The 115,343-nt window shown below is 43.6% G+C and carries 97 protein-coding genes, 2 pseudogenes and 1 riboswitch (2 of these 100 only partly in view); of the genes and pseudogenes, 60 read left to right on the top strand and 39 right to left on the bottom strand.

The annotated features are described in order from the left end of the window. Positions 1–1,254 carry the 5' portion of a GNAT family N-acetyltransferase gene (locus EXA13_RS04275; RefSeq protein WP_238132051.1) on the bottom strand. 765 nt of this gene lie to the left of the window's left edge, so the window shows 1,254 of its 2,019 coding nt (coding positions 1–1,254); it begins with the start codon at positions 1,252–1,254; the stop codon falls past the left edge of the window. A 239-nt stretch (positions 1,255–1,493) separates the two neighbouring features. On the opposite strand from EXA13_RS04275, the gene EXA13_RS04270 reads away from it, so the two are divergent. Beyond that, positions 1,494–2,528 (top strand): ABC transporter substrate-binding protein, encoded by a 1,035-nt coding sequence (locus EXA13_RS04270; RefSeq protein ID WP_238132050.1) that lies wholly within the window; start codon positions 1,494–1,496, stop codon positions 2,526–2,528. A gap of 53 nt (positions 2,529–2,581) precedes the next feature. Here the strand turns inward: EXA13_RS04270 and EXA13_RS04265 are convergent, their stop codons facing one another. Continuing rightward, the gene (locus EXA13_RS04265) at positions 2,582–3,553 is read right to left on the bottom strand and encodes a ParB/RepB/Spo0J family partition protein (protein ID WP_238132049.1); all 972 of its coding nucleotides are present in this window, start codon (positions 3,551–3,553) and stop codon (positions 2,582–2,584) included. 7 nt (positions 3,554–3,560) lie between these two features. Next, positions 3,561–4,778, bottom strand: coding sequence for a ParA family protein (locus tag EXA13_RS04260; RefSeq protein ID WP_238132048.1), 1,218 nt, complete (start codon positions 4,776–4,778; stop codon positions 3,561–3,563). A gap of 1,389 nt (positions 4,779–6,167) precedes the next feature. On the opposite strand from EXA13_RS04260, the gene EXA13_RS04255 reads away from it, so the two are divergent. The 8 genes and pseudogenes from EXA13_RS04255 to pdxH all read left to right on the top strand — a co-directional run bounded on the left by EXA13_RS04255 (position 6,168) and on the right by pdxH (position 15,573). Further along, complete coding sequence (locus tag EXA13_RS04255; protein ID WP_238132047.1) at positions 6,168–8,144, top strand: replication initiator protein RctB domain-containing protein; 1,977 nt, start codon at positions 6,168–6,170, stop codon at positions 8,142–8,144. Between the two features lie 594 nt (positions 8,145–8,738). Beyond that, positions 8,739–8,936, top strand: a complete 198-nt coding sequence (locus EXA13_RS04250; RefSeq protein WP_078925781.1) for a PA3496 family putative envelope integrity protein — start codon at positions 8,739–8,741, stop codon at positions 8,934–8,936. A gap of 157 nt (positions 8,937–9,093) precedes the next feature. Further along, complete coding sequence (locus EXA13_RS04245; protein ID WP_238132046.1) at positions 9,094–9,303, top strand: DUF3283 family protein; 210 nt, start codon at positions 9,094–9,096, stop codon at positions 9,301–9,303. A 73-nt stretch (positions 9,304–9,376) separates the two neighbouring features. After that, entirely contained in the window at positions 9,377–10,096 is a 720-nt protein-coding gene (locus EXA13_RS04240; RefSeq protein ID WP_238132045.1) for a YebC/PmpR family DNA-binding transcriptional regulator, read from the top strand. A 185-nt stretch (positions 10,097–10,281) separates the two neighbouring features. Then, complete coding sequence (locus tag EXA13_RS04235; protein WP_238132044.1) at positions 10,282–11,148, top strand: NAD(P)-dependent oxidoreductase; 867 nt, start codon at positions 10,282–10,284, stop codon at positions 11,146–11,148. A 141-nt stretch (positions 11,149–11,289) separates the two neighbouring features. Continuing rightward, positions 11,290–12,972: pseudogene (locus EXA13_RS04230) on the top strand (SpoIIE family protein phosphatase). Positions 12,973–13,161: 189 nt separating this feature from the next. Beyond that, entirely contained in the window at positions 13,162–14,835 is a 1,674-nt protein-coding gene (locus EXA13_RS04225) for a DUF342 domain-containing protein (protein ID WP_238132043.1), read from the top strand. A gap of 102 nt (positions 14,836–14,937) precedes the next feature. Beyond that, positions 14,938–15,573 carry a pyridoxamine 5'-phosphate oxidase gene (pdxH, locus tag EXA13_RS04220; protein WP_238132042.1) on the top strand — a complete coding sequence of 212 codons (636 nt, stop codon included), beginning with the start codon at positions 14,938–14,940 and terminating at the stop codon, positions 15,571–15,573. 44 nt (positions 15,574–15,617) lie between these two features. Here the strand turns inward: pdxH and EXA13_RS04215 are convergent, their stop codons facing one another. Next, positions 15,618–17,435 (bottom strand): SUMF1/EgtB/PvdO family nonheme iron enzyme, encoded by a 1,818-nt coding sequence (locus tag EXA13_RS04215; protein WP_238132041.1) that lies wholly within the window; start codon positions 17,433–17,435, stop codon positions 15,618–15,620. A 157-nt stretch (positions 17,436–17,592) separates the two neighbouring features. Continuing rightward, a complete protein-coding gene (locus EXA13_RS04210; RefSeq protein WP_238132040.1) occupies positions 17,593–18,699 on the bottom strand; it encodes a PEGA domain-containing protein in 1,107 nt (368 codons plus the stop codon). 420 nt (positions 18,700–19,119) lie between these two features. Between EXA13_RS04210 and EXA13_RS04205 the strand changes: the two genes are divergently transcribed. From EXA13_RS04205 to EXA13_RS04170, 8 genes are all read left to right on the top strand, one after another. Beyond that, positions 19,120–19,944, top strand: coding sequence for an AraC family transcriptional regulator (locus EXA13_RS04205; protein ID WP_238132039.1), 825 nt, complete (start codon positions 19,120–19,122; stop codon positions 19,942–19,944). 257 nt (positions 19,945–20,201) lie between these two features. Next, the gene (putA, locus tag EXA13_RS04200; protein ID WP_238132038.1) at positions 20,202–23,318 is read left to right on the top strand and encodes a bifunctional proline dehydrogenase/L-glutamate gamma-semialdehyde dehydrogenase PutA; all 3,117 of its coding nucleotides are present in this window, start codon (positions 20,202–20,204) and stop codon (positions 23,316–23,318) included. A 23-nt stretch (positions 23,319–23,341) separates the two neighbouring features. Next, positions 23,342–24,040, top strand: coding sequence for a 1-pyrroline-5-carboxylate dehydrogenase (locus EXA13_RS04195; RefSeq protein WP_238132037.1), 699 nt, complete (start codon positions 23,342–23,344; stop codon positions 24,038–24,040). A 71-nt stretch (positions 24,041–24,111) separates the two neighbouring features. Next, a complete protein-coding gene (putP, locus tag EXA13_RS04190) occupies positions 24,112–25,602 on the top strand; it encodes a sodium/proline symporter PutP (RefSeq protein ID WP_238132036.1) in 1,491 nt (496 codons plus the stop codon). A gap of 154 nt (positions 25,603–25,756) precedes the next feature. After that, positions 25,757–25,984, top strand: coding sequence for a hypothetical protein (locus EXA13_RS04185; RefSeq protein WP_238132035.1), 228 nt, complete (start codon positions 25,757–25,759; stop codon positions 25,982–25,984). Positions 25,985–26,240: 256 nt separating this feature from the next. Next, a complete protein-coding gene (locus tag EXA13_RS04180; protein WP_238132034.1) occupies positions 26,241–28,130 on the top strand; it encodes a methyl-accepting chemotaxis protein in 1,890 nt (629 codons plus the stop codon). A gap of 172 nt (positions 28,131–28,302) precedes the next feature. After that, a riboswitch (FMN riboswitch) is annotated at positions 28,303–28,443 on the top strand. 206 nt (positions 28,444–28,649) lie between these two features. Beyond that, on the top strand, positions 28,650–29,306 hold the full coding sequence (gene ribB, locus EXA13_RS04175; RefSeq protein WP_238132033.1) for a 3,4-dihydroxy-2-butanone-4-phosphate synthase: 657 nt from the start codon (positions 28,650–28,652) through the stop codon (positions 29,304–29,306). Between the two features lie 139 nt (positions 29,307–29,445). Continuing rightward, entirely contained in the window at positions 29,446–30,642 is a 1,197-nt protein-coding gene (locus EXA13_RS04170; protein WP_238132032.1) for a DEAD/DEAH box helicase, read from the top strand. Positions 30,643–30,739: 97 nt separating this feature from the next. On the opposite strand, the gene EXA13_RS04165 is transcribed toward EXA13_RS04170, so the two are convergent. After that, entirely contained in the window at positions 30,740–31,654 is a 915-nt protein-coding gene (locus EXA13_RS04165; protein WP_238132031.1) for a LysR family transcriptional regulator, read from the bottom strand. A 119-nt stretch (positions 31,655–31,773) separates the two neighbouring features. On the opposite strand from EXA13_RS04165, the gene EXA13_RS04160 reads away from it, so the two are divergent. Further along, a complete protein-coding gene (locus EXA13_RS04160) occupies positions 31,774–32,409 on the top strand; it encodes an NAD(P)-dependent oxidoreductase (protein ID WP_238132030.1) in 636 nt (211 codons plus the stop codon). A gap of 54 nt (positions 32,410–32,463) precedes the next feature. Here the strand turns inward: EXA13_RS04160 and EXA13_RS04155 are convergent, their stop codons facing one another. Together EXA13_RS04155 and EXA13_RS04150 are read right to left on the bottom strand one after the other, a co-directional pair. Beyond that, positions 32,464–33,963: a sensor domain-containing diguanylate cyclase gene (locus tag EXA13_RS04155; protein WP_238132029.1), complete on the bottom strand. Its 1,500-nt coding sequence runs from the start codon at positions 33,961–33,963 to the stop codon at positions 32,464–32,466. A gap of 263 nt (positions 33,964–34,226) precedes the next feature. Then, positions 34,227–34,457: a VF530 family DNA-binding protein gene (locus tag EXA13_RS04150; RefSeq protein ID WP_238132028.1), complete on the bottom strand. Its 231-nt coding sequence runs from the start codon at positions 34,455–34,457 to the stop codon at positions 34,227–34,229. Positions 34,458–34,700: 243 nt separating this feature from the next. Between EXA13_RS04150 and EXA13_RS04145 the strand changes: the two genes are divergently transcribed. Continuing rightward, complete coding sequence (locus EXA13_RS04145; protein ID WP_238132027.1) at positions 34,701–35,717, top strand: lipoate--protein ligase; 1,017 nt, start codon at positions 34,701–34,703, stop codon at positions 35,715–35,717. Between the two features lie 60 nt (positions 35,718–35,777). On the opposite strand, the gene EXA13_RS04140 is transcribed toward EXA13_RS04145, so the two are convergent. The 5 genes from EXA13_RS04140 to EXA13_RS04120 all read right to left on the bottom strand — a co-directional run bounded on the left by EXA13_RS04140 (position 35,778) and on the right by EXA13_RS04120 (position 41,452). Next, a complete protein-coding gene (locus tag EXA13_RS04140; RefSeq protein WP_238132026.1) occupies positions 35,778–36,524 on the bottom strand; it encodes a potassium channel family protein in 747 nt (248 codons plus the stop codon). A gap of 78 nt (positions 36,525–36,602) precedes the next feature. After that, a complete protein-coding gene (locus EXA13_RS04135) occupies positions 36,603–37,535 on the bottom strand; it encodes a Gfo/Idh/MocA family protein (RefSeq protein WP_238132025.1) in 933 nt (310 codons plus the stop codon). Between the two features lie 132 nt (positions 37,536–37,667). Beyond that, complete coding sequence (locus EXA13_RS04130; RefSeq protein ID WP_238132024.1) at positions 37,668–38,198, bottom strand: MltR family transcriptional regulator; 531 nt, start codon at positions 38,196–38,198, stop codon at positions 37,668–37,670. A gap of 60 nt (positions 38,199–38,258) precedes the next feature. Next, entirely contained in the window at positions 38,259–39,407 is a 1,149-nt protein-coding gene (locus tag EXA13_RS04125; RefSeq protein ID WP_238132023.1) for a mannitol-1-phosphate 5-dehydrogenase, read from the bottom strand. Between the two features lie 95 nt (positions 39,408–39,502). Next, the gene (locus tag EXA13_RS04120; protein ID WP_238132022.1) at positions 39,503–41,452 is read right to left on the bottom strand and encodes a PTS mannitol transporter subunit IICBA; all 1,950 of its coding nucleotides are present in this window, start codon (positions 41,450–41,452) and stop codon (positions 39,503–39,505) included. 580 nt (positions 41,453–42,032) lie between these two features. Between EXA13_RS04120 and EXA13_RS04115 the strand changes: the two genes are divergently transcribed. Together EXA13_RS04115 and EXA13_RS04110 are read left to right on the top strand one after the other, a co-directional pair. After that, complete coding sequence (locus EXA13_RS04115) at positions 42,033–42,980, top strand: M23 family metallopeptidase (protein ID WP_238132021.1); 948 nt, start codon at positions 42,033–42,035, stop codon at positions 42,978–42,980. Positions 42,981–42,988: 8 nt separating this feature from the next. After that, positions 42,989–43,312: a bactofilin family protein gene (locus EXA13_RS04110; protein ID WP_238132020.1), complete on the top strand. Its 324-nt coding sequence runs from the start codon at positions 42,989–42,991 to the stop codon at positions 43,310–43,312. 12 nt (positions 43,313–43,324) lie between these two features. On the opposite strand, the gene EXA13_RS04105 is transcribed toward EXA13_RS04110, so the two are convergent. Both EXA13_RS04105 and EXA13_RS04100 read right to left on the bottom strand, forming a co-directional pair. Next, positions 43,325–45,004 carry an RluA family pseudouridine synthase gene (locus EXA13_RS04105; RefSeq protein WP_238132189.1) on the bottom strand — a complete coding sequence of 560 codons (1,680 nt, stop codon included), beginning with the start codon at positions 45,002–45,004 and terminating at the stop codon, positions 43,325–43,327. A 118-nt stretch (positions 45,005–45,122) separates the two neighbouring features. After that, on the bottom strand, positions 45,123–45,707 hold the full coding sequence (locus EXA13_RS04100; protein WP_238132019.1) for a LysE family translocator: 585 nt from the start codon (positions 45,705–45,707) through the stop codon (positions 45,123–45,125). Positions 45,708–45,816: 109 nt separating this feature from the next. Here EXA13_RS04100 and EXA13_RS04095 point away from each other — a divergent pair, with 109 nt between their 5' ends. Continuing rightward, positions 45,817–46,260, top strand: a complete 444-nt coding sequence (locus EXA13_RS04095; protein ID WP_238132018.1) for an Lrp/AsnC family transcriptional regulator — start codon at positions 45,817–45,819, stop codon at positions 46,258–46,260. 46 nt (positions 46,261–46,306) lie between these two features. Here EXA13_RS04095 and EXA13_RS04090 read toward each other — a convergent pair whose 3' ends face one another. Then, positions 46,307–46,570: a DUF3012 domain-containing protein gene (locus tag EXA13_RS04090; RefSeq protein ID WP_238132017.1), complete on the bottom strand. Its 264-nt coding sequence runs from the start codon at positions 46,568–46,570 to the stop codon at positions 46,307–46,309. Between the two features lie 407 nt (positions 46,571–46,977). Between EXA13_RS04090 and rbsD the strand changes: the two genes are divergently transcribed. From rbsD to EXA13_RS04060, 6 genes are all read left to right on the top strand, one after another. Next, a complete protein-coding gene (gene rbsD, locus EXA13_RS04085) occupies positions 46,978–47,397 on the top strand; it encodes a D-ribose pyranase (RefSeq protein WP_238132016.1) in 420 nt (139 codons plus the stop codon). Positions 47,398–47,431: 34 nt separating this feature from the next. Further along, positions 47,432–48,940 carry a ribose ABC transporter ATP-binding protein RbsA gene (rbsA, locus tag EXA13_RS04080; RefSeq protein WP_238132015.1) on the top strand — a complete coding sequence of 503 codons (1,509 nt, stop codon included), beginning with the start codon at positions 47,432–47,434 and terminating at the stop codon, positions 48,938–48,940. After that, positions 48,937–49,920 (top strand): ribose ABC transporter permease, encoded by a 984-nt coding sequence (rbsC, locus tag EXA13_RS04075; RefSeq protein ID WP_430794460.1) that lies wholly within the window; start codon positions 48,937–48,939, stop codon positions 49,918–49,920. The genes rbsA and rbsC overlap by 4 nt, the downstream gene beginning before the upstream one ends. A 61-nt stretch (positions 49,921–49,981) precedes the next feature. Further along, positions 49,982–50,860, top strand: coding sequence for a ribose ABC transporter substrate-binding protein RbsB (gene rbsB / locus EXA13_RS04070; RefSeq protein ID WP_238132014.1), 879 nt, complete (start codon positions 49,982–49,984; stop codon positions 50,858–50,860). 133 nt (positions 50,861–50,993) lie between these two features. Next, the gene (gene rbsK / locus EXA13_RS04065; protein ID WP_238132013.1) at positions 50,994–51,914 is read left to right on the top strand and encodes a ribokinase; all 921 of its coding nucleotides are present in this window, start codon (positions 50,994–50,996) and stop codon (positions 51,912–51,914) included. A 12-nt stretch (positions 51,915–51,926) separates the two neighbouring features. Further along, positions 51,927–52,934 (top strand): substrate-binding domain-containing protein, encoded by a 1,008-nt coding sequence (locus EXA13_RS04060; RefSeq protein WP_238132012.1) that lies wholly within the window; start codon positions 51,927–51,929, stop codon positions 52,932–52,934. Between the two features lie 34 nt (positions 52,935–52,968). Here the strand turns inward: EXA13_RS04060 and EXA13_RS04055 are convergent, their stop codons facing one another. Continuing rightward, positions 52,969–53,892: a LysR family transcriptional regulator gene (locus EXA13_RS04055; RefSeq protein ID WP_238132011.1), complete on the bottom strand. Its 924-nt coding sequence runs from the start codon at positions 53,890–53,892 to the stop codon at positions 52,969–52,971. A gap of 131 nt (positions 53,893–54,023) precedes the next feature. On the opposite strand from EXA13_RS04055, the gene EXA13_RS04050 reads away from it, so the two are divergent. Together EXA13_RS04050 and EXA13_RS04045 are read left to right on the top strand one after the other, a co-directional pair. Further along, positions 54,024–55,286, top strand: coding sequence for an adenylosuccinate synthase (locus tag EXA13_RS04050; RefSeq protein ID WP_238132010.1), 1,263 nt, complete (start codon positions 54,024–54,026; stop codon positions 55,284–55,286). 119 nt (positions 55,287–55,405) lie between these two features. Then, the gene (locus EXA13_RS04045) at positions 55,406–55,621 is read left to right on the top strand and encodes a DUF3820 family protein (RefSeq protein WP_238132009.1); all 216 of its coding nucleotides are present in this window, start codon (positions 55,406–55,408) and stop codon (positions 55,619–55,621) included. Between the two features lie 90 nt (positions 55,622–55,711). Here the strand turns inward: EXA13_RS04045 and EXA13_RS04040 are convergent, their stop codons facing one another. Both EXA13_RS04040 and EXA13_RS04035 read right to left on the bottom strand, forming a co-directional pair. Next, a complete protein-coding gene (locus tag EXA13_RS04040) occupies positions 55,712–56,545 on the bottom strand; it encodes a class I SAM-dependent methyltransferase (protein ID WP_238132008.1) in 834 nt (277 codons plus the stop codon). Positions 56,546–56,673: 128 nt separating this feature from the next. Beyond that, a complete protein-coding gene (locus EXA13_RS04035; RefSeq protein ID WP_238132007.1) occupies positions 56,674–57,450 on the bottom strand; it encodes a helix-turn-helix domain-containing protein in 777 nt (258 codons plus the stop codon). Positions 57,451–57,776: 326 nt separating this feature from the next. Here EXA13_RS04035 and EXA13_RS04030 point away from each other — a divergent pair, with 326 nt between their 5' ends. Further along, positions 57,777–58,871: a YdcF family protein gene (locus tag EXA13_RS04030; protein WP_238132006.1), complete on the top strand. Its 1,095-nt coding sequence runs from the start codon at positions 57,777–57,779 to the stop codon at positions 58,869–58,871. 313 nt (positions 58,872–59,184) lie between these two features. Here EXA13_RS04030 and EXA13_RS04025 read toward each other — a convergent pair whose 3' ends face one another. Then, complete coding sequence (locus tag EXA13_RS04025) at positions 59,185–61,164, bottom strand: TonB-dependent siderophore receptor (RefSeq protein WP_238132005.1); 1,980 nt, start codon at positions 61,162–61,164, stop codon at positions 59,185–59,187. 86 nt (positions 61,165–61,250) lie between these two features. Here EXA13_RS04025 and EXA13_RS04020 point away from each other — a divergent pair, with 86 nt between their 5' ends. The 3 genes and pseudogenes from EXA13_RS04020 to EXA13_RS04005 form a co-directional block, all read left to right on the top strand. Continuing rightward, on the top strand, positions 61,251–62,297 hold the full coding sequence (locus EXA13_RS04020) for an AraC family transcriptional regulator (protein WP_238132187.1): 1,047 nt from the start codon (positions 61,251–61,253) through the stop codon (positions 62,295–62,297). Between the two features lie 236 nt (positions 62,298–62,533). Continuing rightward, positions 62,534–62,746, top strand: a complete 213-nt coding sequence (gene cspE / locus EXA13_RS04015) for a transcription antiterminator/RNA stability regulator CspE (RefSeq protein WP_238132004.1) — start codon at positions 62,534–62,536, stop codon at positions 62,744–62,746. A gap of 688 nt (positions 62,747–63,434) precedes the next feature. Beyond that, positions 63,435–64,667 (top strand): annotated as a pseudogene (locus EXA13_RS04005) (DEAD/DEAH box helicase); the annotation flags it as partial. Between the two features lie 204 nt (positions 64,668–64,871). On the opposite strand, the gene EXA13_RS04000 reads toward EXA13_RS04005, so the two are convergent. Then, complete coding sequence (locus EXA13_RS04000; protein ID WP_238132002.1) at positions 64,872–66,080, bottom strand: NupC/NupG family nucleoside CNT transporter; 1,209 nt, start codon at positions 66,078–66,080, stop codon at positions 64,872–64,874. 363 nt (positions 66,081–66,443) lie between these two features. After that, entirely contained in the window at positions 66,444–66,758 is a 315-nt protein-coding gene (locus tag EXA13_RS03995; RefSeq protein WP_238132001.1) for a monooxygenase, read from the bottom strand. Between the two features lie 359 nt (positions 66,759–67,117). Here EXA13_RS03995 and astB point away from each other — a divergent pair, with 359 nt between their 5' ends. Then, on the top strand, positions 67,118–68,461 hold the full coding sequence (astB, locus tag EXA13_RS03990; RefSeq protein WP_238132000.1) for an N-succinylarginine dihydrolase: 1,344 nt from the start codon (positions 67,118–67,120) through the stop codon (positions 68,459–68,461). A gap of 241 nt (positions 68,462–68,702) precedes the next feature. Further along, positions 68,703–70,862, top strand: a complete 2,160-nt coding sequence (locus tag EXA13_RS03985; RefSeq protein WP_238131999.1) for a sensor domain-containing diguanylate cyclase — start codon at positions 68,703–68,705, stop codon at positions 70,860–70,862. Here EXA13_RS03985 and EXA13_RS03980 read toward each other — a convergent pair. The 7 genes from EXA13_RS03980 to EXA13_RS03950 all read right to left on the bottom strand — a co-directional run bounded on the left by EXA13_RS03980 (position 70,847) and on the right by EXA13_RS03950 (position 78,427). Further along, complete coding sequence (locus EXA13_RS03980) at positions 70,847–71,551, bottom strand: SIMPL domain-containing protein (protein ID WP_238132186.1); 705 nt, start codon at positions 71,549–71,551, stop codon at positions 70,847–70,849. The two genes, EXA13_RS03985 and EXA13_RS03980, sit on opposite strands and share 16 nt — an antisense overlap. 64 nt (positions 71,552–71,615) lie before the next feature. Next, the gene (locus EXA13_RS03975; protein ID WP_238131998.1) at positions 71,616–73,262 is read right to left on the bottom strand and encodes a BatD family protein; all 1,647 of its coding nucleotides are present in this window, start codon (positions 73,260–73,262) and stop codon (positions 71,616–71,618) included. Next, a complete protein-coding gene (locus EXA13_RS03970) occupies positions 73,262–75,094 on the bottom strand; it encodes a VWA domain-containing protein (RefSeq protein ID WP_238131997.1) in 1,833 nt (610 codons plus the stop codon). Before EXA13_RS03970 ends, EXA13_RS03975 begins: the two co-directional genes overlap by 1 nt. Beyond that, complete coding sequence (locus EXA13_RS03965; RefSeq protein WP_238131996.1) at positions 75,087–76,055, bottom strand: vWA domain-containing protein; 969 nt, start codon at positions 76,053–76,055, stop codon at positions 75,087–75,089. Before EXA13_RS03965 ends, EXA13_RS03970 begins: the two co-directional genes overlap by 8 nt. Continuing rightward, a complete protein-coding gene (locus tag EXA13_RS03960; protein ID WP_238131995.1) occupies positions 76,042–76,527 on the bottom strand; it encodes a DUF4381 domain-containing protein in 486 nt (161 codons plus the stop codon). Before EXA13_RS03960 ends, EXA13_RS03965 begins: the two co-directional genes overlap by 14 nt. Positions 76,528–76,531: 4 nt before the next feature. Next, complete coding sequence (locus EXA13_RS03955; protein WP_238131994.1) at positions 76,532–77,461, bottom strand: DUF58 domain-containing protein; 930 nt, start codon at positions 77,459–77,461, stop codon at positions 76,532–76,534. Positions 77,462–77,470: 9 nt separating this feature from the next. Continuing rightward, complete coding sequence (locus EXA13_RS03950) at positions 77,471–78,427, bottom strand: AAA family ATPase (protein WP_238131993.1); 957 nt, start codon at positions 78,425–78,427, stop codon at positions 77,471–77,473. A 337-nt stretch (positions 78,428–78,764) separates the two neighbouring features. Between EXA13_RS03950 and EXA13_RS03945 the strand changes: the two genes are divergently transcribed. From EXA13_RS03945 to EXA13_RS03925, 5 genes are all read left to right on the top strand, one after another. Then, positions 78,765–80,678 carry a methyl-accepting chemotaxis protein gene (locus EXA13_RS03945; RefSeq protein ID WP_238131992.1) on the top strand — a complete coding sequence of 638 codons (1,914 nt, stop codon included), beginning with the start codon at positions 78,765–78,767 and terminating at the stop codon, positions 80,676–80,678. A gap of 106 nt (positions 80,679–80,784) precedes the next feature. Further along, on the top strand, positions 80,785–80,985 hold the full coding sequence (locus EXA13_RS03940; protein ID WP_238131991.1) for a restriction endonuclease subunit S: 201 nt from the start codon (positions 80,785–80,787) through the stop codon (positions 80,983–80,985). Between the two features lie 364 nt (positions 80,986–81,349). Continuing rightward, the gene (locus tag EXA13_RS03935) at positions 81,350–82,708 is read left to right on the top strand and encodes an alpha-amylase family glycosyl hydrolase (RefSeq protein WP_238131990.1); all 1,359 of its coding nucleotides are present in this window, start codon (positions 81,350–81,352) and stop codon (positions 82,706–82,708) included. Positions 82,709–83,215: 507 nt separating this feature from the next. Further along, positions 83,216–84,445: a peptidase T gene (pepT, locus tag EXA13_RS03930; protein WP_238131989.1), complete on the top strand. Its 1,230-nt coding sequence runs from the start codon at positions 83,216–83,218 to the stop codon at positions 84,443–84,445. 203 nt (positions 84,446–84,648) lie between these two features. Beyond that, the gene (locus tag EXA13_RS03925; RefSeq protein ID WP_238131988.1) at positions 84,649–85,515 is read left to right on the top strand and encodes a mechanosensitive ion channel family protein; all 867 of its coding nucleotides are present in this window, start codon (positions 84,649–84,651) and stop codon (positions 85,513–85,515) included. Positions 85,516–85,551: 36 nt separating this feature from the next. Here the strand turns inward: EXA13_RS03925 and norR are convergent, their stop codons facing one another. Beyond that, complete coding sequence (norR, locus tag EXA13_RS03920; RefSeq protein WP_430794465.1) at positions 85,552–87,111, bottom strand: nitric oxide reductase transcriptional regulator NorR; 1,560 nt, start codon at positions 87,109–87,111, stop codon at positions 85,552–85,554. 258 nt (positions 87,112–87,369) lie between these two features. Here norR and hmpA point away from each other — a divergent pair, with 258 nt between their 5' ends. After that, positions 87,370–88,575 carry an NO-inducible flavohemoprotein gene (hmpA, locus tag EXA13_RS03915; protein WP_238131986.1) on the top strand — a complete coding sequence of 402 codons (1,206 nt, stop codon included), beginning with the start codon at positions 87,370–87,372 and terminating at the stop codon, positions 88,573–88,575. Positions 88,576–88,657: 82 nt separating this feature from the next. On the opposite strand, the gene EXA13_RS03910 is transcribed toward hmpA, so the two are convergent. Beyond that, positions 88,658–88,867 (bottom strand): cold-shock protein, encoded by a 210-nt coding sequence (locus EXA13_RS03910; RefSeq protein ID WP_000106983.1) that lies wholly within the window; start codon positions 88,865–88,867, stop codon positions 88,658–88,660. A 640-nt stretch (positions 88,868–89,507) separates the two neighbouring features. On the opposite strand from EXA13_RS03910, the gene EXA13_RS03905 reads away from it, so the two are divergent. From EXA13_RS03905 to EXA13_RS03885, 5 genes are all read left to right on the top strand, one after another. Then, on the top strand, positions 89,508–89,855 hold the full coding sequence (locus tag EXA13_RS03905) for an NADH:ubiquinone oxidoreductase (RefSeq protein ID WP_238132185.1): 348 nt from the start codon (positions 89,508–89,510) through the stop codon (positions 89,853–89,855). 128 nt (positions 89,856–89,983) lie between these two features. Further along, complete coding sequence (locus tag EXA13_RS03900; protein WP_238132184.1) at positions 89,984–90,220, top strand: hypothetical protein; 237 nt, start codon at positions 89,984–89,986, stop codon at positions 90,218–90,220. Positions 90,221–90,344: 124 nt separating this feature from the next. Then, on the top strand, positions 90,345–91,349 hold the full coding sequence (locus EXA13_RS03895; RefSeq protein WP_238131985.1) for a response regulator: 1,005 nt from the start codon (positions 90,345–90,347) through the stop codon (positions 91,347–91,349). Continuing rightward, positions 91,349–91,792 (top strand): PAS domain-containing protein, encoded by a 444-nt coding sequence (locus tag EXA13_RS03890; RefSeq protein WP_238131984.1) that lies wholly within the window; start codon positions 91,349–91,351, stop codon positions 91,790–91,792. Before EXA13_RS03895 ends, EXA13_RS03890 begins: the two co-directional genes overlap by 1 nt. Positions 91,793–91,844: 52 nt before the next feature. Next, positions 91,845–93,320: an NAD(P)H-hydrate dehydratase gene (locus tag EXA13_RS03885; protein WP_238132183.1), complete on the top strand. Its 1,476-nt coding sequence runs from the start codon at positions 91,845–91,847 to the stop codon at positions 93,318–93,320. On the opposite strand, the gene EXA13_RS03880 is transcribed toward EXA13_RS03885, so the two are convergent. Further along, the gene (locus EXA13_RS03880; RefSeq protein ID WP_238131983.1) at positions 93,317–94,312 is read right to left on the bottom strand and encodes a 2-hydroxyacid dehydrogenase; all 996 of its coding nucleotides are present in this window, start codon (positions 94,310–94,312) and stop codon (positions 93,317–93,319) included. The genes EXA13_RS03885 and EXA13_RS03880 overlap by 4 nt on opposite strands. Positions 94,313–94,864: 552 nt before the next feature. Between EXA13_RS03880 and EXA13_RS03875 the strand changes: the two genes are divergently transcribed. Next, complete coding sequence (locus EXA13_RS03875) at positions 94,865–95,911, top strand: GMP reductase (RefSeq protein WP_238131982.1); 1,047 nt, start codon at positions 94,865–94,867, stop codon at positions 95,909–95,911. A gap of 154 nt (positions 95,912–96,065) precedes the next feature. Here EXA13_RS03875 and EXA13_RS03870 read toward each other — a convergent pair whose 3' ends face one another. After that, positions 96,066–96,584, bottom strand: coding sequence for an RNA methyltransferase (locus EXA13_RS03870; protein WP_238115278.1), 519 nt, complete (start codon positions 96,582–96,584; stop codon positions 96,066–96,068). Between the two features lie 253 nt (positions 96,585–96,837). Between EXA13_RS03870 and EXA13_RS03865 the strand changes: the two genes are divergently transcribed. Genes EXA13_RS03865 through EXA13_RS03835 form a run of 7 tightly spaced genes read left to right on the top strand, consistent with a single transcriptional unit; the run spans position 96,838 to position 103,206 of the window. Then, complete coding sequence (locus EXA13_RS03865) at positions 96,838–97,449, top strand: thermostable hemolysin (RefSeq protein ID WP_238131981.1); 612 nt, start codon at positions 96,838–96,840, stop codon at positions 97,447–97,449. Between the two features lie 7 nt (positions 97,450–97,456). Beyond that, positions 97,457–98,995, top strand: coding sequence for an AMP-binding protein (locus EXA13_RS03860; protein WP_238131980.1), 1,539 nt, complete (start codon positions 97,457–97,459; stop codon positions 98,993–98,995). Between the two features lie 10 nt (positions 98,996–99,005). Further along, the gene (locus EXA13_RS03855) at positions 99,006–99,707 is read left to right on the top strand and encodes a TenA family transcriptional regulator (RefSeq protein ID WP_238131979.1); all 702 of its coding nucleotides are present in this window, start codon (positions 99,006–99,008) and stop codon (positions 99,705–99,707) included. Continuing rightward, complete coding sequence (locus tag EXA13_RS03850; RefSeq protein ID WP_238131978.1) at positions 99,697–100,491, top strand: SDR family oxidoreductase; 795 nt, start codon at positions 99,697–99,699, stop codon at positions 100,489–100,491. Before EXA13_RS03855 ends, EXA13_RS03850 begins: the two co-directional genes overlap by 11 nt. 14 nt (positions 100,492–100,505) lie before the next feature. After that, complete coding sequence (locus tag EXA13_RS03845; RefSeq protein WP_238131977.1) at positions 100,506–101,138, top strand: tetratricopeptide repeat protein; 633 nt, start codon at positions 100,506–100,508, stop codon at positions 101,136–101,138. Between the two features lie 3 nt (positions 101,139–101,141). Beyond that, a complete protein-coding gene (locus tag EXA13_RS03840) occupies positions 101,142–101,798 on the top strand; it encodes a response regulator (RefSeq protein WP_238131976.1) in 657 nt (218 codons plus the stop codon). Next, positions 101,788–103,206, top strand: a complete 1,419-nt coding sequence (locus EXA13_RS03835; protein WP_238131975.1) for a sensor histidine kinase — start codon at positions 101,788–101,790, stop codon at positions 103,204–103,206. Before EXA13_RS03840 ends, EXA13_RS03835 begins: the two co-directional genes overlap by 11 nt. Before the next feature lie 64 nt (positions 103,207–103,270). On the opposite strand, the gene EXA13_RS03830 is transcribed toward EXA13_RS03835, so the two are convergent. Then, positions 103,271–103,645, bottom strand: coding sequence for a diacylglycerol kinase (locus tag EXA13_RS03830; RefSeq protein ID WP_238131974.1), 375 nt, complete (start codon positions 103,643–103,645; stop codon positions 103,271–103,273). Positions 103,646–103,671: 26 nt separating this feature from the next. After that, positions 103,672–105,264, bottom strand: coding sequence for a phosphoethanolamine transferase (locus EXA13_RS03825; protein WP_238132182.1), 1,593 nt, complete (start codon positions 105,262–105,264; stop codon positions 103,672–103,674). A gap of 274 nt (positions 105,265–105,538) precedes the next feature. On the opposite strand from EXA13_RS03825, the gene EXA13_RS03820 reads away from it, so the two are divergent. Beyond that, complete coding sequence (locus EXA13_RS03820; protein ID WP_238131973.1) at positions 105,539–105,883, top strand: hypothetical protein; 345 nt, start codon at positions 105,539–105,541, stop codon at positions 105,881–105,883. Between the two features lie 91 nt (positions 105,884–105,974). Here the strand turns inward: EXA13_RS03820 and EXA13_RS03815 are convergent, their stop codons facing one another. Further along, the gene (locus EXA13_RS03815) at positions 105,975–106,877 is read right to left on the bottom strand and encodes a LysR substrate-binding domain-containing protein (RefSeq protein WP_238131972.1); all 903 of its coding nucleotides are present in this window, start codon (positions 106,875–106,877) and stop codon (positions 105,975–105,977) included. Positions 106,878–106,986: 109 nt separating this feature from the next. On the opposite strand from EXA13_RS03815, the gene EXA13_RS03810 reads away from it, so the two are divergent. The 4 genes from EXA13_RS03810 to EXA13_RS03795 all read left to right on the top strand — a co-directional run bounded on the left by EXA13_RS03810 (position 106,987) and on the right by EXA13_RS03795 (position 111,872). Beyond that, complete coding sequence (locus EXA13_RS03810) at positions 106,987–108,312, top strand: 6-phospho-beta-glucosidase (RefSeq protein WP_238131971.1); 1,326 nt, start codon at positions 106,987–106,989, stop codon at positions 108,310–108,312. A gap of 206 nt (positions 108,313–108,518) precedes the next feature. After that, positions 108,519–110,276, top strand: coding sequence for a GGDEF domain-containing protein (locus EXA13_RS03805; RefSeq protein WP_238131970.1), 1,758 nt, complete (start codon positions 108,519–108,521; stop codon positions 110,274–110,276). Positions 110,277–110,479: 203 nt separating this feature from the next. Then, on the top strand, positions 110,480–110,929 hold the full coding sequence (locus EXA13_RS03800) for a DoxX family protein (RefSeq protein ID WP_238131969.1): 450 nt from the start codon (positions 110,480–110,482) through the stop codon (positions 110,927–110,929). A gap of 211 nt (positions 110,930–111,140) precedes the next feature. After that, positions 111,141–111,872, top strand: coding sequence for a siderophore ferric iron reductase (locus EXA13_RS03795; protein ID WP_238131968.1), 732 nt, complete (start codon positions 111,141–111,143; stop codon positions 111,870–111,872). Between the two features lie 47 nt (positions 111,873–111,919). Here EXA13_RS03795 and tyrS read toward each other — a convergent pair whose 3' ends face one another. From tyrS to EXA13_RS03780, 3 genes are all read right to left on the bottom strand, one after another. Beyond that, entirely contained in the window at positions 111,920–113,182 is a 1,263-nt protein-coding gene (tyrS, locus tag EXA13_RS03790) for a tyrosine--tRNA ligase (RefSeq protein ID WP_238131967.1), read from the bottom strand. Positions 113,183–113,271: 89 nt separating this feature from the next. Further along, positions 113,272–114,084 carry a helix-turn-helix domain-containing protein gene (locus tag EXA13_RS03785; protein WP_158116766.1) on the bottom strand — a complete coding sequence of 271 codons (813 nt, stop codon included), beginning with the start codon at positions 114,082–114,084 and terminating at the stop codon, positions 113,272–113,274. Positions 114,085–114,241: 157 nt separating this feature from the next. Next, positions 114,242–115,343, bottom strand: the final stretch of a protein-coding gene (locus EXA13_RS03780) for a starch-binding protein (RefSeq protein WP_238131966.1). The gene runs 1,199 nt beyond the window's last position; only the last 1,102 of its 2,301 coding nucleotides appear in the window; its start codon lies off the right edge, out of view; its stop codon occupies positions 114,242–114,244.

Raw genomic sequence — 115,343 nt, 5'->3', positions numbered from 1 at the left:
GGCTAAAAGGCAACCTAAATAATGTTGTTGCTGGCGAGCAATAAAAAGCTGAACGTTATCGTCCGCTAAAAGATGAAACAAATCATTAGGAGAGGTTTGATAATGAGCATTAACCAATAATGAAAAAACCGCTTTCAATACGTCTGGTTGTTCCAAAAGTGTCTGCTTGGTGACAGGATGATAGAGCACCTCCGCCACATTCTGTTCATCAACCTCCAATGCCAGCTCATCATTAAGTAAAAAAGCTTGCCGATGCCATGCTTCGACAGGGTCGCCTATTGACCAGCGAATGGGGTGTTCCAAATGCAAAGCACGCGTCTGTGGACGAACGTGTTTTAGCCAATGTTGAAATTTAAGTGTGAAACCTCGCCCACATCCTTCATAACCATGAATGGTGCTCGAAAAAACGGCTCGGTGATAATGTTCAACAAATAATTGAAGAAAAGGAAGGGGGAGCGCGGCAGCTTCATCAACGAATAATAGATCGCATGCTGGACGAGAACGCTGTATTTCATCTGCAGGCAAATAACGAAGTTCTGACGCTTGATAACGGAGAACGCCTTTCGAATATTGTGCAGAAGGCAATAAACGCAAAGCAAAATCAAATACGGGCGCAATAGCAGCAAGCGTCGGTGCGGTCACGATAATTGAAAGTGAACGAGACTGCATTAAGCGAGCCGCCGCCATACCTAAAGCACTGCTTTTGCCGCGTCCACGATCAGCGGTTAATACCAATGGCCGTTTTCTGTGCCCTTCCACCACACGAATAATCTGCTCAACGACCATCGTTTGCTGATCAAAGCTCTGTGGCTGACTCTCCTGATTCCAGACAGGAATCGCTGGCCATTCTTGCTCGTTAATCACCATCAGTTGATGTAAAGCACGGGTCAACCAACGTTTGTCCGCACTAAGGAGCGATTCGTTATGGCCCAAAATAAAGAGCAAGCCGCCACCAACTAAAGTCCCCAATGCTGCACTAAAACTATTGGCATCCCATCCCGTCGACAAGTCACAGATCAAAACATCACATTCTTGTCCTAACAAACGTTGACCTTGGTTATACGCAATGGCTTGAGTAGAAAATAAATCAGGTCCACCTAGCTGAAAAATAGTGGGGCTATCAAGCTGATCAATACCATATTTCAGTACCGATCGCGCCCATTCTATCTCAGCTTGAAAATATAAGCCTAACCGATAGTTGCTCGCGCATGCCGAAGATTTCAGCTGTTTGAGATATTCGCCAAAATTTATCATTGAGTTCGTCATAACAAATCAGATCATAAAACAGAAGCAGCTATGGTAGCACAAGCACAAGTCGCTCACCCACACCCCCAGTAATCGATTTATCATCAGAAAATTTGGAAACCTTTATATAAACTAACTAAAAAAATTATTCATAACGACAAATTATATTTGCTTTATCGAAAGGATAATTTGACTAATTATGCACCTGAACGCCAGCATGGGGCTGGATATTAAGGAATAAAAATGCAATGAAATCTTTCATAAAAGGACTGCTCATCGCCGCTATCGCAGCCTCTAGCCAAATAAGCGCACAAGAAAAAGTACTCAATGTATACGCTTGGGGAGGATATCTGCCAGAAAAATCACTTAAGCACTTTGAAGAACAAGAAGGGGTTTCCATTCATTATTCAACGTTTGAAAATAATGAATCCATGTACACCCGACTAAAACTACTCAAAGGAACTGGATACGATGTGGTGTTCGCTTCCGCCTATTTTATCGAAAAAATGGGGCGAGAAGGGTTACTTAGCGAATTAGATCATGAGCAAATTCCTAATATGAAAGAGGCAATGCCATCCTTACTTGGTCAAGCTCACGATCCCAATAACACTTATTCTCTTCCGTACATCTGGGGAATTACCGGGTTGAGCTACAACCACGCCTTTTTACCACAGGGCATATCACGCTGGGCAGACCTATGGGACGTTCAATATGAGCAACAAATCATGCTGATTGATGATATGCGTGATGTTTTTGGTATGGCACTCAAGTTAAATGGATTTAGTATTAACACGAAAAAGGAATCAGAAATAGAAAAGGCTTACCAATCATTAGTCGCCTTGAAACCCAACGTATTGCTCTATAACTCAGATGCCCCCCATGTTCCTTATGTCTCCGGAGAAGTCACGCTGGGCATGCAATGGAATGGTAATGCTTACCAAGGTCAGGAAGAATTGCCGGAACTCACTTTTGTAATGCCAGAAGAGGGCGCGGTATTGTGGATGGATAACTACACCATCCCATCGGGCAGTGAAAATAAAGCTCTGGCACATAAGTTTATCAATTTTATGCTTCAAGCAGAAAACCAAGCGGAGATCGTCAATAGCTTAGGTTATGCTTCAGCCACACAAGCGGGAAGAGCGCTATTACCCGACACTTTACGCAATAACCGAACCATTTATCCAACAGAAGAAGAGATGGTAAAAGGGGAATTTATTAATGATGTCGGACCGGAAGCTTTGGCCATCTATGATAAATATTGGCAACGGTTGCGTAATCAATAATGTAATAGTGACTCCTATAAAATAGCCCGCTAATGCGGGCTATTTTATTCTGGTTAACTTAACTTTTGCTGCACAAAATCAAGAATGTCTTGCATCAACCGATCATCCACTTTCTGCAGGTTCACCGTCAAAAGGTGCCCTTTACGCGTATAGTGAGCTCGGCCTTTGACCAATTCGACCTTATTACTGGCTACTTTTTTAGGGGGAACCAGAGACTGAATCCACTCTTCAATCGTCTCCGTCACTTCTTTAGTAATACGAGCGACTCCTTGTGAGTGACAATGCTGCCAAACATACCCATCATGTTGCTGACATTTAGCCAAGAGTTCCGTTTGTTGCTCCTCTGTCAGCTCATTAAATTGTTTGTGTAACTTAACAATTGTCGGACGACCGAGTTCAACCACGTTTGGATAGGCCTGTAATAAAGCCAGCGGTAATGAAGCCGCTTTTAATGCACCACTCACTAAAGCTTCGCTACATTGGAACATTTTCGCTAATGCTTTTTGATCTTCTGCAGCACCGCTATCGAGCTGTGCTTGCATCTCTTTTCCTTTTTCATACAGCGAGAGCGGTTTATGTGCATTGGCAACATCGGAAAGGAATTTTGCATGCTCAGTATTGATGTTATCGGCAACGTAGACCAAAAAATCTTGCTTGGCTAACAAGCATGATTTCCGACGGCGGCTACCATCTAACACCTCAATTTTACCATCCTCTTTCCGGCGACCCACTGCTGGAAATTGTTGACCACGTTCACGTAATGAATTCAGAATGTCAGCCAATGCATGTTCATTAAGAAAGGATTGCTCACGGGCATTTTGAGCAAAAACAACGGTTTTTTCTTCTATTTCACCAGCAGGAATTCGGACCAATTCAAAAGTCACCAAATCTTCACCCGCCACAGCAAGTTCAATCACTTGAGCTTGCGCTTTCGCAGCAGCTTGCGCTTCTTGAGGGGTTGAAGCTCGTCGTTTATCTGCTTTACCAAATAACTTCGCATTCAGCTCAGACGTTTTTATTGCCATTTTTTATTTACCCCTGATTCAATGAAGTCCAATGTGTATGCAGTACACGCTCTAATTCTAAGGCACTTTTTTGCACCGCATCCTGTGCGGTTGCTAAGGTTTTCTTACCGCCCTCAAAATCACTGGTGGTAAGATCAAAAACCGTACTATAAGTATCGGCGCAAGTTTCAAAAGCACGGCTACGAGGTATCGTTGCCATCATCACCTGATCACCTAATAAATAATTCATTTCCGTTAAAACAGACACCTGTTTCTTATTATCATCTTCAAACATCGTCGGCATTAAGCGAACAAATTCCAGCCCTTTCCAATCATCGGGGAACATTTCATAAACGGTCGGTAAATGTTGAAAAAAGTTAACCGTGGAAGCCCAGTCCAAACGTTTAGCTGCACAAGGAATAAGCAGTGCATTTGACGCATACATCGCGTTCCATACTAAAGGATCCACATGTGGCCCAGTATCAATCATGATAATGTCGAATTCATCGGCAATTTTATCAATCAATTTCTCTTTCAATAAACGAACAATATCTAATGATTGATTTTGAGAAAGATACTGCCAAGCCTCTGCGTTAAACATGGCATCTTCCGGAAAGGCAGAAATGGTTTTTAAATTAGGGTATTGAGTCGGTAGTAGAACATTTTTTTGTAAAAAGGCTTTATCAATCTCAGTCCCTTCAGGGAAATTATCCAGCATAATATCAACCGCTGAATAAATATTACTGTGTTCAGCCAAACTGATCTGTGGGTTTAAAAACAGACGTAAAGAGCCTTGTGGATCCAAGTCAATCAAACAGATACGATAGCGCTTATCCAAATTAAGCGCTAGACAAGCCGCCAAATGCACAGCGGTCATGGACTTGCCCGTCCCCCCTTTTTGGTTCTGTACATTGATGATCCAAGGTTTATTGTCTGTATTCTTCTTTCGCTGATGGAATTTAAGTACCCCAGCCGCATCCATCAGCATATGAGCTTCAGCAAGAGAAATAGAGTAGTGATTCGCATTATTTTTCGTAAATTGATGCCCCGCCGCCTCTAGTTTAGCGATCGCTTCATCAAGTTTACGACGCGTTAAACCTGAGCGAGTTTCCATCAAAGCCTTTGACATTGGAGGAAAATGCTCATCACGACGTTCTTCTAATACAATCTCTATTCGATCAGCTTGCACCTGCTGAGTCTGTTCAGCAAGCTGATAGAGATTCTCTATTGTTTGTTCTCTTTTCATAGTCATTTCCATAACTGATTCCCAGCCACCCATTGTACAGCAATTCACGATACACACAATAAAAAGGTGAACATTCACTTATAGATACTAATCACAATAAATAGAAATACAGACATCAATTGACGTATTATTGACATTATGCTGACGGTCATATTCTTTGAAATTTAGCTAACAATACCTTAATTAAGGTGAAAATTTTAAATATTACAACGTCACATATTTACAATGTAAACCGAAGAAAATTGATCCAAGAGAAGAGAAAATCATTTTATTCAACATAAAAAAGAGAAGATGGAAAATAAGGCACCTAAATCCTGAAAGCCATCTCATCGGAACGATTACTCAGAATAGATAAACTACGGTAGATGTATTTTCAATTTAGCTTTGCCATTATTTTTCTAAAAAAGGGCATATATAACCTCATAAAATGACGTAATTTAAGGCACAGCGAGTAAGTATAATGAGAAAACAAGCATAGAATAGGAAAATTTAGCCTCCCGACATTGTTTATATCTCGATTTGGTTAGAAAGAGAGCTCACACAATAGAATGGAACGATGATCAAGGATGCTATCATGATCATCGTTCCATAAAAATCACGCTCTAGGGAACAATGATCAAGGAGTAAATCGGTACTATTAGAACCCATCGAGGTGGAAAAAAGGATCCTTAGATAACGGAAAGATGATCAAGTCTCTATCCACCACCGGAAGCATGATAAAAACGGAGTGATTTACGGTTAATGTCAATTACAATCAGGCTTCCTCCTAGATAAGTAAGCCTAATTAGCCATAAAAAGAAACTGAAATAAGGGAAAGAAAAACAGGAAAATAGCCATGATCATGCTTTCGTTATCATACTGTAAAGCCAATAGGCGAGGGAAGTCTGTACCAAGTGTTCACTCAATCATATCCAGATGTCCGTTATCCGAAAATCTCTTATATTTCCCGTTATCTTGATCATCGTTCCAAGGCTTAACAAGGTGGAAAAAACAGCAAAAGTATCAATGGAGAACAATCTCTCCCCAATGAATGTGGATAAGTTGTGTATCTTTCTTGATCATTGATCCTGCGAGCCATTGATCATAGATTCGAACACTTGATGATCATCGTTCGAGCCTTGTTTGATCATGCTTACTGAATAACGATGATCATCGTTGCAGATTTGACATGATCATGCTTCAAGAAGTTAAAAATAAATATTATTTAAAACCAATGAGTTAAAGTGAAAACCGCAGCCTGATCATTAGATCATATTAATCAATACTTATCAGAATAATCAAAAAGATCAGTTATTTAAAAACAATAAATTTCTCTTTATTTATGATCACTTTTTCTTTATGCTTCTTGGAACTATAGCGATATTACGGCTAGTGCAATACGGAATGAACATGATCTCTGAAGAAAAATTGCTGATAAACGCCCCCAGAAGCCACAAAGATGGCCATCTCTTTGAAGTTTCAGAAGCCGCCGTGGATTGGATTGAGCAATATCAGCATTTCAAAGGTGTTACAAAAAGTATTGTTGAACTATTGAACTTAATTTCATTGCGTGGCTTTCGAAGCCGAGATGGCTTGGTATCGACTACAGAGCTGATTGAAGCAACGGATGGTCAACTTACAAGGGCAGCCATTCAACAACGTTTAAGAGCAGCTGTCGCCATTGGTTTATTTAAACAAGTTCCTGTTCGTTTTGAAGAGGGGCTTGCTGGAAAAACCATGCTTCACCGCTTTGTTAATCCAAATCAATTGATTTCGGTTTTAGGTTCTACCAGTTTAGTCACTGAATCGGTTAAACAAACGGAAAAACGTAAACGGTCAAAAGCGTTAGCACAAACGCAAGTAAACCAGCGTTTATTGCACGAACATGGCCTAAATACTCCCCCAGCAATGAAAGATGAAGCTGATCAATTTGTGGTTTCCCCCACCAATTGGGCTGGGATCATTGATCAGGCACTGGCTCCTCCACGGACTCGAAAAAGTTATCAAAAATCAATGGTATCAATTTCAGGTACTCGCGCCGTAATTGAAACTCGATCATCAAAAAATATTATGACCGTTGACGATCTTATGACTTTATTTGCCCTGTTTACTTTAACGGTGCAATACCATGATCATCATCAAGAAGACTATCAGCTCAATGCTAAATATGTTCCCAATAAGACACCGCTCTATATTACCGATATTTTGTCCTTGAGGGGCAAAAAAGACAGCGGTCCAGCACGTGATTCCATCCGAGATAGTATTGATCGAATCGAGTTTACGGACTTTCAATTGCATGAATTAACAGGACGCTGGCTAAGTGAAAATATGCCCGAAGGCTTCAAAAGTGATCGTTTCCGTTTTCTTGCACGCACGATCACCGCTTCAGAAGAAGCGCCTACCGAAGGCAGTGATGGTGAGATTCGCATCAAACCTAATTTGTATATCTTAGTTTGGGAACCCTCATTTTTTGAAGAATTGATGACTCGAGATTATTTTTTCTTATTTCCACCGGAAATTTTAAAACAACACACCTTAGTGTTTCAGCTCTACTCGTATTTTCGTAGCCGTATGTCACGCCGTCATACCGATGTGATGTTGTTGAGCGAATTGAATCAAAAGCTTGCTCGAAACATTGAGTGGCGGCGTTTTTCGATGGATTTGATCCGAGAGTTAAGACGTTTAGCTGAAAAAGATAAAGCCGACGATCACTTCATGGTTAACTTATGGGGTTACCATTTAACGGTGAATACCTTGTTCGAAAAAGACAAAATTACCGATTATCAGGTTGACATAAAGTGTGATGTTGAAGAAGTTCTACGTTACTCTCGCGCCAAAACTACCAATGCGGGCAAGCGCAATATGGCTCCAACACTGCCAAATCCATTGCGTAATGAAATGGTTTCTAAACAACGATTGGATGAATTATCCGAAATTATTGATGGTGAATTTGAGCCGATTCAGAGAAAAGCCCCTTCTCCACGTGGAAAGCTTGGCCGTCGAGTCAAACAGCGTAAACATTTGGTTGAGATTAATGCTGATGAGATAACCATCACGCTATCTAAATACACCTCTCCAGAGGCTCTAGAACGTAGTATTACAGCGCTCGCGGCAATGACTGGACATGCACCTTCATCCATTCGAGAAGAGTGTCAGGAGTTGATAGAGAAGCTTGATTGGTTAAGAGCTGATGATGATATCATTCCTTACGAAACGCTCAGTAAGATTATTGATCTTTATAATAAACAAAATAGTGACAAACACTTGTCTATCGAACGCGTGATTTCAGGCCTAGCGGTGCGTCGAAAAGTGTGTAAATTAGTTTATGAAGGGCATTTGGATGATACCGTATTTCGAGCGCTTGATGATGTTGCTATCGGTATTTAATAGGATATGGCAGAGATAAAAAACCAACCGAACCTTGACCTTTTTTTGACAATGCTGACGGTAAGACAGCGGTATGATTCTTTACGAATAGACAACCTTTTGTCCTATCTAAATATTGATAGATTGGCTCATATTGTTACATTCAAATATGATGTTGGCGAGCTCCCCCCAAGGGCTCGCTTTTTTTTATCCTAATTTTTTGCTGATCCAAAGGATATTTCCTCTCTAATTTCATGATCCCTTGATCATGTTTCCATTGTTTTTTGTAGGTCAATTTTGATCACTAGGACATTGGGATCTTGATGGTGGGATCTACTAAGATAATTCAGTATGGATAAAATAAACAATCGTGACTTAAGTCTTTAGCAGACGCGGAAATCGATTATAAATGAGAGATTGATCTGTTTTGTTTTTTGAAGATAATTCCTCAAATGTACTTCTATACTGAAGGTTGAGCAAAAGATAATTGAGTGATTTGTTGATTAGATACTCGAACTCTCGCTTTAGTCACACTCTGGCTTAAATCTGCTTAACAAGGTTTTCGCCTTTTGCTACAGATTACTTGTCCCTGACATGGTTTGTTCGGAGGTTGCAATGTCTATAAATTCAATTGACCATGATGAAATAACAAATATCGCAAATAAGTGGGACTTCACGGATGAAGTAGAGACACAACGCCCAGTGAAAAATCTTAAGTCTGCCGAAGCTCGTCGTCGTATTGAAACACTACGAGAAATACGAGAAAGCGGCTTAACCATTGAGGAAGCAAAGGAATTGGGTCTACTTCACTAGAAGTGCCTAAATGGCGAATTGATAAGGGTGGCATTAGCCACCCTTTATTTTTTGCGGTTTTGTTGATTTTAGGGGGCTAAGGCAATATTTTGCTTCTGAATTTTGATCATTTTTATGCTATATTCAGCCCCACGTTTGACTGATTGTAGATTTTCTCATGCCTTTTAACCTTGCATTACTCGATGCAGAGCAGAAAAACAAAATAGAGCTAGATAAACAGGCTTCTTTTTTAGTTTGGAAGATGAAGCAGGCAAAATGTGGACCTGATGTGGTCACTAAGCAGCTTTCCAAACTGGTTTCTGAGCAAGAAAAGGAGTGGTTTCAGCAGTCAGTGGATAAATATAAACGAATAATGGGTGTCGCGTAGCGTTCATTATTAAACAAAAATGGAACATTTTTGTTTACCCGTCGCATTAAATTGAACTAGAGAGAACATCCCAATGGGAAGAAGTTTTGAAGTGCGCAAAGCCTCTATGGCCAAGACTCAAGGCGCAAAGATTAAAGTTTATTCCAAGTATGGTAAAGAAATTTACGTATGTGCAAAAAATGGTGGTACGGATCCTGACATGAACTTGTCGCTTCGTCACCTGATTGCAAAAGCGAAGAAAGATCAAGTTCCTGCACACGTTATCGAAAAAGCGCTTGATAAAGCGAATGGTAGTGGTGGGGAAGATTATCAACCAGCACGCTATGAAGGTTTTGGTCCTGGTGGTGCAAGTGTAATCGTTGACTGCTTAACCGACAATGGTAATCGTACTTATCAAGACGTTCGCCAATGTTTTGTAAAAACGGGCGCAAAAATTGGTACTCCGGGTGTTGTGGCACACATGTTTGATCATCAAGCTGTTTTCCAGTTTAAAGGTGATGACGAAGAGTCCGTGCTAGAAGCTCTGATGATGGAAGATGTTGATGTTACCGATATTGAATCGGAAGAGGGGGTTATCACCGTTTTTGCTCCTAATACTGAATTCTTTAAAGCAAAAACAGCCTTAACGAATGCCTTTCCTGAGCTAACCATTGATGTGGAAGAAATTACTTTTGTTCCACAAAATCAGACAGTTGTTAGTGGCGAAGATGCAGAAAAATTCCAGAAGTTTTTAGACATGTTGGATGACTGCGATGATGTCCAACAGGTTTACCACAACGCGGATATCGCATAAAACAAGCTAACTGCCGAGTTTATCTCGGCTTTTTTGTCTCTATTGATTGAGGCAAATTGCACTTACCATCATTGAGCATCATCACTTTAATAAACATAGACCTTCCAGCCGTAATCAGTTTGGGATTCGAGGTGCTTTTCGTATGAAAGGGTTTAATGCGGAGAGAAAAATAAAAAGGAGTTTGTATGAAAGTCAGTTTCATTGGTTTAGGTGTCATGGGGTATCCGATGGCTGGGCACCTTGTTAAAGCTGGGTTTGAGGTCACCGTTTTTAATCGTACCACTGAGAAAGCGTTAGCATGGGCAAAACAGTATGGTGGAAAAGCGGCAAATTCAGTGGCTGAGTGTGTCGCGCAAGCGGATGTTGTTTTAACCTGTGTCGGTAATGATGACGATGTCCGTAGTATGACCACGCATGAGCAAGGTGCTTTGGCTTACATGAAGCCGGGAGCAATATTAGTGGACCATACTACCACTTCAGCTTTACTGGCCCAAGAAGTGGCAGCAGCTGCTGCTCAGGCTGGTATTCTCTTTATGGATGCTCCCGTTTCTGGTGGGCAAGCTGGTGCTGAAAATGGACAACTCACCATTATGTGCGGCGGCGATAATGTGCTCTTTAGTGAGCTTCAGCCAGTGTTTAATGCTTATGGTCGCTCATCTGTCTTGATGGGGGAAGTAGGACAAGGGCAAAGAGCAAAAATGGTGAATCAAATTTGTATTGCTGGTGTATTGAATGGTCTGTCTGAAGGCTTAGTACTGGCAAAACAAGCGGGGTTAGATATTCCCACCTTAGTTTCTTGTTTAAAAAATGGTGCGGCCGGATCATGGCAGATGGAAAACCGAGCCATAACTATGGCTGAAGAGCGTTTTGACTTTGGGTTTGCGATTGATTGGATGATTAAAGATCTCGATTTTTGTCTCGACGAGGCTAAGCGGCAGGGAATTCAGTTACCCATGACAGAAAACACGGCTCAAAGGTATCAGGAGCTATCTTCGCAAGGGTTTGGGCGTATGGATACATCGGTACTCATTAAAGCGCTTACCGAGCGTTAATGCTGAGCTAAGACGTGATTAACCATGGGGCTAAAACCTGGTTCGCCCCATTGAGTAAACTGAACTATATTTTGATAAGGAATTAAGCCTATCGTTGAATAACAGCAAAGACTGAGTAAGTGAGGCATTATTATGCGAGTAATGATCGTTGATGATCATGCAACAAATCGAGAGTTGTGTCGTATGATGTTAGCCCCCATTTCGGAGCATATTGATCTGTTTGAGAATGGCCAATATGTTGTTCAGGCCATGCAAAAAATGTCGTTATTACCCGATATTATCCTACTGGATGTCATGATGCCGGTAAAAGATGGATTTACTACCGCTCAGGATATTCGCCGCGCTTTTCCAAAACATCATATCCCTATCTTATTTCTCACGGTATTAGATGATCAAGAATCGTTTGCTCGTTGCCTTTCATTAGGGGACGACTTCATTCTAAAGCCTGTCGAGAAACGCGTGCTGTTAGCGAAAATACAAGCTCATTTTCGCATTGTACAAATGCATCAGCAATTAAGACAACAACGTGATCAACTGCAAGCCTATCATGATCGAGTACAACAAGAATATGCCATTGCCGAGTCTATCTTTCATCATCTTATGGATGAAATGAGTGTGCAAATTGAACCGATTTATGGGATTCATTCTATGTCCAGCCCCGCCACACTCTTTCATGGTGATTTAATATTGGTTGCTCGTCGCGTGCATGGTGGCGTCTATGCCATGATTGCCGATTCCAGTACCGATGGACTGCCAGCGGCAATGGCGAATATACCTGTAACCCGTGCTTTTTTTTCATTGGCTGAGCAAGGCTGTGCTTTGAGTGAAATGGTGACAGAATTAAACCAAAAGTTGATTAATTTTTTACCGGATGGAATCAACCTTGCCGCACATCTATTTGAAATACACTCTAATGGGTTTGATGTGTCTTGGTGGGGAGGAGGGTTACCAAATAGTTACATCGTATCGCCTTCAGGCCAGTTGGTTAAACGGCTAGTACCGACTCACCCCCCATTAGGTGAACGGGGGACAAAGGCGTTTAGTTGCGATATTAAACACTTTAAATTAGACCCCGGTCAGAAAATTTTTTGCTGTACGAAAGGGTTGACTGAGGTGATGAATGAGCAAGGTGAACCATTTGGAGAACTTCGTTTAGAAAGGTTATTGACTCAAGAGGTAGAGAATCAAACGGTAAATAGCGTGTATGAGGCGATTGAGCAATTTTCGACGAAAGAGCAAAAGACGTATCTCTCTTTGCTTATGATGTCATTTCCAGTGATTAATGCGAAATGGATCCCCTCAAGTCGTGAATCATTACTGAGCCCCATTCCTTGTAAAAGTGAGCTCTGTTTTCCTGCTCACGTATTAAAACAAGTGATCGTCATGAATGAAGTTCGCGCTTTTCTCAAAGGTATAATTCATACCAATCATCATTTAGATTTTCTTTGTGCGATTTTATCTGAGCTTTTTGCTAGCATGATCGAGCAAGGGTTACTACAGTTACCTGTATCGCTAAAAGAGGATCCTGAAGGCTTTCTTCACTACCACTAACTGCGAGAGTCGGCACTTCAATCACTTACTGATGAATATAGTGTTACCTGTGAGGTTCATTATCAGCCTCAACATCAATTTGTTGAATTCTATCTGACGCATAATGGTCATGTTCAAGCATCCTCGGGTTCAAGTATGTCTGGCACGGATTTTCTCTTTGCTTCTCAGCTTTGTGAATCACTTAATTTCCTCCACGAAGGTCAAACGATCCATGCCATTTATCGATTCGATACTCCAGCTATCTTTCCTGATATTGCTCACTTTATTCGTTAATCAGTGACGGCATCTTTGTTAAATTAATGGCATTCCATAGCAAGATAGCCTAGAAAACCAGCATCGCTTAGGTGAAAATATGCCCATCAAGTGATGTAACCCTTACTCTGAATATTGAATGATTTAGCTCAGCAACGATTTTTTATACACTGCGTAATAAATGGAAAGAATGCCGTAAGGTGGAGCATTATGTGGAAGGATTTCATTGCGCTCTCGGAAGATAAAAAATGCGTTATGGCATGTTTGCCGAGTGATACAAGCGTTACTCCAGAACTGAATAAAATCGGTCTCACTGAATCATTGGTAAAAATTGGAGCGGGTAAATTTTGCGTGTTGGATGAAGCCGTTAATCGATTCATCAATAGCGTCAAAGAAGGCAAAAAAGCGGCTCGTGAAGGTATCGTGATCGCGGAAAAAAGAAATGCGACCGTTGAGATTGTCGTGAGTGAACAAGATATGTTAGCGACAATGGTGGTTACGGGAGCCTATGGTGGACGAGGGTTGTATGGCAGTGAATTGGTGCACGCTCTTGCTAAAGCCTATGTTATCAAAGGTATTAACAAACTGGCATTAAAAAAAGTGCTCGTGATGAGTAATACACTTAAACCGGGTGAGATCTTTACTCAACCAGTGGCTCAGGGTAAAGAAGCCGTTCAAGGGCAAGATGCTCAATTTATTCCATTAGTGGAGGATGTGACAACCCGTATCCTAGCACCGAAGGTGGTCAAAGGTGAGCAAAAAGTTGATATGCGTAATTTGGGAGAAACGGTAACTGTTGGTGAAAATGAACCCGTTATGCGTCGTAAACCCTCGACACAAGGGGAAGCGGGTTACACTGTGTTAGGAAAGGTAATTCCGGCTAAACCAGGTAGTGAAGCCGTGTTGGTTGCCGGCAAAGGAACCCATATTTCGCCGACAGATCCAAATCTATTGTTGGCAAGTCAGTCTGGGATGCCAATCATTAAAAACAAAACGGTTGATGTCGAAAACGCGCTGTGCCTGAATAATGTCAGTGTGGCAACGGGTCATGTTAAGTTTAAGGGGAGTGTAGTGATTTCTGGTGATGTTGAACCGGGAATGATTGTGCGCGCAACAGGCTCAATTACCATTGGTGGTTTTGTTGAATCAGCGGATGTACAAGCACAAGGTGATATTGATATTGGTAAAGGCATTATTGGACATACGGTATTTGATGATGAGGCTAAAACTTGTGTTGTGAAATCTGGGAGAAGCATTCGCGCTAACTACGCTCAGTTTTCTGAGTTGCAAGCATCGGAAAATATTGAGCTTGCAGTGCATAGCATGAGCAATAGCATTCGTTGTGGTAACGATCTTATTGTATTAGATAAAAATGAAAAGCAAGGGACATTGAGTGGTGGAACTGCGAAAGTTGGCGGGAAAATCATCTGCTTAAATTTAGGGGTAGAAGGTGATGCAGCAACAACGGTTGAGGCGTTTGCGCGTTATGGGTGGTACAAAGATAGAATCGCTAAACATAAAGATCATTATAAACAAGCTCAAGAAAGAACCATGGATGTGATCCGTCGGGAGTTAGAATTGAAAAAACGACCAAAAGCGGAACGAATGGAAGAGGAATTGGTCGAGATTGATCAGCAAAAACATCAAGCTAGTGAACATATGGAAAAAGTTAAAGAAGCGGTTGAGCTACTTAATGACGAGTTTGAACAGATGTTGGAACTGAATACCATCGAAGCTAAAGGTAAGATCTTTACCCATGTGACTGTGCAGTTTGGCGATGAAAAAATTACCACCAAGCGGGTACACGGACCGTCAGTTGTCTCTTTTAATCAATATGAGATACAACTCTCATCAAAATTGGATCAAGAAGACATCGGTATATAACACTTATAATCGAATAGACTCTTTCCTATCCGTAATGTTTTGCTATCCACTTGAGATCTGCTCCTTATCAGCGCACAATCGGCAGAAAAATAAGGAGTAGAAATGGATCTTTCAGATATTCGTCGTGAATACACTCGAGGTGGTTTACGGAGAAAAGACTTATTGGTTGACCCGATTGACCAATTTAACCTTTGGCTTGAACAAGCGATTAATGCGAAATTAACAGATCCTACCGCTATGACGGTTGCAACGGTTGATGAACAAGGTCAGCCATTTCAGCGGATTGTGTTGTTAAAAAATGTGGATAAGCAAGGGTTTGTCTTTTACACCAACTTAGCAAGCCGCAAAGCTCAACACATTGAGCATAATCATCGAGTCAGTCTCCATTTCCCTTGGCACCCAATTGAGCGACAAGTGCATATCACCGGGGTGGCGGAAAAGTTGAGCACGTTTGAGAATATGAAATATTTCACTTCTCGTCCAAAAGAGAGCCAACTTGCGGCGATCGCTAGTCGACAAAGCAGCCGGATTTCTGCTCGTGGTGTACTGGAAGGTAAATATCTTGAGTTAAAACAAAAGTTTGCTAAAGGGGAAATCCCTGTCCCAAGTTTTTGGGGCGGATTTCGCATTCGTCCTCAAAGTCTGGAATTTTGGCAAGGTGGAGAGCATAGACTACATGATCGCTTTCTTTACAGCCAAGCGGAAGGTGAATGGCAGATTGAGCGGCTAGCGCCTTAAGAAAGAGCCTGCTAGGGGGATTCCCCTAGCAGAATACTGACTATCTATAGTTCGCGGAGTATCCGAAAACCGACATAGTTTGCGGCTGTCGAAGGGGCAACAAAGAGTTGACTATAAGCTTTTGCCATCTCCGGTGAGAAGCTCCATGCGCCGCCTTTTACCACACCTCGTGCATCATTCGTCCATTGCCATACATTCCCCACCATATCGTAGAAACCGAGAGGATTGGTTGCAAAGGAGCGAACAGGTGAGGTGCTTTTGTTTGACCACGGTGTCCCTGCCCAGCCGGTATTCGCTTGCCCGGCACTAAAATGATTCCCCCACCAATAATCCATTTTACTGCCTGCTCGAGCGGCAATTTCCCACTCATCTTCGCTAGGGAGGCGATATTTAAATCCGGTTTGCTGAGATAACCAACGAGTATAAGCTTTAGCATCATTTTGGCTAACACATACTACCGGAGATTGAGCGGTTTGAGTAAATCCTGGTTTCTTCCAATGGTTACCTGAAATTGGTGCTATCGCCGTTTCTTTGACCGCCAAACAAATATTTTGGAGCTCAGCATCGGTTTGATAACCCGTTTGTTTAGTAAAGCGCTCAAATTCTCCGACGGTGACTGGCGTGGCACTTAATGCGAAAGCATGATCAAGGCGAACCTGACGAGAAATATTTTCACCTAGCCAATATTGACCACTTAAAATCGTGATCATTTCTGGCGCTTGCTGATCATTCTTTAAAGTATCGGCAAATTTATCGCCCATTTTTAATTCATTTGCTTCTTCATATAAAACGGCTCGCAACGTTTGGTCTGATGAGAGATCAATGTCTTGACGAAATGAGCGATAGCCTTCTTTTTCCACCACCACTGAATGTTTGCCTGCCGGTAGCATTACTTCAGCAGGAGAGCTTCCGTAGCGAACTCCATTAATCGATACGTTGTCATGATACTGATTAGAACGAACGACAAGACTAACCCAAGCAACTTCCTGTTGCTGTCGAGCTTGCTGATTTTCACCCGGAGCAAAACAGTATTGAGCATGAATATTAAGCAAAGAACAAGGAGCTATGGTTGTTGGGCGAGCCTCTAACTGTGCTTCGATGACTGTTTTAAATTTATTACCACTATAAAACCCAGACTCTAAGGTCTTATAACTTAATAAATGAATATTGAGTGAGACATTAGCAAGGTGTTGCTTTACCACGGATGACTCCGTTGTCTCATTAATCAGCCATGTTTGGAACTGTTTGACCGCTTTTTGTTGAGCCAAGTCTGCCGTTTGCTGATTACATTGTTGTAGTGTCATTGAAGCATCGCAGACATTAGTAAAACTGACTTTTTGCACGCCAACTTGTTTCAGTTCTGTACGAAGACGTTCACTACGAGCCCGAAATTTATTTTGTTCCAACAGCGTGATTTTTTGTGAAAGGGCATCTTGACTGGTTTGTAATTGCATCAACCGAGTTTGCTGTTCTTGCAAGGCCTGTTCGGCGGCTAAGCGTTCTTGCTGGTTCTTCTTTACTTCAGCCCAAGCCGCTTGGTAAGCATTTTGAGAAGCCACAATATCCAACTCAGGCTCATCGATCATTTTGAGGTAATCATGCTCAAGATTGGCCTTTACCCCTTTGAGTTGATTTTCCAGCTGTTTGGCTAACTGGGTTAGGCGATCCAGCTCTGCTTGCTGATTATCAACTTTGGTGTGCTGAGCTTGGGTCGCTTTTTTGGCCTCTTGCCATTGTGTCTGGTGACTAAATAGTGCGTCATCAATGGCCATGACTGAGGAAGGAGTGCTTTCAGCCTGAGTTGATGTTGCCACTAAGCAAGGTGAGAGAGCGAATAACAGAGCGGATAAACCTAATCGCATTGTTGCCTACTTCAGTTAAAATTTTGAAAATGGTTGCCACTATTCTAAACGAAAACGCCGTTTTGTCAGAAGTCATCTTTCAATAACTTAAGACCCAAACGGCGTTTTAACCACAGCTTTGTGAAATCAGACCAGAAAATCACCGAATTGTGGGGAATTATTCACTTTTATTTTGACGAAGTTTTACCCAAATTGTGTCATTGCCATTAATGGTGACGACACGGTTATAGGTTTCATATCCATCTTTAGCAACCGTGACTTGATGTCTGCCCGCCGGTAGAACGATTTCAACGGGTGTACTACCGTACTGAATACCATTAATGGTAACAATATCATTGTACTGATCAGAGCGAACCTTTACGTTGGCCCACTGTTTGTTATCATTTTTACTGGTTTTTGAATCTGCGGAACTTTTTAAACAGTAACGGCTAGAGACATTCAGTAGTTTACATGCAGCTACGGCTTCTGGTTTGGCTTGAAGCTGTGCTTGTAGCTGAGTGAAGTATTCATTATTGCCTTCAAAGCCACTGCGGATCACTTGGCTCTCTTGCACATGAATATTCAGTTCAACACCACGAAGATTTTGTTTCGCTATCACAGATTCCGTCAATTGATCCAACAATTGTTCGCGGAAAGTATTCACCGCTTTTTGGCGAGTGAGATGTTGCCCTTGATTGGCACATTCGCCTAATGTCATGCTGGTTGAACAGGTGGTTCGAAAGCTGGTTTCTAACACTTTGCTTTCACGCAATTCTGCGCTTAATCGTTTGACCCGTGCTTCGATTTTGCTTTCTTGCAGGTTAGTAAATTCTGTTTTTAACCGCGCATGTTTCTGTTTCATTTGTGACAGGCGCATGTCACTTTCAGTGATGGTTTGCTGGTTCAACAATTGCTCTGACTGATTTTGTTTCACATCGGCCCAAGCTTGTTGATAGCGCTGCTGGAAAGAGACTAAATCGGTATCAGGATCTTCAAGAAGGCGATTATACTGTTTATCCAACGCCGATTTGGCACGGTTTTGTTTGGCTTGGAGTTCTTCACTCTCGCGTTGTAGACGTGCCTGTTCATTTTTTAATTGTTGAAGCTTGACTCCTTCGGTTTCAAATTCTGAAGCAATACTCTCAATTTCATTTTGTTTAATGCTTATTTTTTCATCAATGGCCGCCACAGGATCTACCTGTGTAATTTCTTCCGCGGACACCGATGCAGATACCCAAAAAGGGCTTAGCGCAAGCAGTAGCGCTGGGAGGTGATATTTGATCATTAGGTCCCTGCAACAATTCATATAGCCACGATTTTGTGGCGAAAGACAAACTTTTGACAGCATAGTGATACGCTGACTCATCGTAAAATTTCTCAGTTTCAAAGCACAACAGTATACAAAATCAAACAACTAGGTCACTGATTTTGTATATTTTATAACTGTACACACCTCATTTTGAGCAGATTCTCGAAATATGCAAGCTCCGATTTTCGATCTGCTTTAACGTTTTTTAATTGAACACTCATTGACCGTAATTTATGTGCACTTGATCATTGTTCCGAATCGAGGTTAGTGATGATTTCTTGCTTGTAGCACGAAAATGAATCAATGAGATGAAATGGCAGAAGATAATGCGTGTCGTTTGGGCTTCTGACGAAACTGTTATATTATGCCACAAGGTCACTGCATGAGATCACGATCATGAACCTTTCCTCGTTGAACTTCTCGTTAGAATCGCCATCAAGAGCCAAACTTTTGTCGCCTCGTCCTGCAGAATTAATTACCCTACCGACTCATATGGAGTGTCATGAACACAGCTATACACAAATTGTGATTGGTCTAAAAGGGTTGGCCGAATTTGAAATCTCAGGTGTGGCGAATGTTGTTGGTTCAGGCCAGGGATGTGTGGTTACATCAAGCACTGATCACGCCTTTGGAAGTATGGGAAATCAATCGGATATTTTGGTATTGAATCTACCACAGCCTGCAGAAGATGACCCATTAACTCTTCAGAAAATCAATGACTTGTCTCAGGTTGAGATTTATTTCCAACTTGATTGTTCGATTCAAAAACTGATTCAGATGTTGGTGTCGGAAATGCGAGCCAGCCCTGAGGATTTACTTTTAAGTCGAGCTTGCAGTGATACGGTCTTGGCTTTGTTGCTGCGCCATATATCAGCCTTTGACGTTCATCGGAAAGAATCTCGCTTTGATTTAGAAGTGATAGATCGCTATATCGAGCAGCACCTAAGTCGACGAATCTCTATTGCTCAGCTTGCTGGTCGTGTGTACTTAGGAGAGAGTCAGTTCCATCAGCTATTTAAAGATCAAGTCGGTGTGACGCCTCACCAATATGTGTTAAACAAACGGGTGGATAGGGCAAAAACCTTGATTGAACAAGGGCAATTTAGCCTTGGGCAAGTTGCTGAATTAACGGGATTCTCTAACCAAAGCTCTTTCACTCATACCTTTTCACGCTTGCAAGGTATTTCTCCCTCCCAGTATAAAAATCGCTTTTACCGTTAAGGCGATTTTGAGCTATTTTCAGTATTTTCTTACGACAGTGATTGATTATTTTTGCTGTTGATAAGCAGTGATTGCTAATAAATTACTGCTTATGAGCGATAATATGATGTGATAGTGTTTAATCTTTGTTAAATTGACGAGTTTTTAGTAAAAATATCGGAGTTTTTGACAAGTATTCCTCATGCACTCAAAATACACTGCTAGCCATTGTCGGAAATCTGGAGTTGTTTCTCCGGATGTGAGATTGAGGAATACACATGTTTACAGCAACGGATGTGTTGAATCCCAAGTTCGTTGAGCAGCCACTCAACAAACTCTGGATGCAGATCTCGCCACTTTATATGGTGGACGAATCGCAATGGCTAAAACAATTACTTCCCCTCGCAATGCCGAGCGACACTGAGTTGTCAGCCATCACCAACAAGACAACCCTTTTGATCGAAGCAATTCGTCGAGATAAAAAAGCCATACAAAAGATTGATGCCTTACTGCTTGAGTACAGTTTAGATACTCAGGAAGGCATTTTATTAATGTGTTTGGCAGAAGCGCTGATGCGAATTCCGGATAAAGAGACCGCAGATGCGTTTATTAAAGATAGGCTCGGTGTTGCTGATTGGAAATCGCATTTAAAGCATTCTGATTCCGTGTTTGTTAACGCATCCACTTGGGGGTTGATGTTAACGGGCAAAGTGATCGGATTAACTCACCGTGAGCCTCACAGCCCCATTCAAGCTTTAAATCGGTTGGTGAGTAAACTTTCAGAGCCAGTAATTCGTCAGGCCATGCATCAAGCGATGAAGATCATGGGATACCAATTTGTTCTGGGTCGTACAATGAGTGAGGCTCAAGATAATGGCCGAGCGATGTGTGAGCAAGGTTATACTTACTCTTTTGATATGCTGGGTGAAGCGGCGATCACTCAACAGGATGCTCAGAAATACGCTCAAGATTATCTGCAAGCTATTGAAGCGGTTGGACAAAACAAAACCGGTGCCCATCGCTCGGCGTCATCCATATCAATCAAACTTTCGGCTTTGCATCCTCGCTATGAAGTAGCGCATTATGCGCGAGTCATGAGTGAGCTTTACCAAACGTTATTACACCTCTTAGAACGAGCAAAAGCCTTGGATGTGGCGATCACCATTGATGCTGAAGAAGCGGATCGGCTTGAGCTGTCCTTACAACTTTTTGAAAAAGTGTACCGTTCGGAATCGATACGAGGTTGGGGAAAGTTTGGGTTAGTCGTTCAAGCGTATTCTAAACGAGCTCTACCCACTTTAGTTTGGTTGACAGGGTTAGCCAAGCAGCAAGGGGATTTGATTCCAGTCCGGTTAGTGAAAGGCGCTTATTGGGACAGCGAGATAAAATGGTCGCAACAAGGTGGCTATGCGCATTATCCTGTCTTTACTCGTAAAGAAGCAACGGATGTTTCCTATCTAGCTTGTGCTCGCTTTTTACTCAGTGAATCGGTTCGAGGGCACCTTTTCCCACAGTTTGCTAGCCATAATGCTCAAACCGTTTCAGCTGTTGCGGTAATGGCAACCCATAAAGATTTTGAATTTCAACGTTTACATGGCATGGGAGAAGCGCTCTACAAACATGTGATGGTCGCCTATCAGCAACCGGTGCGTATTTATGCCCCAGTAGGTAGCCATAAAGATCTCCTGCCTTATTTGGTTCGTCGATTACTTGAAAATGGTGCCAACAGTTCATTTGTTCATCGTTTAGTCGATGCTCGTTGTCCGGTTGAAACATTAACGGCTCATCCGGCCCATCAGTTATTGGCGCTAGAGACGTTACACAATGGCAATATTCCTCTGCCCCCCGATATTTTTCCTGAACGAAAGAATGCCTACGGCATTAATATCGATATTGAAAGTGAAGCCACACCTTTTATACAACAGGTTAATCATTATTTGAGCCAGCAATGGCAAGCCGCGCCTATTTTGAATGGAGCTTCGCAACTCGAAAGCATGATCAAGGCAGAGATCCTGCCTGAAGTTGTCACTGCGCCGTATGATCGTCAAATTCAAGTTGGTCATGTTTTTCATTCCACCCATGATCATGTTTCCGTCGCGATAGCAAATGCTCAAGCCGCATTTTCTCATTGGAGTGAAACGCCCGAACGTCAACGGGGGAAGAATTTGGAAACATTGGCTGATTTATTAGAAGATAATTTGCCAGAGCTTTGTGCTTTGTGTCATCAAGAAGCGGGGAAAACCATTCTCGATGCCATTGATGAAGTACGCGAGGCGGTTGATTTTTGTCGCTATTATGCCAAACAAATAGAGCATTTATCACCCGTCGCCATCACTGGATTTGATGGAAAATCTCGACAGGCTTCTCGCCAAGGACGGGGCGTTTTTGTCTGTATTAGTCCTTGGAATTTTCCTCTGGCTATTTTTCTTGGCCAGGTTACGGCAGCTCTAGTGGCAGGAAATACCGTAGTAGCGAAACCTGCAGAGCAAACTAGCCTCATTGCTGCTCGTGCGGTCGCGCTGATGTTACAAGCGGGCTTTCCTCAGGATGTTATTCAATTTATACCTGGTCGTGGTTCATCAATTGGCCAAGCGTTAACCTCACATCCTTCGATTGCTGGAGTGGCTTTCACTGGTTCAACGGCGACGGCTCAGCGGATCAACCAAACTTTAGCCGAGCGAGAGGCTGACCCCGTTCCTTTTATTGCTGAAACAGGGGGACAAAACGCCATGATTGTGGATAGTACAGCCCTGCCTGAGCAAGTTGTACGAGATGTGCTACGTTCGGCATTTGCATCGGCAGGTCAGCGCTGTTCAGCGCTTCGGGTTCTCTTTGTTCAGCAAGATATCGCGGATCGTATTATTGCCTTAATTCAAGGGGCAATGCAGGAGCTTTCTGTTGGGGTGCCTTATCGGCACTGTACTGATATTGGGCCAGTGATTGATGAAAAAGCCAAACTGGGTTTGCTAAAGCATATTGACCATATGACGAAAACACAGAAAAAAGTGGCTCAGTTAACCTTGAATGAGGCGTGTCAAACTGGTGATTTTGTACCGCCAACTGCGTTTGAGATTTCAGGTCTGGATTGTTTAAGTGAAGAACAGTTTGGCCCGATTTTACATATTGTCCGTTACCAAGCAAAAGAGCTGGCTCAAGTTGTACAACGCATTAATGCTACAGGGTTTGGTTTAACGATGGGGATTCATAGCCGTAATGAAACAACCTATCGTTGGATAGAAAAACATGCTCGAGTCGGGAACTGCTATATCAATCGTGATCAAGTGGGGGCTGTTGTTGGGGTGCAACCTTTTGGTGGTCAAGGCTTATCAGGGACGGGACCCAAAGCGGGTGGTCCTCACTATTTATATCGTTTTACTCAAGTGAAGTATCACTAACAGACTGAGCGAGGAATTTTCTTATGGTACATCAAGCCACCTGTTTTGCTGATGCTTTATCAGCTTGGGAGAACTGGAACCTTACTGCTTTTGATAAAAAATGTGAGTACTTACTTTTATTTAAACGTGAGCTAGAGAAGAATCGACAAGATTTAGCCCGAGTCATGACGTATCACCTTGAGCATGCCTCTTCTTTACTTGCTCAGCCTTATTGTTTAGTTGGGCCAACGGGCGAGACCAACGAACTATATACTGCAGGGCGAGGCGTTGCTTTAATGCTTCAAGAAGAACACAGTCAAGCTGGGCAATGGGCTATGTTTGCTCAACTTGTTTGTGCTCTTGTTGCGGGCAATAGTGTCATTATATGCAGTGATGATCGACAATTGACGGCACTACTACACTCTGTAGTTCAATCGGTTTCACTGCCGATTAACTTATTACAGCTAACCTCATTGGATGCCTACCAAACCTTAATCGAATCAGATGTTCGTAGTGTTGGTTATGTTGGGCACCGAGCACGAGAACGCTTGCTTAATCGACAATTAGCAAAGCATTCTGGCGCTATTATTAATCTGGTCTCTGAAACAGATTTTATTCAGCTTCCTACCGCTTATGACCCACATTTATCGCTGCGTTTTATTACTGAACGTACGCGAACCATCAATATTACTGCGGTGGGCGGAAACGCGACATTACTTGAGTTAGGAAGTGAAAGTCATTAATCCTTTGCTGCTTTTCTCCTCGGTGATTGAGGGGATGACAGAAAGCGATCTTATAAATAGAGGAAATATCAATGGAAAATAGCTTTGCTATTACAACAACCTTCATCATTTACTTAATTATGATGTTGGCCATCGGTGTGTTTGCTTACCAGCGAACCAAAAACTCATCGGATTACTTTTTAGGGGGGCGCTCTCTCGGGCCGTGGCCTGCAGCGCTGTCTGCTGGGGCTTCTGATATGAGTGGTTGGTTGTTGTTGGGATTGCCTGGCTATGCTTATGCGGCGGGGATAGAAGCTTTTTGGCTTGCTGGTGGTTTGTTGGTGGGAACATGGGCAAACTGGCTGATCACCGCCAAGCGCCTACGAACCTACAGCATTACCACTGATTCACTGACGCTACCTGAGTTTTTATCACGTCGATTCAATGATAAATCCAAACTCATTCAAACGATTTCTGCTTTCTTCATTCTTTTATTTTTCCTTTTCTATACCAGCTCTGGTTTAGTTGCCGGTGGAAAATTGTTTGAAACGGTTTTTGGGCTTGATTACACCACCGCCGTCATTATTGGGACGATTTGCGTGGTTTCTTATACCTTATTTGGTGGTTTCCTCGCCGTTTCTTGGACCGATCTCGTTCAAGGGTTATTAATGGCTGCCGCCTTGTTGATTGTTCCGATTGCAGCCATGAATGGAGGATTTGAACAATTAGAAACGGATTTAAGTGCAATTAACCCACAACTGCTTACGTTATGGGACGATATGAAAGGTCAACCTTTGTCGATTATTGCCATTTTGTCTTTAGTGGGTTGGGGTTTTGGCTACTTTGGTCAGCCACATATTTTGGCGCGTTTTAAAGCGGCTCGCTCAAACAAAGATCTTACCACCGCTCGTTGGATTGCGGTGATCTGGACGGCGCTTTCCATGTTTGGAGCAATGTTAGTCGGGTTGGTGGGCCTAGTGTATGTCACCCACAGTGGTACGATGACATTAGATGATGGTGAAAAAATCTTCATGCTGCTAGTTAATGCTATTTTTCACCCAGTGATTGCTGGTATTTTATTGGCGGCGATTTTAGCAGCCATCATGAGTACTGCCGATTCTCAATTATTGGTTTCTTCATCCGCACTGGCGGAAGATTTTTATAAGCAGGTTTTCAAGCAAGAAGCCAGCTCAGAAGCGGTGGTACGTGTTGGCCGCCTTGCCGTCATTTTGATTTCTATCGTTGCATTGATTCTTGCGATGACACCAGACAGCTCGGTATTGGGGTTAGTTTCTTATGCGTGGGCTGGGTTTGGTGCCGCATTTGGCCCGGTATTAGTGCTTAGCCTTTATTGGTCTCGAATGAATCGTAATGGGGCCTTGGCTGGCATTTTAGTCGGGGGAGCCACCATTGTGATTTGGAAACAGCTGACCGGGGGATGGTTTGATGTCTATGAAATTTTACCCGGTATTGTATTTTCAACTCTGGCCATTGTCTTGGTGAGTTTATTCACGGACGAACCAGAAGAAGCGGTTAAAGCACAACATGTTAGCTTTAAAAAGCAGTTGGTTGAATTAGACTAAGTCTGAGATTGCACCGGATTCTTGATGCCCCATACACGATGATGGGGCATTTTTATGATTTTTATCACAAAAATAAAAATGAAATCTGCATTTATGGAACGAATTGCCCAATATTACGTCAATTGTCAATAACGTAAATTAGGAGGATTGAGCTATGCCTGAAGCTTATTGCAGCTGTTGCCATAAAATTACCCCGCACAAAGTGGTAATGAGGCGCTGTCAAACATCAACGTGTTCTGGCTGGCAAAGCTTCCAACAATTTATGTCGTTATTAATGCATGGTGAACATTATTATAAAATGGAAAAACAAGGTATTTGCCGATTATGTAATCAACCTTCTTCATTGCCATCCACCAATTTCTCTCGTGCTAAAGTAATTTAAAAGTATTGCTGTGAAATGACAGACTCTCGCTATATCGAGAGTCTTGATATCGTTTTTCTTTTCTTTTCTTTTCTTTTCTTTTCTTTCTTCGCCGCTTTTCTTCCCTTTTTACATCTTCTCTGCTTTGCATCAATGTGTCATTGACTTTATTTATATTGGAAAGCAGTCATTAGATTGGGAAGTGAAGCAGAGTATTTTTATGCTTTTCCGTTAGTCTGTGGGCTGAATTATTCTAATTAAAATAGGAGTTTTACTCATGAAAATGAGTCTTAAAAGAAAAATGGTTCTTTCCGTTATTATTGCCATTGCGATAACCGCCATGGCTTTGGTTGCTGCTGGCTATCAAACCTTTAAAAAAGACAGTTGGAGAGCGATAGAAAGTGAAAGCCGAAATATCTTAATTTCCTATTCGAAAGGAATTAGCGATTGGTTTCTCTCCAAACAGATTTCACTACGAGGTTTACGCGAAGAAATTGAGGCGAATCCTCAACTTGATATTGTGGCTCATCTTAGACAGACCCTACGATCTGGTGACTTTAGCCTGAGTTTTTATGGCAATGAACAAGGGGAAATGTTTCGTCAAGATCCATCGTTAAACCGAGCAGGGTATGATCCTAGAGCTCGAGGTTGGTATCAAGAAGCCAAAGCGGCAAAAGCACCGATCACCACCGCTCCTTATATCAGTGCCACGATGAATACCTTAGTGGTGACATTAGCTGAGCCGGTGAACTATCACGGACAACTGATCGGCGTCGCCGCTTCTGATCTGGTACTGGAAAAGTTGATTAAAGACATTCTTGCTATTGATGTTCCGGGCAAAGGATACGCTGCGTTAGTTAACCAACAAGGGAACATCGTTGCTCACCCAAATCAAAAACTTATTTTAAAATCAACGGAAGAGATTGCACCACAACTTACCATCCGCGCTTTGCAAAATGCAGCGGCTCAGCATTCTTTGTTGACATTTTCAGTGGGAAATAAAAGCCATGTTTTAATGGCTCAAACTATCGAACATACAGACTGGATGTTGGTAATGGTGATGGATAAAGCGGTTCTTGAGCAGCCGTTAAATCAGATGTTATTGACGCAATTATCTATTGGTGTCGTGATCTTAGTGCTCATGGCTTTGCTTACCTCTTGGTTTGTGGCCCGCCAACTCAATGAGTTAAGCCATATTGCTGCAGCATTAGGGGATATTGCCGAAGGCGATGGAGACTTAACTCGCCGACTCCCTGTGAAAAGCCAAGATGAAGTGGGAATCTTGGCTGACAAATTTAATAAGTTTGTCGATAGGCTGCATGTCATGGTGAAAAATGTTCGTGATGTTACTGAAGCCTTAACCCAAGGTGCTAATCATGCTGCTAGCGCTGCGACACGGAGAAGTGAGCGCATCCGTACTCAGCAAGATGAAATAACAATGGTCGCTACCGCGGTAACAGAAATGGCTTCGGCCACGGCGGAAATTGCTGGTAATGCTGAGAATACCGCCAAAAATGCTAACCAATCGGTTGAATTAGGGGCACAAGGCTATCAACAAATGCAGCAGAGTAAACAGTCTATTGACCAATTGGCGAAAGAGTTAACGAATGCCGTTGCAATAATTGGTGAACTAGAGGTGCATGCAAATGATATTTCTACCATCCTTTCTACCATTCGAGCCATTGCTGAGCAAACCAATTTATTAGCACTGAATGCGGCCATTGAAGCAGCGCGTGCGGGTGAACAAGGTCGAGGTTTTGCTGTGGTTGCCGATGAAGTAAGGGTGCTCTCCCAGCGAACTCATGCTTCGACAGAAGAGATTCAAACGAAAATTGCTGGGTTGCAAAAAGTGACCAGCAATGCCGTTTCCGTGATGACGGAAAGCCATAAGTTGGTGGAAACCAGTGTTGATGATGTCAATCATACGGGGGAAAGTTTACATGCAATTAGTGATGCGATTCAGTTAATCAGTGATATGGCAACACAAATTGCCTCGGCAGCAGAAGAGCAATCACTCGTTACTTCGGATATCAACAGCAATACTGAGTCTGTGCGTGAGGTCAGTGATCAGCTGGCTAGCGATGCGATTGATGCGGTTCAGCAAGCCAAAGAGTTGCATGCGTTAGCCAATGAATTGGAAAAAGAGATTGCCCGCTTTAAGCTGTAGCTTGGTGCTGTGCCTTCTTCTTCGCCCTGACACATTGAGTCGGGGGGGGGATTTGGGATTGGTGGTTATCTGTGATAACGCTCCTTTGCAAAAGAGAGACAAAGTATTACCATTATCTGCGGTGAGTGGGGGCTTAACTCTCATTCGCTACACTGAATACGTAATTTATTTATAGAATTCTCAGGGCGGGGTGAAATTCCCCACCGGTGGTATACCCAATAGGGTGAGCCCACGAGCGCTCGATTTGTCGAGGTCAGCAGATCTGGTGAGACGCCAGAGCCGACGGTTATAGTCCGGATGAGAGAGAATGACAATCATATCTGCTGGCATGAAATGACGGTGGCTTAGTCATGTTTCTTTTACCGTAAGGTATGGATAACACGACATTAATCTCCATGGCATTTCTGTTGGTGGGTATACATCATACTCAGCGTTGATGCGCTTGCGCGATTCGCTGTATTTGGTGCATTTCGTTTACCTCATAGCCGCCCTGATTCTGGTCATTATTAGGAGTAAACCATGAATCAGCTATCTTTACTTGCCGAGTTTGGCGACCCTATCACCCGAGTTGAACATGCACTACAAGCCTTACGAGAAGGGCGAGGTGTTTTGTTATTGGATGATGAAGATCGTGAAAATGAAGGCGACATCATCTATGCCGCAGAGACATTAACCACTGAGCAAATGGCGCTGATGATCCGTGAGTGTAGTGGAATCGTCTGTTTATGTTTGACCGATGAACAAGCCAATAAATTGGCTTTGCCACCGATGGTGCAGCACAATAACAGCCAAAATCAAACGGCCTTTACGGTATCGATTGAAGCGAAACATGGGGTGACAACGGGTGTGTCAGCCAAAGATCGTGTGACAACGATAAAGACCGCGATTAACCCTGATGCAAAGCCGGAAGATCTCGCTCGTCCTGGACATGTGTTTCCTTTGCGTGCTCGCAAAGGGGGTATTATGGCACGTCGAGGTCATACAGAAGGGACGGTGGATTTGATGCAAATGGCGGGTTTGCTTCCTTCCGGTGTATTGTGTGAACTCACCAACCCAGATGGGACGATGGCAAAAACACCAGAAATTATTGCGTTTGGTCGCTTGCACAATATGCCCGTACTCACAATCGAAGATATGGTGCAGTATCGTCTTGCTTATGAACAAAAACTGGCTTAATTGATCGCGTCTTTTTATTGATTGACGTTATACGAAAAGGTATGAAAGTGTGATAACGCTCTCCATACCTTTTTCTTCATGTTAGAATTTTCCCTATTCTAGAGCGTTCTTGCTCTACCTTATCGACTTTGGGCTCATCATGTCATTTATACAACTTGGACTAAGCGAGGCACTGATTCAATCTGTGTCTGAACTGGGTTATCAAAAACCGACCACCATTCAACGTAAAGCCATTCCGGTTATTTTACAGGGACAAGATCTGATTGCGGCTGCTCAAACGGGCACCGGAAAAACCGCGAGCTTTGTATTACCGATTTTGCATAAATTGCAAAATGGTACCACTCAGCGTAAAAAACGGATTCGAGCGTTGATCTTAGTCCCAACTCGAGAGCTTGCCATTCAGGTGGCAAACAATACAGAGCAGTATGCTAAGCATACAGGGTTAACCACATTGGCGATGTTCGGTGGTGTTGATGAGCAGACACAAAAACAACGCCTGATTGATGGGGTGGATGTGTTGGTTGCCACACCGGGGCGTTTGCTGGATATGTATGGTCAACGGGCTGTTCATTTTGATGAAGTGGAGATGGTGGTCTTGGATGAAGCCGATCGGATGCTTGATATGGGCTTTATTGAACCGATTAATAAAATCATTGATCGTTTACCAAGAGAGGCTCAATTTTTGCTTTTTTCTGCCACGTTGTCGCACAAGGTTCGAGATTTAGCAAAGACAGCCGTCACCGATCCCTACGAAATTACGATTGCGGCAAACCAAGCTTCCAAAGTGAATATTGAGCAATGGCTCATCACGGTGGATAAAGATAAAAAATCGGCTTTATTGAGTCATTTGATCAAGGAAAATCAGTGGGATCAAGCCCTGATTTTTATCGAAACCAAGCATGGTGCGGCAAAATTAGTGGCTCAGTTAGAAAAGCGTGGCATTCATGCGGAAGCCTTTCACAGTGGCCGAAGTCAAGCGATCCGCGTACAGCTCTTAGAAGATTTTAAAGCAGGTAAAATCCAATACATGGTGGCGACCGGTGTCGGAGCTCGTGGTATTGATATTCAGGCGTTATCTCGAGTTGTGAACTATGACTTACCCTTTCCTGCTGATGAATATGTACACCGTATTGGGCGTACAGGACGAGCTGATGAGAAAGGGGAAGCCATTTCTTTTGTCTCGAAAGATAATTTTAAAAATCTTTGCATGATTGAAAGCCGATTAGGCCACTTAATTGAGCGCAGAGTGATTGAAGGATTTGAACCAAGCAAGCCGGTTCCTATCTCGATTCTTAACTATGTGCCTAAACATAAACGTGAACAATCGAACGATTAAGCCACTGGGTTAGCTAACTTTTAGGGCTAGGTGGTCGATGTTGAATCGGTGAAGAAGCGTTTCGTATCACACGATGTTTTGGTTCCCTTCGCTTTATTTAATGTGATGGATAGGGTTCAGTAGAGAGGGTCATGGCTAATGATGACCATTGCTCTGAAACAAAATCAATAAATTGCCTTACCAGTGGGCTTTGATAACTTCGTGAAAGATATACGGCCCAAAGAGCACTGCTTGGGACGTGGTAATCAGGTAAAAGACGAATAAGTTGTTGTGTTTGTAAGTGGTGATAGGCCAAATCATAAGGTAAAAGCACAATACCTTTTCCATGTAAGGCTGCCCGTCCAAGCAAACTCATATCATTGGCACGAAGTGTGCCATTGACCTTGACACTGTAGGAACGGTTATCACGAATAAATTCCCATTTATGGTTCGAAAGGTGGATAAAACAGTTGTGGCTGCGTAAATCATTGGGCTCATAAATGGAGGGGTGCTGTGCTAGGTAATCGGGGGATGCGCAAATAACGGTGTCCACCTGAAAAAGCCGTCGCGCGATAAGGTGATCATCCGGTTGTTGGGTAAAACGTAGCGCAATATCCACTCGTTCATCCACCAGTTGTGCTAATCGATCTGAAGCCAGTACATCAATGGTGACTTGTGGGTGTTTTTCCGTAAAAGACTCAATGGCATCGAGTAATAGGTGGTGAGCAAGGCCGATTGGCGCAGAAAGTCGAATTCGGCCCGATAAAGAGCGAGCCTGTTCCAAGGCGTGCATTTCCAGTTCAGCAGTTTGGTGGAGAATTTGCTCACATTGCCTAAGTGCGTCTTCCCCTGCGGCCGTTAAACTGACTTTTCGAGTCGTGCGATGTAAGAGCCGCTGTTTGAGCCAAGCTTCAATCTCTTGTACATGCCGAGAAACTTGTAATCGGCTGAGATTTAAATTCTCTGCGGCTTGGGTAAAACTGCCAACATTGGCAACCTCAACAAAACTGCGCATTGCGGTAAGCTTATCCATGATTCTCACTCATTAGTATCACCAATGGATACAATCTACCTCTTTTCTTGTTCTTTATCACGAATTCATCTCTGACTAAACTCAATTTTATTGATAACGAGAAGGTGAGGAGAGTCATAATGAAAGTTGCTGTTTTTGGGGCATCAGGTTGGATTGGTCAACATATTGTTGAGGAGGCCAAAGCGCGTGGTCATCATGTAGTGGCCATCGTTCGTGATCCCGCAAAAGTGAACCGTCAAGATATTGAAGTTCGTCAATGTGATGTACAGCAAGAGACGGATTTATCTCCAGTATTACAGGGTGTGGAGGCGGTGATCGCTTCTATTGGAGGGCGAAATACAGGGAACCATGATGTAGTGGCTCAAACCGCACAGTTACTGCTTAGTCAGTTACCCAAACAAGGCATTCAACGTCTATTATGGGTTGGTGGTGCGGGTTCACTGGAAGTTTCTCCTGGTATTTCGTTACTCTCACTGCCAGAGTTTCCTGAAGAATATAAAGCAGAAGCGGTAGCTCAAGGACAAGCGCTTGACGTTTTTCGAGATAGCCAAAGTACACTCAATTGGACATTTGTTAGCCCTGCTGCAGAGATCTTCCCCGAAGGTAAACTGGCGGCTTACCGAGTGGGGGGAGATCAATTATTGGTTGATGAAGAGCAAAATAGTCGCATTTCTGTGAGTGATTATGCTGTTGCGATTGTCGATATGTTAGAAACCGAATCATTTACGCAGCAACGTGTTGGCGTGGCTTATTAAGTGAAGTGAGGGCTCAAAGTGAAGGCTGAATGAGCCTCTCACTTTGAGTGAGATTTAGGTCAGATGCCAACAGTTTCTGCCTGCGTGTTTACTTTGATACAGTGCCATATCCGCTTGTTCAAAGATCGAATCTGAAGAGCCATGGCCGATGGTGGCTCCTACGCTAACGGAGACATGGCATGGTTTTTCACGCCATTGCTGTTGGTTAATACTTACAACCAGTTGTTCTAATTGTTGACCTAATGTTTCTTCATCATCAGTGGGTAAAAGGCAAGCAAACTCATCACCACCAATGCGATACACGGATTCGGTACCAAATATATTCGTAAGTTCGACACTCACTTGCTGCAGTACAAAATCACCAAATGGATGCCCAAAGGTATCGTTGATCTGTTTGAAGAGATCAACATCAATCAGTACCAGTGCATAAGGTTGATGCATTTTAGAGTACTGACATAAATCTTCAGCAAAAGCACGGCGATTCAGGATCCCTGTTAGTGGGTCTAAACGTAATTTAAGCCGGTGGGAATGGTGCTGCTGCTCAATGGTGCTCAAGCTGCGATCAACAAACCAAGCCGAAGTATTCATTGGAGAGCTCGGGTTTTGTGGGTCAAACTGGCGGACTCTTTGCTCTATCAGGTTAAGTTCTTGTCGGAAGATCTTAAGGAGTGAGCAGATACCTAAAATCATCATTAACGTTATTGCGGTTATGGGCAAAATGAGCAGAACGAGTTCATTGATGAAAGCGGCTCGAAAACGGTGGGCTGGAATATAAAGGCCTAACTCCCAATCGACATAGGGTAAGCTTTTTGTCAGTAAAGCCCCTTGAGTAAAGGCATTTAAATGGAAAAAAGCATTCTTTCTAGATACTTGCTCTAGCTGTAATAGTTGTTCATTCACGACAGAAAGCATCGTTCCGCTTCCTCGTTGGCGTAAAAAGAGTGAAACGTCGAGGTCTCCAACCATCCGTTTGAGCGTTTTATTCAGCATTTCTAAAGACATATCAACAAGCATCATACCTAAGACATGCCCCTCCTCTGAAAAAACGGTTTGGCCTAAACTTAAAACCAATTGTTCAGTATTGTATTCGATATAAGGGCCAATCCAGACGGAATCATGGCTTGGGGTTTCGATGAGGCTATACCAAGGGCGAGTTTCTGATACAAAACCTTCAGGGCGTTCCCAATCTGGGTAAGTTTCAATGAGATCGCTTTGGTTATTATAAAAAAAGATATAGTGGTTAGATTCCATCTTTATTTTATGAGCTACAGGCCAAGTTAGATTAAATGCGGGCTGCCCTTGCTCAATGCTATCTTTATCTAATAGGGAGATAAGAACCGAAAGTTGGCGTTCATTTTCTTCTATCATTTCATAGAGATAAGTAGTTTCTAGTGTGATCAGCATCTGTTCGTAACCAAGCTGATGCAAATTGGAATGCTTCTGATAATGTGCAGCCACTAAAACAAAGGTAAAGAGAAAAACAAGGACACTCAGCGAAAAAAATATTTTCGTTAATAAGTAATTATATTTTGAAAAAATTGACGGCTTTGCCATGAAAAAGTACATCCTGTAAGACTTTTCGGTATTGTAATGCATTTTCTTGCATACCAATTGTCGAACATCAATTTTGGGAAAAGTCTTACTTGTCTATTTTGGTTAAATGCGCTGATTAGATAAATGAAAGAAATAGATGGCTTTCTATTTATGTGAAAAAGAGAGATTTACACTGTAAAGCTTTAAGTTTGGTGTGCCACTTTTTATATTTTATAAGGAAAAACCTGCTTGTCGAAAAGTGGAAAAACAGGTTAGCTTTATGATTAATGAAATGTGTCGATATAGAGCTGTTCTACGCGTTCTCTTGCCCATGCTGTGCGGCGTAGAAATTTAAGGGAAGACTTGATAGAGGGATCACTTTTAAAGCAATTGATATCAATTCTTTGTGCTAAACCTCGCCAACCATAATGTTCCATTAAACGGTTGAGAATGTTTTCTAATGTTAAGCCATGTAATGGATTATTGGGTTGTGACTGAGTGGAATCTGTTTGCATAGAAGGGGTTCGGTCATGATTTGATGGCTAAGTATACCGTGTGGTGTTCAAATGTGCACCTTCGACATTACTCCTCGCTATCGTGCTTTATACTCAGTAAGATGAGTCATTATTTATTCTTGATGTTGTGGCTTTTGATGTAGGTATTCATGCTAATGGTGTGTTTCTCTACATGGATGGTGATTCACTCATTGCCGCGCTGCAACGCCAAGGTATTTGGTATCAACGCAATGTGAAAGAGCCATGACCCGAACTCGTATTCTTATTTCTGAATCAACCAACCCTTGGTTTAACCTTGCGGTTGAAGATACTATTTTTCGTTCTATGTCGGCTGAACAGCGAGTGCTATTTTTATGGCGTAATGCCGATACGGTCGTCATTGGCCGAGCTCAAAACCCTTGGCGAGAGTGTCGAATTGAACGAATGGAGCAAGATAACGTGAAACTTGCCCGTCGGCAAACAGGGGGAGGCGCTGTTTTTCATGATTTAGGCAATACCAATTTTACCTTTATGGCGGGTAAGCCGGAGTATGATAAACAAGTGTCAACTCAAATTGTGTTGACAGGGTTAAGTAAGCTTGGCATTGCTGGTGTGGCCAATGGTCGAAATGATTTAGTGTTGGAAGATGAGCAAGGCATACGCAAGTTTTCTGGCTCGGCATATCGAGAAACGATCGATCGTGGTTTTCATCATGGCACCTTATTATTGAGCGCGGATATGAGCCGGTTGGCCGATTACCTCAACCCAGATCCGAAAAAGCTGCAAGCAAAAGGGATCACGTCTGTAAAATCTCGTGTTATTAACCTTAATAGCGTGAAAGCGGATATTCATCATGAGCAAGTGTGTGAGGCTATCATTCAAGCTTATCTTGAGTATTATCAACAAACGATTTCGCCAGAATGGATTTCGCCAGAGCATTTTGCCGATCTACCGGGGTTTGAAGAAAAGTTTGCGAAACAGAGCAGTTGGTCGTGGAATTTTGGGCAGACACCCCCTTTTACTCATCATATGGATGAACGTTTTTCTTGGGGCGGAGTTGATGTGTATCTGGACGTTGAGCAAGGGGCTATTCAGCAAGCGACGTTATTTAGCGATATGTTAGAACCTTACCCAATGGAACGGGTCGCCAAACAGTTGAAGGGCGTAACCTATAACAAACAAGCCATTGCACAGAGCCTAGAACCATTACTTGAAAATATGCCCCAATTTGCTCTGGAATTGCAGGCATTTTCTCAATGGTTTGTTCAGCAGATAGATTAAATTTGGGCCTCTTCGAACGTGACATTGAGAAGAGGCGGCGGTGAACTGGTTTTTGTTCGGTTATTTACGTTTATGATGCTGGCGCTGCTTCTCTTTTAATTGATGTCGAAAACGAGCGAGATGAAAAGTGTGGCGTGGTGTGGGTGAGGGAGTGTGTTTTTTTTCACTCAACCGGTTTTGTTGATTATCGTCTACAAAAAAAGAGGCCACACTGGCGGTGAGTAAGCCAAAGAGCGTAATTCCAGTTAACATCAAAAAAACGGCCACGCCACGCCCAAATGATGTCACAGGATACATATCTCCATACCCGACGGTGGTGATGGTCGTCATCGCCCACCATAGCGCATCACTGTAATCTTTGATTGGGCTGGCACTGCCTTTTTCAACCAGATACACAAAAGCAGAGCTTAATATTACTGTTAGCAAGCTAGTTAACCCAACAAAGCTAAACGTTTTTTGGCGTAGAACTGCTTTTGTTTGACGCCATGTTTTAGGCAAGATAAATAAAATACGTAAGAAACGTAAGGGTCTAAGGAAAGGCATGGCCACAATCAACACATCTTGCCAATGTTGCATGAGGTATCGCCATCGTTGGGTACTTAGCAATACTTTTATGCCCAGCTCAGTAGCAAACACTCCCCACACAAGCCAGATCAATTGGTTGATAAAATGGCGTTCTTGTTCATCCAACTTAGCGAGATCGGGCACTAAAGCCAGAAGTACATAAATCAATGACAGGATGAGCATGGGAACTTCTGTTTTATGCTCAAAGGCGATCAGTAATTGAGTTCGTTGTTTATGGTCCATATAACGATTTTATTGCTTGGAAAAAGAGTCAGCGGATCACTATACGCTTCTCATGTGTGATCCGCTATTGTGTCGACATTAAAGGCGAGTAAGCTGAATGATGCGTTCACAAAGAGCTTCTGCCAGTTGGTGGCTGGCAAGATTGCGCTCCATAATGGCATGATCAAGTTTGCCTTGTTGAACAACCATTAACCAGTGCTCGATCATGGCGTGAAATCCCTTACTGGCTAGCATGGGCGTCCAATCTTGTAAGGCTAATTGGGTTTGCTGGTTATCTTGCCAGTGTTGGCCAGTAGTAAAATTATCAAATTCGTAACTTTGATTGATAAACTGTGCACTGACTCGTTCACAGGTTGTGCCGAACTGTCGATTCATGGACGCCTGTAATAAGGTTGTTCCTTGCTGCCATTGCACATCCAGACGAGCTAACTGATGACCTGCCATTTGATGAGTGACGAACACCTCTTGTAAATCGGCTTTGCCCGATAAGTTTACACTGTCGAGTGGATGGATAAAATCATCAAAGATAAAGGTACGTATCTCTCCGGGTAACGCATGGCGGTGTTTTTCCCAGCGTAAAGCGAGTAAATCGTGATATTGGCCTTGTTGTACTCCGACTAAATGTTGGTTAAATAGGGGGATATGGCGACGATTAAATCCGACGTATAACGGTTTTTGATACTGTTCGGCGAGCTCATACAGTGTTTCACAAGTGGCTGCATTATCGGCTAAGGGCTTGTCGACAAAAGTGGCAACGCCGTGGCGAAGAAAAAAAGCTGCGATGTCAGGATGCGCCGCAGTTGCAGCATGGATCATAACGGCATCAACATGAAAATGCAGGAGGTCTTGATAGCGTGAGCAGGTGTGTTGAATTCGGTATTGGTTCGCCAGTTTTTGCAAGTGCTCACTATTTCTGGTGCAAAAGATCCATTCAATACCGGGGAATTGAGTGAGTAGGGGTAAGTAAGCTTTCTGGGCGATGTCCCCTAAGCCGATAATGCCTATTTTCATCATAGAGACCTAAATTGGATGACAGTGATGAAAAGCCTAACATCCGTGACCAAAATCGATAGTTTTTTGAGTGAAAATTGGGAAGGCGATCCCTGCCGATATCGAAAAATAGGTGAGGGCAATGAGGCTTTGTTAAAAGGGACTCTCTTTATTTAATTCATTGCAGATTTCAATAATGGTTAACGAGAGCCCCGAGCGAATTACTTGTTGCTGACGCTGTAATTGTAAGTGATAAAATTCTAAGCCGATATCACCATCTGGCTCAATGATATTGAGCTGCAATAACCCCATTTTTTGTACAAGGTTAAGGGCTTCAATGGCTGCAATAATTTTTGGATCGGTAAAAACATATTCCGATCCATCACTATTGAGCTGGTTGCGTAACTTGATGATGGTTTCGATATCTTGGTAAACATCATCGGCAATGACGCCTAAACCGTATAATAATTTTAAGCGTACTGAAAGGTTACCCAGAGGGCCTGTATCGTCCAGCAATGGCCCAACGACAGATTGAACAGCAAAGTTGTCTTTGCGGAAAATACGTTGCATCAGTGTATCAATGGCTTGGGCTAACACTTCGACGGTGGTGATAAAAAATCCACGTACAGAAGGGGCTTCATTCAGTCGTTCTAAAATATCGGTTTCGTTAATTTTTTCTGCCATATACTGATCTAATTTAAGTTTGTGGTGGGAAGTGTATACGCTTCCCACCCGAGTGCCATGTTAAAGCTGATGATAAATCGCTTCAATTTTTTGTACTTCGACACTGTCTGCATCTAAGCCTGAATAGTGCGCCAGCGTTTGAGCAATGCCTTGTTCACGAAGTGAGTTTTGTAGCTCAACCGATTGTGGGTCGCTGGTATTGGTATATTTCAGAGCGGCGGCTATTCCTTTCAATAAGGTTTTATTTTCTAAGCCGTACTCTATTGTACCGAGTAATGGTTTGATTAATCTATCATTTGCACCTAATTTTCGCAGAGGTTGCCTACCAACGCGATCCACTTCATCCACTAAATATGGATTAGCAAATCGTGATAAGATTTTTTCTATGTAGGCATGGTGCAGTTTACGATCAAAACCATACCGACGAATTAAGACTTCGCCACTTTCCTGCATCGCTTGTTTTACTTCCGCTTGAATAACTGGGTCGTTGATGGCTTGTCGGATAGTATGGTGTCCTTTCAAACAACCTAAATAAGCGGTGATGCAATGTCCGGTATTGAGGGTAAAGAGCTTACGTTCCACAAAAGCCATGAGATTGTCGGTCTTTTCCATGCCATTAATTGAGGGAATTTCTCCTTTAAACTGCTGTTCATCAACAATCCATTCACTGAAGCTTTCCACCGTTACCTCAAGGGGATCATCGTTTGCCGCTTCCGCAGGGGGAACAATTCTATCCACAGCGGAATCGACAAAGCCGACCCATTGTTCTGCTTTTGCTTGTGAGGCTGGGCTTAAATATTTAAAGACTTCCCCTTTTAAATGGCTGCTACCTCGTACCATATTTTCACAAGCAATAATATTTAAAGGGTGTTCATTCCCTGCGGAAAAGCGGGCTTCAAGCCCTTTAGCTATGGTCTTTGCGATGATATCTAATACGGTGGGGCCGACAGCCGTTGTGACTAAATCGGTATGGATGATACGCTCAATGACATCATCACTGGCCGAATTCACGGCGGTAACATGAGTCACGGTCTCTATCTGGCACTCACTGCCGACGACTTTAACTTGATATTGCTGCTGGTGGCTGAGTTGATCCACTAAAGGTTCATTGACATCAGCAAACGTGACTTGAATATCGGCATCTGCCAGAAGTTTTCCAATAAAACCACGGCCAATATTACCAGCGCCAAAATGTACTGCATTTTTCATGATTGATTACCTACCAAAAAGTGACTAACGGAATTAGGGTGAGGTCAGCGTTGTAAATGGGGGGCTGACCTCGTTTTGCTTCAGGAGCAAAGCCATTATGCAGCTTGGGTTTTCGATAAAATCGCCAAGATGTCTTTAATGTCCTTCGTTGAGGTTAATGTCTTGATGGCTTCTGGTTCATCAAGAGCGTTAGTAATGGCAGTAATAACTTGAATATGTTCATCATTTTTAGCAGCAATACCGATAACGAGCTTAGCAATATCGTCTTTGTCGTCGGTAAATTGAACCCCTGACGGGTATTGGCAAATCACAATGCCCGTTTTAATGACGCGATCTTTAGCTTCGACCGTCCCGTGGGGGACAGCAATGGATTCACCTAAATAAGTCGGTACTAATTTTTCGCGTTCAAACATTGCGTCCACATATTCAGGCTCAACATAGCCCAGTTTAACGAGTTGATTACCGACAAAACGTATCGCCTCTTCTTTATTACTGGCCGTTAAACCGAGGTGGATATTTTGTTGCTGAAGGCTAAAAATCGAAGGTTGTTGTGGTTCAAAAGAATCCTCATTCGCCGCCACGACAGACATTTTGATTAAGTGGTTATCGTTTGCTGCTTGTGGGTGTTTTGCGGCTAATAACTGTGTCACTAATTGGTTATACATCTGGCTGTCAAGGAAGTTATTGAGTGAAAGATGCTGGGCATTCGGAGCATGTTTGCGAGCTCGGTCAGTTAAATCTTTATGCGTAATTACAATATCGACATCCTGCGGCAGGCTATTGATGGCAAGGTTTGTGACGTTTATATGTAGGCCCGCTTCTTGTATTTTTTTGCGCAGTAAACTGGCCCCCATGGCACTTGAACCCATGCCTGCATCACAGGCAACAATGATACTTTTAATTTGGCTCAGATGGATGTCGTGGTTATTGCTTGAAGAGGCTTGTTGTCCTTTGGCTGTTGATTTTAACTCTTTCATTTGAACCGTCGCTTTTTCTAACGCTTCTTCATCGCCTTCTTCATCTGTGGAATGTTGTGCTTTCATTAAAATTGCAGCAACGGTAAAAGAAACCCCAGCCGCTGCGAAAATTGAACATAAAACGCCCAACATCGATGCTTTATTGGTCATCAGTAATACGGCAAAGATAGAACCGGGAGAGGCTGGAGAAACAATCCCTGCATTGAATAAGGTTAAGGTAAATACACCAGTCATTCCCCCTGCAATGGCGGCGAGAATGAGGCGTGGATTCATTAAGATGTAAGGGAAGTAAATTTCATGAATTCCCCCAAAGAAATGGATAATGGTCGCCCCTCCTGCGGTTTGACGTGCCGTCCCTTTACCAAAAAACATATAGGCCAGCAAAATCCCTAGACCTGGGCCTGGGTTTGCTTCAATTAGGAAGAAAATGGACTGTCCCATTTCACTGGCTTGTTGAATGCCGAGAGGTGAGAAAATACCGTGGTTAATGGCATTATTGAGGAAAAGAATCTTCGCGGGTTCAACAAAAATAGAGGTTAAAGGGAGAAGGTGAGCTGCAACTAAAAAGTTAACGCCAGCAGCAAGAAGGTCGGACAGGATCTTTACGAAAGGCCCAATAAGGTAGAAGGCAAGAATGGCACATACCATACCAATAATGCCGGCTGAGAAGTTGTTAACCAACATTTCAAAGCCACTTTTAATTTTGCCTTCAACACGCTGGTCAAAATGTTTAATGGCCCAGCCGCCCATAGGTCCAACCATCATTGCACCCATAAACATAGGAATATCGGTTCCAACAATGACCCCCATGGTTGTTATTGCGCCCACAACAGCCCCTCGTTCGCCACCAACGAGCTTACCGCCGGTATAGCCGATCAGCAGTGGCAGTAAATAGGTGATCATTGGGCCAACTAAAGAGGCCAGTGTCTCATTAGGTAACCAGCCTGTTGGAATGAAGAGGGCGGTAATAAAGCCCCAAGCGATGAATGCACCAATATTGGGCATAACCATGTTTGATAAGAAACGACCAAAATTTTGTATCTTGATCTTAGCATCTGGTGATAACATATCTGTTCCCCGTTCGATGTTCTATAAAAGTTGTGTGGTAACGGTTCGCCTAAAAACCGTTGGTTGCTTAGTACACAATCAATTTATCACACAATTTTACTTTAGAACTGACAACGGGTTTTTTGTGATCACAAGCTAGAAAAATCGAGTTGATACTGTGTTTCTACGTGATACTTCTCACCTTTTTGCATTGTAATTTGCTTACATTTAAGTCTTATTTTAAAAATCAATATATTTTTAGTGTCAAGTATCTCATTTTTATAAAATTAATTGAGTGGCAAATGGTGATGGATATCACAATTATCCTTTATTGAATTTATTAATCGGACTTAAATGTGATGTAGATCATCATTGATTATTAATTTCATTATGAAAAATAATTCAAGAGTCAATTTGGCTGATGTTTTGTAATTAAAATACAGTTGAATCACACTTTTGGCCGCAAGGGAAACAATGCGCTCATTCACACTCTTTGCTATCGGTTTATGGCTTAACTGAGAATCAGTGAAGCAAAACATTTAGTCAAATGAGGTTAGCTGTTAGAATTCCCCCCATTCTTAACCTTAAGACTCGTTGGTATATGAAAGAACAGGTCATCGTTTCTGTTTCCTCTATTCATGGAACACGACATTTTCATATTGGAAAATGGTATCGCCACCTATTAAAAGGGTTTGGATATGTATTACTTGCCGGAATCATGACCACTGGTGGGGTGATTTACTATTTAGCCAGTGAAGTGGATTTTGCAAAACTTAAGCAACAAGAGCTAGAAAGCCAATCATCATCTTTGATTGGTGAGCTCTCTTCACTTCAAAATCTGAAAGATAGCTTAGAAAACGATTTGCAAGAGCGCGAAGAAAGAATGCAGATCGTTTCAGATAGGTTGGGCGATCTTGAGAAAGTGTTAGGTGTTGGAGAAAGCGGCGCTGAGTTGGAGTCTCGGCTGGATACCGCGGCGATTACATCATCAGTCAGAATGGTGATGTTAAGCCAAATTCCTAGTGGTTCTCCTGTTCATGAAGCTCGTATTTCGTCAGGATATGGTAAGCGTACTCACCCGGTAACGGGAGAAGTCAAATATCACCGCGGGCAAGATTTTGCGGTCAATATAGGTACCCCCATTTATGCCCCTGCAGATGGGGTGGTTGAAGTGACACGAGCAAGCAATCAAGGTTCAGGGAATTTTTTACGTTTACAGCATTCGTATGGTTTTTCGAGTTCTTACTCCCATATGCAAAAATTTTCGGTAAAAAGTGGTGACTTTGTACAAAAAGGCGATTTAATCGGTTATTCCGGTAACAGTGGTCTGTCATCTGGCCCTCATTTGCACTATGAAGTTCGATTTGTAGGTCGACCTTTAGATCCTCGACCTTTTGTCGATTGGGGTGTGAATGATTTTGATAGTTTATTTAGCAAGGTAAGAGGTATTCGATGGGAATCTTTAGTAAACAAAGTCGAGCTAAGAGTCAGCGCTCAGCTACAACTCTCATCGCAAAAGGCTGTGCAATTAGCGGACAACTCCGGTTAGAAAGTAATATGCAGGTCGATGGTTCGATCGATGGGCAAATTCATGTCGAAAAAACCTTGGTGATCAGTGAAAGTGGTGTGGTAAGTGGTGAGATTTTTGCTCAGCATGTGATCGTCAATGGTGAATTTGAAGGTACCTGCCATGCGGATAAAATCGAAATTCTCAATAAAGGGCAAGTAACGGGGACGCTTTATAGCGATGATCTCAGTATTGAGCAAGGAGGGCGTTTTAATGGGGTGACTTACCCAGCCTCTGGTGAAAACGTTGCTCAACTTGCACAGATCACTGAGTTAAAAGAAGTGAAAGAAGCCAAGAATATCGCCAAAGGGTAAACCCAAGGCCCACTAAAAGTGGGCGGGGGCTTCAAAAGTCATTCTTTGTTTATGATAAGGGTGAATGAAACTCAATTTTTGAGCGTGTAAGTAAAGTCGAGAGGCTTTTGCTCCATAGAGATCATCACCCACAATCGGTATTGCTAACCCATCGACATGAGCGCAGTGGACGCGTAACTGGTGGGTTCGTCCCGTTAATGGATAGAGGTTCACCCGAGTTTGTCCCTTTTCTATTGCCACTCTTTCCCACCGAGTGTGCGCCGCTTTCCCCTGTTTTTTACAGACCTTCTGCCTTGGCCTATCTTCTATATCGGCACATAAAGGAAGCGTGATTTCGCCTTGTTGCTGCGAAAGCTCCCCCGCTAATAAAGCCACATACTGCTTTTCGACTTGGCGAGTAATAAACTGTTTCTGGAGCGATTTATTGGCTCGTCGAGTTAAAGCAAACACTAAAAGACCAGAGGTGGACATATCTAAACGATGTAGAACAAATGGCCCCTCCACATTGGGAAAGCTTTGCTCTAAGCGTGTCTGTACAGAATCTTTAATATTGACGCCCGGTACAGAAAGAAATTCTGCGGGTTTATTGACCACAACGATGGCTTCATCTTGGTAAATAATATCCATCTCTTTCCCTTCGGCGGGATTATTGAGTAGAGGGTTATCGTCTAGTGGAAGCCCTGCTAGCATATGCGCGAGAATCGGCTGACACTTGCTTTGGCAGGCAGGATAAAATTGTTTGTGTTGGCGAATTTCTGACTTTGGAGAACATCCCCACCAAAACTCAGCCATAGCAATAGGGGTTAAGTGATGCTGGAAAGCATATTGTAGTAGCTTAGGTGCTGCACACTCGCCCGCACCAGCGGGTGGAATTGGATTGCTCGCATCGGCAAAAATATCGTTCAGGTTTTTTTCTTCACCTGATTGATTCAGGAACCGGTAGTGAGCAAAGAGCGTCTGCTGTAATTGCGCTGATCGTTGCTTACGTTGCTGTTTGAGCCCTTCGATTATGCCGTTAAGTTGCGCTAACTGGGTACTGGTTTCGTTAATGCGTCTTTGCCAATCTAGCTTCAGTTGTTTCAGCTGCCGTTTCTCATACACACTTTGTTGAGCCAGTTGTGCCAATAACGCTTGTTGTTCAGGCTCTTGCAAGGTTTCGGCTTCTTTGCGTTGACGTTTCCTCTGGGCTCGATTTTCTGCCATACGTTGCTGCAGCTGAGCAATCGCATACTTGGCTGCTTGATGAGACTCATCGAGCTTATGGACTAATGCTTGCCGTGATGTCGCTTCGGTCAATTCAATAATCTGATGATTAATACTCGATATGTGGCTGGCTTCATTACTAAAAAAGCTGTGTTCAGTAAAACGGTCAAAGACGGGAGGAACAAATCCGGGGAGATGATCTTGCTCAGCCAATTGCCCAGAAAATGCAGATAAGTAACCTAATTTACCTCGAGGATGCCTGACCACGAGTACACCAAACATTTTCCCGTGTGAATTGGGTTCTTGTTCATCAAGCCCAAAAGGGTGTGTCCATCTTGTTTGAGTGGTGAGATGGGTTTGCAGTTCAAGAGCGGCAATGATCGACAATGGGTGTGGTTCATAACAAAAAGGATAAGTAAAACGCAATGGGGGCGTAATGGATGAAATATCGCTTTGAAAGGGGGTAAAACAGTCTGGATAAGTGGGCATAATCGTGGTCAGTTGTGCACAAACATGGGCGATTTTACTGTGCTTAGCCGGAAAAGTCAGTATTTCTCCCTCAAAGTGGCTCGAACAACGAGCAATGAGGAAGAAATTGTAACCGTTGTCAGAGCATGGGTAACACAGAAAGCAGCAATAAACTTCCCATCGCACCGTTAAACCAGCGGACATAACGAGGGTCATTCATCCAGTGGCTGAGTTGCTTCCCAGCGGCGGCCCACACACTGACAGATGGGATGTTGACCAATATAAACACCAGAGCAATCACCATCAGCTGTAGCCAACTTGCCTTGGGGTTAAAAACACTGACAGCCGTGAGTGCCATTGACCAACCTTTCGGGTTTACCCACTGAAAAAGCACCGCGCCAGAAAATGTCATGGGCTGGTAGTCGAGCTTAGTGTGTGAAGGAGAACTGAAAGCAATTTTGAGCGCTAAATAGACTAAGTAAACACTACAGGCTATTTGTAACCCTTGCTGCATCCATGGGTAGCGTTGGAATAAGTCCGTCAAACCAACCCCCACCAGTAACACCATAATGCTAAACCCCAAAGTCACGCCGAGCATATGTGGAATGGTTCTTATAAAACCGACATTCGCTCCGGATGTCATCAGCATAATGTTATTTGGCCCAGGAGAGAAGGTTGAAACAAAAGCAAATGCGATAAGCGGTCCCCACTGTGTGTAATCCATATTCCCTTCTTCTTTTCGTAACAGAATAGGTAAAATACTAATAGCATTGATGCACAATATTGTGTTTATATTTGTTCAATATGAATAAATTAAGCAATAAAACCTAATAATGGATAGATTTGACGAAAGAATATTGCATGAACTACAGGTGGACGGGCGAATTTCTAATGTCGAGCTGGCTGAACGGGTGGGGTTATCTCCTTCCGCGACACTGCGGCGGGTGCAAGATCTTGAGCGTAAGCGGGTGATTAAAGGTTATCGAGCGGTGTTAGATAAAACTCAGCTCAACATTGGTTTTATTGCTTATGTAGCAATTGGTTTAAATAGCCATACAAAGAAAGCCCAGCTCAGCTTTGAAGAGCATGTTCGATTTGCGAAAGAAGTGGTTGAATGTCATAACATTACGGGAATGAATGAATATTTATTGCGTGTTGAAACGAAAGATTTAAGTGCTTATAAACGCTTTCATGCCGATGTATTAGGAGAATGCTTGACGGTAAAATCCATCAGTACGATGGTCGTGATGGATTCTCCGAAAGATGATCGACAATAAATTCAAATGAGCACTGGAGCCATGGTCTTTTCTTGCTTAAGCAGACTTAAAAAATACAGTGCTTAGCGTAAGAGGTGGCTTCATTCGCTGTCCAGTCTCCTTTGGGCTTCGCCTGCATATCGTCACACCAAGCTTGGCTGCCGATTTCTGATTGCAATAAACAATGTTTGGTAAAATCTAACGCACTTTGCGCACTCCATTCACTTTTGGGTTTATCACGCATGTCTTGACACCAAGGAGCGGTTCCCACCTCATTTTCACAGGCGCTTAAAGCCAGAGTGCTTAGTAATATTAATACTCGTTTTTTCATTCATCCAAATCCTGTTGTTGGGGGAAGGGAGATCATAGCCGAAGTAAACCAGCCTGCGCTACTGATGTTATGCCGTTTCATTCCTTTCCTACCTTTTTCATACATTGTTTCGTTTCATCGTCGAAAAAATAGCCCATTTGATAGGCGTGGTTTTTCTCTGGTGAACCAATAATTTTTCAGTCATATTGATAAAAAACTCAGTGATCATTCTCACTGTTTATGGCTCTTTATTTTTGAATTCACTGATCCAACTCACACTCTGATTTTTATCCCAGTGCAAAGCCAAATACTTACGCTAATATTCCATCGAAACGTTTCGATGGCCGTTTTTTCAACAAAGCTCCGAGGTTTCTGCATCGAAAGTGAATGAGAAAACCACAAACGTGAATGAATATAAAGGCAGAACAATGAAAAAAAATACTCTACTGAATGCTGAACTCTCTTACCTTGTGGCGACATTAGGCCATACGGATGAAATCACAATTTGTGATGCGGGATTACCAATTAGTGAACAGGTGGAACGGGTTGATTTAGCGCTGACACATGGCATTCCAAGTTTTATGGATACCGTCAAAGTGGTGTTGAGTGAAATGCAAGTGCAAACCGTGGTGCTGGCGCAGGAGTTTGCCCAAGTGAGCCCTGATTTACATGCGGCACTGCTTGCTGAGCTGAAAGCCGAAGAAGTACGTGGCGGCCATAGTATTACTGTTAGTTATATTTCTCATGACGCGTTTAAAGCTCGAAGTGGTGATAGCCGAGCGATTGTTAGAACGGGGGAATGTACTCCGTATGCCAATGTCATTTTTCAAGCGGGTGTCGTGTTTTAACGTTCGGATAGTAACCCAGATTTAAGGAGGAGTTATGGCTCAACCAATTTTGGCTCTCAGTCATATTGATAAAGCATTTCCCGGTGTGAAAGCGCTTGATCAAGCTTGCCTGAATGTATATCCGGGACGGGTAATGGCGCTTATGGGAGAGAATGGCGCAGGTAAATCGACCTTAATGAAAGTGTTAACGGGGATCTACAGCAAAGATGCAGGACACATAGAATACCAAGGTCAACCTGCAAGCTTTAAAGGGCCACGAGACTCCCAGCAAGCGGGGATTAGCATCATTCACCAAGAGTTGAACCTGATTCCCCAACTGACCATTGCTGAAAATATTTTTCTTGGTCGGGAAAAAACCGGAGCCTTTGGCCATATTTTATGGAAAGAAATGTATGCCGAAGCGGATCAACTGCTGGCGCGTTTAAATGTGAAGCACAGTGCGAGGACCTTATTGGGGGAACTGAGCTTAGGTGAACAACAGATGGTTGAAATTGCCAAAGCGCTGTCGTTTGAATCCAAAGTCATCATCATGGATGAGCCAACTGATGCACTAACCGATACCGAAACGGCCTCATTGTTTAAAGTGATTAATGAATTGCGTGATCAAGGTTGTGGCATTGTTTATATCTCACATCGATTGAAAGAGATTTTTGAGATTTGCGATGACATTACCGTTCTGCGTGATGGCAAATTTATTGGTCAATGTCGAGTGGATGACACCAATGAAGATGGCCTTATCGAAATGATGGTTGGGCGTAAATTGGAAGAGCAATACCCCCGTATTGAGGTTCAACCAGAAAATACCGTGTGTTTAGAAGTGATTGGCTTGACTGGATCGGGGGTTCATGATGTGAGCTTTACCCTTAAACGGGGCGAAATATTAGGCATTTCAGGCTTGATGGGGGCTGGGCGTAGTGAGCTGATGAAAGTGATCTATGGTGCACTGCCTTCCGAGCGAGGTCTCATTAACCTCGATGGCCGCACGGTAAACCCAGTTAGCCCACAAGATGGGTTAGCGAATGGGATTGCATATATCTCTGAAGATCGCAAAGGTGATGGGTTAGTACTGGGCTTATCGGTCAAAGAAAACATGTCGCTGTGTGCTTTAAATAAATTAACCAAAGGCATTCAGATCCAACATAGTGAAGAAGCGATAGCCGTGGAAGATTTTATTCAGCTCTTTAACATCAAAACCCCTTCTCGTAATCAAACTATCGGCAACTTGTCTGGTGGAAACCAACAGAAAGTCGCCATTGCTAAAGGCTTGATGACAAAACCCAAGGTGTTGATTTTAGACGAGCCGACTAGGGGGGTAGATGTGGGCGCGAAAAAAGAAATCTATCAATTGATCAACAAATTCAAAGCACAGGGTATGAGCATTATCTTGGTGTCTTCAGAAATGCCGGAAGTGCTGGGAATGAGTGATCGTATTTTAGTGATGCATGAAGGCCGCATTAGCGGTGAGTTCGATGCAAAACAAGCGAACCAAGAAAATTTATTAGCCTGTGCCGTTGGCAAAACCCTGAATGAGGAAGCAGCATGAGTACCAAAACCATGAGTAACCCAACCCCAGACGGCGGACAAAAACTGTTTAGCAAAGCGTGGTTAATTGAACAAAAATCCCTGATTGCCTTGTTATTTCTAGTGGTGGTGGTGTCGTTTTTAAACCCGAACTTTTTTACGGTTGATAACATTTTAAACATTCTGCGCCAAACCTCAGTCAATGCCATTATTGCGGTTGGGATGACCTTAGTTATTTTAACCGCTGGCATTGATTTAAGCGTTGGCTCCGTTTTAGCTTTGTGCGGCGCGTTTGCTGCCAGCTTAATTGCCTTCGAAGTTCCAGTATTCGTCGCAGTACCCACCGCTTTATTGGCAGGAGCAGTATTGGGTGGTATTAGTGGCATCATCATCGCTAAAGGCAAAGTACAAGCCTTTATTGCCACCTTAGTGACCATGACTTTGCTACGAGGTGTCACCATGGTCTACACCGATGGCCGCCCGATTTCAACCGGTTTTACTGATACCGCCGATGCCTTTGCTTGGTTTGGTACTGGCTATGCATTAGGGATTCCCGTTCCAGTCTGGATGATGGTGATTGTATTTGCTGCGGCATGGTATTTATTGAATCACACTCGTTTTGGACGCTATGTTTATGCCATGGGTGGCAATGAGTCGGCCGCTCGTTTATCCGGCATCAACGTGGATCGTGTCAAAATAGGCGTCTATGCCATTTGTGGTTTGCTATCCGCTTTAGCTGGCATCATTGTGACTTCTCGTCTTTCTTCCGCACAGCCAACCGCAGGTATGGGCTATGAGTTAGATGCCATTGCGGCAGTTGTGCTTGGCGGAACCAGTTTAATGGGCGGTAAAGGACGAATTATGGGAACCTTGATTGGGGCACTAATCATCGGTTTCCTCAATAACGCATTGAATTTACTCGATGTGACCTCTTACTACCAGATGATAGCAAAAGCAGTGGTTATTTTGCTTGCGGTACTGGTGGACAACAAAAATAAGTAAATCGTGAACCCGCCACACGGACATCGCTGCTGTGTGGCCCCCTACAAAAAGGACGATAAACATGAAAAAACTGGCAACTTTAATTTCCGCTGCGCTGCTGTCTGCTTCTGTTTCGGTATCAGCTTATGCAAGCGATAACATTGCGATTGTGGTTTCAACGCTCAATAACCCATTTTTTGTCGCCATGAAAGATGGAGCAGAAGCGAAAGCCAAAGAGTTGGGCTATAACTTGATTGTTTTGGATTCACAAAATGACCCAAGCAAAGAACTTTCTAACGTTGAAGACTTAACCGTACGTGGTGTGAAAGCCATTTTGATCAACCCGACCGATTCTGATGCCGTATCCAATGCAATTCGCATGGCGAACCGCGCTAAAGTGCCGGTACTAACCTTAGACCGAGGCGCAAGCCGGGGTGACGTTGTTAGTCATATCGCTTCCGATAACGTAGTGGGCGGCGAAATGGCGGGTCACTTTATTGTCGAAAAAGTCGGTGAGAAAGCCAAAGTCATTCAATTGGAAGGCATTGCCGGGACTTCTGCGGCACGTGAACGTGGCGAAGGGTTTATGAATGCGGTAAAAGGCAGTGGTATGCAACTGTTAGCCAGCCAACCCGCAGATTTTGACCGAACCAAAGGGTTGAACGTGATGGAAAACCTGCTTGCCGCCAACCCAGAAGTTCAAGCGGTCTTTGCACAAAATGATGAAATGGCATTAGGTGCACTGCGTGCGGTACAAGCTTCCGGAAAAAATGTTTTGATTGTTGGTTTCGATGGTACGGATGATGGAATTGCTGCAGTTAACCGTGGTCAATTGGCGGCAACTGTGGCTCAACAGCCCGATCTCATTGGTGCGCTAGGTGTGGAAACCGCTGATCGTGTGCTAAAAGGGGAAAGTGTAGATGCCTATATTCCCGTCCCTCTGAAAATTATTGGTGAATAAAAACAGACTCACCCTGCCGCCGTGTGTGGCGGGGTGAATCTCTCCTATCAAAATAGAGTGCTATAACGCTTGTAAAAAGCGCTTAATTAGGCGTTAAAGCACTCTATTTCTAATCAAACTGAGGATAATCCTTATGAACAAATTGGTAGTATTAGGCAGTGTCAATGCTGACCATGTTCTTCAAGTGCCTTCTTTTCCTCGTCCTGGCGAGACGCTCCATGGCCGTAATTATCAAGTGATTCCCGGTGGTAAAGGTGCTAATCAAGCGGTTGCCGCAGCTCGGCTTGGGGCTGATATTGGGTTTATCGCTTGTGTTGGAGATGATGCTTTTGGCATTAATATTCGAGAAAGCTTTAAGCTAGATGGAATCGATATCTCGGGCATAAAAATGCAGCCCAATTGCCCAACCGGGATAGCGATGATCCAAGTGTCTGATCGTGGTGAGAACAGTATTTGTTTATCTGCGGAAGCCAATGCTAAGTTGAGCGCTCAAGCGATTGAAAATGATTTACCGCGTATTCGTAGTGCAAAGTATTTGTTGATGCAGTTAGAAACGCCAATCGAAGGGATTGTCAAAGCGGCGCAGGAGGCAAAACAGGCGAAAACCAATGTGGTGCTCAATCCCGCCCCCGCTCAAGCATTACCCGATGAATTGTTGCAGTGTATTGATGTCATCACCCCCAATGAAACAGAGGCTGAAGTCTTAACTGGTATCAGTGTGGTGAATGAAGTGACGGCTCAACAAGCCGCGGATGTCCTACACCAAAAAGGCATTGAAATAGTCATGATTACTTTAGGTGCTAAAGGGGTTTGGCTGAGTGAGAATGGCCGAGGAAAATGCATTGCTGGTTTTCGTGTCTCAGCGGTCGATACTACGGCGGCGGGAGATACTTTCAATGGTGCGTTTGTCACTGGTTTATTGGAAGAAATGCCTTTAGAATCAGCGATTAAGTTTGCTCATGCTGCTGCTGCTATTTCGGTAACACGATTTGGCGCACAAACCTCAATTCCCACTCGATATGAAGTGGACGAATTTTTAGCTCAGCACCAATAAGGAGAAGATCGCATGGCGACCATGAAAGACATAGCACGCGTTGCAGGGGTATCTACATCAACCGTGAGTCATGTGATCAATAAAACACGTTTTGTTAGTGATGAGATTGCCGAACGGGTGAACAAAGTCGCTCAAGAGCTGAATTATTCCCCTTCTGCTTTGGCTCGAAGTCTAAAAATGAACCGTACCCATACCATCGGTATGTTGGTGACGACATCCACCAACCCCTTTTTTGGTGAAGTGGTAAAAGGGGTGGAACGCAGTTGTTATCAACAAGGGTATAACCTCATTCTTTGTAATACGGAAGGCGACAATGAACGCATGAAATCATCCATCAATGCTTTGTTACAAAAGCGGGTTGATGGGTTGATTTTAATGTGTTCGACCTTAGAAGGGGAACGTATTGATGTGTTCGAGCGTTATCCTGATATCCCTGTCGTGGTGATGGACTGGGGGCCAATGCTGTTTGCCAGTGATAAAATTCAAGACAATTCATTGCGTGGCGGATACATGGCAACCCAATACCTTATTGAATGTGGGCACAAAACCATCGGTTGTATTACTGGCCCGCTGATTCGCCATCAAGCACAAATGCGTTATGAAGGCTATAAACGAGCGGTACTCAACGCTGGGTTAGAGATTAATCCTGATTGGATTGTTGAGTCTAATTTTGAATGTGAAGGTGGATTAGAGGCATTGGCGCAAATGCAAAAAAGAGGCCCACTCCCCAGTGCTCTTTTTGTCTGCAACGATATGATGGCAATGGGGGTGATACATGCAGCGAATGAGGCTGGTGTCGCTATTCCAGAACAGTTATCAGTAATGGGTTACGATGATATCCATATTGCCCAATTTATGCTTCCAGCTCTCACAACCATTCACCAACCTAAGTATCGCCTAGGCCAAGCGGCAGTCGAAACCTTGCTCAGTAAACTTGAAAATCAGAACCGAGAACCGCAAGTGGTTCAGCTGGAACCGACTCTGGTGGTTCGTGACAGTGTGAAGGTTATTGAGTGCTGATACTTACAGAACGTATTTTTATCAATTTTTATAGCTATAACAACGACTGAGATTTTTGTATCTCTTCATCGACCCAAATTAATAATTGCTTAATGGCTCGGGATAACAGCTGATTTTGTCGCACGATATAGCCCAAGCTGGTGGTGGAAAAATCGGGGAGAGGTGTGATTGTGGTCTTTAGTTGGCGTTTGGGATTGACAGAGAACGTTGGAATAATCGCCACGCCAAATCCAGCTTCTGCCCAATCAATTTGTGCATCCACACTGCCTACTTCCATGATTCGATAGTTAGGCAAATGCAGTTGTGGAAGTGCGACATCAATCAGATCACGAGTTCGGGTATCATGACCTAATAGAATCAAGGTTGGCTCATCGGCGGCCAGTGCTTCATCTTTGGTATCTTTACTCGACACAAAAGAGTGGCTAGCCATGGCTTGCCATTTTTGTAAGCCATTTCCCAATGCACACCATTCGACTTTTCGCAGTTCAGTAAAGTGTATGGGAGACTCTTCTTTTTGTGCAATCACAAATCCTAAATCTGCTTTGGCACTTTTGACCAGCTCTGCTGCTTGAGAAGAGGTGGTATTAAATAAAGAGAGATCAATACCTGGGTAACTTTTACGAAATTGCTGAAAAGGGCCAATTAACAGTAATCGAGAAATGATATCACTGGCCGCAATAGTAAGTGTTCCTTGATGCAGATCGTTAATGGCGTTGAGGTCAGCTTGGCAGACTTGTAACTCCAGCAGCGTTTTTTTTGCGCTTGTGAGTAAGCGCTCACCGGCTTGAGTGAGTCGAAATGGGCTACGTTCAATGAGTTTTACTCGGGTTGCCTGCTCCAACTGTTTAAGGTGCAGGCTGACATTGGGTTGGGTCATATGCAGCGCTGCAGCCGTTTTACCAAAGTGTTGGTATTTGGCAAGGGTCACGAAAGTATTTAACCAGTTGAAATCAAGCATGACGGCTCCGTTCACTTTACACAGTCAGTGTGGTGATATGGATTTCTTATTAGCATTATAATAATAATTAACTTTTCTTATTTCAATGTTAAGCATAGGATGGAGTTTGTTGCTTTTAAGGAGAGTAAATTATGGCGTCTATTGTTGTGGTTGGTGCGAACTGGGGTGATGAAGGTAAAGGTCGGATTGTCGATTATTTAGCGGATCAAGCCTCAGCCAGTGTTCGCTTTCAAGGCGGAAATAACGCCGGTCACACCGTAGTGAATGAATTTGGCACGTTTAAATTGCACCAACTACCGAGCGGCGTATTTAACCCAAATTGCTTAGCGGTACTGGGTCCTGGTATGGTGATTAGCCCAGAACTCTTATCTCAAGAAATGGCAGAAGTTGAGCAGTCTGGTGTGCCATTGCGTTTGGCTATTTCTGATCGTGCAACACTGTGTTTGCCTCTACATGCATTAGAAGATTCATTGGAAGAAGCTCGATTAGCCGATCGCGCTTATGGCTCAACTCGCCAAGGTATTGCACCGGCTTACGGTGACCGAGTGATGAAGAAAGGTATTTTAGTCGGTTGGCTAAAACAACCGGACGTTTTACAAGAGCGTATTCAATTTTGGTTAGACTGGAAATTACCCCAGCTTAAAGCCCTCTATCCCAGTTTTGAATTTAGCCAAAGTGCCGCAGAGATGACCCAGTGGCTACTGGAAGTAGCAAAACCTTGGTTAGATGCCGTTTGCAACGTCACCGTTCCTCTTAAAGCGATTCAAGCACAAGATGGGCATTTACTGTTTGAAGCACAATTAGGGGCAGGACGCGATTTAGTCTATGGAGAATATCCTTGGACCACCTCTTCTAATGTGACTTCCGCTTATGCGGGGCTTGGCGGTGGTTTACCTGCATTGCGTCCTGAACGTGTGGTTGCGGTCGCCAAAGCATTCAGCTCATCTGTGGGTACCGGCACCTTGATCACCGCAATGGAAGAGCAAGACGCCTTTCGTGAAAAGGCCAATGAATTTGGCGCAACAACCGGTCGCCCGCGTGATATGGGTTATTTCGATGCCGTGGCTACTCGTAACGGCGTGGAGTTGCAAGCAGCGACCGAAGTGGCATTGACCAAAATTGACTGTTTAACTGGGTTAGCCGATCTGAAAATTTGTGTCGGTTATAAAGGTGATCACAGTGAAAACCCAATTTGGCCACAAACCGCAGAGTTAGCGCCCATTTATGAGCAGATGGAAAGTTGGCAAGAAGACATTACCGGTTGCCGTACATTTGAGAGTTTACCTATGGCTGCGCAAAAATACGTACAACGCATTGAAGAACTGCTTGGCGTTCCTGTCTCCATGATTTCCGTTGGTCCTGAGCGTGAACAGATGATTCTGCGTGGTGAATAATCTGTGTTGCCGCTAAAGATGGCGGGTGGTTGATCTGACGTCTCCCATAACACTTGCTGTGTTTGGGAGACTTTTTGTATGCTAGTGCTTCTTATTGCACGCACCACGTAGAACTGACCATGTTAGAGAAAGAAAACTTGATTAAACTGGCTCGTATGCCAATGCCATTTGGGAAGTATGCGGGGCGAGCACTGATTGATCTGCCGGAAGAGTATTTACTGTGGTTCGATAAAAAAGGCTGGCCGTCAGGAGAGTTAGGGGACTTGCTGAAATTATGCTTAGCCTTAAAAATCGAGGGTCTGGATAGTGTGGTGAAACCACTCAAGCGAATGTGATTACGCCACAGTAAACCAAGCCCTGAACATTACTTATAGTGAGATGAGAGAGTGCGCAATTCTGCACTCTGCTGGAAGATAATCTGACGACTATGAGTTTACCCTTGCGATAACCCCAAATGAGTCCCCACTCGATGCTTCAGTATCAAACCCATTAACGATTTCAATAACCTCAAAGCCATGAGCAGTCAGCTCGGCTGTCAGGCTCTCCGGAGTAAAATACTGTATCCAATTGTAGATATGCCAAGTACGGATCGCTTCTATAATCGTGTAATGATCAAGCGAGACATGCTCAGCTTCATAACGAAAGGCATTATGAAATGCATAGTATGGGCTATCCGACCAGAATGGTTGCATATAGTTTGGAGCAAAAGAATGATGTTCAGTAAAGAGATGAAAGGCATCAATGGAAAAAACGTCGAACACAAATAGCCCATTGGGCTTTAAGCACTGTTGTACTTGGTTATAAAGCTTTTGCCGCTGGCTTGGTGAGAGGGTACATAAGTCACAATAGATCAATGTGACTAACTCTTGCTCTGCTGGTAACGAAGTCTCAAGATAGTTGGCTACTTGATAGGTGATAGCCAATTGATGTTTAGCCGCAGAGCTTTTGGCGTATTGAATCGAGCTGGTAGAGAAATCCAAACCATGAACCTTAGCGCCTCTCTGAGCAAATTTTTCCGCATATAATCCCGGACCACATCCGAGGTCACAGATTGATTTCCCTCGTAGATCCAACTTGATATCTAGCCATGCAACCACTCTTTCTATTGCTATTGCAGGACGTGATGCCATTGGTGTTGCCTGACTGAGATGGGCTTGTAGCATCTGTTTGGCAAGGTGGGGCTCTGTCCATAAGGTGTCAGTGGTATAAACCGAATAGATCTCTGGTTTCTTATGTATTTGCTCTAATTCTTTAAACATCTCGCTAACCCTTGTATTGGTGGTTTTTGTGTATGCTAGAAGAATGCAGGGAAGCGGTATTGAATAAATCGGACAAGGTTGCCAATTTTTCGGGTACTTAACGGGGATAACATTGGTGACGTTTATGGCTAGAGGAGTATTTCAGTCTCTAATCTAGTTTTTAGTCGAGTAGGGGTCTGCCCCATGTAGAGTTTGATTTCTCTGGTCATGTGGGCTTGATCGGCAAAGCCACAATCTATCGCTATAGACGAAATCGCGTAATCGGGGTTCGTTAAGCATTTAATGGCTCGCCTTAGCCTAATGATGGATGAATATTGCTTGGGGGGGAGCCCTATTGCACCGATAAACTTTCTATTAAGCGTTCGCTCAGAGAGTTTTATCTGCTGCGCAATATGCTTGATTGGCAAACCACCTTGACCTTCGTGCATTAAACTGAGTATATCTGCAATGATTGAAGAGGCTGCTGCTGGTCGTGGATTGGTACAAATATGTGGGTTAATAGTGCTGATTAACTGAGCCATATTCCTCTTACTGCTACCCACCTGTTTGAGCCAAGGTATCTGGGCGACGGCATGCTGACCATATTGAAGGCTACCCGATATTTGAGCGAGGGGACATTTCAGGAAGGGACTGGCAGCCCCAGCTTTTAATCGAAATCCAATAAAACCCTGATGTGCTCCAGCCTTTATACAGTGAGCCTGAGTAAAGGGGGGCGAGATTAACGGAATAATATTGCTGATCGCTCCATTCGTGTGCACATGGAATGTAAAAATAATGTCTGTGCGACCGTCTGGAACGATATAGTGATGATTATCTTGACGATTATAGTAAGTCCAAACGGCCTCCATGCTGTTATTTTCTAGTGCATCAGTCTCAATTTCATTGAAGCCAATTTGTAAATCCATAGATAACACCGACCAATACGCAGAGGTTTGCTCCTGATTATCATCTTTTCCCGTTATCAGGGATACCTCCTTACAGCAAGAAATCACCATAAGTATTGAGTTTGGAGTGAAGAGAGAGGTTGAGCCATGTGATTGAGCAGTAGAGAATCTTAATTTTTATATCGAAATAGATAGGCGTTTATCAAGAGAATTATTGGATTATAATCACATAATTATTAATAATTTCATTTTTAACACCATGCTTTGAGAGTTGTTTCACATCTTTTTCGCAAAGTAAATTTACCATGAAAAATTACTGATTTGTTGCGCTATATGGGAAATAACTTATGAAAAAAAATATGATTACCATTCTTTTAGGTGGTTTGATCGCACTTTCGACATCATCTTATTCGCTGGCTGAAACTCAATCAACTATACATTCAAATATTGAATGCTCGCAATTTGTCACTAAGCGTCAGGTGGTTGATCAGCTTTTAGCGGACGCGGTTACGGCATTTAAATCTCCATCGCGTATATCCCATGCGGGATTTACTGCCAAAATGCCAAGTAATATGGAAATGGTGACCGATCGCTTATTGGAAGCTTACCAATTGGAGCCCTACCGTACGGATTTATTGATCTCTGCTGCCAATGCACAGATTTACAATAAAAATGTGGATCGTGCGATTGAACTGTTCGAACAAGCTCTCGCCGTTGCTCCTGATGATGTTGATCTGCATTCTTACTTAGCTGTATGGCAAAGATTTAAAGGAAATGAAGCCAGTGCTAGTGAACATATGCAAGCATTAGCCAAACTGAATCAAGGGCGAGAAGCGGATCTGAAGAAGATATTTGCAGCGGTAGATCGAATACTGACCACGCCATTAAAAGATAAGGCTGACAAGCCTAAATCTGGCAATAACGCGATTGTGACGCTTGGTTATGCTCTTAATCCCGATGGTTCAATGCATGACATTCTTGTGCAACGTTTAGAAACCACCTTAGCGATGGCAAAATCCGACCCTAAAGCGGTGATCATCTTAACGGGTGGTGTACCTAAAAATCATAAAACAGAAGGGAAGTTGATGGCTGACTGGCTGCTGGCTAAAGGTGTCAGTGCTGATCGTATCATCGAAGAAAACTATGCAACGAGCACCGTCGATAATGCTTTATTCAGTAGTTACGCTTTAGCTCGGCATAATATAGAACATGCCACGATCATTAGCTCTGCTAGCCATGTGCGTCGAGGTCAAACTTTATTCGAAATTGCGAGCTGGCAAACTGGTCCGCGTGGCATTACCTTCGATACGGTTGGTTATCCAGATAAACCATTAGCTGACCTCAAAAAAGCCGATGATGGCGAGGTTCTGGGCATTTACCGAGATGCATTAAGAACCTATGGTATGTGGAGCTATCGCTCTTATCCGCTAGAATCTCGTTAATGTTCCAATAAAAAACGCCTCCATAGTCGTCAAACTTGGGGGTGTTTGAGTTTGTAGTGCTCTGAAAATAAAGTATATATACCCGTGATCATTGAAGATGCTTGATTTCTCATAAAATCAGGATCATGCTACGCACCATGAAAATAATACTGACTCCTCAACAGAAACAACAACTCGAAGAGATGCACGATTCAACTCGTGATGGTCGAGTGCGTGACCGCATCAAAGCGGTTTTTTTGATTGATAGACATTGTTTCATCGACAGAGTAAAAAGCCCGCATCCCCGCATCATGCGGGCTTTGTGACGAAATGATTAGAATTGATAAGCCGCAGACAGCTTATAGCTACGCCCTGGCTCTTTATCATCTAATGTGAAGCCTCGTGCGACACCAAGGCGTGATGCGTGAGAGGTATAAAGCTCATCAAATACGTTGTCGATACCGAAAGTCAGTACTAAATTTGGTAGCGCGTATGGTGTCCATTGTGCATAGAGGTTATGTACATCATAGCCTTCTTTTTTCTCTGTACCTTCGACCACGTTATCTTCATCCAAAACAACGATTGAGGTCCAGCCGAATAGGGTATCAATTGAATCGGCTTGATAGCCCAGTGTGAGCGCAAGACTGTCACCCATATCGGCACTGGTTCCAACGGAGTTGAGCATTGGGCCACCATTGGTGACATCATTGGCTTCTGAGCGTGAGTAGGAAAATTTGGCACTCGCTGCTTGGTAGGTGTAGGTGGTACTTAGCTCAAAACCTTTGACTTCCATATCTCCGACATTGCTGATCAGATAACTATTGTCGGTACGGATATGATCATTAAGTTTGGTTTTAAATAGAGTGAAGTTTGCGCCAACAAAGTGATCACCAAAGTTCTTATTAAAGCGCACACCTCCTTGAGTGTTTAGGCCCGTTTCTGCTTTGATATTATCGGCTAGGTAAGTGATATCTTGGTAGCGAACAAAGGTTTCTAGTAGCTCCGGCCCTTTAAATAGGGAGCGGGCATTTGCAAATAATGTCCAATCATGGTTGACATCCCACTCGGTACCCATTGACCAAGTGACCTTATCAAAGTCTTTGCGACCCGTCATAGCTTTACGTTGGAAGTCGTCAAAACGCAGGCCAGCAGTGAGAGACCAATCGTCGGTGACATAGAGTTTATTTTCTGCAAATACGGCTGTGGAAATCGCAGACTCTTTCATAAAGGCGTCGTTGCCATAGCTGGCTTTACTGGTTTGATCGACGTAGTCCACACCATAAGTGATTTGGTTGCGTAGTTCAGTGAATTCGTAGTCTGATTGGAACCGTGCGTTGACACCAAGATTGCGGTTTGTAGCCGTATTGCGTGATACACGGTTGCTTGGCCAAGCGCCAGCCATCACACTTTCATCACGTTCAATTTCTGTTTGGCTGCTGTATAGGGTTACTTTCCCGCGATGTCGTTCTTTCTTCAGTTCATATGAACCGGTAATAGTATCGCGGTCATAATGGGTCGGAATTAAGCGATCTTGGCTCAACCCTTCGTTTGCACTGCCCGCCATATCAGGGCGCGGGCTGTAATCGCCTTTATCTCGATACATGTCATAAGCTAATTGGAAACGGTGACCTGCGGCAGGTTCAAAACCGATTTTCGTGAGGACGTTATAAGTATCACCTTCTACCCCAAAAGTTTTGTCACCTGCTCCATCCTCAAAATCTCCACGTGAGATGCCTTGCCCGTATACCATAATATCAACGGTATCATTAAATTGACCATATACGGCTAATGAACCTTGTTGACTATCGTTGGAGGAATATCCTCCAAAAATACGAGCACCGAATTGTTCACTACCGACGAGCAAATCTTTGGCATCTTTCGTTTCAAAATACACTGCGCCGCCAAGCCCGTTTTGGGTAACGGAATTATTGCCCACCTGAATATTGGCCGATTTTAAAATATCAGGGTTCAAAGTTAAGTTGCCGATGTGGTGGAACATATTGGCGTGCTGTGAAGCGCCATCCAGACGAATATCCAAAGCTGTTTCTCCAAAGCCGCGAATGTTGATGCGTTGGTTCACCGAGTGTGTTCCACCGACATCGACACCTGGAATATCACGTAGCAAATCTGACATATGATCGGCTTGTTTGAGTGATAGGTCGTCTGTGGTCAGCGATTCTGAGCTACTTGATACCTTCGTCCCCCATACAACCACATTATTTTGTTCGAGGGAGGCTTCTTGCTGGGCTAGCACATTGCTTGATATTGCTGTCGTGATCGCAAGCCATAATGCCGATTTCTTGCAAATATCCATACGGATTCAATTCCTTAAAAATACAAATGATAATGATTCGTATATATGTTAAATTGACTGGAACCGATAAAGAAGTTGAATACGTTATGCAAAATCGCACATTCGTTATGGAAAACGCGCAAACCGCCAATCAAGCAATACGGCAAACCATCACCTTGTCGCATCATGTGATTACAGAGCAGGATGAAGTTATTATGGCTCAATACCCCCATCAGCCAGTGATGGCGCGAGGGCGATTTATTGAGTACACCAGTCCGAGTGGTTTTGCTTTACATGGTGGGCGCTGTCATGAATTGACGGATTGTGATGTTATGACGACGGGGTCACCAGCTTTGGTCATTATTCTTTTAGTTGAAGGAAAGCTGAGTTTTGCCTATGACGATCTCAAGTTTACGCTGTGTGCCAAAACGCAGCCACAAGCATTGATGGTGAACTTACAGCAACCTTGTATTTTTCATCGGCGCTTACATCAAGGCATGCAAGTGCGCAAACTCAATATTATTTTGTCACCGGATAAACTGAAAAAATTTGCCGAACAAGATTGCCCACTTCACCATTTTATTCAGCAAGATAAAGCCTTTACCCATTTATCTTTGTCGTCCAATAGTTGGCAAAAGGTTGGGGATTTGATCAATAAATCAGATTCACACACTCTTAGCCAACATATAGCCCGTGAAGCAACCTGTTGGAGTTTGATTCAGGAAGCGATTATGCAGTGTCCTGAGTCGAATGTGCATTCTCCTCGGGTTCATGATAATCACACAGAATGTGTGATTAACGATCTACTGCATTATATTGATCAGCACCTCTATGACGAGATCGGCTTAGAAAGACTCGCTGAACGGCACGCTATGAGCGTGTCTAACTTACAGCGCAAATTTAAATCTCGCCTCAATATGACGATGGCGCACTACATTCGTCATCGGCGGTTACAACTGGCTCGCCAGCAGTTAGAGCGCGGTTTAGTGAGCATTACTGAAGCGGCTTACGAAGCGGGTTATTTACATCCATCCAATTTTACTGCCGCGTTTAAAAAAGCGTTTGGTATTTCTCCACAAGCATTTCTCGAACAAAAACAGCTTAGTGAAATGGTGAGTATTGATTTAAATGATAAGGGAAAAGAAAAACCATAAGGTTAAGTAAATTATTTAAATAGTCCTTTACATAGTGGATTCTTTCATTGATAATGGCTTCGCTCTGTTGTTCAGAGTTATTAATGAAAAATAAAGTATAGTAAAACCCTCAGAATATCTTCGTCATTGTTGCAATCCTTAGTGTTTCCTTAGCTTCATCGTCACATTCAATAATTCAAGCGCTCAGTGCATCGCATTTTTGCGGTATCTTATGAATTTTAAATTAAGGGACATCTATGTCTAATAAAGCTACGGGTTTAGTAAAATGGTTTAACGAAGAGAAAGGCTTTGGCTTTTTAACTCAAGATAATGGCAATGCTGACGTATTCGTTCATTTCCGTGCTATTGCTTCTGAAGGTTTTAAAACATTGACCGAAGGTCAAAAAGTTTCTTTTGATGTAGAGCAAGGCCAGAAAGGCCTTCAAGCTGCGAACGTTGTTGCTCTATAGTCGTATTTTAGGATGTAAATAAAGAAATTTTATTTACATCCATATTCACTTATATAATTTTATTTATACTCACACCATAAAAATATTAAACATTTCTTACATCTACCACTGTGTTTTTGTCGTTACGTTCCTTATTTTCTTCGTTGCATTATTATAAATAGATTTATTGTTATTAACTGTTTTAGGACAATGTTTATTTTATTGTTCTGAAATGCTTAAAAAGCTAAGGATGCTTATGTCTCGTTCTATTGGTCGTAAACGGTTTTGGTTTCAACAACGATCACACCAAAACACAATGAATAAAAGTAAAAAAATTGAAGCTCATCAATGATTGTTAATTTCTTTGTGAATCAACATTGTTGGAGTTCGGATATCCATCAATTAAATAGCGATATATTGACTCGGCATGTTTTAGTTAAGGCTCATGTCGATACCTCTGTGCGTTTTACTTATTGTGAGCAGACACGCAAAGGAGAAATCAAAAATGAAAATAACCATTTAATTGGACATTTCTCTGTTGACTAGTTCTACTCTTTTTACGTGATTCAGTCACCGCCTCTTCTTTGCGACACCCAGTAGTTTGGGTCGATTGACAATTAACGGTTGCTCCCTGATCACAAAGGCCTCAAAATGGCCCACTTTGCGTAGTCATGCTACGTCGTTTATCTATTACTATTGAGAATCATATATGGGTTTTACCTCGCTTGGTCTTTCTGCGCCAATCCTTAAAGCAATTCAAGAGAAAGGATACGATACACCTTCTCCTATCCAGCTGCAGGCTATTCCTGCGGTATTAGAAGGTAATGATGTTATGGCGGCAGCTCAGACCGGGACAGGTAAAACGGCAGGCTTTACATTACCGATTCTTGAGCGTTTATCAAAAGGGCCACGGGTTCGTGGCAATCAAGTTCGTGCATTAATTTTAACACCCACCCGTGAATTGGCAGCGCAAATCCAAGAAAATGTCTTTATTTATGGGCGTCATTTACCCCTGACCAGCGCTGTCGTATTTGGTGGTGTGAAGATTAATCCGCAAATGTTGCGTTTACGCAAAGGGGCTGATGTACTGGTAGCAACGCCGGGACGTTTGATGGATCTGTATAATCAAAATGCAGTGAAATTTGATCAGTTAGAAGTGCTGGTTCTGGATGAAGCTGACCGTATGTTGGATATGGGTTTTATTCGTGATATTCGAAAAATATTGCAATTATTGCCAGAAAAACGGCAGAACTTATTATTTTCAGCCACCTTTTCTGATGACATTCGTGAGTTAGCAAAAGGGTTGGTTAACCAGCCGGTAGAAATTTCAGTTAGCCCAGCCAACTCTACGGCGAGAACCGTTGAACAATGCATTTATCCTGCGGATGTGAAAAAGAAAGCACCGATGTTGGTTAAATTAGTTAACGACGGTAATTGGCAGCAGGTTCTGGTGTTTATGCGCACAAAACATGGCGCAAATCGCCTTGCGACTTACCTGACTGAACAAGGGATCACGGCTGCAGCGATTCATGGAAATAAAAGCCAAGGAGCGCGCACCAAAGCGTTGGCCAACTTTAAATCTGGCGAAGTGCGAGTATTAGTTGCGACGGATATCGCTGCTCGTGGAATAGATATTCCTCAGTTGCCACAAGTGGTGAACTTTGAACTGCCTAAAGTGGCAGAGGATTATGTGCATCGTATTGGGCGAACGGGTCGAGCGGGTGAAGTCGGGAAGGCGATTTCACTGGTTTGTGCGGTTGAAGTGCCAGAGTTGTTTGCGATTGAGCGTTTAATTCAAACGTTACTGCCGCGTATTACTCTAGCCGGTTTTGAACCGATGAATGCTTTGCCTGAATCTAAGTTAGATACACGTCCCATTAAGCCGAAAAAACCGAAAAAATCTAAAGCTGTTGTGGGAACGAAATCTGAAAACAATCCGCAAGGGCAGGCGAAACGAACTGGCTCGACAAAGCGAGTGGCTGGGCGAGGGAATCCTCATCAAAAGCCTTCTGGTGCAAGAACGCCAAGCAGAACGTCAAGTCATAGAAAAGCGCAGCCAACGAGCTAACTTTTCAGGTTGAATCCATGTAGAAAAACCGCATTCGTGTGATAAAACACGAGTGCGGTTTTTTCTTTATCGAGAGAATTATAAAGAGATAAAAAGCCCGGCTAGACAAGCGCTCATCAAGTTGGCTAAGGTACCAGCAATGACTGCTTTGATTCCTAAATTTGCTACTTCAGCACGGCGCTCTGGGGCCATGACGCCAATCGAACCGAGTTGAATTGCGATAGAGCCGATATTAGCAAATCCGCAAAGCGCAAAAGTAATCACCACTTGGCTGTAGTCCGATAATGCATCTTTATGCTGAATAAAGTCGATAAAAGCGACAAATTCATTCATGACTACTTTCTGACCGATGTATGCTCCGGCTTGTACCATTTCATGGGTTGGAATACCCAATATCCAAGCTAAAGGTGCAAATAGGTAGCCCAGCAATAGCTGTAAGGTGATCTCTTGTAGCCCAAAAAGGTGGGCAAAGTTTTCTAATCCGGTATTCAGCATCGCTATCACACTGACAAAAGCAATCAGCATCGTACCGACCGCGACGGCCACTTTCATTCCATTCATGGCTCCGCTTGCCAGTGCATCAATGACGTTGCTTTGTTCACTGGTTTCAATATGAATCTTCTCTTGATCGCAAGGGACTTTACTTTCAGGGACAATAATTTTGGCCATCAATAAACTACCGGGGGCCGCCATAAAACTTGCGGCAATCAGGTATTTAAGCTCAATCCCTAATCCGGCATAACCGCCTAAGACACTTCCCGCAACTGATGCCATACCACCGGTCATGACCGCAAAAAGTTCGGAGCGAGTGAGATGAGGCAAAAATGGACGAACCAAAAGAGGGGATTCTCCTTGCGATAAGAAAATATTTCCCGTTGCAACTAAAGATTCCGCTTTGCTTGTCCCTAAGAAGCGTTGAATTGCTCCGCCTAAGATAGCGATCACTTTCTGCATGATACCTAAGTAATAAAGAGCGGAAATGATGGCACTAAAAAAGATGATGATTGGTAACACGCGTATGGCAAAAATAAAATCATGGTTAGCTAAGTCACCAAATAGAAAGGCAATTCCCACATCGGCGAATCCAAGTAAACTGGCAACCCCTTGGCTTAATGCACCTAGAGCGGCTTGCCCCCAAGGTAAATAAAGGACCAGTGCAGCAAATCCGACCTGCAGAAATAAAGCGCGTAAAACGGTTTTCCAGTTAATGATATGGCGCTGTTCAGAAAGTAAATAGGCTAAAGCAAGCAGAACGGTCATACCCATCAGGCTAAAAATAATCGTCATAATGGTTTTGTGATGTATTCATGAAAGAGGTGGATGGAGCGCTGGTAAGGGAGCAGAACAGACCACGAACAGTGACTCACCTCGAGAGGTTGAGACGGTTGCCTTGATGGCAGAAATAATCGGTTCATAGAGAGCACCTTTACAAGCAAAGTTTGTGGGCCGGTCCCATCCTCGGGTCATTCACACTTCCATATGACAGCTTGTATTGGTGAGTTTAAAGGCACACCGAGCGCGGAGTATAACGGTATGGAAGGTGATTTTCATCACATTTATTCATGATTGTTATCTTTGCTACGCCGATGAAAAGACATAGCAATAGAAAAGATTGCCATGTCTAGGTGATATAAAGTGAGAACTGGTGCGTTAAGGCATTGATTTGCAGATAGGGGCTTGATTTATTTGGCTAAGAGGGAGGTTTACATCAAAAATAATACCCCGAATATTGGTGATGCCCATGGCTGAAAGCCGTGCAGAGTGCATTTCTAAATAAGCCTCAGCACTGTGCTGATTTTCAAACAGGTAGATACCACCTGCAACATTATCTTGTTGGTTTTCTGTCCAAATTTTCCAAATAAACCCTTGTTCATGATTAATCGATTCGGCTAGTTCGGCCAGAGCCGTTGCCATTTCTTCACCAAATGGGCCTGTAAAATCAAAATCAACTTGCAGTAATTTCATCTTTTCGGTTCCTTAGGCTAAAGGTATGTATGACATTTATATGTTTATTTTTTGTTAACGAATTTGTGTTTTTTTACGAGGTTACTTTACTATTCACATAATTTAAGGATGAATAAAGAGACGTCGAGTTGATGAAAAAAACCATTATCGTTGATGATTTTTTATATTAATACCGATGGGATCGTACTGTAAAAAATAATGATTCAAAAATATGGAATGATTTCAATATCGTATTCTTCGTAGTGTGAATAATTCATGAAAATCATTTTAATGTTTTTATGGTTAATTGTTTTTATGAGTCTCATGTCATATGTGAATTTCAATTCAAGGATAGAAGTGCAGTTAAAGGAGTGATGGTTATGCCTACTTATGAAGTCAATTTCGATGGCCTGGTTGGGCTTACTCATAATTATGCAGGGTTATCGTTAGGTAACATGGCTTCTACTTCGAATAAGCATGCATTAGCTAACCCTCAGCTTGCGGCTTTGCAAGGGCTGCATAAAATGAAGGCCCTTGCTGATATGGGGTTTAAGCAAGGGCTACTTCCTCCACAAGAAAGACCATGTATCAACAGCTTGTGTTTACTGGGGTTTTCTGGCAGTGATGAACATATTCTGTCCCAAGTTGCAAAAAAAGCTCCATACCTTTTAGCGAATGTCACTTCTGCCTCTTCCATGTGGGTTGCGAATGCGGCAACCGTTTCTCCCTCTGCGGATACACGAGACAATAAAGTTCATTTTACGGTGGCGAACCTGAATAATAAATATCATCGTTCAATAGAGGCGGAAACGACAGGACGAGCATTGCAAGCAACCTTTCCTTCATCGGATTATTTTGTTCACCATGCTGCTTTACCTTCGCTGGCGCAGTTTGGTGATGAAGGGGCGGCCAATCATAATCGTTTGTGTGCGGATCATGGAAAAGCGGGTGTTGAGGTATTTGTTTACGGACGACAAGCATGGGGAAGAAGTCTAGAACCGAAGCGTTTCCCTGCTCGTCAAACTCGTGAAGCAAGTGAGGCGATTGCTCGTTTACATCAGTTGTCTGATGAACACTGTGTCTTTGTTCAGCAAAACCCTCACGTGATTGATCAAGGGGTTTTTCATAACGATGTGATTGCCGTAAGCAATGGCCCTGTGCTTTTCCACCATCAGCACGCTTTTCTTGACCCATTGAGCGCCTTTGAGCACATTCGTCGTCAATTAAGCTTGTTTGAATGTGAATTTCGCCCCATTACGGTGCCCAACAATGCCGTGTCTGTTGAAGACGCGGTCTCCACCTATCTGTTCAACAGCCAGCTCCTGAGTAAAGTAGATGGAAAAATGCTCATGATTGTCCCAAAAGAGTGTCGGAAAAATGTAAGAGTTTGGGCTTATTTGAATCACTTAGTCGACAGTGGCGGGCCGATTAATGAGGTGAAAGTTTTTGACTTACGAGAAAGTATGGCGAATGGCGGAGGCCCTGCTTGTTTGCGGCTTCGGGTCGTTCTGAATCAATCAGAGCTTAAGGCAACCAATCCTAACGCTTTATTGAATGATCATCTTTATTGTTTACTCATTCATTGGGTCAAGAAACATTATCGAGATAGATTAGGGGAGGCTGATCTGGCGGATCCTTCATTACTCAATGAAAACCGTACGGCGTTGGATGAATTAACTCAGCTCATGAAATTAGGTTCGATTTATCCATTTCAACGTGTTTAATGTTTGTATGGCTTACATGAGAAAATGATCGCTTGCCTCGCTATTGATACTTTTGTCAATTTATCAAGCAGGAAGCGGAGATAAAATGGAAACAACCTCTCAAAAATGTTGCTTTGCTCTAAGATAAATAAACCCTTTTGTATGATTTGCGGCGCAGTTAACAGAGAGCTTGAGAAGCGATTGAGTCGCTGAGATGAATTCTCTAGTTTTAATTTAAGATAATTGGATTTAGGCGCTTGTTATGCTTTCTCGAACGCTCTCTAAACCGCTTTCGGCTTGTCGAAACTACCGCATGCTGACCGATGTCATGTTTCCCTTTTTACAACAACTGCTCTTGCCTCAGGCCATGGTGGTTTTTTATGCCCCCAGTACGGCTTCTCAGCCGGAATGTTTATTTAAATCTGGTCAGCCTTTTGAGTTAACGCAGTATCCTGATGCTTTTTGGACTTGGGCTGCACAATTTGACTCATCAGATTCACTGATTCCCTTTGCCACCAATACCTGTCAATGGAATTACCAAGAGGTCATCGCGGAAGAAGCCTATTTATTGACGTTAGATAATCACAATGGGCGGCGATTGTACCTTGTCTTGGAAGGGGTTGAGGAGTCGCATGTGGCTCAGATGATGGCGGCAGGAGAGCTAGAAAGCTTGCACTTACTGGCTGCGCGTTGGCAGTGTATTCGGGCTGAAACGGATGCTGCAACCGAGTTTAAACTTCGTGATCGGCGAGAAGCCAAGTATCGAGATGAAATCACTTCACGGGAAGAGTTTATCGACAATATGAAGCGGGTTCATCAGCTTGCGATTACGTTATCGAATCCAGAAGACTTAGATTCCCTGCATCGAGCCTCGGTTGAGGCCGTAAGAGATAAACTGGGGTTTGACCGAGTGGCTTTTTTCTTATTGGATATGAAAAAACGTTGCTTTAATGGCACTTATGGCACGAATGAACAAGGGCTGACCATTAGTGAACATCATCGCCAATATGATTTACACCAACTAGAAGCACAATATCTTGAAGCGATTGCCGATGAGCATTCGACACTCGTTATTATCGAAGATGCGCCTCTCTACACGGATGGCGAAGTGGTTGGGCAGGGTTGGAATGGGATGTTATTGCTTCGAGATGGGGAAGAGGTATTCGGCTGGTTAGCCATGGATAATTTTCTGCATCGTCAACCCATCGGTGACTATCAAAAACAGATGCTCGAATCCTTTGCCTCTTTACTGGCCCAAATTTACCTGCGTAAGCGGCAAGAGCAAAACATGCGTATGTTACATGCCAGTATGGTTGAATTATCACGTTGTTTAACGGTCAGTGATGTATGTAAAACCGCGGTGGCTTTTGCTATTAAGCGGATGGGGATTGACCGGATGGCGGTGTTCTTAACCGATGAAACATGCCGGACACTACAAGGAACGTGGGGAACGGATATTCAGGGTAATATTGTTGATGAAGGGTATTTTCGTACATCGACAGTGGATAATGACATTGTATTACTCGCCAAAGCATCCCCAAATGAAGTGGTGTTTAAAGAATCGGCCCCTATTTATCACGACAGTCATATTGTGGGTTTTGGCTGGACGGCAATGACGATGTTAACGGATAACGATGTGCCGCTTGCGTTTATTTCTGTCGATAATTTGATTCGGCGCTGTTCTCTCACGCCTCAGCTAAGAGAGGTCATTCGTATGTTTGCCTCGAATCTGACGGAAGTTTTAATGCGTGCGAAAGCGCAGCAGGCCATTAACGAGTTAAATGCGAACCTTGAGCGAGAAATCTACAACCGCACTCGAGAGTTACAAAAAGCGAATGAGAAATTGGAACGATTAGCGAAAATGGACCCTTTAACACGGTTGGGTAATCGGCGAATGTTGACGCATTTGCTGGAGCAGATTTGTGAGCAGTATGACCCCCAACCGATCGATTATGGCGTTATTTTACTGGATATTGACCACTTTGGTTTATTTAACAACCACTACGGCCATTTAGAAGGCGATATCGTGCTGATGCGTATCGGCAAGATTTTAAGCCAACATACTCAGTTAGAAGGAGAGCAGTTTTGCCGAATCGGAGGGGAAGAATTTGTACTGCTTCTGGTGGGGCACAGTGCTGACAAGGTTCAGGCATTGGCAGAAAGCATTCGCGCGGCCGTTGAGCAGGAAAATATTCCACACTGTGCAAGCCCTGATACACAATGGTTAACGATTTCAGTCGGGTATTGTGTTGCCAACTTTCCTGCTAGCGAGATTCAATTTGAACGTATGTACGCTCAAGCAGATAAAGCGCTCTATCAAGCGAAGCACCAAGGTCGTAATCGTGTGGTGGGCGGAGTATTTGGTATTACACAAAACCTTGGTACTTCTCATCGACCAAAGCCTCATCAATCTGACAGGTAGTATTCTACAGTCGAGACTACCCGAATTTTTTTGATGTAAGGTGTGTTGTTATCTCTATCGACAATGGAAAATTGTCCTTGTGATGCTTGTTTAATTTTACCCAGTTGGCTTTGTGAATCTTTAGCGAACTTAAGAGCGACTTCACGAGCTTGTTTGGTGGCTTCTTCAATCATGTCGGGTTTGATATCATTTAACCGTGAGAAGAAGTATTCGACTCGGTTACTATAACCGTCTTGATTAAACACAATACCTTGTTTGCCTAATTGACCAAGTTGGCTAATTGCTTGCCGAACAAGCTCAACTTGACTGCTATAGACGGTTAAGGTTTGTGTGGCAAGATAACGAAATTCTACTTGTGTATCGCCACCATATTGTTGAGCTTTTTTATCAATAACAGCGGGAGATGAGAAAGAAATTGCGCTTTTTTCAATCCCTTGTTTAGCGAGAAAATCGACCACTCGTTGGCTTTGTTGCTCTAGTGTTGTAAAGAGTGTCGGTAAATCATTATCGGCTAAAGTAAATTGAATAGGCCAGATGACCGTATCAGCCGCGACTTCGCGCTCTGATAACCCTTTTACGGTCACAACACGTTCATATTCTTTAAATTTCATGGCTGTTTTTTGGACGAAAAACCCCAGTATGCCTAGCCCGATGACTAAACTCAGACCTAATACCCAAGCCATGGGCATTAGAGTGTGCTGACGATCTGTAGACATGATTTTTTCCTTATTTGATTCCCATTACGGTATGGGTTTATAGCTTAGCTAAGGGATGATTTCGTTGATTCTGCCGTTTGGATTGTTGCTGGTGAATCTGAGAAATCCATTGTTTTAATTCATCAAGGTTGGCGCTACTTTGCACATTCGCCGAATAAAGTTGCGCATTGAATTGATTCAGTGCTTGCTCAAGCTGTCTTCTCTCGTCTTGATTTAGATCTAAGGTCTCCATCCATATTTTTACCGCGTGGCTGATTGCAATACCATCTTGCTGCTCTAATGCGTGTTGTAATTGCTGCCATCGAGAGCATGGTGGTGGCGTAGTACGGCTTTCATCTATTGCGCTTGTGACTGAGGTTCGTTGCCGCCATGCAAGGAGAGCGGTGATTAGCCATAGTAGAGCAAAAAATAGGGTTAAGTAAGGCCACCAACCCGCATCTTTGATGATTTCTACAGAATGGGCCGAAGATGAGGTTACATTCGTAGCTAAAGGCGTAGCTTCTTCGTTTTCATTCTCGGCAATAATTAACGTTAAATCGGACGTTTGGGAAACTTGCTGCTGTTTTGTTTTGGTATTCCACCAATTGAGACTCATTTTGGGTAATGAAACTTCTCCGCTGCGACGTGGAATTAAGACGTGTTTGACCGTCATCACCGTCTCCCCATTATCTTGGGTGGTTATTTGTGGTTTTTCTTCATATACACGGATGGCTTCTGGATAAGAGAGGGTTAATTTAGGCAGCTGCTCTGGGCTTAATCCCGCTACTTGTAGTGTAATTTCCCGACTGATGGCTTCACCCACTTTAATGGAATAAGGCGAATGAGTAATAGGTGAACCTTGGCTGTCTTGCCACTGTTCCGTTAATGTTAATTGAGACGTAGGGAGCCAAGCTCCTTGATAGTCAGTGGGTTTGTCTTCAACTGTAATCGAATAGGTTTTTGGGGTGGTTGTAAAAGGAATAATTCGAGTTCCGTTATCATAGCGATGATTGTAGATTAACGAACCTTGAAACTTAGCTTCTGTTAAGTGAAATTGCCCCGCTTTTTCTGCTGTGAGGCGAAAGTCTTGTTCTAACACCGTCACTTCCACCCCATCTATCACCGTTTGGTATTGCTTGGCTTCACTTACAGGAGTGAGTGTCATTCCCTCAACCGAGGGTGGCGTCAGTTGAGGGTTTTGTAGCCGGCGCACATCGGTTTTGATAAGCAATCGGATATGCAGTTGGGTACTTTCTTGTGGGTAAAGGGTATTCCGGGACAGGGTGCTGTGCATTTCAATCAGTTGTTCGGTATTGGGTGCTTGCTCATCAGCGGTGACCTGAATAGCAATCGGTTGAGTTTTTTGGCCATCCAGCTCAAAGCTTGGAATTGTTATAATTCCCAGTCGATTGGCTGCGAGCGAAAGAGTCCATTCACTGCGCTGACTGCGCTCTCCATTTACGATATTGACTGAAGAAGCAAAACTTGGGCGGCTGGTAAAAAAATCGTTTTCCAGTGTGTGAAAATCAATCGCATCCGGTTTGGAGGGACGATCACTGATAATTCGCAGTTGAAACACCTCATTTTTTACCACTTTATTTTTGCTAACCGTAGCGGATAAGGTTGAAGCATGAGCAGAAAGGCTCAACGTGCTAAGTAATAGCATGAGCCAAGGAAAGCGTCGGAATTGCAACAATGTGATCATTACCACTTTTTACCTTCTGTTGATGGAGTGGGTTTACTTTTTGCCTGTAAATAAAGTTGAGCGCGCAGCAAGCGACTGGGATCGCGGGCACTTTCTACTTGTTCTAGTTTGCGCATCTGCGAGTCGGCTTCTTGGCTGCTATTTTCACTAAGCTCCAACTGAGACGCGCTACGTTCGGCATCACTTTGGGCGAGGCTATTTGGTTTGTTTTCTGCCTCTTCATCATTTTCCGCTTCATTGGGTTGATCCGTATTCGTTTTCTCACTTGATAGATCTGGAGGGGGTGAATTCTTGCTCTCTGTCGGAGAAGTGTTAGGCTGAGAATTTTTTTGATTGGCTTCATTCTCTTGATTATCAAAAGAGGAAGAAGATCCTTGACCTTGCTCTGCCTCTGACGAAGACTTTTGTTGCTGTTGCTGTTGCTGTTGCTGTTGCTGTTGCTGTTGCTGTTGCTGTTGCTGTTGCTGTTGCTGTTGCTGTTGCTGTTGCTGTTTGAGCGCCTGCTCAACCTCAGCAAGGTTATGCTGAGCATCTTGATGATTTGGGTTGCTTTGGAGGATTTCTTGGTAGCGTTTTTTCGCCTTTTCCAACTGCCCGGCTTGAGCGTAAGCATTCGCAAGATTGTATTGTGTATGCTCGTCGGGGGTCGGGATTTTTGCCCAACTATCAATAGCGCCTTGATAATCTCCGGCTTGGTAACGCGCCGCTCCTTGCCACTCTGGTGAGGTAAAGAGCTTCGCTGCTGATTCATAATTGCCTTGCTGATAAGCTCGCCATGCCTGCTGATCTTGATTTAACCAAGCGGAGGCGTGAGCGGGATCTGGCGTTGTGAGCGCGCCTATACAAACTATGAGAGTAAATAGAACACCGCGCCGAAACAGTAAAAGGGTTGGGATAATCAATAACCCTATTAGCCAGTAACCATGGTTGATGGCATCAGTAATAAGGGGAGTTTCCGCTTGCTGTTCAATATCGGTTGCTGAGGCATGAGTGAGACGAAGAATGGTTTGAACATCTTGGTCATCATTGCGATAAGCCACAAAATGGCCTTTCACTTGTGAGGCAAGTTTTTGCATCGTGAGAAAATCAGTTTTCGCAATCACAGTGTGTTGCTGTTCATCTTTTAATAAGGTGCCGTCACTTAATGTGATGGGGGAGCCATTTGCACTACCTATTCCCCAGAGAGTAAATCGCCATGGCGTTCCATCGAGTAGGGTTTGGATTGATTGGCTTTCTTGCATCGACAGATCATCTGCGACCAGAATAATTTCTCCCGAGGCTAAGTTAGCTTGTTTGAGCATGTCTATGGCAAGCTGGACGCCTGCGGCAGCATTTGCACCGGGAAAGGGCATAATGTCCGGAGATAAATTAGGTAGTAGATTAGCAATGGTTGCCGTGTCTGTGGTTAAAGGGCTAATGCTATAGGCATCCCCTGCATAAGCCACCAATCCAGTATTGCCTTCTTGCCAGCCTGAAAGTAAGTCTAATACCTTGTAACGTGCTTGAGAGAGTCGGTTAGGTTTCAGATCTCTGGCATAAAGCGACAATGACATATCCATCACGACAACCCGCGCTGTGCTATTGGTATAGCTTGGTCTGGGCTGTTTTTCAAAACTGGGTCCGGCCAAAGCGAGTGTAGCGACGAGCCAACAGAAACTGACCCCTGTGAACCAAAGATGTTGATGTTTTTTATGGGTAAGCCCTAATGCTTGTGCGAGGTGAGGAGCCACCAAGGATTGGTGGTGGGGGCGATAAAACAACCAACCTAATAACCCAGCTAAAGGCAGTAAGGCCCACAACCAAGCGGGGGAGAGAAACATAAAATCAGCCATGATGTCTCCTCAAGATCATTAACACCACTGAAAGTAGTAGAGCAGCAGTAAGTGGGTAGCAAAACCATTCACTTTGTGGACGCCAAGTTTGGGTCGCTTGACTTAGGGGTTCTAACTGGTTGATGGTGTCATAAATACTCTGTAGCTCTTGTTGGTTACGGGCACGAAAGTATTTCCCGCCAGTTAACTGCGCAATTTCTTGTAAGGTTTTTTCATCTAGATCCTCCGCAGTATTAACGCGACGAGTCATCAGAAAATCTCTCACTACCATTTCACCCGCGCCCACACCGATGGTGTAGATCGTTGTGCCATAGTGTTTTGCAATTTTGGCGGCTTCAATCGGACTAAGTACACCCGCATTATTGCTGCCATCACTGAGTAGTATCATGACTCGTTGCGGCGCATCACTGTCAATAAAAGTTTTTGTGGCAAGTCCAATACCATCGCCTATTGCGGTTTGAGTCCCGATTAACCGTAATACCGCTTGGTTTAATTGCTGTGTAATTGTGGTGCGATCTAATGTCAGTGGTGTTTGTAAGTAAGCATGGTCAGCAAAAAAGATCAGCCCTAACCGATCCCCTTGACGCTTTGTAATAAAGTCACTGAGTACCTGTTTGACTGCCGTGAGGCGATCTACATATTGGTCTCCTAACTTCATATCTTGTTGATTCATGGAGTAGGAGAGATCAACAACCAGCATCACATCTCGCTGCTGGGTCGTAAGTGAAATGGGCTCTCCATACCAAACAGGGCGAGCCACCGCAGTGATAAGACATAACCAAATTGAGGTGGCTAAACCTTTTATCCACCATTGATGCGGCCTAACAAGATGGTTGGCTGGTGGCAGGTAGGAGAGGGGAATCGCGGCTTGTTGCGGGAGCGGCGATACAAAACGATAGACCACAACAGGCAGTGGAAGCAGTAAGAAGCACCACCACCATAAAAACTCAATGTTTGCCAAGGTTCCTTAAACTCCTCTTCTTCGGTGGCAATGCTTCATGTATCCATAGTTGGCAGTCACTGATTAGCTGCTCTGGATGAGTAACGGGATTTTTTTGATACAAAGCTTGCTGCCACAAGGTGAGATTGGGCACAAAGCGTGACTGACCCAGTTGATTATCTAAAAAGGTGTACCATTCATGCCCTGTTAGGTGTGCAATATGGTCACGAGGGTAGTAGCACAGAGCCGCTTGCCTGAGTAGCTCCATGGCATCAGATGGGGTCTGATAGCCCTTGGTTTGGCTAAGTAACCGAATGGCGGTTTTTTTGGGAGCGAGACGTTTTCGTTTCCAGAGCGCCAGACAAAGCATGCATATGGTGACGGTGAGAACGGCAGCAAGACAGGCCCACCATCCCCAAGCTAAAGGCCACCAAGAAGGTAGCTCTGGGAGGTGGAGTGCATTGAGATGTAAAGTCGCTGATGGTTCCTGCATCGATTTAACGTCCAGATAATTGTTGCAACAAAGGTCGATCACACGAGAGTGAACGGTAGTCTATTGCCAGAGATTGGCTCAATGATTTTAGTTTTACTTTCTGAGATTCAAAGGCTTTTTTGATGCTTAACCGTGTACTATTTGCTGAAAAGTTGAGCCAGCGCGTTTGTTGGTTATTCTTTACTCGCTCAATACCGCGAAAATGGGTTATTCCTTGATCCAGAGGATCGATGATATGCACCATGCGAACTCGATTATGGCGGCTGAGTTGATTAAACAGAGGCGTTGATTCTTCATCATAACGAACAAAATCACTGATTAAGATGATTTCACTCCCTTTGGGACAGAGACGGTTAAGTGCCAGTAGCCCTGTTTGCATGGACGTTAACGGGACGGATACTTGTGTAAGCGCTTGTTGTTGTGCTTTGACTAAATGCGCCATGATCTGCAATACCCCTTTGTGTCGAGCGGTCGGTTTTAGCTCAAGTTGTTGGTGACCGAGGTCAATAATTGCGCCGATACGGTCATGTTGGGCAACAGCAAGCCAACTGAGTAAGCTTGCCATATGTGCCGCTAACACAGATTTAAATAGCAGTGTCGAGCCAAATTGCATCGACGTACTCAAATCTACATACAAAATAACGGGTTTTTCTCTTTCTTCACAAAAGAGTTTGGTATGCGGTTTTCCCGTTCTGGCGGTGACCCGCCAATCAATGGTTCGAATATCGTCTCCCGGCTGGTATTGACGTACTTCGGCAAAGTCCATTCCTCGTCCAAGTTGTCTACTTTGGTGGTGTCCTAAAAGTTGAGACCATAAACTCTTGGCAGGCGGTAACCACTTTAGCGCATGTTGCTGATAAGGTAATAACTCTTCAAGACAAAGATGAACGCCATCTGCATGGGCGGGAAGAGGTAAACGGAACGAATTTGTCATTGCAATGCCTTAGGCGCTGCCAACCAAAGAGAGAAGATGAGCAATGACCTGATTTGGATGGATCCCTTCAGCCTGAGCTTGATACGAGAGTAACAACCGGTGGCGTAATACTGGGAATACCATGGCTTGAACATCTTCAGGGCTTACAAAATCACGGCCATTAAGCCAAGCGTGTGCACGGGCGCAGCGATCTAAGGCTATAGTTGCCCGAGGGCTGACACCCAACTCAATCCACTGTGCTAGCTGGGGATCGTACTCTTGAGGTTGACGAGTCGCCATGACTAACCGAATCAGATAATGTTCAATGGATTCGGCCATGTGAATATTGAGAACCTCTTGCCGAGCCTGAAAAATATCTGATTGAGTTACTACGGGTGGTGGCTCAGGGGCTTGCCCCTGAGCTTCTCCGCGATTAAGGCGCAGAATGGCCAGCTCATGTTCAGCATCCGGGTAATCGACATCAAGGTGGAGTAGAAAACGATCTAATTGAGCCTCGGGTAGTGGGTACGTTCCTTCTTGCTCAATTGGGTTTTGGGTGGCCATGACCAAAAATAGATCCGGTAAGCGATAGGTTTTCCTTCCGGCGGTAATTTGTTTTTCTGCCATGGCTTCCAGCATCGCCGCCTGAACTTTGGCGGGCGCGCGGTTAATTTCATCGGCTAATACTAAGGAATGAAAAATTGGCCCAGCTTGGAAGGTGAACTCCCCGGTTTCTGGTCGGAAAATATCGGTACCTGTTAAATCGGCGGGAAGTAGATCAGGAGTAAATTGAATCCGGTGAAACTCTCCCTCAATACATTCAGCTAGGCATTTTACGGCTCGGGTTTTTGCAAGCCCTGGTGGCCCTTCAACAAGGATGTGTCCATCTGCAAGCAGAGCAATGAGCAACTGCTGCACCAGTGAGTGTTGACCAATGACCTGTTGGTTTAAATACGTTTGTAGTGATTGAAAAGTAGATAATTGCATCTAACCCGACTCCCGATTGGTAATTCAGCCATTGGTCATTGTATTAACCGAAAAGTTCCGGCGAATAAATGGGAAAGGCAGATTTTCTGTTTGATTGCTCATCATTTATACGATTTTGTTTTATCTGCACTCTCTTTCGTGATGAATCGCCACCGTAATGCATTCATTTGTGAAATGAGTGTTGAGCGTTCAACCTTTTATGACATGAATATATTTTATTAGAGAGTTCTCACCAAATCTTGAACAATTTCGTGAGCTTTGCTTGAACTGTGCTAAATACTATAAGAAGTAATATGCGCAGTTTGACATATGTCGACATAGCCACTGAGAGGAATCTATGTTTAAAAGATTAAGAATGACCCCAAGGCTGATTATTGTATTTAGCCTTCCATTAACCCTTTGTTTACTGGTAGCGGCTTGGATGGTGATTAACCAGGTCAGTTCTCGAGTGGTGAAATTGGGCGAAACATCAGTAAGTCGCACCGCTCAAAATAGCTCAGAGATGATTAGCAGTTGGGTAGAGGCCCGGATGGCGGTGGTGCGTTCGTTAGCACAAACGGAAACCTTGGCATCGGGAGATACGCAAGCCATTTTTAGCTACGTAAAACATTTTGGCAAGAAAATGAGTCCTGAATTTGAAGTGATGTTTTTTGTTGATCTTAAAGGGGATGCGTATCACCACAATGGTGTGATTGCCAGCCGAGCAAACCGAGGGTATTTTCAACAATTAGTGGTGCAGAAAACCCAGTCTTCCTTAGTGAGTGACCCCCTTTATTCGGGCACCTCCGGCAATGCAATTATTGTTTTGGCACAGGCGGTAAAGAACCATCAGGGAGAGGTGATCGGTCTGCTGGCTGCAACGGTGACACTCAATACACTTACTCAGTTGGTGGATAATGTATCAACAGATGATGCGGTGGCGTGGTTGGTAGACTCGCGTGGTATTTATGTGGCCCATCCTAGCGAAGAAAAGCGCTTAAAAGATAAGGCCACAGAATCGAGTGATACCGATTATGTCCAAATGAGTAAAAAGATGGTTGATGGACAAGCGGGGATTACGGATCTTTATTTAGAGAACAACCAACATTATATGGTGGCTTATCATCCCGTAGCGAATACACCGGGTTGGTCGCTAGCGGTTGCCCAGCCATATGAGAAGATCATGTCTACCGCTCATGAATTAACGGTGAGTTTATTACTGGCCTTTGTGGTGACAATCATCATACTCATAGGCATTGTTTTATTGGTTGCCAACATGATTGTAAAACCTGTTAATGAAACGCGGGAAGCGTTAGAGCAAATTGCCGCAGGAGATGGTGACTTAACTCAGCGGTTGAATGAAGGTCGATACGATGAATTTGGCGATCTTGCCCGTAGTTTTAATGCTTTTGTTGGCGGAGTACACAGTTTAGTAAAACAAGTGGCTGAGGCCTCAATTCAGTTGGGGGCAGCAGCAGAAGAATTAGCGGTATCGAGTCGAGAAGCTAATGATCAGGTTCAGCAGCAACGCCATGAAACCGATCAAGTGGCAACGGCCATGACGGAAATGGCGACAACGGTCAACCAAGTGGCGGAAAATGCCGCTAATGCGGCTCAGGCTGCGGATCAATCCAGCCGATTTGCACAGGAAGGGGAAGCTGTTGTGACCAATACCACCAATGAAGTGCTTGTTTTAGCGAAAGAAGTGCAAACTGCGGTGAATGTGATTGGAAAATTGCAGCATGATGCTGACTCCATTGGCAAGGTATTAGAGGTCATTCGAAGCATTGCCGAGCAAACCAATTTATTAGCACTGAATGCGGCGATTGAAGCCGCACGAGCGGGTGAACATGGACGCGGATTTGCTGTTGTGGCCGATGAAGTTCGTACTCTTGCCACTCGAACGCAAAGCTCGACAGAAGAAATTCGAGACATTATTGAAAAATTACAAATGGCCTCGAAAGAAGCATCACAGGTGATGGATGGCGGCTATCGTAAAGCCAGTGAAGTGGTGCAGTGGGCGGAAGAAGCGTCAGAGAAACTGCGCGATATCACGAAAGGCATTTTCACTATCAATGATATGAATATTCAAATTGCCACAGCAACGGAGCAGCAATCTATCGTAGCGGATGATGTAAACCAAACCTTAAACCGTATCAGCAGTGGAGTGGAACAGTTATCTAATGGTTCAATGCATATTGCTGCCGCCAGTGACGAATTGGCTCGTTTGGCAACCGATCTACAAAATAGAGTTGGCCGATTTAAAGTGTAATCATTCGGGTCGGGTTTGATAACATGGTGGAACATCTTAAGCGCTAGAATAGTGGTGGCGAGTTGGGTACACTTCTCGCCAGCATGAACAATATTAGGTAAGTACTATGAACGACTTTGAAAAAGAACTGGAAATGATGGCCCAAGAAATGGACGAGCAACCGGAAGTTGCCCTTCCTAGCCTAGATGAGCAAAAAGCGGTCGTTGCTGAACTTAAAAAATTAGAAGCTGAAGGCAAACTAACCCCTGAAGTGTTAGAAGCGCATTTTGGAAAATTTTTCGCTCAATCAGAAACCCCTATCCACTAAGGTTAGAGCCACATAAAGCAATGGGCATGCTATTGTGCCTATTGCTTGATTTTTGGGTTCATCCTTGAATGCCAAAAATGCGCCTTTCTTCCCTGCGTAATCCTCCTTTTTATTCAATGGCTTTACTTAGCACTTTTTAAAGATGAACTCGTCACGAGCAATGAGCCCCCTCTTTGGGTGGTGGGCATGATATTCTTGGCTCTACGCCCCAGTTCTCCACCATGAATAATCGACCTTAGGGGGATTGCCCTTTTAGGGGACGACTTATAATCATCATCAATATTAGGAATGGGTTTTAGTAAGCTGCATTCAATTTTTGTGGTTTCCTTTTTTTCGCTTGCTAGACAGAGCAGGAGTATTCGTCATGATTCGTTCTAAGCCGACTGATGTCATTTTACACGCATTTGACTGGCCGTATTCACAAGTGACAGAACACGCGCAGGCTATTTTTGAAGCCGGTTATAAAGCCGTACTGGTTTCTCCACCAATGAAATCTTATCGACAAGATAAAGGCACGCCGTGGTGGCAGCGCTACCAACCGCAAGACTATCGAGTGATTGATAACCAATTAGGGGATACTGAATCTTTCCAAACCATGGTTAGTACGTTGCAACAGTTTGATTTATGGGTGTATGCCGATGTGGTGTTTAACCATATGGCTAATGAGTCTTCCATTCGTTTAGACTTACAGTATCCAAGCGAAAAAGATCAGTTAACTTATCGCCAACGTGAAGATTATTATCAAAAACAACGTTTGTTTGGTGATTTATCTCAACCCTTATTTACTGAAGATGATTTTGTTGAAGCCTTCGGAATTCAAGACTGGCAGGATAAGTGGCAAGTACAAAATGGCCGTATCTCTGGGGGGCCCCATGACTCAGGCTTGCCAACGTTGCGGGTTAATGCACATGTTATTGAGCAGCAACAAGCTTATCTGAAGGCGCTTAAAGCAATGGGCGTCAAAGGGTTTCGCATTGATGCCGCGAAACACATGAGTATTGAGCACCTTAAACAGGTATGGACGGAAGCAATTACTCATGATGTCCATATTTTTGGTGAAATTATTACCGACGGTGGTGCAACCAAAGCCGAATATCAATTATTTTTAGAGCCTTACTTGGCAGAAACGCGTTTAGGCGCTTATGACTTTCCTTTATTTCAAACCGTTTATAACGCATTACAGCCTAAAGGGAGCTTAAAGCGTTTGATTGATCCGTATTGCTTCGGTGAGGCCTTATCTAAAGATCGGGCAATCACGTTTGCCATCACCCATGATATTCCCAATAATGATGTGTTTGTGGATCTTGTGATGTCCGCGGAGAATGAAGCGCTAGCCTACAGCTATATTTTAGGTCGAGATGGTGGTGTTCCACTGATTTATTCTGATTTAAACCCCAGTGATTTTCGTGATTCAGAAGGCGATCCTCGTTGGCAGAATGCGTGGTGTGCGCCGAATATTCTAGCGGGAATTGCTTTTCATAACCAAATGCATGGCTTGCCGATGACAACGGTTGAGGCGAGTGATGATCTTCTGGTCTTTAGCCGTGGTGATAAAGGTGTGGTTATTATCAATAAATCCTCTCGGGCGCAGCAAGTGGATCTGAGATGGGCTGATACGCTCTGTGATTTGTACCGCGGAGATTTTTTCCCAAGTTCTCAAGGTAAAGTCACGATTCATACTCCTGCGAAAAGCAGCCGGATGTTATCGGTCTTCTCTGGGTAATTCATTATCAGGGTGCTCAACAATGCCGTTGAGCACCCTGATTTTGATTAAAGATAAAAAAATGCCTCAAGGACCTGAACTCAGATCGCAAGAGGCAAGACGTCGTTAGTGATAATAATTAAATCGAGAGAGTCCAAGTAGAGCGACTATTGGAATCGCATAGCAATAAATGTAGTTATTTCCCGACGAAGTGCCAAATCAGTAAGAGAAAAATGGCATGTTTTTATATTGTTTTGTGATCTTCACTCCAACTCACATGGCTCCCTTGTTTCATTTTCTGAAACCTTATTTTGTTCGTCTTAGCCAGCGGATACATAAGTTAATCCACTAAAAACTGATTTATAGCAAGTTATCCTCAGCATAAATACGTACTATAAATTTCAATTAGCTGCGTATATACCCAAATCACTTTAGTGTATCTATGGCGATGTTTTTAAGGTCGTTTGGGTATGGCGTTTTTTCAGTTGAATCTTTTCGACTACGTTTTATCGATAGTGAGTGCTTGCTATGAATAACCTTGTTGAGCGTTTTTTGCGCTACGTTACCTATGATACTCAATCAAAACCTAAGAATGCTCACTGCCCCAGCTCAACAGGGCAAAGAGTCTTTGGCAAGCTACTTTATGATGAATTGTTGGCTCTTGGGCTGAGCGACGTGAGTTTAGATGAACATGGTTATGTCATGGCGAAGCTGAAATCCAATGTTGATTATCCCGTTCCTGCGATTGGCTTTATTTCACATATGGATACTGCACCAGATGCCTCAGGTAAGCATGTTAAGCCTCAAATTGTTGAAAATTATCAAGGTGGAGACATTGCGTTAGGGAAAGGCGATGAGATTTTATCACCGATTCAATACCCAGAATTGCATCAGCTACATGGTTGTAACTTGATTACGACGGATGGAAATACCTTACTTGGGGCGGATAATAAAGCAGGGATTGCGGAAATTATCACCGCAGTAGAACTGCTAATGGCAACCCCTTCTATTCCGCATGGTGATATTTGTCTTGCTTTTACACCTGACGAGGAAATTGGTCGTGGAGCTGATCACTTTGATGTGGAGAAATTTGCCGCACAGTGGGCCTATACCATTGATGGTGGTCCTGTGGGTGAGTTGGAATTTGAAAATTTCCATGCGGCGAATGCACAAGTGATTTTCCATGGAGTGAATGTTCATCCTGGGACAGCGAAAGATAAAATGGTCAACTCGATGTATCTTGCTGCACAATTCATTCAAATGATGCCCGCTCAAGAAACCCCTGAACACACCGATGGTTACCAAGGTTTTTACCATCTTAAATCCGCAAAGATGGGGGTCGCTCTCTCTCAACTAGACTACCTGATTCGTGATTTTGATGTTACTGAGTTCTCGACCCGTAAGGCGTGGATGCAGCAGAAAGTTGCGGAGCTCAATAGCCAGCTAAGTAGAGGGCGTGTCGAGATAGAAATTGTTGATAATTACGCTAATATGAAGGAAAAAATCGCAGAACATCCGCATATTATTGAGTTGGCAAAATCAGCGATGCAGGCGTGTGATATTGAGCCAATTATCAAGCCTATTCGTGGTGGAACGGATGGTGCAAGGTTATCTTTTATGGGGTTACCTTGCCCCAATATTTTTACTGGTGGATATAATTTCCATGGTATTCATGAGTTCATTACGATTGAAGGTATGGAACAAGCGGTACATGTCATCATGAAACTGGCTGAAAAAACAGCCCGTCAATACGCCTAATCATCGTTTTTACTGTGCCAAGGCAACTTGGCACAGTTATCCTTCCTTAGCGTCACAAATCCGGTATTTATGCTGGTATCAAAGCCTCATCTTGTTACTATAATCAAGCAAATAGAGTGAAGTGAATGGTGTCGTGTTTCCCTCGCCATGATAACGATGAAGCATGAAAGTCAGAGCTTAAGTGTGATTGATAGGATGAAAGAATGGAAAACGTCAATGTTATTGTCGATTATCTGCTGACGAATAAGCTCGTATTAACCTTATTGGTATTATCGGTGATCATGCTGCTTAAACGGATCGCTTTAGCACAGATAAGAGGGGATGTATCCTTTTTGAGTGAAGAGCAGCGTAAGTGGATGTCTCGCGCCAAAAATGGGGCTTTCGCTGCGAGTCTATTAATTCTGTTTTTACTTTGGAAATCAGAGATTAGCCAGTTTGCTTTATCGGTAACGGCCATCGCTATTGCGATTGTGGTTGCTTCTAAAGAAATTATTCTCTGTTTCACCGGGTCTATCCAACGAGCCAGTTCTCGCTCTTTTCGAATGGGAGATTGGATCGAAGTTGGCAAAGTGTGTGGGGAAGTTATTGAACACAACATGATGGCAACGGTGATTCAAGAAATAGACTTACAGCATGGTCAGTATCATTACACAGGGAAAACTGCAACCCTACCCAATAGCCTGTTTTTTACCCATCCAGTCAAGAATCTGAATTTTATGAAACGCTATGTATTTCATAATTTTAGTATTGTTGTGCCGAGGTTTGTTAACTTGTATCCGTTATTACCGATTATGCATGAGCGAATGGATGCACATTTCACCCATTTTATTGATGTTGCCCGCCGTTATAACAGCATGATAGAAAAACACGCAGGGGTCGATTTACCCAGTGCAGAGCCTCATATTGAAATTACCAGTGCTCCTGCGGGTGAACAAATTGTCCACTTTATGATTTTTTGCCCAACGGAGAAAGCGAACCATTTAGAACAGCTTATTCGGCAAGATTTTATGCAAGAATATGAGAAAGCTTTTGCGCCTAACTCCGAGGTTGAACCCGTGATTGAGGTGTGACGGATATGCCCCAAGCAAGATTTGCTTGGGGCATCATTAGTTCTTTTGCTGAATGGTGTGTGTTTTCGTGACGTTAAGCCCTAAACGTTTTGCCAGCCGAGTTAAATTGGCTCGGTCGATTTGCAGCAAGCGCCCCGCCTTTGCCCAATTAAATTCGGTCACTATGAGTGCTTCACTGATTAAACGTCGCTGAAAGTCATCAGTCGCTTCACGCAGCCCTTGTTCTGAGTAGAGTAAAGAAGCTGGGGATTCCGCATGTAGCACAGGTGAGGCCGTTTCAGGCAGTGCTTCATCCAGCGGACCAATGTCTTCGCTGGTGACGGTGATAACAGATTGCGCTGTTTGTTTCGCTCGAGCTTTAAGAGCGGCTCGGTTAATGACATGTTCTAACTCTCGAACGTTGCCGGGCCAAGAATAGTAAATTAAATGGCTAAGGGCTTCTTGATGTATTTTGAGTTGAACAATACCCAGTTTACGCCTCGCTTGCTCAAGAAAATACCCAGCGAGTAATGTTACATCGCCAATGCGTTCTCGAAGAGGTGGTACATAAATAGGATAGACACTTAATCGATGGTAGAGATCGGCTCGAAAGCGACCCGCTTCCACTTCTTGTTTCAGATCTCGGTTGGTTGCGGCAAGAATGCGGACATTGATGGTTTGTACCTGATCTTGCCCAACGGGTTGGATTTCATTATTTTGGAGCGCCCGTAAAATCTTACTCTGCGCTGCGAGTGGCAGTTCGCCTATTTCATCTAAAAATAGGGTGCCTCCATCAGCAAGAGCAAACTTACCCATTCGTTGGCGATCTGCGCCAGTGAAAGCCCCTTTTACATGGCCAAACAGTTCACTTTCTACCAAGTTTTCAGGAATCGCAGCACAGTTCACATAAATAATAGGTTGACGTTTTCTTGGAGAAAGATGATGAATGGTTCGAGCAACCAGTTCTTTGCCAACGCCAGTTTCTCCGTGAATCAAGATCGTAAAGTCAGACGGTGCAACGACATCAATATCCGCTTTCATTGTCTGCATGGCCTCACTACTACCAATGATTTCACCGCCATCACGTTCCCACACCCCTTCATTTAAAGCTTCTAAACGCTGTTGGCTTTGCTTGGCTTGTGTTTCCAGTTGGGAAAAAGTGAGGGCCATTTTAAGAGTGGAAGCTGCGATAGCCGCGAGGACTTCTAAGCTACGCAGAGGGATATTATCGAAAATATTGGGCGTTAAGCTGTCTAATGTGAGAACACCAAGTAATTTATCGCTAAAGATTAAAGGTAACCCCATACAGGCATGCATGGGAAGATCATCATCATGATCCATCAATAAGCCGTCAAAAGGATCGGGAAGTTCGCAATCCGCATCAAAGCGAACTGGGCTTGTTGAATGGCAAATCCTTTCTAAGCGGGGATGATCACTGATAGAGAATCGTCGGCCTAATGTATCTCTTGTGAGCCCTTGCATAGCAAGGGGAACAAGAGTTTCGCCTTGTAAAGACATGAGTACAACACAATCGCACTGAATCGTTTTACGAATCGCATCTAATAGACGATGAAAACGATCTTGATCATTTAATCCACTGGCAAGGCCAATAGTCATATCCACCAGTGTGGAAACAGAAAAATCTTGCATAAGCCACTCAAAAAGAGAATTTTAGATATTCTAGAGTCATATTGACTTTATTTAAAGGGTTGATTTGACATGAATTAAAACAAAATATTTATTTTTTATTTATAAAACATATGGTTATTAATTGGCATTAAAACTGCTATATGTCCCACAACAGTATCATTATTTTATAGAGTGGCGCTAAAGTCATCGAATAATCACAATCCAGATTTGAGGAGAATTGGATTTATGCTCAACAACCATACCATTGCTATTATTAAAAGTACCATTCCATTGTTAGAGTCTGCTGGCCCTGCATTGACTCAACATTTTTATCAACGGATGTTTACGCATAACCCTGAGTTAAAAGATATTTTCAATATGACGCATCAACAGAGTGGGCGACAAAGTGTTGCTTTATTCGAAGCGGTGGCGGCCTATGCAAAGAATATTGATAACTTAGAGGTATTGACTGCGGCGGTTGAACGTATCGCTCATAAACATACCAGCTTTAATATCCAGGCGGATCATTACCAAATTGTAGGGCATCACCTTATCGAAACCTTAAGAGAGCTAGTTCCTGATGCTTTTACAGCGGAAGTGGAAGAAGCATGGACGGCCGCTTATCTATTTCTCGCCCAAATTTTTATTGATAGAGAAGGAGAGCTGTATTTACAACGTAAGCAAGCTGTCGGGGGCTGGGCTGATGCGCGAGAATTTATTGTGACGGATAAGCATCCTGAATCACTCTATGTTACCAGTTTTGTTCTAACCCCCAAAGATGGTCAACCTGTATTGGATTATCAGCCGGGACAATACATTGGTGTAGAAGTGAAACCAGATGGTCATCGTTATCAGGAAATTCGCCAGTACTCTTTATCTCAAGCGGCTAACGGGAAAGATTATCGCATCTCAGTCAAACGTGAAGGGGCGAGTCACGATCACGCAGGCATCGTGTCACATTATCTGCACGACCATGTACAAGTTGGGGACAGCATTTCTGTGTATGCGCCCGCTGGCGATTTTTATTATGTTGAGCGTCAACGCCCTGTGGTCTTAATTTCTGCTGGGGTGGGCGCTACGCCAATGCAAGCCATGCTGAATACGTTATCAAAGCAAGAAAAAGATAAGGTGACGTATTTATACGCTTGTCACTCCCGTCAGCAACATACTTTTCTTGATGAAACAGCCTCATTAATTGCAGTTCAAAAAGCTAAAGGGAAGCTGTGGCAGCAACATGTATGGTATTTGGAAGGGGCAGAAGAAAACGTAAACTTAGGGCAGATGACCCTTTCATTGCTTGAATTACCATTCGATGATGGCGATTTCTATCTATGTGGTCCATTAGGCTTTATGGAAAGTATCGTTAAGCAATTAATGGCGTTAGGTGTGTCTAGTGAACGTATTCATTATGAAGTGTTTGGCCCTCATGCCGAGTTAAACCACTATTGTTAGTTTGCCCCTCTAGCCATATTGGTTTGGGGATAAAATGAAAATAGCCAGCTTAAAGCTGGCTATTAAATAATTTGGAAGTCTATTACAGGACTTTGATGCTTTCAGCTTGAGGGCCTTTTTGACCTTGAGTGATAACAAACTCAACTTTTTGGCCTTCAGCTAGGGTACGGAAACCGTCGCCTTGGATTGCACTGAAATGAGCAAAAACGTCAGGACCGTTTTCTTGCTTAATGAAGCCGAAACCTTTCGTTTCGTTGAACCATTTAACGGTACCAGTAACAGGAGTAGACATAGTAAAAATCCTAAAAAAACAATTTTATATAGGCCGATCTCGGCACGGATAGCGTGGAAAAGTAGATTGCTATTGCGTACGACACGACGGGAGTTACAAGGAATCCAACGAAACAATGTGTATACAACGAACTTCATTTCTAGCTATCATCGAGTCTAGAGTAATCTTTTATCTTGTCAATCGGAACTTGATGTGAGTCGCAGGAGTTTTTGAACTTTTGCTCATTTTTTTGCTCTATGCACCATTTCTGAATTACTGATTGTGAATGTATTCCTGCCTCAGTTAAGGGTTTTCTTCTCTTTTTCCTGTCATTAAAAAACGGGCTTTTGGTCAGTGGGACTATCAAGCTCACAAATCTGAAACATAACTCAGTTGGATTGTTCGGTTAAAAAATTGTTTTTTTATAAAAGCTTAACCTCAATGAAGGCCAATGAAATAAGCGAAGTTTTAATCGGTAGGTGTCAACTTTGTTTTATTTTTATTAACAATTATTCCTCTGTACTGAGCAAGGCGAATTTTCCTCTCTTGAATTCAGTGAAGGAAAGGAGTACTACAAGAGACAGGCCTTATTTGTATCTTAAAGAAAGCTTTTATTCTTGCTGTTTTCTTAAAGGTGCTCGATCACTAAGGAAGGTAGATGATGAAATGGTTACTCATTGCTATCGTATCGGTATCGGCGGCTATCGCATCAGCGGAGCATTTTCATTCGTTTTTTCTTGGTTTTTCTATTGCAGTCCTTGCTGTCAGTGGATGCTACTGGTTTGCCTTTCGAAGCACGCGTTTTCCAGAGCTGGCTTTAATGTTACTATTTTTAGGACTATTGGTGAAAATGATCATCACCATTATTGGGGTGTTGTGGGGGATTTCCTCACAATTGATGACGTCACCGGCAATTTTTGGTCTCTCTTATCTATTCTTTTCTATTGCAACAACCTACCTTTGGTTCCGTTATCGTTCAAAGCACTTAGACACACCAAAAGTACTCTAAGTTTCGGTATCTGGCTGGGGCGTCCGAGGGGAATCCTCTTGTTCTTTTCGACTATAGTTCTACAGTGATTTTGTACTTGAGTTTGTATGCTTGTGTTACTAGGTGTTGAAAAAAGGAGAGAGATTAAAGTGGATATTGTTCTGTTTGGATTAGAAAAAACGTTACTCTTAGTCGGCATTGTTTGTGTTTTAACGGGAATGGTCCGTTATGGTAAGCGAAGCCAAGATTGGAAAGGCGTTGCCACAATGTTTTATAAACGGATCCACATGTCGGTAGCAGAGTATAAATGGTATCGATTAGGAGTTGCGATGATGGTGCTAGCGATTGCTTTGCGAATTGTGCTACTGACTTTTTGGCCAGTCTAGCGCCCATTCCTCTTATTATGGGGCGGATGATAGGAGTATTTCTTGCGTTGCCTAGCTTCTCTGTTTCATTTGGGTATACACTTTTAACGATTGGAAAAAATAATAAATAAGATTGGTGGTTGTTATGTCGTACCCAGTATTGATCTGTGATGATTCGGCGTTAGCCAGAAAGCAAATGGCGCGTTCTATTCCTTCCTCTTTAAATGCCGATATCACATTTGCGATGCATGGTGTTGAAGCTCTTGAATTGCTTGAAAAACAGTCGTTTAGATTGATGTTTCTTGACTTAACCATGCCAGAGCTCGATGGGTTTGGCACATTGGAAGCCATGCAACAGCGTGGTGATACCACACCTGTGGTCGTCGTCTCGGGAGATATTCAACCCAAAGCAAAAGAGCGGGTGATGGCGCTGGGCGCTCAAGCTTTTATTCAAAAGCCGATTGATAAAGAGGTGTTAAATTCGGTGCTGCGGGAGTTAGTTGAGCCGCCGACTCAGCCACGCATGATCACTCCTGTGGAAATCGAGTTACCCATTTTGCGTCGGCGAGATGTGTATATGGAAGTGGCTAACGTATCGATTGGTCGAGCAGCAGATGCGCTAGCGCGCCATTTTGATGTGTTTGTCCATCTCCCATTGCCGAATGTTAATATCTTTGAAGTCAGCGAATTGCACATGGCACTGCGTGATCTGGCTGAAAACGATCAGGTTTCAGGCATTTGCCAAGGATTTAGTGGGGAAGGAATTGCGGGTGAAGCCTTGGTATTGCTCAGTGATTCTAGTGTAGCCGATTTAAAAAAATTGATGAAAGTGTCGGTTGATAATGAAGAGTTGGAAGAACTGGAATTATTAATGGATGTCTCCAATATTTTGGTTGGCTCTTTTCTCAATGGCTTAGGCGAGCAAGCCGAAGTTCGTTTTTTCCAAAGTTCACCTGTTTTACTGGGGCAACACGTTACGATTGATTCGGTCATTGAATCTACGGCGGGTTCGTTTAGTAAAACGATGACCTTTGAAGTGAGTTACACGATTGATGACACATCAATTCGGTGTGACTTATTGTTTATGTTTGTCGATGAGTCTTTACCCTTATTAGACAATAAACTCGCCTATTTAATGGAGGAGTTCTGATGTTATCTCTGCCCGCTGAATTTGAGCAGTTCCACTGGATGGTGGACATGGTTCAAAATGTCGATATGGGGTTGATCGTACTTGATCGAGACTTCCAAGTACAAGTTTGGAATGGTTTTATGACGCATCACAGTGGTAAGCAAGCTCATGATGCTATCGGCCAGTCATTATTTACTGTATTTCCAGAAATTCATCAAGAGTGGTTTAAGTTAAAAACGAAGCCTGTTTATGATTTAGGTTGCCGCAGTTTTATCACTTGGCAACAACGGCCCTACTTATTTAAGTGTCGCAATGTGCGTCCTGTCACTCAGCAAGCCGAATTTATGTATCAAAATATCACGTTGAACCCGATGCGAACGCCAACGGGCAAAGTGAACTCACTTTTTCTTTCTGTACAAGATGCCACAGCGGAAGCGTTAGCCTCTTTACACGTCCACCGATGAAATAAACAACACGAATGAATCGAGAGTAAATAACGGAACCAAGGAGATAATGGTGCTATTACCACGGACTTTTTATACCCCTCAACAAGTTAAACGTGGCGAATTACTAGCGGCGAAAGCACAAGGTTTAGACCTGTTTCGGTTAATGGAACGAGCTGGACAAGCTGTGTTTACTGTTGCTTTGGCCCAGTATCCAGGTTCGCACCATTGGCTGGTGTGCTGTGGGAGTGGAAATAATGGGGGGGATGGCTATATTGTTGCTCGCTTAGCTCAGTCGGTCGGTATTCAAGTGACGTTATGGCAATATGGGGATCCTGAGCGCTTACAGGGTGATGCTCGCACCGCCTATTATCATTGGATAGATAGTGGCGGTGAGGTTTTTCCCTGTGCTGAGACATTGCCTGACGGCGTGGATGTGGTAATAGATGGCTTACTTGGTACTGGTGTGAAGGGGGTTGTGCGTTCTGCGATGCAAAATGTTATTGAAACCATTAATGGCAGTGACATTCCCGTGGTTGCCATTGATATACCATCTGGGTTGTGTAGCCAAACAGGAACCGTGTTGGGCTCGGCAATTTATGCACAGCATACGATCAGTTTGATTGGCCTTAAGCAAGGGTTAGTAACGGGTAAAGCCCGAGATCATGTTGGGCAGTTGCATTTTGCTGGGCTTGGGGTTGAAGAAACATTCAACAGCCAAAATACCGCGACTTTAACCGCGATTGATAGCAAGGCTGCTCAAAAAGCCCTTCCGTTGAGGAAGCGTACCGCTCATAAAGGCCAGCATGGTAAAGTGTTGTTGATTGGTGGAAATTCTGGGATGGGGGGCGCAGCGATATTGGCGGCACAAGCTTGCGTTCGAACCGGAAGTGGTTTAACGGCAGCATTGGTTCAGTCTGATAATACCAAACCACTTTTGGTCAGTTGTCCTGAAGTCATGACCGCTGATTGGGCTGACAAAGCCGTATTCGATCATCGGCTAAACTGGTGTAGCGTATTGGCTATTGGCCCAGGGTTAGGCCGAGATATGATTGCCCAGCAACTGATGGCCTGCGTACAAAGCATTAATAAGCCGAAAGTGATGGATGCCGATGCTTTGTATTTTTTGGCCCAATCTGCTTGTTATGATGAACAGCGGATCATTACGCCGCATCCGGCAGAAGCAGCAAGAATGCTTGATTGCGATGTGGAAAATATCGAGGCTGATCGTTTCCAAGCGGTCAAAGCGCTACAGCAGAAATATGGCGGTGTTGTTGTACTGAAAGGTGCCGGAACCCTAGTGTGTAATGGGCAAGATGTTTATGTTTGTCTGGCTGGTAATCCGGGAATGGCCAGTGGTGGTATGGGGGATGTCTTAACGGGGATCATTGTGTCATTGCTTGCGCAGGGGCTGTCATTATTTGATGCAGCCAAAGTCGGCGTTTTAATCCATAGCCAAGCGGCCGATCAAAACGCCGAAGAGTTTGGTGAGCGAGGACTGCTTGCGAGTGATTTAATCCCGCATCTGCGCCGCTTAGTCAACCGTTAATCAATTAACTCATTGCCCGATGACGAGCCTTGTGTAAAGGCCAAAATATTGTTGAGCGTGGTCTGAGCAATATTATTGAGCGCATCTTCGGTTAAGAAGGCTTGGTGGCCAGTAAAAAGAACATTGTGACAGGCAGAGAGGCGGCGGAAAACATCGTCCACAATCACGTCGTTCGATTTATCTTGGAAGAAAAGATCTTTTTCATTGTCGTACACATCAAGGCCGAGAGCACCAATTCGGCCTTTTTTTAGCGCTTCAATAGCGGCAACAGAATCGAGCAGCTCACCTCGGCTGGTGTTGATGATCATCACACCATCTTTCATCTGATTAAACGCTTGTTCATTCAGTAGGTGATAATTTTCTTTCGACATTGGGCAGTGTAGAGTGATGACATCACTATTGGTAAAAATGTCGGACAGCGGTACATACTTTGCTCCTAGCTCAAGAGCTGCTGGGTTCTGGTACGGATCATAGCAGAGAATGGTCATGCCTAACCCTTTCAGAATTCTCATGGTGGCAACTCCAATTTTCCCTGTGCCAATCACACCAACAGTTTTACCGTAGAAGTTAAAACCCACCAAACCTTCTAATGAAAAGTTGGCTTCACGGGTTCGTTGATAGGCTTTATGAAAGCGACGGTTAAGGCACATCATAAGCCCAACCGTATGTTCCGCTACCGCCTCAGGAGAGTATGCGGGAACACGAACTACTTGTAAGCCAATTCTTTTTGCCGCTTCTAAATCGACTTTGTCAAAGCCGGCACAGCGCATTGCAATAAGGCGAGTCCCCCCTTGATAAAGTTCATTTAAGACATCCTCCCCCAATTCATCATTCACAAAGGCACAAACGACTTGGCAATCTCGAGCCATTTGAGCTGTTTTTTGAGTTAAGCGAAAATCATGGAAGTGAAGCGTTAGTGTTTGAGGGTCGGTAAAGCGGTTAAATGAGGTTTCATCATAGGTTTTAGCGCTGAAAAAAGCGACGTTAATCATAGTTGCTGTCTCCTTAAATAAGATCAGACTTAGTGGGCGAGGGTGAATGGCCCAGAAGTATTCCTTTGGGTATAAACCGAATAGCAATAAAAATAAACCCTATTTTTTATGTAGGGAAAGGTTTTAGCTGACAAAATCGTGATTTTTAGTGAAGAGATACATAGGAAATGGTTATTTTATAACGTGATTTCTCTCACGTTGTGACGATTGTGTGGCATTGTTTTTTAAGAGTAAAAACGAAAACGTTATTGCTAATTGGGAAAAGTGATAATTGTTTTTTTCAAGATATTGAAATGCAAGCTAATTTTTAGGTTTCTTCTGGTGGGAGTATTGTGAACAAGTCTGGAGTATGGAATCTTCGCAAGGGTAACATAAAAAAAAATGAAATATCAGACTTGCTGGAAATAAATCGCAACCTATAATGCTGAAAACCGGAGCGTCTGCCAACGCTCCGGTTTTTTTGTGTCCGAAGATCAGTGACCTTGTCTGCCAACAGGGTGACTGCGCACAGTGCGATGAGACACAAGCCGTGTATCAACTAAGGAATATTACATGCGTATCGAACAAGAACTTAAGTTAGGTTTTAAAGATGTCCTGTTTCGCCCGAAACGTTCAACCTTAAAAAGCCGTTCTCAAGTAAATTTAACCCGCGAGTTTACCTTCAAGCATAGTGGCCGTCAATGGTCTGGTGTCCCTGTTATTGCTGCAAACATGGACTCAGTGGGAAGTTTCGCAATGGCAAAAGCGTTAGCGGAACATGGGGTGATGACCGCCGTCCATAAACACTACACCGTGGATGATTGGGCCGAATTTGTAAAAAACTCAGACAGTGAAACGCTCAGTAAAGTGATGGTTTCTACCGGAACCTCACAGGCTGACTTTCAAAAAACCAAAGACATTATGGCTATGTCTGATGAGCTTGTTTTTATCTGTATCGATATTGCGAATGGTTATTCCGAGCACCTAGTGGATTATGTTCAGCAAGTACGTACGGCTTTCCCCGATAAGGTGATTTCAGCGGGAAATGTTGTAACTGGTGATATGTGTGAAGAGCTGATTCTTGCTGGTGCCGACATTGTTAAAGTCGGTATTGGCCCTGGATCGGTTTGTACGACTCGAGTGAAAACCGGGGTGGGTTATCCTCAACTGTCAGCGATTATCGAATGTGCTGATGCTGCTCACGGTTTAGGTGGCTGTATTATTGGTGATGGTGGCTGTACTTGTGCGGGGGATGTTTCAAAAGCCTTTGGTGGTGGTGCAGATTTTGTCATGCTTGGCGGAATGTTGGCAGGCCATGAAGAGGCGGGTGGTGACATCGTCGAGAAAGACGGTGAGACATACATGAAATTTTACGGGATGTCTTCAAAGAGTGCGATGGACAAACACTCTGGTGGCGTTGCCGGTTACCGTGCGGCCGAAGGAAAAACCGTTCTATTACCTTATCGTGGCAGTGTACACGGAACCATTCAAGATATCCTTGGTGGCGTGCGTTCAACCTGTACATACGTAGGTGCAGCAAAGCTTAAAGAGCTAACCAAACGTACAACATTTATTCGTGTGTTAGAGCAAGAAAATAACGTGTTTGGTAAAGAGAAGTAATTAAAGAGCCAATAATATAAAAATAACCCCACTTTACAGTCTTCCAGCCATATTTTATCGTTGGAGCCTAACTAAGGTGGGGTTGTTGTTTTTCAAGAAGATTATCCTTCAATTGGATATTTCGGTTCGTTGAAAAGGAACATCTCCTATGTGTTTAGGCGCATTCTTTTACTTTTAGACGATTTTTATTATCTCGGTTAGCTATCACTTGCTGTTGGTCATCAATTGCGCCTAGTGTTTTTGCTAAACGATCATACATCACCACATTCACCGTTGCTGCGAGGTTCATGCAACCATGTGTAGGGATATAAACCACGTGATGTGCTTGATCAACGATGTCTTGTGGCAGTGAGCCATCTTCAGGCCCGAATAGATATATCGCGTTTTCAGGGTGAGTGAAAAGAGGCAATGCCGTCGCGCCAACCACCAATTCCACACAGACAATTTCCACATCATCGGCAATCTCTGCGGTGAGGTCGTTCATTTCTACTAAATTGATACGCTGATGCGTTTTTTGAGTATCTGTTTGAAATTTTACAGCACGATTATAGCGGCTCCCATGGTAGCGCACTTGAGTGGCGTTATAGCAACCTGCGGCGCGCATAACCGCCCCTACGTTGGTTGGGCTTTTGGGATTATACAGCCCAATAATGATGGTTGACGGGGTTGTCATCGTTGTTGTTCTACTTTTGTACTGCTCATGTTAGAGCATAAACTTATCTGTGGCGGGGATTATCGCTCGAACTTTACAGAAGTACTACTGGTTCGAGGCTCATTTTTTCGCTGGAAAAAAGACAGGATTAGGTAACCACACCAATATGCATTGAATGACATCGGCTTGGTCGCCAAGTTTTTTTCATTTCTTAAGAGTTTCTTAAGTTTCACGTTTTACTTTATTTGTAACTCATCCAATAAAGGAAGCGCAAATGAAAGGCATGGCCAACACTTCTGAAGAGGGCTTTACATTAGCCATCGTATCTTCAACCCATCCGCTTTGGCAAAACGTGATTGAGCATGTTTCTCTGCGTTATCACGCCGCATTTTTTGCGGAACTTAAGCAGTTTATGCCCGCATATTTAACGCTCATCCATAATCAACAGATCCTCTCTGTCTGTGGGTTTCGCATTGCGAAAGATGAGCCTTTATTTCTTGAGCAATATCTGGAGGGGGAGGCTCAATCTTTAATCTCGGCTGTTTTTCATTGTGAAATTAAACGTTCTAACTTGGTGGAATTTGGCCATTTAGCCTCGTTTGCCAAAGGTATGTCGCCTTTGCATTTTTACCTTATTGCTGAAAGGTTGGTAGAGCTAGGTTTTGAATGGTGCATCTTTACCGCAACCGACCCATTGCATGTCATGATGACTCGCTTAGGTTTACAGCCTCAAGTGATAGCAGAGGCGGATCCAAATAAAGTTCCCGATGCATTCGCTACGTGGGGGTCTTATTACGAATATCAGCCGCGTGTACTGGCTGGAAATTTGCGCAGAGGGCTTGAACATCTTCGAGTTATGCTCACAAGACAGCGTAAACAAGCATAGGTGGCGTATGAATATTCTCCTTGAAGCCATCACTCAATGGGCAAAAATGACTCCTGATCGGGTAGCTTTGGTTGGGGGTGATGAAACCGACTCATTAGTTGAACTCACTTACTCGGCATTGTTGTGCAAGGTTGAGCAGGTTGCTGCCGAGCTGATGGCGCAGAAGATTGATGTACTCGCACTGCGAATGGAAAATGGCCTAAACTGGGCGGTGGTGGACTTAGCTGCTATGATGGCTAACGTTGTCGTTGTACCGATTCCGACCTTCTTCTCTCCCGCACAAGTGGAACACATCTTAGCTCAATCTGGGGCTGATGCTCTTCTTGGTGATTGGCAAAGCAAACCTTACTCGCTTGAAATAGCGCAAGATGTGTCCCTGACGATGGCTGCTTTGCCGCTTCGACGCTTACGTCGACCCACTCGAGCCTCTTATTTGGAAGGCACGGGAAAAATCACCTTTACTTCTGGGTCAACAGGCCACCCGAAAGGCGTATGTTTAAGCAATGAACATCTCTGCTCTGTTGCCCGTTCATTGGCTAATAGTGTCAGAGGTTTTGCTCATACACATTTGGTGCTGCTACCACTTTCCACATTACTGGAAAATATTACGGGCATATATGTGCCTCTGATCTTGGGGGGAACCTCATATATTTTCCCCGGACAACGTACGGGGCTTCTGGGGTCAAGTCAATTCAACCCTCATTTATTTGCTGACATTTTGGCTGGTATAAAACCAGACAGCATCGTGCTCACTCCTGCCCTGTTGCTGGCACTGATTTCACTCGTCAAGTTACAGCCTTGGTTGGCGGAATCTCTCAAGTTTGTCGCTGTGGGGGGCGCCAAAGTCTCTGCTTCGCTCATCAAGGCTGCGCATGATCTTCATATTCCTGCATTTGAAGGATATGGGTTGTCTGAATGTGGTTCAGTCGTTTGCCTAAATACCCCGGCTCATTTTCAATCAGGCAGTTGTGGTAAACCGCTTCCTCATATTCAAGTTCGTATCGCAGAAGATGGGGAGCTTTTGGTGAAAGGAGCGACAGCGCTTGGTTATTTAAATGAGCCGTTTCATCAAGCGTGGCTAGCCACCGGTGATTTAGCTGACATGGATGAGCAAGGATATGTGACGTTATTAGGACGAAAAAAGAACCTCATTGTCACCGCTTATGGCAGAAACGTGTCGCCAGAATGGATTGAATCAGAGGCGTTGGCTTTCTTACCTCATGTTCAGTTCATTATCACCGGTGATAGCCAGCAGGCGTTGTGTGCCGTTATGGAAGTGGTGGATCATGCGGAAGAAAAAATCTCAGCACTAAATGACACACTGCCTGACTATGCGCAGATCCGCACTGTATTGATGCTGGATAACCCCAAAGCAATGGCCGATTGGTACACCAATAATGGCAAGCTCAAACGTGACGAGATCGAACACTGCGTTACTCAGTTACTTGCCGCCACCCCCTCTGACTGTAGGCTGAAAAATCAAAAGGTTCAACGGTTCGATCTGCCTTTTCAGCCATCCAGGATGGCTTCGTTAACCACTTCTTAAGGAGAAGGGCATGACTTTATTTTTCGAACAACTAAAACATCGCACATCGGCGGCTAGACAAACCATGTTCACGGCTCCGGTGATCGCCGATATACAACAAGGCAAGCTTTCCAAAGAGAGGTATATCGCTTTTTTGACACAGGCTTATCATCACGTTAAGCATACCGTTCCTTTGCTGATGGCATGTGGTGGTCGCTTATCGGAAGAGTATGAATGGGTGAGAGAGGCGATAGCGGAATACATTGACGAAGAAAAAGGCCATCAAGAATGGATTTTGAATGACATTCGAGCCTGTGGTGGTCAAGTGGAAGCCGTACGCAATAACATGGGCGAAGGCCGAGTAGGGCAAGCCATTGAACTAATGGTTGCATACCTTTATTACCAGATTGATCGACATAATCCGTTAGCTTTATTTGGCATGGTTTGGGTACTGGAAGGGACGAGCGTCGGCATCGGAGGGCAAATGGCAGAAAAGATCCAATCTACGCTTAACTTGCCACCTTCAGCGATGACTTACCTCATTTCTCATAGCGTCTTAGATCAAGATCATTTGCAGTTTTTTAAGACACTAATGGATAAGATCACAGATGAAGCAGACCAACAGGCCATCATTGAGGCCGCCAATATGGTCTTTACACTGTATGGACAGATGCTTTGTTCACTCCCTTCTTTCTCTACTCAATGTGATGGTGAGGTGGCGGATGGACATTAGCGACAGCACGATTCTATTGACAGGAGCAACGGGAGGAATCGGGCAAGCGATCGCTCATACACTAGCAAGCCGAGGTGCGCGTTTAATCCTTGTGGGGCGAAATGAAGTGTGCCTCAATACGCTACAAAGCTTATTACCCAATCCTCACCTTCATCATGTGTTAGTGGCTGATATCACATCCACAACAGGCTTAATGGCCATAGCCACGCTGGCAAGAAACATCTCAAAAGTGGATGTGTTAATAAATAATGCGGGCAGTAACGATTTCACGCTTTTAACTCACAAGCCGCCTATTCAGATCAATGAAGAGCTTCACCTTAACCTTGTTGCGCCGATTTTACTGTGTCAATCAGCCCTAACGTGGCTGAAACAGCCGGGGATTATCCTCAATATGGGTTCAACTTTTGGCTCGATTGGGTATCCAGGTTATACCACTTACTGTGCAGCAAAAGCGGGGCTGCACCGCTTTACCGAAGCGTTAGATAGAGAATTGTTCGCCACGGGAATTCGAGTTCTGTATTTAGCGCCAAGAGCAACAGAAACCGCATTAAACAGTGAAGCGGTGAATGCGATGAATCGAAAATTGGGCAATAAAATGGATACCCCTCAAATCGTTGCTGAGCACGTGGTCACCATGTTGGAAAAAGAGATTGCCGCCAAATGGATTGGTTGGCCAGAAAAGCTCTTTGCGCGGATGAACCAACTGTTACCCAGTGTGGTTTCCTCTGCCATTCGTAAGCAGCAAGAAACAATTCAACAATACCTAAACCGAGTGAACCACTAACGAGGAAATGAAGGATGAGTGTAAAACAACGACGGTATTTTTTAACACTTGGATTGATGTTGATATCCACGGTGGCGTTGGCAAAAACGCCACTGCAAGACATTCAACACCAATGGGCAGAATGTCAGTACAGAACACCTGATAGTCATAAAAAAGAACGTTGCTTTGATCAAGCCATAACGAAAACCCATCTTTATTTAGACAAAGCCCCCAAAAATCTGGAACTCACCGTTTGGCTGGCAATCAATAAAGCATCCCTTGCAGGTGTTCAAGGCGGATTAGGCGGTTTATCTTTAGCTAAAGAAGCCAAATCACTGCTTGAGGAAGTGATTGATAACGCACCAGAAACGCTTGATGGTTCGGCATACACTAGCTTGGGATCCTTGTATTACAAAGTCCCTGGATGGCCCATTGGCTTTGGTGATGATGAGAAAGCAGAGCTAATGTTGAAAAAAGCGTTGGAGATCAATCCAACGGGGATGGATCCGAACTATTTTTACGGTGACTTTCTCGCCGAGGAAGGACGAGGCAAAGAAGCCCGCGTGTATCTGAGCCGTGCGATGCAAGCTTCACCACGCCCCGATCGCTCCTTAACCGATAAGGGAAGAAAGCAAGAAATTGAAGCAACACTGGAGAGATTAAAATAACCTATGCGTTTATTACTTGTCGAAGATGATAAATTACTCGGTCAGTCTATGGTGACATCACTCAGTCGCCATGGATACACCGTAGATTGGGTAGAAAAAGGTTCAATTGTTACCAGTGTACTGAAAACGGAGATTTTCACCGCTGTGATTTTAGATCTCACCTTACCGGATATTGATGGGTTAGAAGTTCTACGTGATATTCGAAAAAGTGGTTTTAAACTTCCCGTGATGATACTGACAGCACGAGATGACATACGCGACCGAGTTCAGGGGTTAGATGGCGGTGCTGATGACTATTTAGGGAAGCCTTTTGCTTTAGAAGAGTTGCTTGCAAGGCTGCGAGTGTTGATCCGACGCCAATCTGGTAGTGCTGAAGAAGTGATTCAAATTGGTTTTTTATCTTTGTCGTTGTCAGAGCAGAGTATTTATTACAACGGGAGCCCGCTGAAGCTGACACGCAATGAGTTCAAAATCCTGACCAGTTTGATGACTAATGCGGGGCGAGTGCAAAGTAAAGAGCAGTTGCAGCAGTCACTTCATGGTTGGGATGAAGGCTCAAGTGATAATGCCATAGAGGTGCATATTCACAACTTACGTAAAAAAGCCCCCAATATTGCGATTAAGAATATTCGTGGAGTGGGGTACATTCTTGAAAAATAAAAAAACCTATTCTATCAAACGTCAACTGACGATTTCTGTCGGGTTACTGGTCAGCGCGCTCTTGCTAATCTCATTATTTTTTAGCTTTTTGTCTGCCAAGCATGAAGTGGAAGAAGTCTATGATGCAAGGCTTGGACAATCGGCCAAGTTGATGTTATTAACCCTGTCGATGTCCACCGAAGAACACATGTTGGCTAATTATCGAGAACTGTTTGATCAGTGGATGAAAAATATCAAACTACTGGCAAAATCGAGCGGAGATAAAGCGACCCCATTCGGCCACCCTTACGAACAAAATATCGTGTTCCAATTTTACCGTGACAAAACCATGCTGTGGAGTTCATCTCCTCATTTGGGGGCTCTTGCCTCACCGCTGGCCCGTGATGGTTATTCTGATGTGCAAAAAGAAGGGGTTTTATGGCGAACCTTTCAGCTTTCTTTTCCACAAACCGACTATCAAAACGAATTTGTTGTGGTTGCTGAAAAACAAAAAATTAGGCAGGAAATCATCAACGAAATCGCGCTGTCAACCTTGGTTGAACAGTTATTACTTTTACCTGCTCTGCTGGTGTTATTGTTCTGGTTGATTGATAAATCTTTTCGTCCCATCAAAGCACTTCGTCGCGCCATTACACAACGCAATGTACATCGATTAGATCGCATCCATGTCACAGACAATACAGTGGAACTCGCACCATTGGTAGACGCGTTAAATTCATTATTGTTTGAACTTGAGCGAGCATGGCAACGAGAGAAACGGTTTACTCGTGCTGCTGCACATGAGTTGAAAACACCGCTTACGATATTACGGCTTAACGTAGAGAACGCATTAGGAAGTCATGATCCTGAACAACTGCGTGGTGATTTACATAATATACTGCAAGGTATTGACCGAACTGATCGGTTGATCCATCAATTGCTTACATTAGCGAAAGTCGAAAGCTTCTCGGAGCATGGGGTTGATACGATAGAATTGACACCTTTGTTGCAAGCCGTGATTGCGGATTTAGCGCCATTAGCATTGAGGAAAAACCAAGATATTAGCCTTTTACCCGCACAAGTTCAGGTATCAGGAGACAGAATATTGCTCGAAGTATTGTTTCGAAATTTGATTGATAACGCCATTCGATATTCGGGACTCCAAAGTGATATTCAAATTAGGGTTACGTCAGATAAACATACCATCAACGTATCGGTTTCTGATACTGGGCCTGAGATCCCTCAAGTGACCCGAGAGCGAATTTTTGAACAGTTTTATCGTGGCCATTCAGAGCAAGGCGATGGCGCAGGTTTGGGGATGTCGATTTGTAAAGACATTGCGACCCTGCATCAGGCAACCATTGATCTTGTGCCTCCTGAACATGGTACGAATACCTTTGTGGTTACTTTTCCTCATGTCCAGCCATGATGTTTGATACACATCGAAACGCCAGATAATCCTATCTGGCGTGTTGTCACCGCCTTCCCCAAAGTCAGAGTAAAGATAATATCACCCCCCAAACGGCGAGTGAGCAAACCATACTCAATAACACCAACGCCGAACCAATGTTCTTCGCAACGCCAGATAAAATGTGATATTCCAGACCGACTCGATCAACCACGGTTTCTATCGCGGTGTTGACCATTTCAGCAAATAAGACGAAGACCATACTCAGTATTACAAGCAGCGTATGCATAGTGGGTAACTTTAGCCAGAATGCAACAATGGTAAGAGGTACAAACAGCATCAGTTCTTGTTGGAAGGCCGCTTCGTGCTTGCATAGCCATTTAATCCCGTTAACACTGTGGACAACGGTATAAATAATTCGGTGAATGCCAGTTCGTTTAATGATGACTTTTGGTTGCATAGTATGGGGACGCTATAAATTAAGGGTTATGAACTTAGTAGGCAGCTTTGCGTAATATCCAGCTCAGCATTTTGAACTTGTGAACGTACGCCATATAAGCCGAGCAAACTGTGGAATAAGTTGTCATGTGATAGAGGGCTATTTTTTGCTTTCTCCTTGAGGCACTGCGTATTTAGACCTTTTTGCTGTGCATATTGTTCGGGCATCCAGAGCAGCCAAGGCACTTGAGTTTGTTCTTTAGGAGCAATCGCATATGGAGTGCCGTGTAAGTAAAGACCACTTTCACCCAGTGATTCACCGTGGTCCGAAATGTAGGTCAGTATCACATTGTAAGTATTCGACACGCTTTTTAGCGTGTTAATCACCTGTGCTAATACATAGTCGGTATACACCAGCGTATTGTCGTACACATTGACGATCTGCATGTCGTTACAGTTTTCGATATCGCTGCGATTACACGCTGGCTGGAATGGTGCTTGAGCATCTGGGTAGCGTTGCCAGTAAGTTGGACCGTGGCTACCGATGGTGTGCAGAACCAGCAATTTATTGCGTTGCCCATCATGAATAAATGTTTTTGCATCCTTGAGCATAGCAACGTCAAAACAGGTGGAACCATTACAGTCATCATTTTTCAGTGATGCGCGAATAGAAAGGTAGGGAAGCTTGTTTGCCACCCCTTTGTCACCCCCATCGTTATCGATCCAAAGAACATCCACCCCCGCATATTGCAGAACATTGAGAACGTTATCTTGCGCTTCGGCACGAGACTTAGTGTAAGTATCACGGGTTAGGTTAGAGAACATACAGGGAACAGACAGAGCAGTGTAGGTGCCGCATGATGACACATCCTGAAATGCAATGAGCCCCATCTCTTTAGTATATGGGTTGGTATCACGGCGATATCCATTGTAAGCAAAGTTCATCGCACGGGCGGTTTCGCCCAGAACCACAACCATCAAGGTGGGTTTACCATTTGGTGTGCTAACAACGTGTGCATCCGTACCGAGAGTCTGATAAGGCAGTTGAGTTCTGAAGTAAGTTTGATTGAGGTATTTTGCCCCGCTGTAGAGATGAGCCGGAATGATCATCTTATTGAGGTAGTGATTATTGCGACCGACAGAGGCGTAGTCTTTGTAGCTCGTGGCTGCAATCAAACCTATTCCCATGACAGCAATGACAACCAGACTCACCCGAGAAATGATGGTTCGTATCCAAGTCCGCTGCGAAGTGATGCGCACCATAGCAAGGAAAAGACAAGGTAGCACCCCGAAACTGAGCAAGTAGAACAGAGTTGCGCCATTGAAATAGAACGAAACTTCCGACGAATTGGTTTCAAAGACACTTTCCATCATGGTGGTATCAAACAAGGTTTGAAAATTTACTTCGGCATACAGTGCTGCTGACGAAGTGAGCAACACAAATATCATAAAGGGCTTAAATAAATAGGGCCAAGCAAACGCAGAAAAGATAAGGATAAAGGCGCAAATCAACAAGACCGGAGCCGTATAGGGAAACAGCGGGTTAGAGACTTCTTCGCTTAACCGAAAAAGTGTTTTTAGCACGGGATAATTCATGACCGTACCAAAATAAATGGCCAAAACGACAATTAGCATGGGCATACTCATGGGAATGCGAAGAAATGAATAACGGTGGGGTTGTGGCATTACGAAATCACCAGAAAGTGAAACAATGCCGATATGATGCAAATCTAAACTTAAGATTAGCTTAAGATTTCTGGTGTTTTTCTGAGTTTGTTTTTTCATCGCTATTGGTTGCAGGGCTTGATGGGTTCGGTAGGAGAGATACTGGCTATCTCGCGCTTATGTAACGACAAATGCTTCAAAAATGGTTATGCTCCTTAACTTCTGGAAGTGACTAAGTAGATAACGTTATATGAGAATTTCTGTTGATGGTGGGTCATTTAAAGTGGCCATTGAAACTGAGTTTGATGGACTTATTGCAGAGGCGACGGCAATTTTTCATTCGACTCGCACACAAGCGCAGAGTAATGACCGTGCCATTTTACGATTGCTGCAAATTATCATCGAACATAGTGAAGACGATGATGCGATTGGTTATGCGGTACTGGGTTTATTAGGGTGGTATAACGAAGTGATTAACCCCGTAGAAGATAAAGATATTGAGTTAAATTTACCTAAAATCTTGCCTCATGTGCTTAACCCAAATGGCGATCTCACCGCGATGCATATCAATGAGCCCCACACGTTGACACATTGAATTTATTGGTCATACATGGAGCATGGGCGCGTTGTGAGAGTGGCGGAATGTTGACCTCTCTCTCGCCAGTTTTATTTACTATACCCATCACTTACTCTCCTACCTGATTTTTAATCCATTGGAAAAATGCACTAAATCGAGGGCGAACTTCATGCCCTTTTGGGCAAATTAAATCGTACCCTAGCCCTGAAGGGATACGTTCAAATGGCGCAATGAGCTCACCGCTCTCTAGGTAGGGTTTAATCAAGTGGTAACGGCCCATGGCAATTCCCATTGATTGTCTTGCGGCCACCATAGTGAGTTCTTCATGATTAAATACATACTTTCGTTGCAGTATTTGGGGGGATCGCCCAGTCTCTTTTAGCCATTGCTGCCATTCCGCTAGTGGAGAGAGAAATTCTAACGATTCGGTACAGTGTAAAAAGCACGCTTCATGTAAACGGCGATCGCTATCTAGTAAGTTGAGTTTTTGGGCGTACGCTGGGGTACAAACCGGTAACAGGTACTCATCAAACAGACGATAATGATAGAAATCGGCATGGGTGTTATCGCCATAATAAATTGCTAGATCAACCGGTTGGTTCTGAAAATCTAATTTGCTGGCTTTAACTCGAATTTTGACATCTAAGTGAGGGTATAGATGTTGAAACTCCGCTAAGCGAGGTAAAAGCCATGAATGAGCAAAGGTAGGGGCGGCACCAAGGTATAGTTCACCGCGTAACTCGTTGAAACGAATATCTTCAATTTCAGCAAAAACGTTATCCAGTGAGTAGGTTAGAGTGGCTAAAATCCGCTTTCCTTGTTCGGTTAATTCAAGTTTACGAGTCAATCGAACAAACAGTTTGAACCCTAACTCTTCTTCCAGTTTTTTTATGCGTTGACTCACGGCTCCTTGTGTCAGGCATAGCTCTTCTGCCGCTAAGGTAAAGCTTCGAAATTTAGCGACGACGCTGAAGGTATATAAATGGGCAAGCAAATGTTCTTTATGTTTCATATGATGATTACGTATTAATATGGCTAATAGATGAGGGCGATTATTTGGTTTGTCTTGCTATGGATATCAATGTGAAATTAGCACAGCTTATCCAAATGAGGAAATGGGAATGGACAGACAACTAAAGATAGCGGTTATTGGTGGCGGCTCAAGCTACACTCCTGAACTGATTGAAGGGTTATTAAAGCGTAAAAATGAACTGCCGATTGGCGAATTATGGCTCGTTGATATTGAAGAGGGTTGGGAGAAGGTCAATATCATTGCAGACCTCGCTCGCCGTATGATCAAAAAAGCCGGGTTAACGATGGATGTACATGTCAGTTTAGATCGACGTTCTGCATTAGAAAACGCCGACTTCGTCTGCTCACAATTTCGTGCTGGATGTCTGGAAGGGCGTATTCGAGATGAACGAATTTCACTGAAATATGGCATGATTGGGCAGGAAACAAACGGGTTAGGTGGTTTTGCCAATGCGTGCCGCACGATTCCAATTACATTAGAAATCTGTCGAGATATGGAAAAGCTTTGCCCTAATGCGTGGTTACTGAATTTCACTAATCCATCCGGCATGGTAACGGAAGCGGTACTTAAACATACGAACGTTAAGGCGGTGGGCTTGTGTAATGTCCCGATCATTATGCAAAAAGGAGTAGCCCAGATTCTCAATAGCAAAGAAGATGATTTCATCATGCAGGTCGCGGGTTTAAACCATCTGATCTGGGTTCGTCAGATCCTCCATCAAGGACAAGACAAACTGAATTGGGTGATGAACGAGATTCTTAATGGTCACGATCCTTTAGTACCCGCCAATATCCCCCCATTCAAGTGGCCGAAAGATCTTTTACAAGCCATGGGCATGATTCCATGTGCCTATTTACGTTACTACTATACCAGTGACGATATTATGCAGCAGGAACAACACGAAGCAGAGGGTGAAGGCACTCGGGGCGAGGTTGTCAAAGCGATGGAACAACGGCTGTTCGAAATCTATAAAAATCCACAATTGGCAGAAAAACCGAAAGAGTTGGAAAAAAGAGGCGGTCAATATTATTCAGAAGCCGCTTGTGAATTAATGGCCTCCATTCATAACGATAAACGCACCATCATGCATGTCAATACGCGCAATAATGGCACCATCGCAGGTTTGCCGGAAGACTGTGCCGTTGAAGTAAGCTCAGTGATCACCAGAAGTGGCCCTCTTCCGCTCAATGTCGCTCCCTTTCCAAGCGATACTTTACGCCTGATTCAGTTGATGAAAGAGTTTGAAACATTAACGGTTGAAGCGGCGGTAACGGGGAATTTAGTTGCCGCTAAACGTGGCTTAATATTGAACCCTATCGTTAATACCGGGACAGTATTAGATGAAGCGTTAAAAGAGACGGTAAAAGAAAATCTCGATTATATGCCTCAGTTCCGCTGGATGTTTAAAGCCTAATCAGAAAGATAAAACTCCGTGATATGGGTAGCTTGGGCTTTTAGGCGTAAGCTGCCCTTTATGCTTTCTTTATTAAATCATTAAACCGCATTCGTGAGAGACTAAAGAATGTTCCTGTCATTTATGAAAAAGACCACTGTTAATAAAGCTGTCATGCAGCCTCGTTAGGCTTTGATTTCATCATTAGACAGAATCTAAGTAGAAGTATGGTTACCTCTTCCCAGCATTGTATTGAATTGAATCATATCCTAAAAAACAGAGCATTAACGCCACTTTTTCAACCTATATTGTCGCTTTCAGATGGTGCGATAAAAGGATTTGAAGCCTTGATTCGGGGGCCTTCTGATAGTCCTTTACATTCCCCAATCCAACTGTTTAAAACCGCTTTAGCCTGCGGAGAGCTCGAACCTCTAGAAATGCTTTGTCGAGAACTGAGTATTTTGGCTTTTTCTGCAGCCCAAGTTGATGGGCAGCTGTTTTTAAATGTGAATCCATTACTATTATTAACAGAAAATCACACCAGTTTATTGACAAAAAGTTTGCTGGAGAAGATGCAGCTTAATCCTGCCAGAATAGTCATTGAAATATCAGAACAATACCAAGTAGAAGACCCCGACTTATTGATTAATGCGGTTCACCATTACCGTCAGCTTGGGTTTAAAATTGCCATTGATGATTTAGGCAGCGGTTTTTCAGGCTTGAAGCTCTGGTCTGAATTGAAGCCAGATATTGTGAAGATTGATCGCTACTTTATTGATGGTGTACATCGTGACCCAACAAAAAAAGCATTTGTACAAAATATCATTCGTTTGGCGAAAACCATTGGTGCGATGGTGGTAGCAGAAGGAATTGAAACGGAGGAGGAGTTTTACCTTTGTCGAGAATTAGGCGCAGATTTTGCGCAGGGATATTTATTGGGCCGCCCTCAGCAAAGCTTAGTACTACAGCACCGTTATATTTTTCCCGCTCATCGTGAACCGGAAAATTTAGCCAATGATTGTATTGAGCAAATTGTGCGTGATGCGCCAACAGTTCCTCACTATCAATTAGCGATGGATGTGTACGCTTTATTTAAAGAGCAGCCTACGTTACAAAGTATGGCTATTTTGAAAAAAGGTTTTCCTGTCGGCTTGATTTGCCGCACTCAGTTGGAAGGCTTTTTCGCTCAGCCTTTTGGCCGAGCATTGTATGAGAAAAAACCGATTAATCAATTGATGAATCCAACTCCTGTGATTGTCGATGCCCGTTATTCTTTAGATGAAGTCAGCCGTATAGTGGCGGAAGATGAATGTAATGCTTCTAGCTGGTATTTTATTATTTGCCGGAAAGGGCAATACCTTGGGTTAGGCTCAGTTCGACAACTGTTAAAAAAAGTCAGTGAACGCAAATTACACTATGCGCGTTATGCCAACCCTTTGACTTTATTACCGGGGAATGTCCCTATTTATCAGCAAATCGAATGCCTTCTTCGAGAAAAGGTTGCCTTTTCTGTCGCCTATCTTGATCTCAATAACTTTAAACCGTACAACGACATTTATGGATACAGTAAAGGTGATCTTGTTCTGCAAATGTTGGCCGATATGATTCAGCAACAGGTTGCCGGGACCGGAAATTTTGTTGGTCATATTGGTGGTGATGATTTTGTGATCATCTTTCATGGTGATGAGGCTGAACACATATGCCAAAAGCTGGTGACTCAATTTGATGATTGCGTTGTGAATTACTATACCAGTGAAGATCGACAGCGTGGGGGGATTGTTGCATTAAGCCGAACGGGAGAACGTTGTTTCTACCCGCTACTTTCTTTATCAATCGGAATTACTTTTCCGGATCCTGAGCTTTGCCTGAATTATCATGACGTGGCTGCGCTCTCGACCGCCGCAAAGTATGAAGCAAAAAAATTGGCCAGCAATGCGGTATTTGTCTCTACTCGCCGAGGTCCAGTGCAGTTACAAGTGAGTTGAAGCAATCTCTGTTACGTGCATACTTTTCGGGATTTGGACTTTTTTCTTTTTTGACAAGATATTATCTTGTTCAAAAAAATTGAATGTTAGTATCGATTTATCCTAGTTTTCCTGATTCTTAATTTCTTTAAAATGGCTACATCGATTGAGGGGTAACCCATCCAGTTCAAAATTAGATAATGAATTTTATTGAGGAAGAGATCATGCAAGCACGTATTAAAAAACTCGTTGAATCTAAAGCAGGCTACAGCACATTGGCACTACGTATTCCCGTTGGCATTATCTTTATGGCTCATGGCGCTCAAAAATTATTTGGTTGGTTTGGCGGGTATGGTCTTGAAGGGACAGGGCAATGGATGGACTCTATTGGGCTTGGTCCAGGTGTGGTGATGGCATTTTTAGCCGGAAGTGGTGAATTCTTTGGTGGCTTGGCCATTCTATTGGGCTTGCTCACTCGTCCTGCGGCAGCGGTTCTTTCATTTACCATGTTGGTCGCCATTTTCTCGGTACACTTCGCAAATGGGCTATTTATGGCAAATAACGGTTATGAATTTGGTTTGGCTTTACTAGCAGCCAGTTTCTCACTGATGCTATCAGGAGCCGGTAAACTGGGTTTAGATGGTATCGTTGCGAAAAAACTCATGACTAAGTAAAGGTTAGTTATGTCATTGACGCATTTTTTAGTTGGTATTGTCAGCCAATAAAAAAGAGTAAGATAAAGTAAAGCAGTGCCACATGGAATCTTCTATGTGGCACTGCTGCTTTTGTAGGGTAGTAAAACGGCTTAAATCTTAATGAGAATTGTTTGCGATATTGGTTGAAGGTGAGTATGCTTAGCCGTTCTGATAATGAACAGTATGAATTATGAGCCATCGACGACTGACCCAATTGTTTGAGCATGCCAGCCAATATACTCCTTACCTAAAAGGCTATGATAAGCGACCTGAGCACGAGGTTGGAATCCATATTGCTCAAAATAATACGGCAGTAATACAACGTCTTTATCATAGCATCGAAAGTGGTGCGCCCGAGGCCGGAGCGGCTTATTGGCTAACTCGAACGTGGGATCTTCTCTGCTGGCAGCCGCTGGCTCTTTCATTGATTGCGATTCATGAGCTAAAAGCTTTGCCGGATGTTCAGCACGTTCATCAATGGGTTCATACTCCCTTGATCAGCGGTTTTTATTTTGAATCTGCACAGTTTGAACAAGGCAGTGTACCAATATTGATTCAAAAAGCCGGACAGCAGCTGCAGATTCTGTTTGAAGCGTATCGCCGTGAGATGGATCAATGGGTGCGAATCCGTCCCGGTTTTACGCGACATCTCTGGGCAGACAATTTATTGAATGGATTACTTCGATTACAGAAAACCCAATTTGATTTTGGGAGTGAGCAATGGATGGAGTATGCAAAGCTGTGGCTTGATGCTTGCCAGTTACCCCAGAAGTATCTAGATAACTTAACGTTAGTTTCTCAGCGCAATGAGCTACAGCTTACTCGCACCAGTTGTTGTTTGGTCTATAAATGTGCTGGGCGTGAAATGTGTGCAGATTGCCCTCGCCAGCGGAATAAAAATAGCCTTTTAGCTACATCATGAACTCAATAAGCACCGAATGGTTCGGTGCTTATTTACACTGTAAACGCTTAAGCCAATTTTAATAATGCGAACTGTTTTTTACCACGCTGAAGAATATAGTAACGATCAAAGAGAGCAAAATGTTCAGTCATATTTTCGCTCTGAACGCGTTCACCATTGATTCGAATTGCGCCATTGGTGAGCCATTCTCTCGCTTGGCGCTTCGAGCTTGCCAATTGAACCTCCAGCAGGAGATCGATCAAATTATCGGCCTGTTCAGTATGAAAACAAGGTAAGCCGTCCAGTTCCAGTTGTTGTAGTTCACTTAAACTCAGTTGGTTCATTTCTCCGCTAAATAGTGCTTGGGTTATGCGCTGAGCGCTAAGGAGGCCTTCATCACCATGGACAAAGTGGGTCAGCTGCTGGGCGAGAATTTGTTGTGCCTGGGGTTTCCCTGCGCGAGTGTTGTCTTCTTGCTCAATGGCTTCAATGTCCGATAAAGAGAGGAAAGTGTAGTAACGTAAGAAGCGGTATACATCGGCATCATCCGTATTGAGCCAAAATTGGTAGAAAGCATAAGGCGAAGTTTTATTGGCATCGAGCCAGACAGCACCACTTTCCGTTTTACCAAATTTTGTTCCATCAGATTTGGTGATCAATGGGAGAGTCAGCCCATGTACACTGGTATTATTAAGTCGCCGAGTGAGGTCGATACCACTGACAATGTTTCCCCATTGATCATTTCCACCAATCTGTAAATTGCACTGATAATGCTGATTGAGATGAGCAAAATCAAACGATTGCAGTAAGGAATAGCTAAATTCAGTAAAAGAGATGCCTTGGTCTGGGCGGGCTAAACGTTGTTTCACCGACTCTCGGTTGATCATCGTATTCACGGAAAAGTGTTTACCCACATCACGGAAGAAATCGATGATATTTATCTGCCCAATCCACTCTGCATTATTAACGGTGACAAAGGGCTGTTGAAGGTGAGGCGTCATCACTTGCTGAATTTGTTGTGACAGGTCTGAAACCCATTGTTGTACGGTTTGCACTGAATTCAAGCTACGCTCAGCCGCTTTAAAGCTCGGGTCGCCGATCATGCCGGTAGCACCACCAATCAAAGCAATGGCCCGATGCCCCACATCTTGAAAGCGTTTTAACATCAACAATGGAACTAGGTGGCCGATGTGTAAGCTACCGGCGGTAGGGTCAAAACCACAGTAGAGCGTTTGTGGTGTAGAAAGTAGAACGCTGAGTTCCTCTAGTGGGGTGCTTTGGGCAATTAAACCTCGTTGATTGAGATCGTTAAGGAAAGGGTGTGAATTCATATAGCCTCCGATGTAATCTGCTTGGCAGAGTAGCGGAAGAAGCCAGTAGGATGCGATGTCCCTAAAGGGACAGTTTGAGTTATTTTTTTCTAAGACTCATTGCTTAATTGAGGTGAGGCTATCAGGTGGTTGAGAAAAAGTTGAAACAGTTCACTTAATGATGAGACATGTAACTGAGCATAAATATGTTTACGATGATTTTTGACCGTACCCTGTGAAATGTTTAGTTGGTGGGCAATGTCCTGTGAGTCTAACCCTTGGACAAGCAGTGAAGTGATTTGTTGTTCCCGTGGAGTTAAATGCTTTGCTCCAAATTGATAGATTGCCTGTTCGACCCAGTGACGTATATCGGTATGGGTTTGTCCATTTTCAGACAGCAGTAAGGGCTGGTGTCCCCAATGTTGACGGCACAAAGCTTCGAGTATGGAAAAGCGCTGTTTGAGTGAAGTTAGCTGTTTGGTTGTAATGTTTTTCTCTTTCTCTAAGATACCTAAATATACGACTATCCAGCGTGTTTCATCTAAATTAACTGCAATGCCAACCTCATCTTGCCAACCTGTTTTTTCATAAAAATCGGTGTGATACTCTTGCTGAACATGTGTGAATGCCAACTGGCTGAACTCTGAACGATGTAAGATCCCGGTGTGTTGTTGTTGGGCGATAGCGGTATAGAAAGGATCTTGTAAATAGGTGTGAGTTAAGTAGTGCTGAAAAAGTAACTGACGCTGTGAAGAAATTGAATCATAAAGATAAATCGGATGTTTATTTTGTCGATATCCTAAAATGACGGCGCAGTCGAAAGGGAGTATCGTTTTTAATAAATCGATAAGGTGTGAGGTAAAATAAGGCGTTTTAAGTGCTGCAATGGCGTTACCGAGCTGATGATATTCTTGGTTATTCATACATAAATTGAGTTAGAGTTATTGACCGAAATTGCGCATTGCTTGTTATTGAACCTCATGAATGTAGCAGCCCCGCAAATAAATTCAATGCTTATCCGAAGGATTGGTTGTAAGAGGTGAAAATCGGTACAGTCTTCAGACTGTACCGATAAGGTTATTAGTGTTGTGTCACACTGATGGCTTTTGTACTGCTATTGAAATGAATCTGATAGGTGGCGTAGTCGCCGACTTGATAATCCGTACTTGGGTAGGATTCTGTCCACGAACCATCATCAATTTTAAACCTTGCGGGTGACTCTTCACCATTGAAGGTTTGGGTTGTTGTGTAAAGGCCGGTTTGCTCATTGTAATCCAGCAGTGTTAATCCCCACCCGTTTGCTGTACCTCGGAAGTACCAAGTTTCATTTCCACCATTCGTGTTGCTGGTGCACTGGGAGAGATCTTGCCATTCACCATTGGCATAACAAAGGTTTGGTGCTGAAACATTCATATCGAGTGTTTGGCGGCTGCCTTGATCACTGAAAATGATTTTCAAGCTAGTGAGGTTAGTACCAAAGTCATAGCAATATTGACCATTTTGTTGAGTCATTGCTTGCCCTGGCCAAGTTGCGTTAGCAATAGGCGTGGCTGCATCCACATTCCAGAAGTAGAGGTAAGGTTGAGAGAAACCTTGCTGATTGTCATAACAGATTTGGGTGGCGTTATCGTTATCATTATCCTCTTCTGTGATTAGGGTAAACCCACAGTCGGCTAAAGATTTCCAGCTACCATCGCTATAACACGTTCCAGTAGTGGTGGTGAGATCGTTACTCTTATTGGCACCTTGATTTGAAAAAATCACATTCACACTTGAAAGCTCAGTTTCAACATCATGGCAATAGAAATCACCATTTGCCGTCATGGTAACGCCAGGCCAAGTGGCGTTTGTGAGTGAGCCTGCTGGTTGTGCTCCCCAGTAGTAGAGTGTTGGTGAAGTGTGATTAGCGGCATTGTCGTAGCAGAGGTTGGTTGCTGTGACGGGAGTTGCTGGTTTTTTATCGCTATCACTATCACAATCGGTGCAGGTTTGTCCTACTTTTGCTCCGACATGAATGGCCGCCGCATTATGAGAAGCCACGGTGAAATGGGCATAACCTGAACTGTCTACACTGATGGTGGTGCCACTGCATGTTCCCGTTTGTGAGTTAAAGTCACCACTGATGATGTCACAATATTCACCCGCTGGCATTCCGGTAGCAAAACCTTGGTTGATGCCTTTG

The organism is Vibrio cincinnatiensis (genome assembly GCF_022113815.1).
Classification (GTDB): Bacteria; Pseudomonadota; Gammaproteobacteria; order Enterobacterales; family Vibrionaceae; genus Vibrio; species Vibrio cincinnatiensis_A.
The sequence above is the reverse complement of the archived record's forward strand: the minus strand, read 5'-3'. Positions and strand labels throughout refer to the sequence as shown.

What these genes read in the sequence shown, in the direction of transcription:
- EXA13_RS04270 (WP_238132050.1), top strand. Translation starts at nt 1,494, where the DNA reads ATGAAATCTTTCATAAAAGGACTGCTCATCGCCGCTATCGCAGCCTCT.
- EXA13_RS04265 (WP_238132049.1), bottom strand. Translation starts at nt 3,553, where the DNA reads ATGGCAATAAAAACGTCTGAGCTGAATGCGAAGTTATTTGGTAAAGCA.
- EXA13_RS04260 (WP_238132048.1), bottom strand. Translation starts at nt 4,778, where the DNA reads ATGAAAAGAGAACAAACAATAGAGAATCTCTATCAGCTTGCTGAACAG.
- EXA13_RS04255 (WP_238132047.1), top strand. Translation starts at nt 6,168, where the DNA reads ATGATCTCTGAAGAAAAATTGCTGATAAACGCCCCCAGAAGCCACAAA.
- EXA13_RS04250 (WP_078925781.1), top strand. Translation starts at nt 8,739, where the DNA reads ATGTCTATAAATTCAATTGACCATGATGAAATAACAAATATCGCAAAT.
- EXA13_RS04245 (WP_238132046.1), top strand. Translation starts at nt 9,094, where the DNA reads ATGCCTTTTAACCTTGCATTACTCGATGCAGAGCAGAAAAACAAAATA.
- EXA13_RS04240 (WP_238132045.1), top strand. Translation starts at nt 9,377, where the DNA reads ATGGGAAGAAGTTTTGAAGTGCGCAAAGCCTCTATGGCCAAGACTCAA.
- EXA13_RS04235 (WP_238132044.1), top strand. Translation starts at nt 10,282, where the DNA reads ATGAAAGTCAGTTTCATTGGTTTAGGTGTCATGGGGTATCCGATGGCT.
- EXA13_RS04225 (WP_238132043.1), top strand. Translation starts at nt 13,162, where the DNA reads ATGTGGAAGGATTTCATTGCGCTCTCGGAAGATAAAAAATGCGTTATG.
- pdxH (WP_238132042.1), top strand. Translation starts at nt 14,938, where the DNA reads ATGGATCTTTCAGATATTCGTCGTGAATACACTCGAGGTGGTTTACGG.
- EXA13_RS04215 (WP_238132041.1), bottom strand. Translation starts at nt 17,435, where the DNA reads ATGCGATTAGGTTTATCCGCTCTGTTATTCGCTCTCTCACCTTGCTTA.
- EXA13_RS04210 (WP_238132040.1), bottom strand. Translation starts at nt 18,699, where the DNA reads ATGATCAAATATCACCTCCCAGCGCTACTGCTTGCGCTAAGCCCTTTT.
- EXA13_RS04205 (WP_238132039.1), top strand. Translation starts at nt 19,120, where the DNA reads ATGAACCTTTCCTCGTTGAACTTCTCGTTAGAATCGCCATCAAGAGCC.
- putA (WP_238132038.1), top strand. Translation starts at nt 20,202, where the DNA reads ATGTTTACAGCAACGGATGTGTTGAATCCCAAGTTCGTTGAGCAGCCA.
- EXA13_RS04195 (WP_238132037.1), top strand. Translation starts at nt 23,342, where the DNA reads ATGGTACATCAAGCCACCTGTTTTGCTGATGCTTTATCAGCTTGGGAG.
- putP (WP_238132036.1), top strand. Translation starts at nt 24,112, where the DNA reads ATGGAAAATAGCTTTGCTATTACAACAACCTTCATCATTTACTTAATT.
- EXA13_RS04185 (WP_238132035.1), top strand. Translation starts at nt 25,757, where the DNA reads ATGCCTGAAGCTTATTGCAGCTGTTGCCATAAAATTACCCCGCACAAA.
- EXA13_RS04180 (WP_238132034.1), top strand. Translation starts at nt 26,241, where the DNA reads ATGAAAATGAGTCTTAAAAGAAAAATGGTTCTTTCCGTTATTATTGCC.
- ribB (WP_238132033.1), top strand. Translation starts at nt 28,650, where the DNA reads ATGAATCAGCTATCTTTACTTGCCGAGTTTGGCGACCCTATCACCCGA.
- EXA13_RS04170 (WP_238132032.1), top strand. Translation starts at nt 29,446, where the DNA reads ATGTCATTTATACAACTTGGACTAAGCGAGGCACTGATTCAATCTGTG.
- EXA13_RS04165 (WP_238132031.1), bottom strand. Translation starts at nt 31,654, where the DNA reads ATGGATAAGCTTACCGCAATGCGCAGTTTTGTTGAGGTTGCCAATGTT.
- EXA13_RS04160 (WP_238132030.1), top strand. Translation starts at nt 31,774, where the DNA reads ATGAAAGTTGCTGTTTTTGGGGCATCAGGTTGGATTGGTCAACATATT.
- EXA13_RS04155 (WP_238132029.1), bottom strand. Translation starts at nt 33,963, where the DNA reads ATGGCAAAGCCGTCAATTTTTTCAAAATATAATTACTTATTAACGAAA.
- EXA13_RS04150 (WP_238132028.1), bottom strand. Translation starts at nt 34,457, where the DNA reads ATGCAAACAGATTCCACTCAGTCACAACCCAATAATCCATTACATGGC.
- EXA13_RS04145 (WP_238132027.1), top strand. Translation starts at nt 34,701, where the DNA reads ATGACCCGAACTCGTATTCTTATTTCTGAATCAACCAACCCTTGGTTT.
- EXA13_RS04140 (WP_238132026.1), bottom strand. Translation starts at nt 36,524, where the DNA reads ATGGACCATAAACAACGAACTCAATTACTGATCGCCTTTGAGCATAAA.
- EXA13_RS04135 (WP_238132025.1), bottom strand. Translation starts at nt 37,535, where the DNA reads ATGAAAATAGGCATTATCGGCTTAGGGGACATCGCCCAGAAAGCTTAC.
- EXA13_RS04130 (WP_238132024.1), bottom strand. Translation starts at nt 38,198, where the DNA reads ATGGCAGAAAAAATTAACGAAACCGATATTTTAGAACGACTGAATGAA.
- EXA13_RS04125 (WP_238132023.1), bottom strand. Translation starts at nt 39,407, where the DNA reads ATGAAAAATGCAGTACATTTTGGCGCTGGTAATATTGGCCGTGGTTTT.
- EXA13_RS04120 (WP_238132022.1), bottom strand. Translation starts at nt 41,452, where the DNA reads ATGTTATCACCAGATGCTAAGATCAAGATACAAAATTTTGGTCGTTTC.
- EXA13_RS04115 (WP_238132021.1), top strand. Translation starts at nt 42,033, where the DNA reads ATGAAAGAACAGGTCATCGTTTCTGTTTCCTCTATTCATGGAACACGA.
- EXA13_RS04110 (WP_238132020.1), top strand. Translation starts at nt 42,989, where the DNA reads ATGCAGGTCGATGGTTCGATCGATGGGCAAATTCATGTCGAAAAAACC.
- EXA13_RS04105 (WP_238132189.1), bottom strand. Translation starts at nt 45,004, where the DNA reads ATGCCCACTTATCCAGACTGTTTTACCCCCTTTCAAAGCGATATTTCA.
- EXA13_RS04100 (WP_238132019.1), bottom strand. Translation starts at nt 45,707, where the DNA reads ATGGATTACACACAGTGGGGACCGCTTATCGCATTTGCTTTTGTTTCA.
- EXA13_RS04095 (WP_238132018.1), top strand. Translation starts at nt 45,817, where the DNA reads ATGGATAGATTTGACGAAAGAATATTGCATGAACTACAGGTGGACGGG.
- EXA13_RS04090 (WP_238132017.1), bottom strand. Translation starts at nt 46,570, where the DNA reads ATGAAAAAACGAGTATTAATATTACTAAGCACTCTGGCTTTAAGCGCC.
- rbsD (WP_238132016.1), top strand. Translation starts at nt 46,978, where the DNA reads ATGAAAAAAAATACTCTACTGAATGCTGAACTCTCTTACCTTGTGGCG.
- rbsA (WP_238132015.1), top strand. Translation starts at nt 47,432, where the DNA reads ATGGCTCAACCAATTTTGGCTCTCAGTCATATTGATAAAGCATTTCCC.
- rbsC (WP_430794460.1), top strand. Translation starts at nt 48,937, where the DNA reads ATGAGTACCAAAACCATGAGTAACCCAACCCCAGACGGCGGACAAAAA.
- rbsB (WP_238132014.1), top strand. Translation starts at nt 49,982, where the DNA reads ATGAAAAAACTGGCAACTTTAATTTCCGCTGCGCTGCTGTCTGCTTCT.
- rbsK (WP_238132013.1), top strand. Translation starts at nt 50,994, where the DNA reads ATGAACAAATTGGTAGTATTAGGCAGTGTCAATGCTGACCATGTTCTT.
- EXA13_RS04060 (WP_238132012.1), top strand. Translation starts at nt 51,927, where the DNA reads ATGGCGACCATGAAAGACATAGCACGCGTTGCAGGGGTATCTACATCA.
- EXA13_RS04055 (WP_238132011.1), bottom strand. Translation starts at nt 53,892, where the DNA reads ATGCTTGATTTCAACTGGTTAAATACTTTCGTGACCCTTGCCAAATAC.
- EXA13_RS04050 (WP_238132010.1), top strand. Translation starts at nt 54,024, where the DNA reads ATGGCGTCTATTGTTGTGGTTGGTGCGAACTGGGGTGATGAAGGTAAA.
- EXA13_RS04045 (WP_238132009.1), top strand. Translation starts at nt 55,406, where the DNA reads ATGTTAGAGAAAGAAAACTTGATTAAACTGGCTCGTATGCCAATGCCA.
- EXA13_RS04040 (WP_238132008.1), bottom strand. Translation starts at nt 56,545, where the DNA reads ATGTTTAAAGAATTAGAGCAAATACATAAGAAACCAGAGATCTATTCG.
- EXA13_RS04035 (WP_238132007.1), bottom strand. Translation starts at nt 57,450, where the DNA reads ATGGATTTACAAATTGGCTTCAATGAAATTGAGACTGATGCACTAGAA.
- EXA13_RS04030 (WP_238132006.1), top strand. Translation starts at nt 57,777, where the DNA reads ATGAAAAAAAATATGATTACCATTCTTTTAGGTGGTTTGATCGCACTT.
- EXA13_RS04025 (WP_238132005.1), bottom strand. Translation starts at nt 61,164, where the DNA reads ATGGATATTTGCAAGAAATCGGCATTATGGCTTGCGATCACGACAGCA.
- EXA13_RS04020 (WP_238132187.1), top strand. Translation starts at nt 61,251, where the DNA reads ATGCAAAATCGCACATTCGTTATGGAAAACGCGCAAACCGCCAATCAA.
- cspE (WP_238132004.1), top strand. Translation starts at nt 62,534, where the DNA reads ATGTCTAATAAAGCTACGGGTTTAGTAAAATGGTTTAACGAAGAGAAA.
- EXA13_RS04000 (WP_238132002.1), bottom strand. Translation starts at nt 66,080, where the DNA reads ATGACGATTATTTTTAGCCTGATGGGTATGACCGTTCTGCTTGCTTTA.
- EXA13_RS03995 (WP_238132001.1), bottom strand. Translation starts at nt 66,758, where the DNA reads ATGAAATTACTGCAAGTTGATTTTGATTTTACAGGCCCATTTGGTGAA.
- astB (WP_238132000.1), top strand. Translation starts at nt 67,118, where the DNA reads ATGCCTACTTATGAAGTCAATTTCGATGGCCTGGTTGGGCTTACTCAT.
- EXA13_RS03985 (WP_238131999.1), top strand. Translation starts at nt 68,703, where the DNA reads ATGCTTTCTCGAACGCTCTCTAAACCGCTTTCGGCTTGTCGAAACTAC.
- EXA13_RS03980 (WP_238132186.1), bottom strand. Translation starts at nt 71,551, where the DNA reads ATGCCCATGGCTTGGGTATTAGGTCTGAGTTTAGTCATCGGGCTAGGC.
- EXA13_RS03975 (WP_238131998.1), bottom strand. Translation starts at nt 73,262, where the DNA reads ATGATCACATTGTTGCAATTCCGACGCTTTCCTTGGCTCATGCTATTA.
- EXA13_RS03970 (WP_238131997.1), bottom strand. Translation starts at nt 75,094, where the DNA reads ATGGCTGATTTTATGTTTCTCTCCCCCGCTTGGTTGTGGGCCTTACTG.
- EXA13_RS03960 (WP_238131995.1), bottom strand. Translation starts at nt 76,527, where the DNA reads ATGCAGGAACCATCAGCGACTTTACATCTCAATGCACTCCACCTCCCA.
- EXA13_RS03955 (WP_238131994.1), bottom strand. Translation starts at nt 77,461, where the DNA reads ATGACAAATTCGTTCCGTTTACCTCTTCCCGCCCATGCAGATGGCGTT.
- EXA13_RS03950 (WP_238131993.1), bottom strand. Translation starts at nt 78,427, where the DNA reads ATGCAATTATCTACTTTTCAATCACTACAAACGTATTTAAACCAACAG.
- EXA13_RS03945 (WP_238131992.1), top strand. Translation starts at nt 78,765, where the DNA reads ATGTTTAAAAGATTAAGAATGACCCCAAGGCTGATTATTGTATTTAGC.
- EXA13_RS03940 (WP_238131991.1), top strand. Translation starts at nt 80,785, where the DNA reads ATGAACGACTTTGAAAAAGAACTGGAAATGATGGCCCAAGAAATGGAC.
- EXA13_RS03935 (WP_238131990.1), top strand. Translation starts at nt 81,350, where the DNA reads ATGATTCGTTCTAAGCCGACTGATGTCATTTTACACGCATTTGACTGG.
- pepT (WP_238131989.1), top strand. Translation starts at nt 83,216, where the DNA reads ATGAATAACCTTGTTGAGCGTTTTTTGCGCTACGTTACCTATGATACT.
- EXA13_RS03925 (WP_238131988.1), top strand. Translation starts at nt 84,649, where the DNA reads ATGGAAAACGTCAATGTTATTGTCGATTATCTGCTGACGAATAAGCTC.
- norR (WP_430794465.1), bottom strand. Translation starts at nt 87,111, where the DNA reads ATGACTATTGGCCTTGCCAGTGGATTAAATGATCAAGATCGTTTTCAT.
- hmpA (WP_238131986.1), top strand. Translation starts at nt 87,370, where the DNA reads ATGCTCAACAACCATACCATTGCTATTATTAAAAGTACCATTCCATTG.
- EXA13_RS03910 (WP_000106983.1), bottom strand. Translation starts at nt 88,867, where the DNA reads ATGTCTACTCCTGTTACTGGTACCGTTAAATGGTTCAACGAAACGAAA.
- EXA13_RS03905 (WP_238132185.1), top strand. Translation starts at nt 89,508, where the DNA reads ATGAAATGGTTACTCATTGCTATCGTATCGGTATCGGCGGCTATCGCA.
- EXA13_RS03895 (WP_238131985.1), top strand. Translation starts at nt 90,345, where the DNA reads ATGTCGTACCCAGTATTGATCTGTGATGATTCGGCGTTAGCCAGAAAG.
- EXA13_RS03890 (WP_238131984.1), top strand. Translation starts at nt 91,349, where the DNA reads ATGTTATCTCTGCCCGCTGAATTTGAGCAGTTCCACTGGATGGTGGAC.
- EXA13_RS03880 (WP_238131983.1), bottom strand. Translation starts at nt 94,312, where the DNA reads ATGATTAACGTCGCTTTTTTCAGCGCTAAAACCTATGATGAAACCTCA.
- EXA13_RS03875 (WP_238131982.1), top strand. Translation starts at nt 94,865, where the DNA reads ATGCGTATCGAACAAGAACTTAAGTTAGGTTTTAAAGATGTCCTGTTT.
- EXA13_RS03870 (WP_238115278.1), bottom strand. Translation starts at nt 96,584, where the DNA reads ATGACAACCCCGTCAACCATCATTATTGGGCTGTATAATCCCAAAAGC.
- EXA13_RS03865 (WP_238131981.1), top strand. Translation starts at nt 96,838, where the DNA reads ATGAAAGGCATGGCCAACACTTCTGAAGAGGGCTTTACATTAGCCATC.
- EXA13_RS03860 (WP_238131980.1), top strand. Translation starts at nt 97,457, where the DNA reads ATGAATATTCTCCTTGAAGCCATCACTCAATGGGCAAAAATGACTCCT.
- EXA13_RS03855 (WP_238131979.1), top strand. Translation starts at nt 99,006, where the DNA reads ATGACTTTATTTTTCGAACAACTAAAACATCGCACATCGGCGGCTAGA.
- EXA13_RS03850 (WP_238131978.1), top strand. Translation starts at nt 99,697, where the DNA reads ATGGACATTAGCGACAGCACGATTCTATTGACAGGAGCAACGGGAGGA.
- EXA13_RS03845 (WP_238131977.1), top strand. Translation starts at nt 100,506, where the DNA reads ATGAGTGTAAAACAACGACGGTATTTTTTAACACTTGGATTGATGTTG.
- EXA13_RS03840 (WP_238131976.1), top strand. Translation starts at nt 101,142, where the DNA reads ATGCGTTTATTACTTGTCGAAGATGATAAATTACTCGGTCAGTCTATG.
- EXA13_RS03830 (WP_238131974.1), bottom strand. Translation starts at nt 103,645, where the DNA reads ATGCAACCAAAAGTCATCATTAAACGAACTGGCATTCACCGAATTATT.
- EXA13_RS03825 (WP_238132182.1), bottom strand. Translation starts at nt 105,264, where the DNA reads ATGCCCATGCTAATTGTCGTTTTGGCCATTTATTTTGGTACGGTCATG.
- EXA13_RS03820 (WP_238131973.1), top strand. Translation starts at nt 105,539, where the DNA reads ATGAGAATTTCTGTTGATGGTGGGTCATTTAAAGTGGCCATTGAAACT.
- EXA13_RS03815 (WP_238131972.1), bottom strand. Translation starts at nt 106,877, where the DNA reads ATGAAACATAAAGAACATTTGCTTGCCCATTTATATACCTTCAGCGTC.
- EXA13_RS03810 (WP_238131971.1), top strand. Translation starts at nt 106,987, where the DNA reads ATGGACAGACAACTAAAGATAGCGGTTATTGGTGGCGGCTCAAGCTAC.
- EXA13_RS03805 (WP_238131970.1), top strand. Translation starts at nt 108,519, where the DNA reads ATGGTTACCTCTTCCCAGCATTGTATTGAATTGAATCATATCCTAAAA.
- EXA13_RS03800 (WP_238131969.1), top strand. Translation starts at nt 110,480, where the DNA reads ATGCAAGCACGTATTAAAAAACTCGTTGAATCTAAAGCAGGCTACAGC.
- EXA13_RS03795 (WP_238131968.1), top strand. Translation starts at nt 111,141, where the DNA reads ATGAGCCATCGACGACTGACCCAATTGTTTGAGCATGCCAGCCAATAT.
- tyrS (WP_238131967.1), bottom strand. Translation starts at nt 113,182, where the DNA reads ATGAATTCACACCCTTTCCTTAACGATCTCAATCAACGAGGTTTAATT.
- EXA13_RS03785 (WP_158116766.1), bottom strand. Translation starts at nt 114,084, where the DNA reads ATGAATAACCAAGAATATCATCAGCTCGGTAACGCCATTGCAGCACTT.